This is a genomic window from Rhodococcus parequi (assembly GCF_046042785.1).
GTDB classification, from domain to species: Bacteria; Actinomycetota; Actinomycetes; order Mycobacteriales; family Mycobacteriaceae; genus Prescottella; species Prescottella parequi.
In genome coordinates this window covers 226,288-339,448 of sequence record NZ_JBDLNV010000006.1, presented here as the reverse complement: position 1 = coordinate 339,448, position 113,161 = coordinate 226,288, and the positions used below count along the sequence as shown (strand labels likewise).

The window sequence follows — 113,161 nt, the reverse complement described above, 5'->3', positions numbered from 1 at the left end:
CCGTGGTCGACGACCTGCTGGCGATCATCCTGATCGCGGTGCTGTTCACGACGTCGATCGCGATGCTGTGGATCCTGTCGGCCGTCGCGTGCCTCGCCGTCTACTGGTACGCCCAGCACCGCCGGATCACCACACCGTTCCTGTACGTCCCGCTCGCCCTGCTCACCTGGTACAGCGTCCACGAGGCCGGCATCCACGCGACCCTCGCCGGCGTCGCGCTCGGACTCCTCACCCGGGTCCGCACCGATCCGGACGAGGAGTACGCCCCCGCAGCGAGGCTCGAACACCGCATCCAGCCGTGGTCCGCCGCCATCTGTGTCCCGTTGTTCGCCCTGTTCGCCTCGGGTGTCCCGATCAACGGCGACGTCCTCGGCAAGCTGTTCACGGACCGGATCAGCCTCGCGATCATCCTGGGTCTGCTCGTCGGCAAGACCGTCGGCATCTTCGGTGTCTCGTGGCTCGCGATCCGACTGGGCATTGCCACGAAGCCGCGAAACCTGGGTCTGCGCGACATGTTCGCCCTGTCGGTGCTGGGCGCGATCGGGTTCACGGTTAGCCTGCTGGTGGCCGATCTCGCGCTCGCGGGAATCGGCGACGGCAGCGAAGCGGACATCGCGAAGGTCGCCGTGCTCGTAACATCGTTGACTGCGTCACTGATCGGATCGGCGCTACTGTTGCGACGCGGACGGGTCCATCAAGCCCGCGCCGCTGCCACCGATGTGTGAGGTCGACTCGCGCATCGCAGCTACCCGCGCGTCAGAGCTACCTGGAGGGGTCGAGAAGTGAGTGTCACCAGCGGCAGTGGAGTCACCGGCAACGGCAGCCGGGCCGGCGACGGAGTTCCGACGACGATCTCCTCGATCCCCCTCACCGATCCGCACAATCCGGAGACGGCGTCGATCGGCACGCTGGTGCGCGATGCGACCGCGCAGGTCTCCACGCTCTTCCGCGCCGAGGTGGAGCTGGCGAAGTCCGAGGTGACGAGCGAGGTCAAGAAGGGCCTGCAGGGCAGCCTGTTCTTCATCCTCGCGCTCTCCGTGCTGGTGTTCAGCGCGTTCTTCTTCTTCTTCTTCCTCGCCGAACTCCTCAGCGTGTGGCTGGACCGGTGGGCCTCGTTCCTCATCGTGTTCGCGCTGATGCTCGTCGTCACCGGTGTCCTCGCACTGCTCGGCTACCTGCGGGTGCGCAAGCTCCGCGCGCCGAACAAGACCATCGATTCCCTCAAGCAGGCCGCCACGGTCCTGCCCGGTCAGCGTCCGGAGGCAGGCTCCCCGCTGGGCACCGGAACGGGCACCGCCGGCTGATCGCAGCCGAGGCCCGTCAGTGACACAGCCAGATCCGTCCACGGTCCGTTTCGACGGACCGTGGACTCATCGGGACATCCACGCCAACGGCATCCGCATCCATGCGGCCGAGGCCGGACCGTCCCACCCCGATGCCCCTCTCGTCGTGCTCCTGCACGGCTTCGCAGACTTCTGGTGGACGTGGCGCCACCAGTTGACCCCCTTGGCCGACGCCGGTTTCCGGACGGTCGCGGTCGACCTGCGCGGCTACGGCGACACCGACACCCCGCCCCGCGGCTACGACGGCTGGACACTCGCCGGTGACATCGCCGGCCTGATCCGCGCGATGGGCCACACCGACGCGACCCTCATCGGGCACGCCGACGGCGGTCTCGTCTGCTGGGCGACCGCGCTCCTGCACCCCCGCCTCGTGCGCTCCATCGGTCTCGTCGGTTCGCCGCACCCGATCGCACTCAAGAACGCCGTTCTGCGCGACCGTCGCCAGCGGCGGGCGCTGCTTCCGACGTTCCTCCGCTACCAGGTGCCGTGGCGCCCCGAGCGCACACTGCAGCGGTCCGAGGGGGCCGAGGTGGAGCGTCTGCTGCGCGCCCGGTCGGGGCCGGACTGGGTGCAGTCCGACGAGTTTCCGGAGGTGGTGCGCCGATTGCGGTCCGCCATCCGGATCCCGGGCGTCGCCCACTCCGCCCTCGAGTATCAGCGGTGGGCGTTCCGCAGCCAGTTCCGTCCGGACGGCCACCGTTTCATGGCCGCGATGGATCACACGCTGCGGATCCCCGTCCTGCAGATCCACGGCGATCTCGACCCCTACGTGCTGAAGCGCACCGTCGAACGGTCCACCCGGCACGCGCCCGGCCAGCAACTGCACTCGGTCCCCGGCGTCGGCCACTTCGCGCACCAGGAGGCACCCGCCGAGGTGACGGGCGAACTGCTGCGCTTCGCGCTCGCTTCCCGCTGACCGGGCCCGATCCCGCCGTTCAGGCGATGCAGACACCGGTGCCGACCGCGCCGCGGGCCTGGCCGGCCTGCTCGAGCTGACGCGACACCTCGTCGGCGGTGAGGACGAATCCGGTGTCGCTGTCGTCGACGGCGGCGCCGAACACGACGCCGAGGACCCGTCCCTGCTCGTCGACCAGCGGTCCACCCGAGTTGCCCTGACGGATCGACCCGCGCACCGTGTACACCTCGCGCTCCACGTTGCCGGAGCGGTAGATGTCCGGGCCGCGCAGGTCGAGGACCTCGCGGATGCGGGCGGCGCTGGCCGTGTACGGGCCGCCGCCCGGGTAGCCCAGCACAATGGCGCTGTCGCCGGTGCGCGCCTTCTCGGGCGCGAACCGGAGCACGTCGGCGGTGAGCCCGGGAACGTCGAGCACCGCGACGTCCACGGCCGGATCGAACAGGACGACGTTCGCGTCGAGCGGCCCGGCGGCCGTGTCCACGGTGACCGTCGACGTGCCCGCCACGACGTGGGCGTTGGTCATGACCCGTTCGGGGCCGACGACGAAGCCGGATCCCTCGAGCGCCTTCTGGCAGCTCGGGGCCGCGCCGCGGATCCGCAGGACACTCGACTGCAACTGCTGCGCCACCGGGCTCGCGAGCACGCTGGCATCGGGCGGTTCCACGTTGGTGATGGGGGTTCGGCCGAACGGGCCGATGACGTCGGGCAGGCCCGAGGTGTCGAGCAGGGCCGAGAACTCGCTGGGTACGTTGCGCAACCAGCTCGGGGCGACGTCGTCGACGGTGCTGAGCACCTTCGAGCCGCGCACCGCGGTGGCCACGTTGGCCTGCGTCGAGGTGGCGAGCGGGATCGCGAGCAGCCAGGCCGCCACCAGGACGGCCGTCAGCTGCAGTCCGGCGCCGACGACACTGTCCACCGACCGCGCCACCGGACTGTGCATGCCGCTGCGGGCCGCGCGGCCCAGCACCATACCGGCGACCTCGCCGATCACGACGAGGACGACGATCAGCGCGATACCGGCGAGCACCCGCGCCCGCCCCTCGTCGACGTGGACCAGCACGTGCGGCGCGATGAGGATGCCGGCCACCGCGCCCAACACGACGCCGAGGAACGCGAGCGCCGAGGCGACGGCGCCCTGCCGCCAGCCCGACGACGCGGCCAGCAGCGCGATCAGGATCACCGCCAGGTCGATCCATGCGGATCCGCTCAACGGTCCCCCTTCCGGGCCTGGTGTCCGAAGTTGCTCTCGTTCTCGTCCATGCCGGTCGCAACGCGGGTGAGCGTGACATCGAGGTCACGGACGTCGTGGTGGTCCCATTCGATTTCCCAGCCGGACACCGCGAGCAGGCCCGCGAGCACGCCGGCGGTGAACCCCCACACGAGCATTCCGTCGACCTCGAACGCCGGACCCTGGTAGCCGGCGCGGTGCCGGACCTGGAACCGGTTGTCCGGGTCGATCAGGTCCCGCACGGGCACGCGCACCACGCGTTCGGCCTCCGCGGCGTCGACCACGCCGACCGGGCTGGGATCACGCCAGTAGGCGAGCACCGGGGTGACGTCGAACCCGGACGGCGGGATGAACAGCTGCGGCAGCGTCACGAGCGGTTGCACGCCGCTGCGCACCAGGCCGGTCTCCTCCTCCGCCTCGCGGAGGGCGGTGTCGACCGGACCGTCGTCCTCCGGATCGGCCGCGCCGCCGGGAAAAGCGACCTGGCCGCTGTGCAGGCGCATCGTCGACGCCCGCTGGGTCAGCAGCACGTCGGCGTCGGCGGGCAGGCCACCGACCGCGAGGGGGTCGGATTCGGCCGACCCGCCGAACAGCACCAGCACCGCTGCGGGCCGCACACTGGTGCCGTCGGGCGCCCGCCGGTTCAGGACCGGGTTGACGCGGTTGGGATCCGCGGGCGGGGTGTGCGTGACACCGCGCAACCATTCGGGTGCGGCCGCGGGATTCAGGGGCGGGTGGGATCGGAAGCTCATGCGGCGACGCCGAGGTACTGCTGCACGACGTCGGCGATCTCCCCGACACTGCGGAACGGCTGCGGGAGGATCTTGGCGACGGTGCCGTCCGGGCGGATCAACACCGACACCGGCAACACCGCGGGGGATCCGACGGCGGCCTGAACGCGCGCCGAGCCGTCCTGGACACCGGGCAGGTGGACGTCGTACTCGGCGAGGCGGGCGAGGGCGTTCGCCTCGTTCGGATCGGTGTGCACCGTGAGAACGGTAACCGCGCTGCCCGCCCGATCCGCGTACTGCTGCAGATACGGCAGTTCTTCCCGGCACGGTCCACACCAGTAGGCCCACAGGTTGAGCAGGACCGGCTTGCCGGCCAGTGAGGCGGCGAGGTCGACGCGGCTGCCGTCGCCGACGCACTCGAGCGTGATGCCCGCGAGCACCGACCCCTCGGGAGCGGGACCGCCCGGGGCCGGGCACGGTTCCAACTCGGCGTCGGCCCGGGCCGCGGCGAGTGCCTCCGGGGTGTCGTCCGCCCGCCGCTCCTGCTGCGACGTCGGACGGTCCGCGCCGGGGTAGCCCCCGACGTCGACGGTCTCGTCACCGCCGCGCGGCCAGATGGCCACGATCAATCCCACGACCACCACGAGCGCGACGAGGCTCCAGCGCGCGCCACTCGACATCCGCATACTGCTCACATACCTGCCAGTTCGAGAAGGTGCTCGGTCTCGGGGCCCTTCACGAGCGCAGCCGCGGCCACCTTGTCGGTGGGTCCGGTGCCGTAGGACGGGCAGTCCTTGGCGAGCACGCACACCCCGCACGCCGGCTTGCGCGCGTGGCAGACCCGGCGCCCGTGGAAGATCACGCGGTGCGAGAGGTCGGTCCACTCCTTGCGCTCGATGAGCGCGCCGACCGCATGCTCCACCTTGACCGGGTCGGTCTCCTCGGTCCATTTCCAGCGTCGGACGAGCCGACCGAAGTGGGTGTCGACTGTGATTCCGGGCACGCCGAACGCGTTACCGAGAACGACGTTCGCGGTCTTGCGGCCGATGCCCGGCAGCGTCACGAGGTCCTTCAGCTTGCCCGGGACCTCGCCGTCGTAGCGCTCCAGAAGGGCCTGCCCGAGGCCGATGATCGAGGTCGCCTTGTTCCGGTAGAAACCGGTCGACCGGATGTACTCCTCGAGCTCCACGCGATCGGCTTCGGCGTAGGCACGAGCGTCGGGGTAGCGCGCGAAGAGCGCGGGAGTTACCTGGTTGACCCGCACATCCGTGCACTGCGCGGAGAGAATCGTCGCAACCGTCAGCTCGAGAGGCGTGGTGAAATCGAGCTCGCAGTAGACGTGCGGAAAGGCCTCCTTCAGGCGGCGGTTCATGCGCCGGGCCCGGCGCACCAAGGCCAGCCGGGACTCACCCGTCTCGACGGGTTGCACGTCCGATTCAGGGTCGCCGGGTGAGGTCGCATGCACCCCGACAACTCTACGGACTCAGCGTCCGATCGGATTCCGGACCGTGTCGCTTCTGAGACCTTCGTTGTGTTTACTTCCGCATATGCAAGGTCTGGCTGTGGTGCTGTTTCCTGTGCTGCTGATGCTGTTCGCTCTGGCCATGGAGCGCGTCGAGTTCCGGCTCCGTCGACTCACGGTCCGCGAGCAGGAGGTCGAGGAGTTCCTCGATCAGGCGAGCCAGTCGGAGGTCGCGACGCTCGCGTCCGACGGCTTCCCGCACGCTCTGGCCCGGTTCAACCGCCGGCGCCGGCGCAGCGACGACGGTGAGGACGACATCCAGGCGCGCCGCGCCAGCTAGACGAACCGTCGACGCCCGACGCCCCGCGACACACCGACGGTAGGTTTTCGTCCCGACGGGGTATCCGCGGTGTCGTGACCGGAACCAACGCCCCACCGACCCCCACTCGGGTCCCGTCCCCACAGCTGCGCCGTTCGGTCGGCGGAGTCCTGCTGTTCGTGTTCATCATCGGCGACGTCCTGGGTGCCGGGATCTACGCGCTCGTCGGCGTGATGGCGGGCGAGGTCGGGGGCGCGGTGTGGGTGCCGTTGCTCGTGGCCCTGGCGATGGCCCTCACCACCGCCGCGTCGTACGCCGAACTCGTGACGAAGTATCCCGAGGCCGGCGGCGCGGCGGTGTTCGCGCGACGCGCTTTCCGCTCGGACACACTCTCCTTCCTGATCGGCTTCGCGATGCTCGCTGCCGGCGTGACGAGTGCCGCGGGACTCGCGCACGCCTTCGCGGGCGAGTACCTCGGAACGTTCGTCGAGCTGCCCGTTCTGGTGGCGGCCCTGTCGTTCCTCGCCGTCGTCGCGCTCGTCAATGCCCGGGGCATCCGGGAATCGCTGCGCGCAAACCTGCTCATGACGGTGGTCGAGGTCGGCGGGCTCGTCCTCGTCGTCGTGCTGGCGGCGATCGTGCTCGCCCGCGGGGACGGCGAGCCCGGACGACTGCTCGAGTTCGACGCCGACCGGTCCCCGGCTCTGGCCGTCCTCGCCGCCGCCCTGCTCGCGTACTACTCGTTCGTCGGTTTCGAGACGTCGGCGAACATCGCGGAGGAGGTGCGCGACGTCCGCCGCGTCTACCCGCGGGCGCTGTTCGGCGCGCTGCTCACTGCCGGTGCCGTGTACGTGCTGGTGGGGATGGCCGTGTCGATCGTGCTGCCGCCGGACGAGGTGGCCGCGTCGACCGGACCGCTGCTCGAGGTGGTGTCCGCCACGAATCTGGGGGTGCCGGATCGGCTGTTCGGCGCGATCGCCCTCGTCGCCGTCGCGAACGGCGCGCTCCTGACCATGATCATGGCGAGCCGACTCCTCTACGGCATGGCTTCGCACGGCCTGGTGCCGTCGGTGTTCGGGCGGGTGCTGCCGCACCGCCGCACCCCGTGGGTGGCGATCCTCGCGACGACGGCGGTGGCGATGGTGCTGTGCACGACGAGCACCCTCGACGCCCTCGCCGAGACGGTCGTCCTGCTCCTGCTCTTCGTGTTCGTGAGCACCAACATCGCGGTCCTGGTGCTGCGCCGCGATCGCGTGGAGGCGCCACACTTTCGGACACCCACCGTGCTTCCGATCCTGGCGCTGGTCACCTGCGTCGTGCTGCTGACGCAGCAGAGCGCCGCGACGTGGCTGCGGGCCGCGGTGTTCCTGGGGCTGGGCATCGGGCTGTATCTCCTGGCCCGGCTCCGCTCGCGGCGCACCGACCGGGAGGTGGCGTCGTGATCGTCGGCGTCGTCGCGGATCCCGGCTTCTCCACCCGGCTGGCACAGATCCTCACCGACCGGCTGCCCGAACTGCTGGCCGCCTGCCCGGTCGACCGGCCCGGCGAGATCGAGGTCGAGAGCGTGGCGCGGCCGCTCCCTCCCGCGACGGACGGATCACCCGCGCTGGACGAGTGGTTCGACGTGCTGCATCACCGGTTCGACCTGGTGATGGTCGTCTCGGAGATGCCCCGTCGACTGGCGTCGCGAGCCGTTGTCGCCGAGATCTTCCGCGACCGGATGTGCGTGTTCTACACGCCGTCCTTCGGCGTCCTCGGGACCGCCCGCCGACTGCTGCGCACCGTCGCGGACGCGCTGCCACGTCTGGTGGGGGCCGACCGGTCCGAGCCGACTCCCACCGGCACGCGCTGGACCACCGACGCGGACGGGGTCGAGCGGCTGGTCTCGACCTCTCCGCTCGGGCGGGTCCGGCTGGTCGCCGGGATGGTGCGGGGCAATCGCCCCTGGCGGCTCATCCCGGCGCTGTCGGGAGCCTTCGGCGCCGCGAGCGCGGCATCGGCTTTCGGGGTCTTCTACGCCAGCATCTGGCAGATGGCGGCATCGATGAGCGTCACCCGGCTCACGCTGGTGACACTGGCCGTCCTGGTGGCCATCAGCACCTGGCTGATCGTGCCCAACGGGCTGTGGGAGCGACGGAACTTCCGGAGCACCCGGGCCGATCGGGTGCTGTACAACTCGGCGACGCTCGGCACCGTGGTGGCGGGGGCGGTCTGCATGTACGGGCTGCTTCTCCTCGCGGTGATGCTCGCCGCCGTCGTCGTGGTGCCCGACGACTACCTCGCCGAGCAACTCGGCACGCCGACAACCCTGGCGACCTACGTGAAGCTCGCCTGGCTCGCGGCCTCGCTGGGCATCGCCGCGGGCGCGGTGGGATCGACGGCGTCGGACCGTACCGAGATTCTCCGTGCGACCTACGGGCGCCGCGAGGTCGAACGACGACAGGCCGCCGATCGAGAAAAGGACGCGGAGACGTGATGGAATGTCCCAGAACCCCGTACGCTCGGTCCGCCGACTCTTGTCGGCTCCGTGGACGTGACATGGACACCAACTCGCAGAACTCTCCGTGGTGTCCGTGACTCGTCACACAGGCGCGGCAAGTAGACTTTGTGTGCGTACTCGTTGCATGAGACTCCAGTCATGTGCAGCAACTTGCATCGATGAACAGTTTTTCCCAAAGGAGCGCACGTGGACGAGGTCCTGGCCAGAGCCGGCATCTTCCAAGGAGTCGAGCCCTCGGCGGTGGCTGCACTGGTCAAGCAGCTTCAGCCCGTCGATTTCCCGCGCGGGCACGTCATCTTCAACGAGGGTGAGCCCGGTGACCGGCTGTACATCATCGTTTCCGGCAAGGTGAAGCTCGGCCGCCGTTCCCCGGACGGCCGCGAGAACCTGCTGACGATCATGGGCCCGTCCGACATGTTCGGCGAGCTCTCGATCTTCGACCCGGGTCCGCGCACGTCGACCGCGACCACCGTCACCGAGGTCCGCGCCGTGAGCATGGACCGGGACGCCCTCAAGTCGTGGATCGACCAGCGCCCGGAGATCGCGGAGCAGCTGCTGCGCGTCCTCGCGCGTCGCCTGCGTCGTACCAACAACAACCTCGCGGACCTCATCTTCACCGACGTCCCGGGTCGTGTCGCGAAGGCGCTGCTGCAGCTCGCGCAGCGTTTCGGCACCCAGGAGGCCGGCTCGCTCCGCGTCACGCACGACCTCACGCAGGAAGAGATCGCCCAGCTCGTCGGCGCTTCCCGCGAGACCGTGAACAAGGCGCTGGCCGACTTCGCACACCGCGGCTGGCTGCGCCTCGAGGGCAAGAGCGTCCTGATCTCCGACTCGGAGCGTCTGGCGCGTCGCGCTCGCTGATCGCCTCCGGCGACAGCACCGAACGACTCGAAGCCGTCCGTCCCATTCGGGGCGGGCGGCTTTGTCGTCGCCGAATGGGTCGATATCCCGATTCAGGCATACCTCGATCCGAATTTCGCATTCGACAGGCATTCGGCGGCCCCAGAGGATGGGACGGTGACCGACGCGCAGATCGACGCGGACTACAACGTTCGCAACACCGTCTCCCCCGAACTGTTCGACGCGACCGTCGAGGAGTATCGGCGGCGTTCGCGTGAGGTCGTCGACGGCCTCGACGGGTTCGCCGATCTGCGATACGACCCGGACAGCACCGAGCGACTCGACGTCTGGGGAACCGGGGGCGACCTGCGTCCGGTGTTCGTGGCCATCCACGGCGGGTACTGGCGGGCACTCTCCCGGCACCACACCGCCTTCATGTCGCGCATGCTCGACGCGGCCGGAATTGCCACCGTCGCGGTCGACTACGGGCTGGCACCGCACACGCCACTCGAGGAGATCGTCCGGCAGGTGCGGGCCGCGGTCGCCTGGGTGTACCACTACGGCGCCGAGCACGGACTCGATCCGAGCCGGATCGTCGTCGGCGGCAGTTCCGCCGGCGGCCACCTGACCGCCGCCACGATGGTGTCCGGGTGGCAGGCCGATTTCGGACTTCCCGACGACGTGGTGCGCGCCGCCATGCCGATCAGCGGACTGTTCGACATTCGTCCGCTGGTGAACTCGTTCGCGAACGAGTGGCTGGGCTTGGACGACGCGCGCGCGGACGCCCTGAGCCCGATGCTGCAGACCGACCGGGTGGGGCCTCGCGCGGTCATCGCCGTTGCGGAACACGACGGCGTCGGCTTCCTCTCACAGAGCCGGATGTTCCACGATGCGTGGGCGCGGCACTCGGAGAGCGAGCTGCTCGTCGTCCCGGATCGCAACCACTACGACGTCTTCCTCGATCTCGCCGAACCCGAGTCGGCGCTCAGCCGCGCGCTGCTCGGCTTGTTCGCCGGCCTCGCGCACACATAGCCAGGCCCACGAAATCCGCTTCACCGCAATACGGTTGCGCATTGCAACCACCAAATCGCTGACGGTATACGCGGGATTCGGTCGTCGCTAGGATTCCCCCATGGACATGCCCAAACTGCTGGACGGGCGCCTCAAGCTCCGCCATCTGCTGCTCGTCGACGCGCTCACCAGTCAGGGCAGTGTCGTGGCGGCGGCCGCGGCCCTGCATGTCACCCAGCCGGTCGCGACGCGCAGCCTGCACGACATCGAGTCCATTCTCGGTGTCTCCCTGTACGACCGGGGACCTCGCGGGATCACTCCGACGATCTTCGGTGAGGCCTTCACCGCACACGCCCGAGCGGTGATCGCGCAACTCACGCAGGCCGGCCGGCACGTAGTCGAACTCGCGGACGCCGACCGCGGAACCGTGGTCGTGGGAACACATCTCGCGGGCTCCAACGTGCTCCTGCCCGGCGCCATCGCCCGGCTGAAGAACGAACGTCCGCTGCTGACGGTGGTGGTCCGTGAAGGCACCCCGGAGATGCTGCTCACCGAACTGCAGTCCGGGCGTATCGATCTCATCGTCGGACGCCTCACCTCCCCCACCGACGACATGGCCGTGCGGCGCACGCTGTACGCCGAGTCGGTGGAGTTGGTGACGCGGCGGGGTCACCCGCTGGCCGACCGGAGCGGCATCCAGCTGAGCGATCTCACGCAGTACCCGTGGATCCTGCCGGGCGTGGAGACGGCGCTGCGCCGCGAACTCGAGGAGTTCTTCGCCCGCAACAGCCTCGCGCTGCCCGAGAACCGGGTGGAGGCGACGTCGTTCCTGACGGTGCGTCAGCTGCTGCTCGAGACCGACATGGTGGCGGTCCTTCCGAGTCTCATCCCCCGCGACGACGTCCGGCTGACGACGCTACCGATCACGCTGGATCCGATCGGTCACAGCGTGGGGATCACGCTCTCGGCCGGGCGGACCCTCAGCCCGTCGGCCTCGGCGCTGGTGGACTTCCTGGCCGAGTTCGCGGCCGAGATCGCACCGGGCCGCACCTGACCCGGAAAACGACTCGGAGCCGCCCACCAGGTGGTGGACGGCTCCGGTTCCCCCGACGGGATCAGGCAGGGACGACCGCGGGTTCTTCGTGCTGCAGGCCCCGCGAGGAATCCGGCACGACCCGGAACAGCGCGATGGCACCGACCAGGCTGAGCGCACAGACGGACGCGAGGTACCACGTGACACCGGTGGACGACCCGGTGGCGTCCAGCAGTGCGGTGGCGATCATCGGCGCCAGGCCGCCGCCCAGGATCGCGCCGCTCTGCAGGATCAGCGACGACCCCGAGTAGCGCACCTTCGCGGGGAACGTGTCGGCGATGATGCTGCCCTGCACACAGTGCGTGACCGGGACGATCAGGCCCATGCCGAGGAACGCGACCACGGCGATCACCGAGTTCTCGGTGTTGAGCAGCGGGAAGAACACGATGCACCACACCAGGATCGCGGCCGATCCCGCGATGAACATCGTGCGGCGACCGTGCTTGTCGGCAACTCTGGTCCACACCGGAATCGATGCGAACCACAGGACCGCGGCGGCCGTCACGCACAGGATCAGGAACTGCTTGTCGAAGCCGAGATGCTGACTGCCGTAGGACAGCGAGAACACCATGAAGGCGTACGCGACGGCGGAGTTCGCGAGGACCGCGAGCAGGGTGAGCGACAGGCGCGGGAAGCCGACCCTGAGCGACTCGCGGAGCGGGAACTTCGAGACCTCGTTGTTCTCCACGAGGCCGGTGAACGACGGGGACTCGGTGACCCGCAGGCGGATGACGAGGCCGATCGCGACGAGAACGAAGCTGAGCAGGAACGGGATCCGCCAGCCCCACGAGGAGAACGCGCTGTCGGACATCACCGAACTGGTGGTGAGGAAGATGCCGTTGGCGAGCACGAGCCCGGCCGGCGTGCCCATCTGGGGGAAGCCCGCGTAGAGGTTCTTCTTGCCGGCGGGGGCGTGTTCCATCGACATCAGTGTCGCGCCGGCGCCCTCACCGCCCAGGCCGATGCCCTGCACGACGCGCATCGCGACCAGCAGGATCGGGGCCCACACCCCGATGGCGTCGTAGTTCGGGATGAGGCCGATCAGGGTGGACCCGATGCCCATCATCACGAGCGAGACCACGAGGGTCGCCTTGCGGCCGATCCGGTCACCGAAGTGGCCGAACACCAGGCCGCCGAGCGGGCGGGCGATGAACCCGACCGCGAACGTACTGAACGCGGCGAGGGTGCCGGCCGTGGGGCTCAGGCTCGGGAAGAACTGCTTGTTGAAGATCAGTGCGGCGGCGGTGCCGTAGAGAAAGAAGTCGTACCACTCGAGGGTGGTGCCGGCCAGGGTCGCCAGGGCGACACGGCTGCGCGCGGCCGGGGCGGGGGCGGCGCCCCGGCCTCGTGTCGTGCTGTCGGTCATCGCAGATACCTATCGGTGTCGGGGGAGGCGGTCGGATATCCGAGATCCGTTCTTCGCCAGGAGAATCCGGCGGCCTTATCGGCCTCGTACGAAAGATTCTGTACCCGTGAGACATGACTCACAAATACCGAATCGGCCGCCGGGTATCTCAATTCGGCTATGCCTCAGGCGTATCGGAGAGCCCGAGGAACCGTTCGGCGTTACCGCGCTGGATCAGATTCCGCGAGGTCTCGTCGAGGAACTCGCTCTTGCGCACGACCTCCCCCACCGGCCGCTCCCCCAGCGGGTACGGGTAGTCGCTGCCGACCATCACCCGCTCGACACCGATGGTGTCGACGAGCAAGCGTAGCGCGCGGTCGTCGAACACCACCGAGTCCACGTAGAACCGGCCGAGGTAGTGCGACGGCGGCATCTCGGATGTACCGATGATGTCGTTGCGCCGGTGCCACGCGTTCTCCATCCGGCCGAGCCAGAAGGCGAACGACCCTCCGCCGTGCGCGAACCCGATCTTGAGGCGGTCGTCGATGCGGTCGAAGACGCCGCCGAGGATCAGCGCGAGGATCGACAGGTGCGTCTCGGCCGGCATCGCCGTGAGCCACTGCGCCATCCACCGGTCCAACCGCGGTGACGAATCCATGTCCCAGGGATGCACGAACACCGGGACGTCGAGGGACGCGCAGTGCTGCAGGAACGTCACCACGCCCTCACTGTCGAGGTCGCGGTCGCCCACGTGGTTGCCGATCTCGACGCCGCGGTGACCGTTGGCGACACAGCGTTCCACCTCACGGCAGGCCGCGTCGGCATCCTGCAACGGCACCTGGCAGAACGGGATCAGCCGGTCCGGTGCCGGAGCGACGATGTCCAGTGCGAGGTCGTTGAAGATGCGCGCGATCCGTTCGGCCTGTGCGCCGGTGCGGCCGTAGTTGAAGAACGCCGGCGTGGGCGAGACCACCTGGGTTCGGACTCCGTCGGCATCCATGTCCAGCAGTCGGGTCTCGGCGTCCCAGGCGTCTGCCTGGATGCGCCGGAATTCCCTGGAGCCCATCATGACGACGGCCTCGGACTCGCTCTCGACCCGCAGCCACGGCGCGTCGGGCCCGGCGTCGGCGGTCAGGTCCGGCCACCCCTTGGGGACGTAGTGGGTGTGGACGTCGATGATGCCGGTCACGTCAGCCCTTTCCGGGATGCAGGGCGCCGCAGTTGTTGCACGTGCGCGCCTGCTCGTCCTCGTAGAACTGCACGAACACGGGAGGCAGGTCGGCGACGATGTCGCGGACCTGCAACTCGATCTCGTGGATCAGGTTGTTGCACTCGAGGCAGTACCACTGGAACTTCTCGAGGGTGCCCTCGCGGCGCACGCGCTCGATGACCAGACCGATCGAACCCGCGGTGGGGCGCTGTGGCGAATGCGGCAGATTGCCGGGGAGAAGCCAGGTCTCGCCTTCCCGGATGTGCACCCGCTCCGGACCGTCCTCGGTCATGACGTCCACGTGGATGTCGCCCTCGATCTGGTAGAACCACTCCTCGTACGGGTCGAGGTGGTAATCGGTGCGCTCGTTGGGGCCGCCGACGACCTGGACGATGAAGTCGTCGCCCAGCGCCATGGTCTGGTTGTTGACCGGCGGCGCCAGCAGGTGCCGGTTCTCGGCGATCCACTTCTGGAAGTCGATGACGGGCGGGATACGGGTCATGAGTGGTCCTCCGAGGTTGCCGTGGCGGTGGTGCGGTTTCGTCTGTCGGCGGGCACGTAGGCCACGCCCTGGATCTCGATGAGCAGGTGCGGGTGCGGAAGCTGGTGCACCGCAACGGTGGTGCGGGTGGGCCCGGCCTCGTCGAACATCTCGGCGTACACCTCGTTGTATCCACCGAAGTCGTTCATCGACACGAGGTACGACGTGACCTGCACGAGGTCGCTCAGATCGGCACCGACCTCCGCGAGGATCGAGCGGATGTTCTCGATCACCGCGCGCGTCTGGGCCCGGATGTCGAGATTCGTCGTACCCATCTCGTCGACCTCGACACCGACGAACGTGTTGTCCGGTCGGCGTGAACTGGTCCCGGAGACGTAGACGAAGTCACCCGCCACCTTCACGTGCGGGAACCGCCCGCGCGGCGTGGCGAGGCGTTCGATCACTTTCGCAGCATTGTCGCTCATGCGATTCCCTCCACCGTGACGCTGCCCAGACCGTCGATGTCGCACCGCGCGACACCGGCGGTGAGGGGGATCGCTGCCGTCGCAGCTCCCGCGAGGACGACGTCCCCCGCCCGCAGCGGGATGCGCCGGCGCCGGCTCATGTCGAGCAGCGCGTGCAGGGCGTTGACCGGGTCGTCGAGGATCGCGGCGGTCGAACCGTCGACGGTCTGCCCGCCCGCCTCGAGGCGAACCGCGAGATCGCCGACGGACCGCACGGGCTGCCACGGGCCGATCACGTACGCGGCCGCGGACGTGTTGTCGGCGACGACGTCGGTGTAGGTGAATCGGAAGTCCCGGTAGCGGGAGTCGATGATCTCCATCGCCGGTGCGACCGCGTCGACGCAGGATTCGATGTCGACGGTCGCGTCGTCGAGGTCCACGTCCCGCGAGAGTCGGTATGCGACCTCGGGTTCGATCTTGGGATGGATGAAGCGGTGCAGATCCACGGTCCCGCCGTCGTCGACGGTCATCGCGTCGGTGAGCCGGCCGACGATCACGTCGGACACCCCCATCTGGGCCATCTTCGCCTTGCTGGTGAATCCCAGTTTGACGCCGACGAGCGTCTCGCCGCGCTCGCGACGTCGCCCGATCAGCGCCTCCTGGACCCGATAGGCGTCGTCGATGCCCAGCTCGATGTCGTCGGCGAGGCTGAGGGTGTCGTGCACCCCCGCCTGCGCGTCGTCGAGCCGCGTCGCGAGCGATTCGATCTCGTTGCTGCTCAAAGTCTTCGATGTCACAGTTTCCACTCCTGACGGGTTACAGCGCCACGCACACGTTGGTCGGCTCGGTGTAGAAGTGCAACGAGGATTCGCCGCCCTCGCGACCGATGCCGGACAGTCCGACACCACCGAAGGGCGATCGCAGCTCGCGCGTGAACCACGTATTGACCCAGGAGATACCGACGTTCATCTTCTGCGCGACCCGGTGCCCGCGACGCAGGTCGTTGGTCCACACCGACGCGGCCAAACCGTACTTGGTGTCGTTGGCAAGCGCGATCGCTTCCTCTTCGGTGTCGAACGGCACCAGCGCGGCCACGGGCCCGAAGATCTCCTCGCGCAGTACGGGGTCCTCGTTGGTCAGCCCCGTCCACAGCGTGGGCTCGATCCACGATCCGAACGCGAACTTCTGTCCCAGATCCGGGATTCCGCCGCCGGTGAGGACCTTGGCACCCGACTGTTCGGCCATCTTGAAGAAGCTCATCACCTTGTCGCGGTGCCCCTGCGAGATCAGCGGCCCGGTGGTGGTGGCGGAGTCGGTCGGGTCGCCCAGACGCAGCTGCTCGGCACGCTCGGCGAGACCGGTGGCGATGTCGTCGAAGATGTTGCGGTGCACATAGACCCGCTCGGTGCACAGGCACACCTGGCCGGTGTTCGTGAACACCGACTTGGTGAGCCCGGTGAGCGCCTCGTCGAGGTCGACGTCGTCGAACACGATCGCGGCGTTCTTGCCGCCGAGCTCGAACGACACCGGACGAACCCGCGGTGCAACCGTCTTCATCACGTGCGAGCCGGTCGCGGACGAGCCGGTGAAGGTGACGCCGTCGATCCCGGGATGGGTCGTCAGGTACTCGCCGGCCGAGTTGCCACCGAAGCCGTGCACCACGTTGTACACGCCGGCGGGCAGCCCCACCTCGGCGAGCACCTCCGCCAGCAGCGTGGCGGTCGCGGGGGTCTCCTCGCTGGGCTTGACCACCACGGCGTTGCCGCACGCCAGCGCGGGAGCGACCTTCCAGGTGAGCAGTAGCAGCGGCAGATTCCACGGCACGATCACCGCGACCACGCCGAGTGGTTTGCGGACCGCGTAGTTGAGCGCCTGCCGACCGCCCGCGAGATCGGTCATGAACGATTCCTGGCCGGCGGCGGCCGCGACGTCCGCGAACGTGCGGAAGTTCGTGAGGGCCCGCGCCACGTCCAGCTCACGGGCCTGGGTGATCGGCTTGCCGGTGTCCGCCATCTCGGCCGCGACGAACTCCTCGAAACGCTCCTCGATGCGGTCCGCGGCCCGTCGCAGCAGCGCGGTGCGCTCGCGGACCGGGGTGTCGGCCCAGCCGTTGTCGAGGGCGCGCCGGGCCGCGGTCACCGCCCGGTCGACCAGCGCCTGATCGGCCTCGTGCACCTGGGCGAGGACCCGCCCGGTCGCCGGGTCGATCTGGTCGAAACCGCGCTGCGGATCGGGGTCGACGAAGGCGCCGTCGACGAAGTTACGGATCCAGCCGTCGAGGGTTGAAGTCATGGATCAATGGTCGAGCCCCGATCCATGCCGAACAAATGCCAAAACAGCCGCTCCCCATGCCCGGTAGGGCATATGTCCCGCACAGTGCCCGTTCAGCACTCCGACACCTCACGCATGATCCCGTCCAGCAGCTTCGCGAGCCCGTACTCGAACGCGCCGTCCGGATCCGCAGGCGCCTGGTACAGCTCCCCGACCGTTGCGCCCACCCGCGACGACAACGGAAACAGACTCGGCGGCATGACCGCGGCGAACAACGGGCCGTGGACCTGCCACCACTCGTCGTCGCTCAGTTGCCGCGTGGCGTCGATGGCCGCGACCGCGACCCGGGCGTTGCCGGTGGCGAACTCCGTCAGCACGGCGATCACCCGGTCCATCGCGACGTCCGAGAGACCGATGCCGTCGATCGCGGCGAGCTGTCGTTCGTAGCGACGCATGCCGCCCGGGCCGAGGACGAGCCGCCACGGCGGCACCTCCAGCAGCCAGGGATGTGCGATGAATTCGGAGCGGATCCGGCGGGCGATGTGGGCCATGCGCTCGCGCGGGGGGAGCCCCGAGGGAATCGCGGCGGCATCCTCGTCGGCGACCGCGTCGACCATGAGGACCGTAAGCGCGTCCCTGCTGGGAATGTAGGTGTACAGGCTCATCGGCCGCAGACCCAGCTCGGCCGCGACCGCGCGGATGGACACGCTCGCGTAACCCTCCCGGTCGGCCAGCGCGATCGCCGCGCCCACGACCGCATCGACGCTGACGGTCTGCCGGGGGCCACGCCTGACCGGCTGCGGCGGCAGCTCGTGCCGCCACAACAGGTCGACCACCTGTTTCGCCTGTTCGGCGGCGCTTTCCTCGCCCACGGGACCCCTTCGGGAACAAATTCGGTACGGTGTACGTTGTCCAGCTAACTCCGTACACCATACGCCACTCGGGAGATCCTCTGCGCAGCACACAAGCCACGTACCTGCCGGATCGGCACATGTTCGCGCTCTGGACGTGGGCGGGTCACGGAACCGGCCGAGCGCCGGACGTCCCGGGCGACCGCGAGACCCTCGCGCTCGCCGTGCCGGTCGGCGCAGCCGGCGCGATCGAGGTCGCCGACGTGGACACCAGGCTCATGGACGCCACCACCCTCGCCGGTCTGACGCTCGATCCGGCGGGTGAGTCGCTGACGCTCTGGCAGGACGCTCTGCACGCCGGTGGCCCACCCGCGACGGCGGACACCGGGAGGCCATTGCTGCCGCTCGCCGCCCACGCGGTGCCGAACGCCTCCGGCACGGCAATCGTGTCGGCGGCACACGCCTTCCGTGTCCTGCACCAATCCGAGGCCGTGACAGCGGAACTGCACTCGACCCTGCAGGCGCAGCTCCGGCCCTATCAGGCACGCGGCATCGGCTGGCTACGAGAGACCGTCGCCGCACACGGTGGCGCGGTGCTCGCCGACGAGATGGGACTGGGCAAGACCGTACAGACCATCGGATTCCTGCTCGGTCGTGCGGAGGCGGAGCCGCAGCTGGTGGTCTGCCCCACCTCGCTCGCCGGGAACTGGGCACACGAGATCGGCAGATTCGCGCCGGGGCTGCGTGCGACGGTGTGGCGCGGCGGTGAGATTCCCACGGGCCCGGGGACCGTCGTCGTCGCGGGATATCCCACCTTGCGCACTCATGGCGACCTGCTGGCCGCACAGGTCTGGAGCACAGTGGTTTTCGACGAGGCGCAAGCACTGAAGAATCCTCGGACCCAGATCTCCAAGGCGGCACGGGCCCTGGACAGCGCGGCGAAGGTCGCACTCACCGGGACGCCGGTGGAGAACCATCTCGACGAGCTGTGGGCGCTGGTGCATCTGGTGTCGCCCGGGTTGCTCGGGCACCGGGCGCAGTTCCGGCGCCGGTTCGTCCAACCGATCCGGGCGGGTTCGGTCGCGGCCGCGAACCGGTTGCGCGACGCCACCGAACCGATCGTGCTGGCGCGCAGGAAGAGCCAGGTGGCCGCGTCGCTGCCGCCGAAGATCCACAACGACGTGCTGTGCGATCTCACCGCCGAGCAGGAGGAGATCTACGACGTCCTGCTCGCGGAGGCCGTCGACGGCGGATTCGGTTCCGGCATCGAACGTCACGGCCGCGTCCTCGCGGTGCTGACCTCGCTGAAGCAGGTCTGCAATCATCCCGGGCTGGTCACCGGCGACCTGGACTCGCTCGCCGGCCGGTCCGGGAAGCTCGACCTGTGCACCGACATCCTGGCCTCCAATCTGGAAACCGCCAGTCCGACACTGATCTTCACCCAGTACCGGCGTACGGGCGAGCTGCTCGTACGTCATCTGGCCGACCGGTTCGGCGTCACGGCGCCGTTCCTGCACGGCGGGCTGAACCCTGCCGCACGCGCCGAGATCGTGACCCGGTTCCAGGCGGAGGACGGGCCGCCGGTCCTGATCCTGAGCCTGCGCGCGGCCGGTACCGGTCTGACACTCACTCGCGCGGCGGAGGTCATCCACTTCGACCGCTGGTGGAATCCTGCGGTCGAGGCGCAGGCTTCCGACAGGGCCCACCGGATCGGCCAGACCCGCACGGTCACCGTCACCACACTCACCTCGACGACCACCGTCGAGGAACACATCGCGGGCATGCACGACCGCAAGGCCGCCCTCACCGATCTCGGTGACACGGCAGGCATCGCCGCGCTCGCCGGACTCGACGACGCCCAGCTGATCGAGATTCTTCACCGCAAGAGGGGGAACTGATGGCCGACAACGAATTCGGTTACACCCGCTGGGGAATGGACTGGGTCCGCCTGGCGCAGCCGCTGCGCCAGAGCGGACCGGCGCGCCTGCTGCTTCCCCGCGCCCGCAGCCTCGCCCGCAACAACCTGGTGCAGGCCACGATCGAGGGACGAACCGTGCGCGCCTCCATCCACCGCGGGGGTCAGGCCTCGGTGACCCAGGTGGAAGTCGCGCCGCTGAGCAGGGCGTCGATCACCGGTATCTCGGAGATCGTTCCGGACGTCACGGTTTTGACGGACGACGCGCATCAGGCGATCGTCGCGGCCGGGATCACGCTCGCACCGGTGCTCGCGGACACCGACTGCTCGTGTTCGGCTCGTACCGCACCCTGTCTGCATCTGCTGGCGGTCCTCTACGAGATCGCACGCCGAGTCGACGAAGAACCCCGGGTCGCCCTCGACCTCCAGGGGTACGCCGTTGCGGCGCCGAGTGATTCGGAGGGGCCTGCGCAGCCGGCCCGCTGGACTCCCCTCGGCGCACTGGATCCGGCGACGTTCTTCGCGCGCGCCCACCCCTCCCTCTGAGTGGGAAGACACCGGGACTTCCCGACGCCCTTCGATTTACCTGGATCCGACGAAAGGGCGCGAGATGAACAATCGTTTGGACGGCAAGAGGATCGTCGTCACCGGAGGCGCGAGCGGAATCGGACGCGCCTGCGCGGTCGAGGCGGCCCGGGCCGGGGCCGCCGTGCTGGTCGCGGATCGCCATCCCGATGCCGCGCGGGAGACGGCGGAGTCGATCCGGTCGGAGGGCGGGCAGGCCGAGTCGTTCGCGGTGGACGTCACCGACGCGCGCCGCTGCGAGGAGATGGCGGACTACACGGCCCGGACGTTCGGCGGCGTCGACGGCCTCATCGCCGCCGCCGGGATCAGTGCGGTCGCCGTACCGGGCGACCCCGACCACCACGACGGCTCCGCGGCCGGCCTCGACTGGTCCACCGAGGTGTGGCGGCGGGTTCTCGACGTCAACCTCGACGGCCTCATGTACTGCAACCGCGCCGTCGCTCGGCACATGATCGCCGGCGGGCGCGGCGGCTCGATCGTCAACATCGCGTCCATCTCGGCAGCCTGGGCCAGCGGAAACGCGTCGGCCTACTCGGTGTCGAAGGCCGGTGCCTGGATGCTCACCAAGACCCTGTCGATCGAGTTCGCGAAGCACGGCATCCGCGTCAACGCGGTGGGCCCGGGGTTCACCGAGACACCCATGACCGCCGCAACGCGGGAGGACGACTCCGCCCGGGACGACATCGTCGGGCGGACGCCGTTGCGCCGCTTCGGAAAGCCCGAGGAGATCGCCGCACCGGCCCTGTTCCTGGCGAGCGACGCGGCGTCGTTCGTGACCGGAACGATCCTGTACGCCGACGGCGGTTTCAACGCCTACGCGCGGTAGGCCGTCACCCGCGCAGGTACTCCAACTGCACGCGCACCGACTGCTCGGCGGCGGGCCACAGCGTCTCGTCGACGTCCGTGTAGACGTGCTCGACCACCGCGCGGACGTCGGCGTCGACGCCGAGGAGTGCGAGGGCGCCCCGCACCTGCGCGAGGCGCTCCTCGCGGTGGGCGAGGTAGTACTTCGCGACCGCTTCGAGGTCGGGCAGTTCCGGGCCGTGTCCGGGCAGGACGGTGCGGCCCGGGCCGAGGCCGATGAGGGTCTGCATCGACTCGAGGTAATCGCCCAGATTGCCGTCGGTTGCGTCGAGGACGGTGGTGCCGCGGCCGAGGATGGTGTCGGCGGTGAGCACCGACCCCTCTCCCTCGATCACGAACGACACCGAGTCCGCGGTGTGTCCGGGGGTGCGCAGCACCCGCAGTGTCAGCCCCGCAGCCTCGATCAGTTCGTCGTGGTCGAGGCCGCCGCCACCGCCGCGACGGAACTCCTCGCGCACGGCGCGCACCGGGGCGCCGGTCAGTTCGAAGAACCGATCGACGCCACCGGTGTGGTCGTGGTGACGGTGCGAGATCAGCGTCAGGACGACGCTCCCGACGCCGGCGACCCGCGCCAGGTGCTCGGGGTCGTCGTCGCCCGGATCCACCACGATGCACTCGTCGCTACCCGGGGCACGCAGGATCCAGGTGTTGGTGCCGTCGAGGGAGTACATGCCGGGATTGTTCTCGAGCATGACCGCCGCGACGGGCGTGACCTGGCGCAACTGTGCGTACGCGGGATGCTGGAGCGTCATGGGCGCGCCTTTCGTAACGGACCGACAGCGGACCCGGAGAATCCGGGCACTCGAAACCGACATCACTGTACGACTCCGAACGGCTGCCGGTCGCGCCACCCGACACCTGGTGCGACGCAAGCGCACTCACATATGGGTGCCGCCGTCGATCCGGATCTCGGTGCCGGTGACGAACTTGCCGTCGTCGGAGGCCAGCATCGCGATCACGCCGGCGACGTCCTCCGGCGGTGCGAAGCCCTCGCCGATCCACGGGTAGAGCTTGCCGATCAGGCTCGGGTCGACACCCTCGGGGAAGCCGGGGTCGCTGGTCATGCCGGACGCGATGCTGCCGGGCTCGACGGCGACGGCGCGCAGGCCCTGCTTGGCGTACTCGAGCGCGATCGCGTGGGTGAACGAGCGGATGCCGCCCTTGGTGGCGGCGTACGCGGCCATGTACGGGTGCGCGAAGTGCGCGGAGGTGGAGCTGAAGTTCACCACGACACCCTTGCCCGATTCGAGCAGCGCGGGCAGCGCCTGACGGGTGACCAGGAACGTGCCGGTCAGGTTGACCCCGACGACCTTGTTCCAGAACTCGAGGGTGGTCTCGTGCGTGTGCGACGAGCGCAGGATGCCGGCGGCGTTGATCAGCACGTCGAGCCCGCCGAGACCCTCGATCGCGCCGCCGATGTTCTCGCGCACCGAGTCCTCGTTCGAGATGTCCACGACCGTGGTGGTCAGCCGGTCGGCGGCGCCGGCCGCAGCGGCGCGCTCACGCGTCGTCTCCAGCCCGGTCTCGGACACGTCGGCGCCGACGACGATGCCACCCTCCTCGAGGATGCGGGCGACGGTGGCCTGCCCGATTCCGGATCCGGCACCGGTGACGAGTACTCGACGGCCTTCGAATCGCTTCATGGTCTCTCCTGAATCAACTAGAGTCGTGTTGTGGACCTAGTGGCACAGTAGGCCGGTATGGCACGTCGTGTCACGCATTTCTTCGGAACAGGACCGGTAGTCTGCGATCCGACACCAGTGGAGGAGCCCAGCACATGCCCGGCGCACAGCCCGTGATCTCGCTGACCGAGCGCCGGAAGGCGGAGACGCAACTCGAGATCTCCCGCCGCGCGGCCGAGCTGTTCTCGACCCGGGGCGCCTCCGCGGTGACCGCCGAGGAGATCGCGGCCGCGGCCGGCATCGGACTGCGCACGTTCTACCGCTACTTCCGCACCAAGGAAGAGGCCGTCGCGCCACTGCTCGCGGGCGGGGTGACCGGGTGGATCGCGTACCTCACCGAGGACCCGGACGCTGCCGGATCGTCGGTGCGCGCCGCGATCGAGAGCGCGACGCGACGCGCCCTCACCCCGGCCGACGACGTGGCCGAGGAGATGCTGCACTGGACCCGCGGGCTACTGCGGACCGTGCACGACGAACCGGGCCTGCACGCGGTGTGGCTTCGGGTGCAACACGATTCCGAGGAAGGGCTGGTCGGCGCACTCTCGGCGCTGATGGGCCCGGATGCGGACCCGATGATCGTCCGGCTCACGGCCGCGTCCGTGAACGCCGCGATGCGCATCGCGGTCGAGACGTGGGCGGCCACGGACGCGCCCACCTCGGGCCCCGGCGGCCCTGCCGACCTCGCCGAGCGCTGCATGCGCACGCTGCTCGACCACCCCGCGTTGGCGTCCGGAAACAACTGAGCCGCATCCGCTTTCCGGGGATGCGGCTCAGCGGGCACCGGATGCTGTCAGCGCACCTCGGCGATGATCTCCACCTCGACGGGCGAGCCGAGCGGCAGTTCCGCGACACCGACGGCGGACCGGGCGTGGATGCCGGCGTCGCCGAACACCTCACCCAGGAACTCCGACGCCCCGTTGATCACGCCGGGCTGGCCGGTGTACCCCTCGGCGGATGCGACGAAGCCGACGACCTTGACGATCCGCACGATCGAGTCGAGCCCGACGAGCGCATCGACCGCGGCGAGCGCGTTCAGTGCACAGGTGCGGGCGGCGTCCTTGGCATCGGCGTCGGACACGCCCGCACCGAGCTTGCCGGTGAGCGGCAGCTTGCCGTCCACGAACGGCAGCTGGCCGGAGGTGTAGACGTGGTCACCGGTACGCACGGCCGGCACGTAGGCCGCGACCGGCGCGGCGACCGGGGGCAGTTCGATGCCCAGCTCGGTCAGGCGAGCGGTCCAGGACTGTGCAGTGTCGGTCACGCGGCTCAGCCCTTCGGACGCTTGAGGTACGCGACGTGCTGCTCGCCCGTGGGACCGGGCAGCACCGTGACCAGCTCCCAGCCGTCGCCACCCCACTGATCGAGGATCGCCTTCGTCGCGTGCGTCAGCAGCGGCACGGTCGCATACTCCCAGGTAGTCAATTCGCTCATGCCGCTGAGCCTATCCCCCACACATTCCTGCGCTGCGACTTATAGGCTCGTGCCCGTGGCAGCACCGACAGACACAGCCGCGCAGGGGCGGCCCGACGCCGACGAGCAGGCCTGGCCGCCCGTCGCCGATACGGCGCGCCTGCATTTCGTCTCCGGTAAGGGCGGGACCGGAAAGTCCACCGTGGCCGCGGCGCTGGCCCTCGCGCTCGCCGCCGGGGGCCGACGCGTCCTGCTCGTCGAGGTGGAGGGCCGGCAGGGCATCGCGCAGCTGTTCGACGTGCCCCCGCTGCCGCCGCAGGAGACCAAGATCGCGACCGCCGAGGGCGGTGGCGAGGTGTTCGCGCTCGCGGTGGATCTCGAGACGGCGTTCCTCGAATACCTCGACATGTTCTACAACCTGGGCTTCGCGGGCCGGGCGATGAAGAAGATCGGTGCCGTCGAGTTCGCGACGACACTCGCGCCGGGACTGCGGGACGTGCTGCTCACCGGCAAGATCAAGGAGTGCGTGGTCCGCACCGACAAGTCGGGCCGCAACGTGTACGACGCCGTCGTGGTCGATGCTCCTCCGACCGGCAGGATCGGCAAGTTCCTCGACGTCACCCGCGCGATGTCCGAGCTCGCGAAGGGCGGCCCGATCCATTCGCAGAGCCAGGGCGTGGTGCGGCTGCTGCACTCGGAGCAGACCGTCGTGCACCTGGTGACGTTGCTCGAGGCGCTACCCGTGCAGGAGACCGCGGACGCGGTGGCCGAACTGCGGGCGGCCGACCTCCATCTGGGGACGGTGATCGTCAACCGCAACGACACTCGATTCCTCCCCCAGGAGGCGCAGGTCGACGCCGCGAAAGGGCGAATCGACGCCGACGCGGTCCGGTCCGGGCTCGCGACGGCCGGCATCACGCTGTCCGACGACGACTTCGCCGGCCTGCTGACCGAGACCATCGAACACGCGGCCACGCTGGCCGCGCAGGACGAGAGCGCAGCTCAACTCGACGAGGTGAGGGTGGCCCGCATGCATCTGCCGGCGCTGGTGGACGGTGTCGATCTCGGGGGGCTCTACGAGCTGGCCGAGCGGCTCGCCGAGCAGGGTGTGCGATGAACCCGCCGCGGAAGGCTCCCGCCCTCGACCTGTCCGGCATCCTCACGGACCCCAAGACGCAGATCGTCGTGTGCTGCGGCGCGGGCGGTGTGGGCAAGACGACCACGGCCGCGTCGATGGCGTTGCGCGCGGCCGAGCAGGGCCGCCGCGTCGCGGTGCTGACGATCGATCCGGCCCGCCGGCTCGCGCAGGCACTGGGCGTCCAGGATCTCGACAACGAGCCCCAACTGGTGCAGCTCGCCCCGGGTTCGACCGGGGAACTGCACGCGATGATGCTGAACATGCGGCGCACGTTCGACGAGATGGTGCTCGAGCACTCGACGCCGGACAAGGCCCAGCAGATTCTCGCCAACCCCTTCTACCAAACGGTTGCCACCTCGTTCTCCGGGACGCAGGAATACATGGCGATGGAGAAGCTCGGCCAGCTCGTCGGCGACGACCGGTGGGATCTGGTGATCGTGGACACCCCGCCGTCGCGCAACGCGCTCGACTTCCTCGACGCGCCGCAGCGACTGGGCGCGTTCCTCGACGGGCGGATGATCCGCCTGCTCACTGCCCCGGGCCGCGGTATCGGCAGGCTCGTCACGGGCGCCATGGGGCTTGCGCTCAAGGGCGTGTCGACGGTGGTGGGCAGCCAGATGCTGTCCGACGCGTCCGCGTTCGTGCAGTCGCTCGACTCGATGTTCGGAGGTTTTCGGGAGCGGGCGAGCCGGACCTACGAGCTGCTCCGCCAGGAGGGCACGCAGTTCGTGGTGATCGCGGCCGCCGAACCCGACGCGTTGCGTGAGGCTGCGTTCTTCGTCGACCGGCTGTCCGGCGACGACATGCCGCTGGCCGGCCTGGTGCTGAACCGGACGCATCCCACGCTGTGCTCGCTGCCGGCTGATCACGCACTCACCGGAGCCGACCTCCTCGACGAGAAGGCGCCCGACGATCCGGCGGCGGTGCTGACGTCCGCGATCCTGCGGGTGCACGGGGATCGCGCGGTGACCGCGAAGCGCGAGGTGCGGCTACTCGGACGGTTCACGGCCTCGCATCCGCAGGTGCCGATCATCGGGGTGCCGTCACTGCCGTTCGAGGTGTCCGATCTCGACGCGCTGCGCGCGGTCGGCGACCAACTCACCCGGCAGGGCTGAACGCCGGGTGGAAAGGGCGCACAGCCGCGGCTGTGCGCCATTTCCAATGCTCTGGTGCGGTCGGTCCTACTCCCCGACGAGGGCCGACCCCGGTGTCGCGGTCAGACCGCGGACTGGTGCTGCCGCTGGGCTTCGAAGAAGTCCGACCACGACTCCACCTCGGGGTGCTGCTTGAGCAGTGCCCGACGCTGGCGTTCGGTCATCCCTCCCCACACGCCGAACTCGACGCGGTTGTCCAGCGCATCGGCACCGCATTGCATGAGTACCGGGCAATGGCGGCAGATGGTGGCGGCCTTGCGCTGCGCGGCGCCGCGTACGAACAGCTGGTCAGGATCCACTTCTCGGCAGCGCGCCTGCGCGACCCACTGAATGCGCGCTTCGGCCTGCTCGTAGTCGAGGCGCGTGGCGGGACTGGTCATGTGCATTCGGTTCCCCTTCGTCCGAGCGCCGTTCCCCACGACACTCGAAATCCTCGAGCGACCCTCGCAAATAGCACGAGAGGTACACACCACATTCCTAATCCAGTGTTAGCTGTATCACACTGACCTGAGTCAATCTAGGTAAAGGAAGCGCGAAGCGCAAGATCAGCTCGCCACTTTCTGGTACGGGCGTGCAGACTTCGCGGCATATGCCCGGCTCGGACACGAAGTTCATGTCGGGTTCACCGGCAACCGACCGGCCCGTTCGAAGCGTCCACCGGGGCGCACGGTCCGTTCGACGTACTCTGTACAGCGTGTCGAGAGCCAAAACGATCGCCAAGCTCGCGGGATGTTCCGCACTCGCCGGTGTTCTGCTCGCTGGAACGATGTTTCCGCTGGCAGGAGGGTTCGGATTCGCGTCCAACCGCGCCGCCGACGCCGTCGACAACGTCTCCGCCGAACTCGTGGAGGGCACCGTCCCTGCCGTGTCGACGATGACGGACGTCGCCGGGAACCCCATCGCGTGGCTGTACGAACAGCGCCGGTTCGAGGTCCCGAGCGACCAGATCTCCAACGAGATGAAGCTCGCGATCGTTTCGATCGAGGACAAGCGCTTCGCCGACCATCACGGCGTCGACTGGCAGGGCACGCTGCGCGCGGCGATGACGAACACCACCAGCGGTGAGGTCCAGCAGGGCGCGTCGACGATCGACCAGCAGTACGTGAAGAACTACCAACTGCTGGTGGTCGCGCGGAACGACTCCGAGCGCCGGGCCGCGATCGAGACGACGCCGGCCCGCAAGATCCGTGAGATCCGGATGGCCCTCACGCTCGACAAGAAGCTGTCCAAGGACGAGATCCTCACGCGGTACCTGAACCTGGTCCCGTTCGGAAACGGGTCGTTCGGCGTGCAGGACGCCGCGCAGACGTACTTCGGCGTCGACGCGAAGGACCTGAACCTCACGCAGGCCGCGATGCTCGCCGGCATGGTGCAGTCGAGTTCGGCGCTCAACCCCTACACCAACGTCGACGGCGTGACCGAGCGCCGCAACACGGTGCTCGACACGATGATCGCGAACATCCCCGAGCGGGCCGGCGAGATCCGGGCCGCGAAGACGACGCCACTCGGCGTTCTCCCGCAGCCCAATTCCCTCCCCCGCGGGTGCATCGCGGCAGGCGACCGGGGCTTCTTCTGCGACTACGCGCTGCAGTATCTCGCCGCGTCCGGCATCAGCCGCGAGCAGATCAACAAGGGCGGCTACACGATCAAGACCACGCTGGACCCGGTCGTGCAGGATTCGGTGAAGACCGCTCTGGTCAAGAACGCCGACCCCAAGCTCGACGGCATCGCGAACGTCATGAACGTGGTGCAGCCGGGTCAGGATCAGCACCGTGTCCTCGCGATGGGGTCCAGCCGCACGTACGGCCTGGACACCGCCAAGGAAGAGACCGTCCAGCCGCAGCCGTACACGCTCGTCGGTCACGGCGCCGGCTCGATCTTCAAGATCTTCACGACGGCCGCGGCGATGGAGAAGGGGCTCGGCACCAGCGCGGTACTGGACGTCCCGCAGCGCTTCGAGGCACGCGGCATGGGTAACGGCGGCGCCCGCGGGTGCCCCGCCGCCACCTACTGCGTCCAGAACGCCTCCAACAACTACCCGGCGAAGATGTCGGTGACCGACGCGCTCGCGCAGTCACCGAACACCGCGTTCGTCAAGCTGATCCAGTCCACCGGCGTCACCCCGACGGTCGACATGGCAGTGCGCCTCGGTCTGCGCTCGTACACGGCCACCGGCTCGTCCGGGTTCGGTGACCAGAGCATGGCCGACATGCAGAAGTCGCAGAACCTCGGCTCGTTCACGCTGGGCCCGACGTGGGTCAACCCGCTCGAACTCGCGAACGTCGCGGCCACCCTCGCCTCGCACGGCAAGTGGTGCCCGCCCACGCCGATCGACTCGATCACCGACCGCGAGGGCAAGTCGGTGTCGCTGACGCAGCAGGCCTGCGAACAGGTGGTCGACCCCGGCCTGGCGGACACGCTGGCCGTGGCGATGAGCAAGGACGACGCTCCCGGTGGCACGTCGTTCGGGGCGGCGAGCGCGGCGGGCTGGAAGCTGCCGATGTCGGGCAAGACGGGAACCACCGAGTCCCACATGTCGTCCGGGTTCCTGGGGTTCACCAACAACTTCGCCGCCAGCGTCCTGGTGTACGGCGACTCCCCCACCCCCGGCGAGATCTGCTCCGGCCCGCTTCGCCCGTGCGGTGACGGCAACCTGTACGGCGGCACCGAGCCCGCCCGCACCTGGTTCGACGCGATGATGCCGGTCGTCGGCAACTTCGGTCCCGTGACGTTGCCGGCCGTCGACGACAGGTACGTCCGCGGATCGCAGAACGCCCAGGTGCCCGAGGTGGTCGGGATGACGCAGGACGCAGCGACGGCGGCGTTGAAGGCGGCGGGGTTCGCGGTCAATCCGGTGAGCACCAAGTCCGACGCCCCGAAGGGCAACGTCACCGGTAGCGCGCCGTCCGGACTGGCGGTCCCGGGGTCGGCGGTGACCATCTACGTCAGTGACGGTTCGGTTCTGGCGGCACCGCCCGGTTCCGCCGCGCCGCGCACCTCGACGCCCGGCGGCTGATCGGTCCACACCGGTACGGTTTACGGTTCGCCCGCACGGGGTATCCACGGTGTGCGGGGGCCCGCCGGGCCCCCCAGGCCGGATCGAGGTCCGTCATGATCGTTCTCGGTTTGATTTTGCTGGTGGTCGGCTTTTTGACCGGTATCTCGATCCTGTGGACCATCGGGATCATCCTGCTCGTGATCGGTGTCATCCTGGCGATCCTCGGGGCCACGGGACGCGCCGTGGGCGGTCGACGGTACTGGTATTGACCCACGACCGACCCCCTGCGGCGTTCTGGGTGGGGTGGGGTTTACCGCGACAGGTTCACGGGTAGCAGACCTGTATGAACCTTCGACATCTGTACAACCGCGCGGAGTCCGCGTCGTCCTTGGACGGTGTCAGCGCAACCCTGCAACACCGGATCCAGAGCGGTCTCGGCCGCACGGCGATCGGTGACCGACTCCGCGGCGACTGGCTGGGCCATCCGGTCCATCCCGCCCTGGTCGCCGTACCGATCGGCGCGTGGACCGCGTCGCTGGTTTTCGACACCGTCCTTCGCGACCACCGCACGGCCCGCCGCCTCATCGGGGTGGGTCTGCTCGCGACACCGCCTGCGCTCGCGACGGGCTGGGCCGACTGGAGCGAACGCGATGTGCGGCAACGCCGCGTCGGCCTGATCCACGCGGGTGCCAACGCGACCGGGATCGCGTTGATGTTCGCATCGTTCCGCCGGCGTCGCCGAGATCCCGCCGCGCGGAACATTCTGGCCACAGCGCTGTCGACGGCCGCGATCGGCGCGGTCGGAGCGGGTGGCGCCCTGGGCGGACATCTCGTCTTCGGACAGGGCGCGGGCCTGGCGATGACCCCCGCAAACGACGGCCCCGCCTTCGATCCCGTGCTGGCCGACGTCGACTCTGAGGCCGAGCCGGAGTCGGCGGACGGCCATCTCGCCCACATCGGGCACCACCGGAAGGAGCACCCGTGACCGACACCCGAACACTCACCGGCCGGACCGTCGCGATCCTCGCGACCGACGGCGTCGAGGAAGTCGAACTCGTCCAGCCCCGTGCGGCGGTCGTCGAGGCCGGCGCCACCGTGCGTCTGGTCTCGTTGTCCGACGGACAGATCCAGGCCATGAACGGCGACGTGCACGAGTCCGGACGATACGACGTCGACGTCACCGTCGAGGAGGCATCCGTCGGTGACTACGACGCGCTCATCCTGCCCGGCGGCACCACCAATCCCGACCACCTGCGGCAGGACGAGAAGGCGGTGGCATTCGTGCGCGAGTTCGTCGAGTCCGGTAAGCCCGTCGGCGTCATCTGCCACGGGCCGTGGACGCTCGTCGAAGCGGACGTGGTGCGGGGCAGGACACTGACGTCGTATCCGAGCGTCCGCACCGACATCCGCAACGCGGGCGGCAACGTGGTGGACCGGGAGGTAGTCGTCGACGGCACGCTCGTCTCGAGCCGCAACCCGCACGACCTGCCGGCGTTCTGCGAGGCGATCGTCGACGTCTTCTCCTCGGCATCGACGAGGGTGTGAGACCTAGCCGCGGCCGACCGTCACCTGGACACCGCCGTCGGCCGCGACGACGTCGTTGGCGACCGCGCCGAAGCAGGTGAGGTTCGGCCTGCGCGGCGCGACCAGCACCGGAGCCCCGGTGTAGTCGATCGGAGTGGCATACGACGTCGGGGTCCCCACCCGCACCCGCGCGCGGGGCACGTCGCCGCACGATCCCGACGTCCCGTAGTAGCCGACGGACTGGTAGCCGAAAGGCATCATGCGGCGCAGTTCGTCCTTGATCTGTACCCCGTTGAGCCACCGCTGCACGGTGCCGTCGCCGACGGACGCCTGCCAGTAGTTGGACCCCATCTGTTCCACCCGCAGCGTGTAGGTCTTGCCGAGGGTGAAGTCGAAGAAGTCGCCGCGACAGGTCATTCCGCCGGGCGCCGGGTGGATGGGGCCGCATCCGGCCTGCTGGACGTCGGGGCCGAAGTAGCTGAAGACCGTCCTGGCGACGAGCGGTGCGTCGGCCGCGGGTCGCTGGATCTCGAATCCGATGTAGCCGCCCTGCCAGTTCTGGAAAGTGAAATGCTGCCCGACGGAGAGGGTCTGCCCCGGCCCGGTCACACCGATCTCGTCGATCGTGACGGGGAACGCGAACTCGGAGATGCCCTTCGTGCCGCCGTTGGTGGCAAGCCAGTCGATCTGGACCATTTCACCGGGAACGACGGCCGCAGTGGCGGTGCCGGGCGCCGCCATCACCACCGCCACGCCCACCCCGAATGCCGCAGCGAACGACCGCACCGCCCTCGAACCGATCCACCCCATACCGATCTCCTCCCCGTGGAGGGCTTCAGCAGCCCCGCTCATGATGATGATCTTGCACGGGGATCCGGTCGTTACGGACAGAAACGACCGAAGGCCACTCGCGCACCATCAGGGCGGGAGCAGCCCTCGACGAACAGCGGCCTCGATGGCCTGGTTTCGGCTCGAGACACCCAGCTTGCGGTACAGGTTCCGGGCATGGGTCCGGACGGTGTTCACGGACAGGTGCATTTCCTTCGAAATGTCCTTGAGCTTCTTCCCCGTCTGCAATTTCACGAGGACGAGCCTTTCGGTCGGTGTCAGTCCGGGATTGCGCCCGGCCGAGACGTCGGCCAGCTTCGCTCGCACATGGTCGAGGAACTGCTGCGAGACGCCTTCCCCGGGTCGGATCGCGGGCAGCAGTTCGGCGACGTCGGCCGCGAAGTTCATGAGTGGCCGCACGATGAGATGTGCCTCCGCCAATGTGAGCGCCCGCCGGATCGACACTACGGCGTCGGAGTGCCGGCGGCTGCGGCTCTCGGTGACGGCCGCCAGCACCCACGCCTGGACGGACAGGATGCGCGACTGGGGCGACTTTGACGCGAGCACCGGACGCAGCAGGCGCTCTGCCGTGGATGTGTCTCCCGCATCCAGCGCGACGAGAGCTCGCGCCACTTGCACATCCGGATTGGGGCCGAAAGTCTCGGACGCACGCTGCACAACGTCTTCCACGAGCGCCGACCTGCCCGTTTCCACGAGCACCGCGACCGCTGTGACGACGTAGTTGCTGGTGAGGTTCATGTGCGGGCTGTGCCCCATGACCGTGAGCATCGCGTGCCCGACGGCGTCGACGTCCTCGTCCTTCGGCTGCGCCAGGCAGCGAGCTCGGGCGACCGCGAAGGCGACCTGAGCGTGGGTACCGGTCACCGACTCGGTGGTTCCGTCCGGCCGGACGTGGACTGCGTCGTTCGACATCAGGCCGTGCAAGAGACTGTCGTCCGGCAGTTTCTCGCCTCGGTGATACGCGCACATGCACGCGATCGCGGCGCACTGGGCAGCGTCGATCCGATCCACCAGGGCGTGCTCCACGGCGTATTCGACGGCGTGTCCGGCGCGGGAGCACATCGTCACCAACTCCCCTCTCGCCGCAGCAAGCATCGCGAGTCGCGCGAGGCAGCGCAGGACGAGTCGTGGATGGCCACCGACATCGGCGAGTGCCAGTGCTTCCTTCAGCACACGCTCGCTCCGGGCGAACCGCCCGGAGAGCATGTGGGCGGCGGCGCACTGCACGAGGATGTAGCAGTCCGAATCGATGCTTCCGGTACTGCGGCAGTTCTCCACCCGGTCGACCGCGTCTCCCGGGATCGGTCTACCCCCGATGAGGTCGGCCTCGATCCCGAGTGCGGCCGCGAGACACTCTGCCGCCGGGGAACTCGTTCGATCGGTCGACGAAGAGCCCGCGGCGCGGAGGTGCGCCCGCGCGCCGTTCGGATCGTTCGCCTCCAGGGCGACGAGTGCGCGGAGGAGTCGGACACACGGCAGGCGCCCGTTGCGCACGCCGAGCGCGGCGATCACGGTGTCACCCAGGCCGTCGAACACTGCAGCCGGGCCGTATCGGTAGACGAACTCCTCGACGATGTGTTCTTCCGACACCGCCGCGAGTTGCGCGAAGGCCGCCCGGGTGTGGCCGGACCTCGCCAGCGATCGGGCGGCCACCGCGTGTAACCGCCGGTAGAGCTCCGGATCGGATTCTCGCAGAACTGCTCTCGCGTGAGCCCGCACCAGTGGATGCCACGAGTAGTTCACTTCACCGTCGACGGCCTCACGACGTACGGGCACACCCAGCCTCTCACATTCGTACAGGTGCAGGTCGGCGTACTCGCCCGCCAAGTCCTCCAGCAACTCGGTGGTGAACCGCTCGACGACACTTGTCGACAACACGAAGCGCAGGACGTCGGCGGGCAGGTGCGACAGCGTCTCCCCCACGACGTACCCGGATACCTGTCGGGGTCGCCCCAGCAACCCGTCGATCGCCCCGCGCACGTCACCACCGGTTCCCACGAACAGCGCCGCACTGCACACGGCGCCTGCCCATCCCCCGGTGAGGTCGAGCACGGCATCCACATCATCCGCCGACACTCGACCACGGTGAGCGGCGAGGATCTCTGCGATCGAGTCACGCTCCAGTGCAATGTCTTCGACTCCGAGAAAGGTCAGCGATCCGTCCGACGCGTATTTGGACCACGCCAGGTCCGGCACCCTACGCGCGGCGACGACAACCGTGATGCGAGCGGGCACCGACTCGATGACCGCGGTCAACTGCGCGAGCGCCCCGGCGTCGCTGACCGAATGGACATCGTCCAGGACGAGCACACCGGGCCCGCTCTGCGACTCGACGCCGGCCAGCGCATCCCGAACTCTGCGCTGCAACTGGGCAGCATCGTTGTCGGCGGCGTCCAACGTCAGCCGTGCCGTGTTCGGAGCAGCCTCCGCTTCCTCGTGATTCGCGACCCAGGCGTCGAGCAGCGTGGTCTTCCCGGTACCGGCGGGCGCACACACCAGGACCTTGGCGGCGGCCATGCCGGCGACGGCCGCATCCAGGGCCGAGAAGATTCGCCCTCGCCGACCGACGGCTGTCGACGCACCACCCCTCGCCGGGCGCGCGCCCGCACTGCGCTGAAACATACCTGTGTACAGCACGTTCCGATTCACCTGTCTCCCCCGTCTCGATCGGTTCGCACTACCGGTACCCGTCCGGAAACGTCGGCCGTACCGGCCAGATCCACCACCACACCGTCGATTCGGCGCAGTGCCGCAAGAAGTGAGGCTTCGACGTCGGCGCCCGTCGACTCGCCGTTACCGGACCACGTCCGCCCCGGCCGAACCCGAGGCGCGGCCGTGGTTTTCGCACCCACGTTGCACTGTCTGACGAGGTCGATGTCGTTCCGGACACCGCGTGCCGCCTCGTCCAGCGCCCCCGACTCTTCGCGCTCACGCACCGAATCGTCCTCGTGCGTTCGAACACCGGCTCCAACCGCCACGAGAGCGTGTGCGGCACGGTTGATCTCCCGCAGTCGCCGGAGCAACCACGACACCGATCGGCGGCCACGCGTGGCGGGGTCCTCGACCAACGTCGACGCCGCCGCTTCGACCGCGGCCATCTCGCCGTCCAGCGCCCTGACGGCGGCGAGCAGTTCCGCCGACTGAACCGGCGGATCATTCTGCAGCGCAGCCTTTCCGATCAACGAGGACAGCAGCACCAGGTAGCGATCCACGGCGACGGTGAGGGCCTCGCGTGAACTCGACGCGAGGACGGTATGCGCGGCGACGATTCCGACCACGGCGCCGACGACCGTCTCTTCCACCCGTACGACCAGGATGCCGACGCTGAACTCACCGAGGAGCTCGTACAGTCCGGCGAGCATCACAGTCATGAAGAACGTCTGCAGAACGTAGTGGACCGACACCAGGTAGAAGGCGAGGAACACACTTGCCATCACAATGACGGTCTGCCCACAGACACTTTCACCGACCACACCCACCACGAGCATGCCGGCGACGACGCCGGCAACGGTTCCCGCTACCCGCTCACCGGCCCGCACCATCACCTCTCCTCGCGTGCTGGTGCCGGTGTAGACGAGAAACGCGGTGAGGACGGCCCAGTACCAACGCTCCGAATCGACAGCCGAGCCCAGCAGGGCGGCGACACTCGCAGCCACCGCCACCTGCAGGGCCGAGCGGGTACTCGACGACACGCCGGCCGCGCCGGTCCGCGTATCGACCGACGCGGGCCGGTGTTCGCGCACCGGAGTGCGCTCACCATGCCCGTGCACCGCATTCGCGAGCCGCACCTGCGCCTCGCACATCCGGTTCCCCGTCGCGGCCATGTCCCGGGCGTCTATCGCAGTCTCCATCTCGTATCGCACGTCGAAGACGAGCTGGGAGAGAGCCGAGTTCGGTATCCCGATGACGAGGTCGGCATCGTTGCGATCGATCCAGTCCTCGATCAGGCCCACCGTCTTGTCGACCCGGTCCAGGGCGCGGTCGAGAGCACGGTGTCCGCGTCCACCCCGTGTTGCGATCTCCAGCGCGGACCGCGTCGTCGATCCGAAGGCGGTGACGAGACTCGAGATCTCCCGACGGGGCCGCTCGGGCAGCACCAAGGCCCGCACGATCAGCGTGACGACGACGCCCGCGCACACCCCCGCATACAGCAGCGGAAGGTCGGCCGTGGAGCCGTGCAGGACAAGTGTGTAGAAGTACGCGACATACGCCACCATGCCCGCTGCGAACCCCCTCGGCCCCCAACGTCGAACCCATACCGCCACGAAGAGCACCCCCACGAACCCGATATCCGCGGCTCTGCCCAGGCCGTGCAACAGCGCGCCGAGAGTGACCGACGAAACGGCCGGAACGATGAGGAGCGCGGTGGTCACGACACGATCGCGTTGCGTGGAGTCCTTGACGGCGGATGCGGCCTGGACAGCGACGAACGCACCGAGGAGAACAGCCGGCATCGCACGGTTCACCGGGTGGCCCGTCGCGGTGAGCAGCACGACGGCACCCGCCAACGCCGAGACGGTGGTGAGCGCGCGACGCAGCCGGAAGAAGCCGGGATCGGTGGCGGTCAGGTACCGGACGGTTTTCTGCCGGATGCCGACACCACCCGCCGTCACCGTGCCTCCTCGGAGCAGGACGGGGCCGGCGTGGGGTGGGACCGCTCCACCCCACGCCGGGCCCGTCAGTGAGCGAACGCCTGAGCCGAATGCCCGGCCCCGCGTAGGGACCGCAGGCTCGCGACCACCTCGTTGATCGCAACAGCGAGGCGATACGCCAGGTCGCGACTGAAGCCTTCTCGCAGCACTATCCGGAGAACGGCGACATCCTCGGCATCGGCCGGCATGGTGTACGCCGGCACCTGGAAGCCGCGCGCACGCAGTTCGTGGGAGACATCGAACACGGTGAACCCGGGATCGCCCACCACCTCGAACGAGAGGACCGGGATGGCGGACCCGTCCGTGATCACGTTCATCTCCTCGATCTTGGAGATCTCGGCGGACAGCATCAGCGCGGTGTCGCGCAGCGACTCCATGATCTGGGTGTACCCGGCCACGCCGAGGCGGATGAAGTTGTAGTACTGCCCCACCACCTGGTTGCCCGGCCGGGAGAAGTTCAGGGTGAAGGTCGGCATGTCGCCGCCCAGGTAGTTGACCCGGAACACCAGATCCTCCGGCAGGTAGTCCTTCGAGCGCCACACGACGAAGCCGATTCCGGGATAGGTCATGCCGTACTTGTGGCCACTGACGTTGATGGACACCACACGAGGAATTCGGAAGTCCCACTTCAGTTCCGGATGCAGGAAGGGAACGACGAATCCGCCGGACGCACCGTCCACGTGCAGCGGTACGTCGGGGCCACCGGCGGCCGCGATCTCGTCGAGCACCTGCGCGATCTCCGCGACCGGTTCCAGCTCCCCAGTGAACGTCGTTCCGAGGATCGCGACCACACCGATGGTGTTCTCGTCGACCGCCTCCCGCACCTGTTCCGGCGTGATGACGTACCGGCCCTTCGCCATCGGCAGGTACTTGGGCTCGACGTCGAAGTACCGGCAGAACTTCTCCCACACGACCTGGACATTGCTGCCGAGGATGAGGTTCGGTCGGGTCGTGTCCTTGCCGGCATCGGCCCGCGCTTGTCGCCAGCGCCACTTGAGGGCCAGTCCGGCGAGCATCACGGCCTCCGAGGAGCCGATGGTCGAGACGCCGGTGGCGGACGCGGGGTCGGTCTCGGACAGCCCTTCTGCGTGGAACAGGTCCGCCACCATGTTGACGCAACGCGTCTCGATCTCGGCGGTGGCCGGGTACTCGTCCTTGTCGATCATGTTCTTGTCGAACGTCTCCGCCATCAGTCGGTCGGCCTGCGGATCCATCCACGTGGTCACGAAGGTCGCCAGGTTGAGGCGCGAGCTGCCGTCGAGCATGAGCTCGTCGTGGATGAACCGGTAGGCGGCCTCCGGGTCGGTCTCGGACTTGGGCATGCGCAGGGCGGGAACGGGGTCCGTACCGAGCCTGCCGGTGTAGGCCGGGGCGAGGGTTTCTGCCGGGGCGGCAAAGCTGTCTGACATCTTGTCCTCCACTTCTCCGAACTGATCAGCGGACCGCTCGCGGTCCCGGGGAACTCGTTGACGGGTACAACACGAACGATTCAGACCTCGATGGGCGGATACAGCCGCTCCATCGTGTACCGGCGGTTGCGCCGGACGGACAGGGCGCTCGCGGTGAGGGAGGCGAGCAGGATACCCACCAGGACCGCGATCGCGATCCACAGCCGGGAGTCGACCTGCTCGCCGACCGTGAGCTGGCGAAGACCGTTGACCGTGTAGGTCATCGGGTCGAACGGATGTATGTACTGGAACGGCTTCGCGGTGGTCGGCACGGGATAGATCCCACCCGCGGAGACCAGCTGCAGCATGAGGAAGGCGAGCGTGACGACGCGTCCGACCGCCACACCGAACACTGCATTGAAGGCCTGGATCATCGCGAGGTAGGTTGCCGAGATCAGCATGAGGAACAGGACGGTGCCGAGCACGTGCTCGACGTCGAGCCCCACCCCGAAGTGGACCACGGTGTACATCACGACTACCTGCAGGACACCGACGAGGAGCGCCGGCCAGTACGATGCCAGCACCGTTCGGTACAGCCCGACTCCTCCGACGGTGGGTCGGGACTGCAGTGGCGTCAACAACATCCATGTGATGATGCCGCCGACGAACAGCGCGAGCGACAGGAAGAACGGCGCGAAGCCGGTACCGAAGGTCGGTGCGACGTTCGTGAAGTCCTGCTTCAGCGCCACCGGTGTCGACAACGTGTCGGCGGTCGCGGTGCGTTGCTCGTCGGTCCAGCTCGGTACCTGACCGGCGCCCTGCTTCAGTGCGTCTGCGAGCTGGTGGGACCCGGTCTGCAGTGCCACCATGCCCGACGCGAGCTGGTCTGCACCGCTCGAGAGCCGGCTGCTGCCGTCCGTCAATTGCACCAGGCCGGAGTGCAATGTCGCTGCACCGCTGCTCAGTTCGTCGGCGCCATCCCGCAGCTGCCGCACGTCGGAGGCGAGGCCGCCGCTCTGGAGCATGGCCAGCCCACTCTGCAGCGGGCTCGCGGGATCGGTGAGCTGATACTCGATCTCCCGCGCGTCCCCTCCCAGCCGCTGCAGTTCCGCCCGCAACGCGTCCGCGTCGTTCTGCAATTGTGGTGCAGCCAGCGGCGTCAGGGCGGCGACGGCCCGCTGCACGACCGGGTCGGGAATGCCACCCAGTAGATCGATCGCTACGGTGACCGGATTCGGTGTCGAGGGCGGACCGATCCGCGGCAGTTCGGCACCCAGCGTCTCCAACGACTGCCGGAGCTGCGCCACCTGGGCCCCGAGATTCGATGTCGCGGCGCCGTCGAGCGCATTCAGCAGCGGACCGGTGACACCGTCGACGGCCGTCGCGAGCTGCGTCGCCCCGCCGGAGAGCTGCGCGGAGCCGTCCCGGGCGGTGACCATGTCGGTCGCCAGTTCCGTCGCCCCCGAGGCGAGCTGATCGGCGCCACCCTTCGCAGTGTCGACACCGTCGGCGAGCTGCCCGGCACCGTCGGCCGCCTGTTTCAGGCCCGACCCGGCGCTCTCCAGGCCGGTCAGCACCTGGCCCACTCCCTGCGCGCCGATCGTGGTGTTGACCTGGTTGATGACCTGTTCCGACGCATCCTGGCCGATGATGGTCGCCAGGTAGTTGTTGGCGTCGTTGAACGTGAAGATCAGGTCGGCCTTCTCCGGATGATCTCCGTTGGGCGACTCGACGGCCTCGGTGAAGTTCTCCGGAATGGTGATGGTGTAGTAGTACTTTCCGCTCGACAGTCCCTTCGCGGCATCCTCCGACGAGACCTCGTCCAGGTCGAGTTGATGCGACTGGATCAGCGACGTGACCACCTGGTCGCCCGCGTCGACGCGTTGGCCGTCCGCGGTCAGCCCGGTGTCGTTGTTGACGATCGCCGCCGGAATCTTGTCCACCGCGCCGAACGGATTCCAGAACGCCCAGAGATACATCGCGCCGTAGAGGAGCGGCATGAGGATGATGGTGAAGATCGCGATCCGCGGCATCGTTCCGCGGAAGTACCTCTTCGAGTCACTCCCCAGTGAGACACCTGCCAGCATGGCTCACCTCGCCTTCGTCATGACGCCGATGTCGCCGGCGCCGAGGAGGCCGTGCATGTCGATCACCCCGCGGACGCCGCAGTGGGCCGAGACCGGATTCACGTCCGCGGTGATGACGGACTGCGACTCGCCCAGTGACACAAGCCGTTCCAGTACCGCCGAGCGCTCGCCGTCGTCGGCGATCCGGTCCAGCCGCCCCACCACCAACAGCGGTGGACGGCGGGTGTTCGCGACGGCGATACGAAGGAGCAATTGCTGTATTTCGGGGAGATCGTCGACGAACGCGTGCAGCGCCGGGCGCTCGATGTCACCGAACACGTGGGCGCACATGTTCTCGACGCCGCCCTCGTCGACACGCGGAACGAGTCTGTACCAGGGCGAATTCCAGCGAATCTGCTCGGTCACGAGGTCCTGGACCGTCACCGACGGCCGCACCTCGTCGAGCTCGTTGAGGCAGGCGATCGCCGAGTGGGCGAACACCTTCGTGGGTTTGTTCGCGTAGCCGAGCACGGTCAGCGACCCCCGCGTGAGCCGCATGCGCCCGCACAGTGCCATCAACAGTGCCGTGCGGGCCGCGCCCGACTGCGCAGCGAGGACGGTGACGCCGCCGCCGTCGATGTCCAGATCGAGTGGTCCGAACACGTGCCCCCAGGGCCCGTGCAGCTCGATCCCTCTGGCGGACACGAGGTCTCCCTCGGCCTGATGTCCGGAGGTGTAGTCCCCCTCCACGAATGTCTCGACCAACTCGAACCCCCGTTTCCACGCCGTCACGGACGGCGGCACTTCGAGAAGAGCTATTGGGTGACACTTCGAGATCGACGACGGCCCGGCCGGGCTCGTCACAAAATGTTCTTGACCACTTGCCCGTTCTTGACGATCACCGACAGGTTCTTCGCGGGATCGGCGAGCAGACCGAGGTCCTCGAGCGGGTTGCCGTCCACCAGCAGGACGTCGGCCCACGCCCCCTTCTCGATCGTTCCGAATTCGGCCTGCTGGTAGGGATCCCGCTCTCCGGCCATACGGAACAACTCGGCATTGCCGGAGGTGAGCATGCGGAGCGCCTCGAGATTGCTGTAATGATCTCCGAGGCGCGCGGCCATCTCGCTCTGCCTCGGCGCCAGCTGAGGCTCGAGCAGGAGATCGGTTCCCCACGCGGTCTTGACCCCGTGCTTCTTCGCCCAGGCGTACACGTGATCGGTGCCGGAGCAGATCTCACGATCCTTGTCGGCCCGGTCCGGGTCTGGGTAGTGGTGATCGCCGAGTGCGAACGGCTGCATCGACAACCACACGCCCTTGTCGGCCATGAGAGCAATGGTCGCCTCGTCGGCGAGATGGCCGTGCTCGATCGACCTGACGCCGGCATCGAGCGCCCGCCGGATGCCCGTGACGTTGTAGACGTGGGTCGCGACGTACGTGCCGTAGTCGGTTGCCGCGTGCACTGCGGCACGCAGTTCCTCGTCGACGAACTGCACCGTGTAGAGCGGGTCGTACATCGATGCGGCTCCACCGCCGACCATCAGTTTGATCTGCGATGCACCCTTCTTCAACTGCTCGCGCACAGCCGCCAGGACACGGTCCGGGCCGTCGGCGACCCGCATGAACCCGATCTGCTCGGCGCGACTCTGGTTGCCACCGAGCGCAGTTGGACACTCGTACACGAAGCCGAAGTCGCCGTGCCCGCCGGTCTGGGAGATCGCCGCCTGGGACGGGTAGATCCGTGGCCCTTCGAAGAGCCCGCGGTCGATCACGGATTTGATGCTGCCGGTGTCCCCCGCCATGTCCCGCACCGCGGTGAACCCTCGGTGCAGCATGTTCTTCGCTTCCGCGAGACCGTTGAGGGCGATGTGGGCCTCCGTGCCCATCACCATGTCGACGTAGGAGTTGGCGTTGCCCACCAGGTGTACGTGGGCGTCGCTCATGCCCGGCATGAGGACGCGCCCGCCACCATCCACGACGGTCGTCCTGCGGGCGGGATCGTCACCGACGGGCGACTCCGAGACTGCTGCGATGAAGGTGCCGTCGATGAGCACGTCACCACTGACAAGATCTGCCGATGATCCGTCGAACACACGAACGTTACGGAACAGCAGACGATTACTGGTTTCCGAGGTGGCCGTCATCTCCGGGACGCTAGCAGCGCGTTTCGGACATCGTTCGCCGAACGAACTCTTCCGGCCCGAACCTCATCCCCAATATCATCCGTCCGCGGCCGACGGTCGGCGATTCCGAAAGCACTGGAAGGCAGGCCCCCGCCCCGCGTGCGGCCATCCCGGCCGAGATCCGCTGCGCAACTAAGCCAAATCTCGACCGGTTTCGACTTACACTGCGGCGCATGTTGATTCATCCGACACTGCGAATGCAGTCATGGGGATTCGTGATCGGTGCAGCTCTCTTCGCCCTGGGCTCCGCTCCCGGCCTGTCGGTGCTGCTGGGAACGGCGGGCGCGAACACCGCGTTCTTCGTCGGATCGTGGTTCTTCACCGCAGCGGCCTTCGCGCAGCTGATGCTCAGCGGGTCGGCGACGACCTCCGACGAACGCGGCACCGCGATCCGCGCCGTGTGGCTGTCCGCCGCGATCCAGTTCCTCGGCACCATCCTGTTCAACATCAGTACCGGAGCGGCCCTGCGCGCACACACGATCAAGGGCGACATGCACCTCGTCTGGAATCCGAACGCCGAGGGGTCGGTCGCGTTCCTCGTCTCCAGCGGCCTGGCCGTGCTCGTGCTGTGGCGGGCCGGTACCTACTGGGAGCCACGTTCGAAGGACTGGCAGAGCGTCTGGCTGAACACGCTCGGTTCCGTCGCCTTCGGGGTGTCGGCGGCGGGGGCCTTCATCCTGCAGGACGGCACGAGCCTCGATCCGAACCTCGCCAACGTCGCTACCTTCGTCGGCGCGGTGTGCTTCCTTCTCGCCTCGGCACTCTTCCTGGGTCACCGCGCGGCGGCCGTGCCCGCGATGAGCGCCGCCTCGTGACCGGCCGCCGCGGGCGGCCCGATCACGAGGCGGTCAACGGTCGGTGCGGAAACTACAGGCGGTCCTTGACCGCCTTCGAGACGCGCGAGCCGTCGGCCTTCCCGCCGGCGAGGGCGGTGGCGGCCTTCATGACCTGACCCATCTGGCGCATGCCGGGGCGCTCGCCGATCTCCTCGGCGACCTGTGCGATCGCCGTGTCCGCGACGTCGGCCAGTTCGGCATCGGTGAGCGGCGTCGGCAGGTACTCGTCGATCACCTGGGCCTCGGCACGCTCGTTGGCGGCGAGTTCGCCGCGTCCGGCCTCGGTGTAGACCTCGGCCGCCTCGCCGCGCTTCTTCGACTCCTTGGCCAGCACCTTGACGACCTCGTCGTCGGTGAGCTCGCGGGCCTCCTTACCGGACGTCTCCTCGGTCTGGATCGCAGCCATGATCATGCGCAGCGTGGCCAGCCGCAGCTGATCCTTGGCCTTCATCGCGGCGGTGAGGTCGGCGCGGAGCGTGGACTTGAGGGTGGGAGCGGTATCGGCCATGCGCCGAACGGTACGCGCCCGACGCGGTGTCCTGCACCTTCATTGCACACACCCGTATTCTGAAATGGTGTCTGATCTGTCTCGCCGTTTCCCGAACCGCAGCACCCTGAACCGGGCCGCGCTGGCCACCGCCGGCGCCGCCGCGCTGGGCGTCGGCTACGCCTCACTCATCGAGCGCAACGCGTTCGCCCTCCGTGAGGCGACGATGCCGGTGCTGGCACCGGGCTCTGCGACGCTGCGGGTGCTGCACATCAGCGATCTGCACATGATGCCGAACCAGAAGCTCAAGCAGAACTGGCTGCGCGAGCTGGACCGGCTGGACCCGGACCTGGTCGTCAACACCGGCGACAACCTGTCGCACATGAAGTCCGTTCCGGCGGTCGTGCAGTCGATGGGTGGCCTGCTGGCCCGGCCCGGCCTGTTCGTGTTCGGCAGCAACGACTACTTCGCCCCCAAGCCGAAGAACCCGATGAAGTACTTCAAGAAGGAGCACCGCCGGGTGCTCGGCGCACCGCTTCCGTGGGCGGACCTGCGGGCGGCGTTCACCGAACGCGGCTGGCTCGACGTCACGCACGTGCACCGCGAGCTCGAGGTCGCGGGCGTCCGGATCGACGCGGCCGGTGTCGACGATCCGCATCTCCAGCGTGATCGCTACGACACGATCGCAGGCCCGCCGAACCCGCTGGCGCAGCTCAAGCTGGGCATCACGCACTCCCCCGAGCCGCGCGTCCTCGACCGCTTCGCGGACGACGGCTACGACCTGGTCCTCGCCGGCCACACCCACGGCGGCCAGCTGTGCCTGCCGTTCTACGGCGCCCTCGTCACCAACTGCCAGCTGGACCGGTCGCGGGTGAAGGGACCGTCGCGGTGGGGCGCGCACACGCGCCTGCACGTGTCGGCCGGCGTCGGCACGTCGCCGTACGCCCCGGCCCGGTTCTGCTGCCGTCCCGAAGCCACCCTGCTCACCCTCGTCCCCGCGCCGCGTGAGGAGACCACGTCCGGTCGCGGTTCCGCCGCCGTCGAAAGTGCCGTTTTGGGTCGGTGACCAGGCGATTTAACCCCTGGTGAAACAGTGTTGTAAGCTATCCGAGGTTCAACACCGGGGTGTGGCGCAGCTTGGTAGCGCGCTTCGTTCGGGACGAAGAGGTCGTGGGTTCAAATCCCGCCACCCCGACCAGTGAAGAACAGAAGACCCCGTCCGGCTCGTCCGGACGGGGTCTTTTCTCGTCAGTTCTCCGTTGCCGCGAGTCGGCACAGCTCGAGGAAGCTCCGCAGGGCGACGTTGGGGTTGTCGCGCCGATAGGCGATGCCGACGTCCAGATGCTTGGGGGGCCCGGCGACCTTGCACAGGTGCACGCCGCAGACACGGAAGGCGGCGGCCCGTCCGGCCGGCATCGGCGCGATGCCGACACCCGCCGCGACCGCGTGCAGCACCTGCTCGTCGTCGGCCTCGTTGCGCACCACGCGGGGCCCGGTCTCGGACCAGAACTGTTCGACGATGCTGTCGTACATTCCGGGACCGTTGACGCGGGGCCAGAACACGACCGGCTGTTCGGCCAGTTGCTCGGGCTCCACGCATGCCTGCTGGGCGAACTCGTGTGACGTCGGCACGGCGAGCAACAGCTCCTCCCGGTCGATGACCCGCACCACCAGGTCGTGTGCGCCGTCGATCGGTGGACGCACGACCGCGACGTCGACGACACCCTCCGAGGCGAGCTCGAGGTTGCGGGCGGTGAACCCCCGATGCTCGTCGATCGCCACGTCCGGATAGCGGGCTCGGAACTCCTGGATGGCGCTCGCGATCGAGCCGCCCGCCCACGACCGGGTGTGGGCGATCCGCAGTTCTCCGGAGTCCCGCGCTGCTGCGCGGATCCGGGCCACCGCACGATCGGCGGCCACGATCAGATACCGCGCCTCCTGGACAGCCACCCGGCCGGCTTCGGTGAGATCGATCCTCGGCCCGCGCCGATCGATGAGGGTCACGCCGATCTCGCGTTCGAGCACCTTGATCTGCTGGCTGAGGGCCGACTGCGCGACGTTGAGGTCGGCGGCGGCGCGAGTGAAGTTCATGTGGTTGGCAACCGACACCAGATATCGGGCCCTGTGGAGGTTCACCCGGTGACTATAAGAAAAAACGATTACGCGTTCGTAAATGCGACTTGGACGTGTCGCCGGGACACGGGGGAAGCTGACTTCCTCTCCCCCACCCGTCTGTCGCGTCACGACGGACTTTCACTACTTCGAGGAGTGAAATGCCCCAGGACACCCACGTCACCGCACCGGTGACCGCGCCGACCCCGCAGGCTCCTCCGCGGCCACGCACCCCCCTTCCGGCTTCCGTGCTGGCCGTCGTGGGACTCGCCCTGTCGGTCGCGGCGGGCATCGTCGTCGACGGCCCCACTCAGTGGGGTCTGCTTCCCATCGGCCTGTACGCACTGCTCGCGCTCCTCGGCATGGACATCATGGTCGCGACCGTTGTCGCGATCGCGTCCGCGCTGCTGATCCTGATGCCGGCGCCGGCGGCGGCCGCGAACATCCTCGGCGAGTCGGTGGGCGACCAGATCACGATGATCGGCCTGATCATCGTGCTGGGCGCGGGCCTCGCCGAGGTCCTGCGCGCGACGGGTGTGGCGGGTCAGATCGTGCGGGCAGTGATGCGCGTGGCGGGCGACCGAAGCCGCGCCGCAGTCACTTTCGGCATGATGATCTCCTGCCTGATCCTGGTTGCGGCCCTGGGCACGCTCGCCGGAGCACTCGCCATCGCCGCGCCGCTGCTGCTTCCCATCGCGGCCCGGATGGGATTCACGCGCAGCGCGACCGCATCCACACTGTTCATCGGCGGGTGCGCCGGACTGGCGCTGGCACCGTTCGCCGGGTCGAACATCGCCATCATGGACGCCGCCGAGGTCGGCTACCTCCAGTACGTCCTCTACGGCGCCGGACCGCTGGCGGTGCTGTCCCTCGTGCTCGGTCTGGTCGTGGTGCCGTGGATGCAGCGCCGGACCGAGCGCGACGGTGACGACTTCTACAGCGACGATATGTTCACCGACGACGGATCGTCCGAGTCAGCTCACTCCGTCCGCGCCACCGCGGTCTTCGCCGTGGCCCTCCTGGCGAGCGTCGTCTACGCCACCGTCACCTCCGCAGGCACGGCCTTCCCGTTGCTGGCGCTGCCGGTGCTCGCGATGGTCACCGGTTTCGCCGGTGGACTGACTCCCACCGAGACCGCCGAGCACATCTATCGGGGCGCCGCCACGCTCGTCAACATCTTCCTGATGTTCTGGTTGCTGGCCGTGTTGTTCAACGCGGTGAACCTGATCGACCCGTTCACGGTGGTCATCGAGTCCTACGGGGCGAGCCTGCAGGACATGGGCCCGTTCCCGTTCGCCGTGGCGATCTCGCTGTTGGGCTGGGTCGGCGTGCCCGGCGCCACCGCCGCCCAGGTGGTGTTGCTGGACAAGCTGTTCGGCGACATCGCGACGAGCGTCGGGGTGGGTGCGAGCACCTGGGTGGTCGTGCTGCTGTTCGCGTCCAAGGCCGACACGTACGGCCCGTTCCCCAACGCCAACCAGTTCGGCGCCCTGGGGCTCGCACAGTCGACGAGTCTGCGGAACATGCTGATCACCGGCTGGTGTCTGCTGGTGCCGGCGACCGTGATGTACGCCGTGATCATGTTCGTCGAAACCCGTTAGGAGACTGCACTCGTGGACCACGACATCACCGTCACGGGCGGACTGGTCGTCGACGGAACGGGTACGCCCGCGCGACGCGCCGACGTCGCGATCACCGGAGGACGAATCGCGGCGATCGGCGAGGGACCGTTCGCCGCTCGCACAACCGTCGATGCGGCCGGAGCCGTCGTCGCACCCGGATTCGTCGACCTCCACTCGCACGCCGATTTCACACTTCCAGCCCATCCGGCCGCGGAAACCCAACTGGCCCAGGGCGTGACGACGTTGATCGCGGGAAACTGCGGGCACTCCCCGTTCCCGCTGCCGGATCCCACGCAGACCGAGCTCGCCACCGTCTTCTCCGACGCCCCGCTCCCCTGCGACTGGACCGACGCGCACGGATTCGGCAGCGCACTCGAGGCCACCCGGCCGGCCGTCAACGTCGGACTGCAGCTCGGACACAATGCGCTGCGGAGCAGCGTCATCGGTGCCGAGAATCGGCCGCCCACGGCAGCGGAGCTCGACGAGATGTGCCGGATCGTCCGAGACTCGGCCACCGCACCCGGCGTGGTCGGGTTCTCGACCGGCCTGATCTACATGCCCGGCCTGTTCGCCGGCACCGATGAGCTCCGCGCGCTGGTCGCTGCGGCAGCCGCGTCCGGATTGCTGTACTCGACGCACATGCGCGACGAGACGTCCGGGATGGTCGCGGCGGTCGAGGAGGCGATCGGTGTCGCGGAGGCCGCGGGCGCCCGCCTGGAGATCTCCCACCTGAAGGCGATGGGACCCGAGAACTGGGGTGCCGTCGACCGTGCACTCGAACTGATCGACGCCGCCCGGGCGCGTGGCGTGGATGTGGCAGCGGACGTCTATCCCTACACCGCTTCGAGTACGGATCTCTCGTCGCGGCTGGCCGAGTGGGCGGTCGACGGCGGACGCGAGGCGCTCCTGGTTCGGCTCGCCGATCCCGTGCAGCGCACACGGATCGCCGATGCGTTGCGTGCCCGATTCGGCCGCGACATCGACCCGGACGGCGTGGTGATCGCGGACCTCTCGGCCGGGGAATTCGATGCCTGCATCGGCATGTCGATCTCGCAGATCGGTGCGGCGCGGGGCACCGACGCCGCGGAGGCCGCACTCGACGTACTCGCCGCTCATCAGGGTTCGGCCGCGATCGTCAACCATGCCATGGACGAAAACGATGTTCGTACCGTGCTGGCACACCCGTGGGTCGCCGTCGCCAGCGACGGGTGGGTGCTCACGCCGACCGGCGCGGGCCGCCCGCACCCACGGAGTTTCGGCACGTTCCCCCGCGTGCTGAGCCGATACGTGCGCGAGCAGGGGACGCTCCGCCTCGAAGAGGCGATCCGGAAGATGACATCCCTGCCGGCCTCCCGCATCGGACTCCACGATCGCGGAGTCCTCGCAGTGGGCGCGGCAGCCGACGTCGTGGTTTTCGACCCGAGCACGGTCGACGACACCTCGACGTTCGACGACCCGTGGCAGCTCGCGCGTGGCGTGCAGACCGTGCTGGTCAACGGCACGTCCGCCGTCCTCGACGGCAAGGTCACCGGCGCGCGGGCCGGCCGGCTCGTCAGCCGAAGCAAGTAGGAGGAGAAACAGTGCAGACCCTGGAACTCGTGGACGAGTTGGCGGCCGTCGTGGGTCGTGCCCACGTGCTCACCGACCCCGACGTCGTCGCCGGGTACGTGATCGACTGGACCGGCCACTGGGTCGGTCGGACCCGGGCCGTGGTGCGTCCCGCCGACACCGCGCAGGTCGCCGCCGTCCTGACGGTGTGCCACCGCGCCGGTGTCGCGGTCGTGCCTCAGGGCGGCAACACCGGACTGGTCGGGGGTTCCATCCCGATGGAGGGCGAGGTGGTGCTCAGCACCGCACGCCTCACCGAGATCGAACAGGTCGACCCGGTGGATCTGACGATCGCCGCCGGGGCCGGGGTGACGGTCGCCCGGGCCCAACAGGCCGCCCGCGAACTCGGCCTGGATCTGGGCATCGACCTCGCTTCCCGCGACACGGCGACGCTGGGCGGCATCGTCTCCACGAACGCCGGCGGAATCCGAATGATCAAGAACGGCAACACCCGTCACCAGTTGCTCGGAATCGAGGCGGTTCTGGCGGACGGACGGGTCCTCACCCGGTGGAAGGAACTGACCAAGGACAACGTCGGGTACGACCTGCCGGGCCTGCTCGCCGGGGCGGAAGGCACGCTGGCGGTGATCACACGGGTTCTCATGCGGTTGGTCGTTCCCTCCCGGGAGACGCAGGTGGCACTCGTCGGGGTCGACGGCGTCGGCGCCGCGTCCGAGGTGACGGCGGCGATACGGCGGGCGGGTCTCACCCTCGAGGCTGCCGAGTTCATGACCCGGGCCGGAGTGGACCTGGTCCGCGACCACTGTGGGCTGCGCGCACCCCTCGACGCCGACGCTCCCTTCTATCTCCTGGTCGAGGTGTCGGGTCAGGATTCGGCGCAGGAAGTGCTGTTCGGTGTCCTGCAGGAATCCGCAGCCGCCGTCCTCGATGCGGTGGTGGAAGAAGGCCCCGCTCACCGTCTCTGGCGGTACCGCGAAGGACACACGGAGTCGGTCAGTGCCGAATCGACGACGCCCCCGCTCAAGCTGGATCTCTCCACGCCGCTCCGGGAGATCGAGTCGTTCCTGACAGCGCTGGGCGAGGACCTCGCCGACGCGGCGCCGAACGTGCGCGCCATCTGCTTCGGTCATCTCGGCGACGGCAACATCCACGTCAATCTCCTGGACGTCGGCGTGGACCAGCGTGAGGCGATCACCGACCTGGTGCTCAGACGCGTCACCCGGCACAACGGCAGCATCAGCGCCGAGCACGGCGTCGGACGCGCGAAGGCGCTGTGGATCGGTCTCGGCCGCACCGAGGTCGACCTCGACGTCATGCGATCGATCCGAACAGCGTTGGACCCAGCGCAACTGCTCAATCCCCACATCCTGCCCGCAGGACAGCGGTAACCCTTCCACCGAGGAGTTCAGAGAACCGATGACGAACAGCGCAACGACCGGTACGTGGACCGAACGTCTTCACCTACTCGGCACCGAGCTTCCACCGGTCGCCGTTCCCGCGGCGGCGTACCTGCCCGCGGTGCGCACGGGCGATCTCGTCTACACGTCGGGGCAGCTCCCCCTCGTCGGCGGCACGTGCACCTGCACCGGAAAGGTCGGAGGCTCGGTGTCGGTCGCGGACGCGTCTGCGGCGGCGCGCCTGTGCGCTCTCAACGCACTGGCCGCGGTCGACGACCTGGTCGGGATCGACAACATCGTGCGGGCGGTCAAGGTGGTCGGCTTCGTGGCGTCCGCGGAGGGCTTCACCCAGCAGCCCGTGGTGATCAACGGGGCGTCGGACTTCCTCGTCGAGGTCTTCGGGGACGCCGGGCGGCACGCCCGGTCGGCGATCGGACTGGCCGAGCTTCCCCGCGGCTCGGCGGTCGAGGTCGAATTCGTCTTCGAGGTCCGATGACACCCGAGACGAAGATCACGAAGCCTGCAGGCTAGCCTGACCTAATGTTCGATCGATCCTCTCTGCGCAAGCGCGCCTCGGTCCGTGTTGCGATGGTCGCCCTCGCGACCGTGTTCGCCGCCGCCGCGTGCGGCTCCTCCGACACCGCCGCCGACGGCCCGGCCGGCAACACCGACGTCGCGACCGGCGGCCGCCTGTTCGCCACCGCGGACACCGCGACCGCGGAACTGGGCAGCGATGCGCAGCCCGGTCAGTTCCCGCGCACGGTCAAGCACGCGCTGGGCGAGACCGTCATCGAGAAGAAGCCGGAGCGCGTGGTCGTGCTCGACGGCGGCGAGCTCGACGACATCCTGTCGCTCGGCATCACGCCGGTCGGTATCGCGAATCCCGAGGGCCTCGCGGGTCAGCCGTCGTACCTCGCGGACAAGCTGGCGGGCGTCCCCGACGTGGGCACCACCAACAACCTCAACCTCGAGGCCATCGTGGCGCTGCAGCCCGATCTGATCCTGGGCAGCAAGCTGCGCGCGGACAAGACCTATCCGCGGTTGGCGGAGATCGCGCCGACGGTGTTCAGCATTCGTCCCGGATTCCCGTGGAAGGAGAACTTCCTGCTCGTCGCCGACGCGGTCGGTGAGGAGACGAAGGCCGAGTCGGTGCTCAACGACTACCAGGCCCGCGCCGACGAGGTCCGTGGCAGCATCCAGGGCGATCCGTCGATCTCGCTGGTCCGTTTCATGAGTGGCAAGACCCGCCTGTACGGCAACCTGTCGTTCATCGGCGTGATCCTGCAGGACGTCGGGCTCCGCCGCCCCGACATCCAGAACATCGAGGAGCTGGCCGTCGAGGTCAGCCCCGAGACCATCACGCAGGCCGACGGCGACTGGATCTTCTACTCCACCTACGGAAAGCCCGACACCACCGCCGAAGCCCAGGTGCTGGGTGGGCCGCTGTGGTCCGGGATGACCGCCGTCGAGAACGGCAAGGCCGTGCCGGTCTCGGACGAGACCTGGTTCCTGGCACTTGGCCCCACGGGCGCGATGATCGTGCTCGACGACCTGCAGAACCTGTTGGGCGGCAAGCAGTAACCGTTCCACTCACGACGAGGCCCGGCACCGATTTCGGTGCCGGGCCTCGTCGTTGCAACACCGTCGGCTCTCCACTAACCGGCCACGTCCTCTTCGAGGAACCGGTCGAGCACGCGGAAGAACAGCTCCGGTTCGTCCAGCTGCGGAAAGTGACCTGCGCGGGGGAAGATCTCGACACGGCTCCCGGGGACGACGCGACGGAGGTTGTCGGCGTGCGCGGCGGGAATCATCCGGTCCTTGCCACCCCACACCAGAAGCGACGGAAGCGACTCGAATCTCGGGAAGTGCTGCTTGGCGCTGACCGTCTGCCCGCGCAGTCCCACGACTGCGCGGGTGGACGCGAGGAAGGCGTCTCTCGTCGGCTTGTCGGACACCGTCTTGAACGTCCGCCAGGTTTCGGCGGCACTACGACTCGGCTGCGCCGGGAATCCGAACCTACCCAGGTGTCGGCCCAACTGGTCGAGCACGCCCTCGGTGTTGCGCCGCACCCAGTCGGAGGCCAGGACCGGCAGCACCCACTCGCTCCCCGGCAGGGTGGCGGCCTTGAGCAGCAGGCTCACTTCCGTTCCGAGTCCGCCACTGCCCACCAGACACAGGCGATCGACCCGTTCGGGAAACAAGTACGTCAGCTGCATCACGATTCCGCCGCCGAGCGAATGGCCGACGAACGACGCCGAGGAGATTCCGAGATGTTCCATCAGGTCCCGGAGGGTGGCCGCGTGGGAACTCAACGAATAGTCACCGGTCGGTTTGTCGGATGCTCCGTGACCGAAGAGGTCCGGTGCCACCACCCGGTACTTCTGGGACAGCTTGCCGATCTGCGGGCCCCACGACTCGTGCGAACCGAGCAGACCGTGTACCAGCACCACCGGAGGTCCGGAACCGACATCGACGAACCGCAGTACGTCACCGTGCAGGACTACGGACTCGAGCTCGTCAGGCGGCATTGCGCCCTCCCATCTCGTCGTTCGACCGGCGAAGCGTCTCGGCTCACCGTGGACCGCGCGAACCTGTCCGATCCTCCCACGCGGCTACGGCGCGGGCTCGGCATGATCCGCGCGATACGCTCCGCGTTGCTACACCGGTGCCGCGAGACACTCGGCCCAGCGGGCCGGGAGGCAGTTCGTGTACGCGGTCGGGAGGGACCTGCCGAATCTGTAGGGCGGCAAGCAGTAATCGGGCGTTCTCCTCATTCCGCCGCCTGCTGCGCCCGCGCATAGGCGAGTTGGAGGAAGTCCGCGCCCGCCAGCGCCGCCAGCGCGTCCGTGACCACTCCGGTGGCAGCCGGGGCGAACACCCGCCCGGCGGTGAGCCCGGAGATCGCCCAGACGTCCAGGCAGAACGGGCAGGTGAGCAGTTCCCCGATGCTCGACCGCAGCCCCTTCCCGGCCGGCTGATCGGCGACCTCGCCGGGGCCGCCGCCCTCCACGGGCTCGGCGAACGGCGCTCGCAACGGCCGCGTCACCGAGCTCTTGGTCACGGTGCGCGAGAGTTTCTGCGCCGCCGCGGCAGCCACCACCAGATCCCGTATTCGCATCCGGTCCGGCAGCGGGCGCTTCGTCACGGTGGCCACCCCGACGGTCGCAGCGACCGAGAGCCCGTACAGCGCCAGCGTCGAGAGGTGCCCCGCGTGCGACGCGTTGTCTTCGACCATGGACCGACGCATACCCCCCGATCGCGACGACGAATCATGCGACAGGCACGGTTCACCGACCGAGGAACGGGTAAGCGGCGCGGTATGACAGCTCCGCCGAACGTCCTGCCCACCAGACTCGGACTGGCCAAGGCCCACGGCCTCTTCAACACCGTGGGCGGGCTGTGGCCGCTGGTGCATCGGCGGAGCTTCGAGGCACTGTTCGGAGCCAAGTACGATCGCTGGCTGCAGTACACCGTCGGGGGCCTGCTCGCCGGGAACGGCGTGGTCCAACTGCTGGCAGACGACACACCTTCCGGCTACCGCGGTGCCCGAAACCTCGGAATCTCCACAGCGATCACATTGCTCGCCATCGATCTCGTCTACGTGCCCGCCGGAAGGATCAGGAAGACCTACCTGGTCGACGCGGCAATGGAGGCAGCCTGGCTGGCCGCGTGGGCGAAGCGCACCGAGCCATGATCGCGTTCTGTGATCAGGCCGGCCCCCTGCCCGGATACTCTCCACCGGCGACGCGGGATTGACCACGGCCTTCTCCACCGGCCCACCCGCCGACGTCTGGTACGCCATGAGCGCGTGTTCGCCGGGCGCCGTCGGGGTCCAGAGCATGATGGCATGGTCGAGAAGAACCGGGTTCTGCCAGTAGGGCGAGATGTGATCCCACGCAAACTCCTGCAGCGGGAACGACGAGGCCCGGTTGTAGTCGACGATTCCGACGCCATTGTCACTCGGTGTCCCCACCGAGGCCGCCGTTCTGGCGACGACGAGGTACGTGCACCCGGCGCCGTACGGCCCCGCCGCCGTTACAGTCGACTCCGCCGCGGGGTTACGGCAGCAGCCGGTCGTGGAAGCTGTTCGCGAAGACCCGGTGCGGGTCGTGCGCGTTGAGCGACGCCCGTGCCGCCGCGAAGTTGCCCGACGCCGGGATGCCGGTCGTGTACGCGGCCGGGAGGGTCTGGCCGAGCCACTCGTCGTCGCGGTAGCCGCCCTGGTCGGTGAAGCCCCACCCCTTGGCCCACTCGGACCGGAACGTCGCGTAGTCGCCCGAGTAGTGCTGCGCCATCCAGCGTTCCATCTCGCGGAAGTACTCGGCGGCGCCCGGTGTGCCGGGCAGGGTGACGACGTTCATCCAGATGCAGGTGTCCCACTCGGGACGGTCCGGACGCGGACGCACGGCCGAGAGGTTCGGGGGCCCGGCCGATTCCACCAAGACCTCCGCCTGGTCGTCGACCTTGCACATGCGCACCTCGAACGGGCCGTTGATCGGGTACTTGCCCTCGGCCGCGAGCGCCGACATCCGTCCGTTGTGCCACGTCGTGAACTCGTTGACGACCCGCTGGATGTTGGCGCGCTCGGTGACGACGACGCCACCACCGGCCGTGACGCGCATCGTGGTGTGCCGCAGATAGAACAGCACGTCCTTGGACCAGCCCCACAGGTCGTCGGTGTCGGTGAGCGCGAGACCGGCCTGCACCGCCACCAACTGCCCGATGCCGAACGCGGGGGTCGCGGCCTGGATACCACCGGCGACCTGGCCCAGCAGGTCGGTGAGCGGTTCCGGGAGGTTGTCGGTGAAGAAGTAGTTGTAGGGCCCGAACACCTCTCGCGACTCCGGCGGCTTGACGGGCGTCGGGGACCAGATCTTGAGCCACGGCTTGTCGGTGAACGGGAACCAGATGGCTTCGACCCGGCCCGACTGCTCGACGAACCGCTCGTACGTCCGGCCCGAGGATCTGGTGGGCGCGAACATCTCCTGCCACGGGATGTCCATGATGCTCTGGCAGCGCAGGCGGGTGTTGGCCCCGGCCTGCAGGGTGACCGAGGTGACGAAGCTGCGGCCCAGATGGGTGAGCAGCGCGGTGATCTCGGGATCGGCGCGGGTGAAGTCGCGCAGCACGAAGCGGTCGGTGGCGTCGTCCCACACCACCGCCGTCACGGCGGTCACGAGGTTCGACAGCGACCCGAACGACTGACCGGGAGTGATCGTCTCCCCCGCCGCCGGGTAGGTGGCGCCGTGCGCGCCGATCGCGAGGACGCCGGCGATCGAGAGGTCGCCGATCGCCGGCGAGTTCGCCCATCCCAGGCCGTGTTCCTGCAGCGCCGTGAGAATCGATTCGAGGCTGGCGCCGCCGCCGGCGGTCACGGTGGCCGGCGTGCCGTTCGGGTTCACGCTCACCGAGTTCAGGTGGGCCATCGTGTTGACGAGCACCATCTTCTCGACGTTCTCGCCGGGTACGACGGTGAGCGGACTCCACCCGTGCATGGTGCCCTTCGCGCGGACCCGGAAGCCGTTGTCCTTGGCCCAGTTCGCGATCCGCACCACGTCGTCGGGGGTGCGAGCGGTGGCGGTCCACACGGCATCGAACCGGATGTCCTTGGCCCAGTTGACGTAGCCCTGCTGGGACAGCGGGATGTCCTGCGGGAATGCGGGCGGAACCGGGAGATTGGACACCGGTCCGCCGCCCGATCCGGCCGATCCCGCCGGCGGCAACGCGAACGCCGGGGTCCATCCGATCCCGGACAGCGCCGCGGCGCCGGCCGCGACGCCTGCGGCCCGGCCGAGGAATCCCCTGCGGGACACCCCGTTACGCGGCTCATCCGTCGTGTTCTCGCTCCGCCCAGCATCCACAGGTGACTCCGCTCGTCTCGTCGGGGATAGGCGGCCGCACGTCTCGCCGCGCACTCTGGGAGTCAAACTAGAACAGGTTCGGTTCCGATGCCAGTGGTTCCGTAATATTGGTCCGAGCGAGAATCGCCTACTGCGCGACCTGCACCGAATTCCGCAGCGCATCGGTGATCGCCTCCGGCGCCCCGTCGATGGACCACAACGCGAGACCGACGGCGACGAGCGTCAACGCCGGGCCGAGGAAGGCCCGCTCGAACCCGCCGCCGGCGCGGATCGCGAGGAACGACGGCAACCGCAACTCCCACCACCGCCGCCCGCCGAGCGGGACGAACGGCGCCAGGAAGGGCACGCCCTCCTTGGTGATCATGTCGCCGAGGCAGTGCGTCGCGCACCCGAGCGCGACCGCCACACCGAGTCCCGTCGAGCCCACCTGATCCGGGAACCACTGCCACGTGAGGACCGACAGGAACGCCGACACCGCGGTGACGATCAGCCATCCCTTGTCCCGCGCCCAGCCCCCGAACAACCCCCGCAGCGCGAGCCCGAGTGTGAAGAAGAGCGTGACGATGATGGCCGGACGGCCGAACTGCCCCACCAGCGCCGACACCCCGGCCCCGAGTCCGATCGCGAACAGTGCGGTGTGGGTGAAGGTGCGGTGCCCGCCGCGCCGGTTCGCGTCCTTGCGCCCCTTCGTCACCCGGTAGACACCGAGAGACAGGGTGTCGATGCCCGCGGCGAGAGCCTTCGAGATCGGTCCGAACGAGCGCGCGACGGTGGACTGGGTGGTGTCGAGGTCCGGGAGCAGCGCGGCACCAGCACACACTCCCGCGAACGCGAACGTCTCGGCGGTGGAAGTGGGTCCGCCCCAGTCCGTCGGAAGCAGATCCGCGACGGCGAGACCGACCGCGGCACCGGACATTGCATGGGTTGCACCCATCACCATCTGGGACAGCACCTTTCGAGCACGAACTGCACAGCATCTATGACGGAGGGGCCCGACGCGGCAGCCTCGGACCCCTCGCACCAGACGCTAGCAACGCCCACCGACACGCCGCTCGAACCGCCTGCTCAGGCCGGGATACTCACCTAGATTGACGCCATGACGAGCACCTCCGCGCCGCCGGCGACACGGCTGAGTCCCGCGACGATCCGCGGCTACGCACTGGGATCGGTCGGTACCGGCGGCTTCTCGACGCTGCCCGGACTGGTACTCGCGTACTACCTCACCGACACGCTGGGCGTGGCGGCCGCGGTCGCCACGTTCGTGGTGTTCGCACCCAAGGCGCTCGACGTGGTGCTCAATCCCGCGATCGGCGCGCTGAGCGACTCGTGGGCCCGTCGGACGGGCAGCCGACAGCTGTTCCTGAGGGTCGGCGCCGCGCTGCTCCCGGTCTTCTTCGCGCTCACCTTCGCGGTGCCCGACGGTGTCGACGCGACGATCGGTGCGGTGTGGGTGGGCCTGGCGTTCGTCGCGTCGGCCATGGCCTTCAGTCTCTTCCAGGTCCCGTACATCGCGATGCCCGCGGAGCTGACCGACGACTACCACGAGCGGGCACGCCTGATGGCGTGGCGCGTCGCCGTACTCGGTGTCGCGATCCTGTTGTTCGGCGCCGGCGGGCCGCAGTTGCGTGAACTCGGCGGCGGCGGCCGGTGGGGCTATCTCGTCATGGGCGTCGTCGCCGGAGCGGTACTGGGCCTCGGCATGTTCGCGGCATCGCGGATCGCACCGCGACGGCCTCCGTCCGAGGTCACGGCCGGCGGGGAGGCGTCGTTCGCCGCCTCGCTCCGGGTCGTCCGGTCGAGTCGACCGTTCCGAATGCTCGTGACGGCTTCGGCGCTGCAGGCCTTCGCGACCGGCACCATGCTGGCGTCGGCGCAGTACGCGGCCACCTACGTGCTGGGCAACGAGGACAGCGTGTCGTTCCTGTTCGCTGCGCTTGTCGGGCCGGCGGTGGCGGTGATGCCGCTGTGGTCCCGGCTGGTCCGCTCGTGGGGCAAGCGCCGCGCCTACCTGCTGGCGTCGAGCCTGTTCCTCGCCGCCGGAGTCGCGCTGCTGGGTCTGCTCGCCGGCACCGGGGGATGGGTCTACGGGGTGGTCGCGGTCGCCGGTGTCGGCTACGCGGGCATGCAGATGCTGGGCATGTCGATGCTGCCCGACGTGATCAGCGACCACGAACGCCGCGAGGGTGGCGCGGTCCGCGCCGGGGCCTTCAGCGGCGTGTGGACCGCGGTCGAGACGATCGGTCTCGCGCTGGGCCCCGCGCTGGTGCTGGCGATCCTCGCGATCACCGGGTTCGTCTCGTCCACCGACGACGCGGAGGTGGCCCAGTCCCAGACCGCGATCGACGGCATCGTCGTGGCGATCTCGGCGGCCCCCGCGATCCTCACCGCGCTCAGCATCGTCGCCCTCTACCGCTACCGCCTCGAGGCCGAGACCGCCCACGCACAGAACGGAAGCCACTGATGCAGTTCCGGAACGAGCCCGCCGATGTCCTCGCCCGCCTCGACGCGCTGCGCGCCGCGGACGCCCCGACCTCGGGCGGACGCCTGCTGTCGTACGTGTACGACCCGGGCGTCGCCGAACTCGCGGAACTCGCGGGCACCGCGGCGCTGCGGGCGCAGTCGCTGAACGGCCTGGACCCCACGACGTTCCCGTCGATCGCGGTGATGGAGCGGGATCTCGTCGCGCTCGGCCGCGACGTGCTCGCGGGTGGTGACCCGGACGTGGTCGGCAGCGTCACCAGCGGCGGCACCGAGAGCTGCATGTTGGCAGTGAAGTCGGCGCGCGACGCGTGGCGGGCCCGCACCGGCGCCGAGCACCGGCCGACGCTGCTGATCGGCGCCACGGCGCACGCCGCGTTCCACAAGGCCGCGCACCACCTGGACCTGAGACTCGAGGTGCTACCGGTCGACCCCGTCACCGCGCGGGTGCGCGCCGGCGATGTCGCCGCGGCGCTGTCCCCCGACGTCGCGCTGGTGGTCGCGAGCGCGCCGTCGTATGCGCACGGCGCGCTCGATCCGATCGCCGAGATCGCGGACGTGTGCGCGGCCCACGACGTTGCGCTGCACGTCGACGGCTGCATCGGCGGTTGGGTGGTGCCGTGGTGGCCGGGCGCCGACGACCGCCGGTGGGACCTGACGGTGCCGGGGGTGTCGAGCCTGTCGGTGGATCTGCACAAGTACGGGTACGCCCCGAAGGGCGTGTCGCTGTTGTTGTTCCGTGACCGCGACCGGCACCGGGCGCACTGGTTCGCGACCACCCGCTGGCCCGGGTACGCGGTGGTGAATCCGACGCTGCTCGGCTCACGCAGCGCGATGCCCCTCGCCGCCGGGTGGGCCGTCGCGCAGGCGTTGGGCGTGCAGGGGTTCGAGGAGTTGGTCGCGCCGATGGCCCGCGCCACGCGGCGCCTTCGGGAGGCCATCACCGCCGTCGAGGGTCTGCGCGTGGTCGGTGACCCGGTGGGGCCGCTGCTCGCGGTCGCGACCGACGAGACGGTGCCGATCGAGCGCCGGATAGATCCGCACCGATGGTCCGACGCCGCCGCCGATGACGGGTGGGCGTTGCAGCCGCAGCCGCGGCACACCCAACCCGACGGCACGGTGCTGCCGCGCACGACGCACCTGACGGTCACCCCGGTCACCGAAACCGTGGTCGACGACCTGATCGCTGCACTGACCAAGGCCGCCGACCGGGTTCGCGGCATCGCCGGGGCGAGTGCGCCCGCCGAGTTCGTCACGGCCGCCGCCCACATCGACCCGAGGGAGTTGACCAGCGAGATCAGCGCCGGCGTCCTCGCGCTGGCGGGACTCGATCCGAAGGCGGGGCTCGACGGCCCCAAGGCCGACATCCTCGCGCTCGTCGAGGAGCTACCGCCCGCGGTCGCCGAGCCGCTGCTGATCGAGTTCCTCGCCCGGTTCCTGGAGCCCTGAGGGGGCCGTCCGCCACGACGCCGGACGGCCCGGACCGACGTCGCGGTCCCGACGCCGACGGCGCATGATGGAGGCAGGCGTCGAGTTCTCGGGAGGCGATCATGGACACACTGCTCCTGTGGTTGGCAGCGACACTGATCTACTGGTGGGGGCTGTTGCCCTAGCCGGACGGCCCCCGCTCAGTCGGGGGCCTCGTCACCGGTGTCGATGGGTGCCCGCCGGTGCCTGTCGGTGGCACTGCCCTCGACCCCACGCTCGTCGCGTTCCTCCTCGACCCGCTTCTCCATGTCGTCGACGAGATGCTCGAGATGCTCGCCGGGCCTGCCGGTGGAGCCCTGGTTCGGGTGCTCTTCGTGTTCGTCGGATGTCGCCATGTCCGGGCTTCCTTCCCGCTCGACGGATGGTCTGTGCGCGCTACTCCGGGCTCTCGGCTACTCGGTCGCCGGCGGCACTTCGTCGGGGTCGTAGTCCTCGAGTCCCGCCGCGACACGTTCCTGCTGCACGCGATGCTCGAGGTAGTCGTCCTCGTGCCGGTCGGGGAACTTCCCGTGTTCCCGGCGATCCTTGGGGGCGGCGACCGTCGGGTCGATCACGTCGTCGAGATCGGGGCGATCCGGTTCCTCTGCCACTGTTCTTCCTCCTCGCTACGGGTCTTCACGACGAACTACCCATGTGCGGGCGGAGCGAAACAGCGGGGGCAGGCGCCGGGAACGAGGAGACCCGGGCCCGTCGGACATCGACGGACCCGGGTCTCCTCCGGCTGCGGACTACTTCTGTCCGGCCCGCACGCCTTCCTCGATCTTCTTGCCGAGCTCGGCGTCCACGCTCTTCCAGTAGTCGAAAACGCGGGAGAGCACCGGCTCCTTCACCCCGGCGAGAACATGACCGACGACGTTGCCGACGAGCCGTTCACGCTCCCCGTCGTCGAGGACCTCGCGGACCAGCGTCCCGGCCTGCGTGAAGTCGCCGTCCTCCGGATGCTCGATGTATCCGGCGCGCACGGCCTCCCCGTCGAATCCCCAGATGCCCTCGTCGCCCGCCACCGTCGGATCGGCGTGCGGTCCGCCGAACGAGTTCGGCGCGTACACCGGCGTGCTCGGCGCGTCGAACGAGTACCGCATGGCCCCGTCCTTCGAGTACGAGTTCACCTCGTTCTTCGGGCGGTTGACCGGCAGCTCGGAGTAGTTGGCGCCGATCCGGTAGCGGTGCGCGTCGGCGTACGAGAAGACGCGGCCCAGCAGCATCTTGTCGGGGCTGAACCCGATGCCCGGCACCACGTTCGACGGCTCGAACGACGCCTGCTCGATCTGCGCGAAGAAGTTCTCCGGATTGCGGTCGAGCGTCCACTTGCCGACCTCGATCAACGGGTAGTCCTTCTGGGACCACACCTTGGTCAGGTCGAACGGGTTGAAGCGGTATCCCTCCGCCTCGGCGACGGGCATGATCTGCACCTTCAGCGTCCAGCTCGGGAACTCGCCGCGCTCGATCGCGTTGTACAGGTCGGCACGGTGATGATCCGGGTCGGAACCGGCCAGCTCGTCGGCCTCGGCCTGCGTGAGGAACTCGATGCCCTGATCGGTCTTGAAGTGGTACTTCACCCAGAAGCGCTCGCCGGCCTCGTTCACCCACTGATAGGTGTGCGACCCGAAGCCGTCCATGTGGCGCCACGTCTTGGGGATGCCGCGATCGCCCATCAGCCAGGTCACCTGATGCGCGGACTCGGGACGCAGCGTCCAGAAGTCCCACTGCATGTTGTGGTCGCGCAGGCCGGAACCCGGCAGCCGCTTCTGCGAGTGGATGAAGTCCGGGAACTTGATCGGGTCCTTGATGAAGAACACCGGTGTGTTGTTGCCGACGAGGTCGTAGTTGCCGTCCTCGGTGTAGAACTTCATCGCGAAACCGCGCGGGTCGCGCCACGTGTCGGGGCTGCCCTGCTCGCCGGCGACGGTGGAGAACCGCACCAGCGATTCCGTCTTCTTGCCCGGCTGGAGGAACTTCGCCTTCGTGTACTTGCTGACATCGCCGGTGATGACGAGCTCACCGAAAGCGCCACCGCCCTTGGCATGCACGACGCGCTCCGGGACCCGCTCACGATTGAAGTGGGCGAGCTTCTCGATCAGGTAGTGGTCGTGCAGGAGAATGGGTCCCTGCGTCCCGGCGGTGAGGGATTCGTTGTCGCTGTTGACGGGAATCCCGAAGTCGTTCGTCGTGGGACGTGGCTGAATGGACGTCATTGTGCGAAGCCTCCTTGGCGCTGACGGGCTGTGGCTGTCTTCGAAGTGATCGACCCACCCGATCCGGGCACATCGTCTTGATTCTGTGAGCTGGTAACGGCCTGTGCCCCCGTTTTCGCCGAATCGTGTCGGCAATCGGGACACAGACCCCAGAACACGACCTCGGCCTCGTCGATCTCGAAGCCGTGGTTGCTCGAAGGCTCCAGGCAGGGAGCGTGGCCGACGACGCAATCGACGTCGACGACCGTGCCGCACGAGCGGCACACCAGGTGGTGGTGGTTGTCCGCGGTGCGGGTCTCGTACCGTGCCGGCGAGCCCGCCGGCTCGATGCGGCGCAGCAACCCCACCCGGACGCAGGCCCCGAGCACGTCGTAGATCGCCTGGGTCGAGACCGACCCGAGCTGGCGACGCACCTCGGTGGCGATCTGATCCGCATCCGAATGCGGATTGGCGGCAACGGTGTTCAGGACCGCAACGCGTGGAGCCGTGACCCGCAGGCCCGCGTCGCGGAGCCCGGCGCGGGGGTCGAAGTCGTGCTCTCCTTGTTGCATGACACCAGTATGCCCCTTTTCTGGAATAAGTCAAAAGAACGAGTAGATCCAGATTGGCCACATGTCGACGGACCTCGAGGTAAGGTCCCCGCCAGGTGCCCCCGCGCCCGACGGCGTCGCCCGTCGGTCCTCCCTAGTGCGCGGGGTATGACGATGACGACCGCATCGGCCCGTCGCACGCTCGCCGTGTTCGTTCCCGGATGGATCCTCGACGACCGTTCCCTCGCCCCTCCGGCGGTGGGCGACCTCGTCGAAACACCCCTCACATTCGGCGAGTCGGAGACGCCACCCCAGTCGTATGCGCAGACCTTCCGGACCATCGCGCGTCCGGCGTACGGGCGGATGCCCGGAGGCGATCCGGAGAACGGCCCGCGCTGGCTGCACGAGTTGTCCGGCGACGGCTGGGCTGCCAACTGGTGGGCGAACCGGCCGACGACCGGCCGAATCGAGGTCCACGGAACCCTCTTCGCCGACTTGACCATGGGGACCGACAGTCCCCCGCCCGTGCGCGGACGGGTGCGGCGGGTGCAAGTGGTGAGCCGGCGATTCGACAGGTCACCGAGCGGCGCCCGTCGCGTCGCCGGGACCGAACGCTTGACCGAGGTCGACACGACACCGCATATCTTCTGGTCGAGTCAGGAGCCTCGAACGGATGACGCGTACGCCCGGACGGGCGTGCTGCTCGATCTGGACCTCGACGACGTCCCCACAACCGACTCCCCGTTCGTGGCGGGCGCGGTCTCCGTGGACGGGACCGATGTCTGGGTGATGGACCGGGCCGATCCCGTTCTGCTGCACGTCGCTACCGCGGCGACACCGCCGCGGGTGGTCGAATACCTACTGCCCCTGACCGCCGAGCAACCGCGCGATATCCGGACCCGCGCCGTGCATGCCGACCGCGACGGCTGCTGGATCACGTCCGGCCACGACGTGTTCCGCTGCGACCGGGAGGACGACGGGTCGTTGAGCGTCGAGCGGGTGTGCACCGAGGGCGGGCAGAGCATCGTCGACGAGGGACGCTCTACCTCCACGGCCCGACCGAACCGAGGATGCACCTCGACCACCGATACGGGGTGGTGCGGGTCGACCCGTCGCCGCATCCCGTCCGCGCGCTCGACGACGCGCGTCGACTGGTCCCGGTCGACGACCCGGCCACCGTCGCGCGGGTGCGGGCCGCCGCTCGTCGAGCCGACATCGATCGCGGCCCCGACGGCACGGAATGGATCGCCCACGGCGAGCTCACCGCCCGATCCCCGAGCGGTACAAGCGAATCGGTGGACCTCGCCACCCGCGCCCGCGGCGACGTCCGCTGGATCCAACCCGATCCGTTCGCCGACCCCGCCGACAGGGCCCTCGTTGCATACTGGCCGCTACGCTCCCGCTGACGGCTGAAGGGTCCGTTCATGCGCTGCCGGCGCATGAAGGGACCCTTCAGCTCTTACTTCGGAGCGGATCAGGCGAAGTGCTCCTGCACCGCCTGCAGGCCCGCGACGTAGACGCCGTCGCCGAAGATCTGCTCCACGGTGGCAACCGCGTCGTCCTCGGCCTCGTAGCGTGCGGTCCAACGGATCTCGGACTTGTTGTCAGCCTGCGGCGTCACCGCGAGGGTGGCGACGTAGTCGCGGATCGGCAGCATCGGGTCGAGCACCTCGTAGCTGTAGCTGCGGGCCTCGGGGTCGTGGGCCACGAGTTCCTCGCGCGCGACGACGCGCCCGTCGACCGAGAAGGTGCGGATCGAACCGACCTGCGTCGGATCGCCCTCGAGTTCCGCCGGGGGGACGCTGGGGTGCCAGGTGCCGAGGCCGTCGAAGGCACCGATGTGGGACCAGACGCTGTCCGCGTCGGCCGCGACGACGATGCTGCGTACGAGTGACCGAGCCATGTGAATCTCCGTTTCTGCTGTCGAACTACTTTCGAAGGGGTTGGGGGTCAAACACTTCGGGGCGATCGATCGACGTCCAGGCGGAGGACCGACAGCGCGGACGCCGCCAGCTGCCCGACGTCGACGGGGCCGGCCGCGCCGTCCGGATCGCAGGTCACCGAGTACTCGATCGCGACGGTGAGCGCGCCGAGCAACATGTGCGACAGCAGTCGGGCGTCGATTCCCTCCGGATCGACGCCCGCGCGTTCGGCGAGGTGGGGCCGCAGGTCGTCGGCAAGGTCGTGCGCCGCCACCATCCACCGAGCCCGGATTCCGGGGACCGACGTCATCATGACGAAGAGATCGCGGGTGGGCACCAGGGAGGCGTAGCGGTCCTGCCGCAGGCACTCGACGAAGGCCTCGTGCACGGCGGTCGCCACGGAATCCGTCAGCGGGCGCGCGGCGAGGTTGTCCGCGAAGTCCCGGATGCCCGAGGTGAGCACCGCCGTGAGGGTGTCCTCCTTGGCCTCGCAGTGCCGATAGAACGTGCGCACGGAGATCCCGGCGCTCTGCGCGATGTCCTCGACGGACGTCGCCTCGAAGCCGTCGGCGATGAACAGTTTCGCGGCGGCCGCCGCGATGTCCATGCGCACGGCGTCGCGTCGCCGCTCGGCCAATCCACGCTGGTCGCGTTCCACGAAGCACCTCCGAATGTGTCTTGACACACAGTAGCAGGGTGGCACAGACTGGCGTCCTGGCACAGATTGGCACACGGTCAGTGACGCCGATCACCGCTCCCGACCTTTCCCCGAGACGAAAGGGCAGCAGATGCCCCGCACATTCCTCGTCACCGGCAGCGCCTCCGGAATCGGCGCCGCGACCACCACCTACCTGCGCGAGCAGGGCATCCACGTGATCGGCGCCGACCTGCGCGACGCGGACATCACCGCCGACCTGGCCACCGACGAGGGGCGCGCCGCCCTCGTCGAGCAGGCCCGTGAGCTCACCGGCGGACGCCTCGACGGTGTCGTCGCGTGCGCCGGCGTGGCGCTGTTCGATCCGCTCACCATCAAGGTCAACTACTTCGGCGCCGTCGCGACCCTCGAGGGCCTGCGCCCCCTGCTCGCCGCCGGTACCGACCCGCGGGCGGTCGTGATCTCGTCCGTCGCGTCGGTGCACCCGAACGATCCGGCGATCGTCGATGCGGCCCTGGCCGGCGACGAGGCCGCGGCGGTGGAGGCCGCACGGGCCGCCGTCGACAGCGGTGCCGGCGCCCTCGTCTACGGATCCTCCAAGGCCGCGATCGCCCGCTGGGTACGCCGCACCGCGATCACTCCCGAGTGGGCGAAGGCGGGCATCCCGCTCAACGCGATCGCGCCGGGCACCATCGTCACCCCGATGATCCAGGCAATGCTCGACACCGAGGCCGGACGTCAGGCCATCGACGGCGCCGTCCCGATGCCGCTGCACGGCCATGCCCGCCCCGAGCAGATCGCTCCGCTGCTGGCCTGGCTCACCTCCCCCGTGAACTCGCACGTGACCGGGCAGGTGATCTTCGTCGACGGTGGCGCCGACGCCGTCCTGCGCGGCGACCAGACCTGGTAGTCCCGCAGCACGTTTCGCCGGGCCGCACGGAAAGGAACGCTCGTGACGACACTCGATCAGGGCTCTCGCATCTCGCCGGTGGAGGGTGGGGTGCCACCGTCGATGGTCGACCGGATGACGGTCATCCTCGACGCCTTCGGCGGATTCTCCTCGCGCGTGCCGCTCGAGGAACTCGCGCGGCGCACCCGGCTGCCGCGCTCGACGGTGCATCGCATCCTCGATTCGCTGCTGCGCCTGGGCTGGGTCGAACACTCCCCCGGCGGCTACCACCTGGGCCCGCGCCTGCATCGCCTCGGCGGCGGTGAGGGGCACCACGGGGAGATTCGCGCGGCCGCGGCGCCGGTCCTCAACGAACTGCACCACCGAACCGGCATGATCGTGCACCTCGGCGTGCTCGAGAACACCGACATCCTGTGTCTCGACAGAATCGGCGCCCGGCCCGATTCACCCGCGAACGCCCGTGTCGGAGGGCGCGTTCCGGCGCACGCGACGGCTGCCGGAAAGGCGATTCTGGCAGGCCTCGTTCCCGAACAGGTCGACCTCGCGTACGGCGGGGAGCCGCTGCGCCGCTGCACCGACCGGACGATTGCGGACCTCCCCGGGCTGCACCGCGACCTCGGTCGGGCGCGAGCCCGCCGCGGGGTTACGTTCGCACGAGGCGAGTCGTCCGGCGCCGTGGCGTGCGTCGGTGCGCCGGTGCGGGTCGACGGGGGAACCGTCGCAGCGGTGTCGCTGTGCGGTCCCCTCGCCGACGCCGCCCGCCTGGAGCGCTGCGCACCACTGGTTCTCGAGGCCGGACGCGCCGTTGCCGCAGCCCTCACGTCGTCGGTGCAGCTGATGTCCGCGTGAGGCGGCCACACCCTCATTACTACGCATTGTAGTAAAAATCCTCCGCCGCCGGACCAGTGTCGGATAGGTTGATTCCATGGGGATACCGAGGAGGCCTGATCCAACCACTGTCGAGTCGGCGCCGGACGAGCGGCCCGGAGTCGAAACGGGCAGTGCGCCAGCGGAATCGATCCCTCCCACGCGAAGGCGCCGGCTACTTCGAGCCGTGCGGCGGGTTTTCGTCGGACTGCTCGCGATAATCGTTGCGGCCGTTGCCGTGTCAGCACTCTTCCACAGGTGGCAGACACCGCGGGACAAGCACGCCATCGAGCAACTGATCGGCGCCGAGCACCGGTACGTCGACGTGAACGGACACCGGATGAGTGTGACGGTCCAGGGTTCGGGGCCCCGGACCGTCATCCTGATGCCCGGCCTGGCCACGCCGGAGCCGATCATCGGCTTCGCCCCTCTCGCCGAGAAGCTGGCGGAACAGAACACGGTCGTCACCGTCGAGCCCCTGGGGATGGGACTGAGCGACGGCACCGACGCTCCCCGCACCAGTGAAGCGATCGTCGACGAGATCCGCTCCGCACTGGTGACGCTGGGTATCGACGGCCCCTACGTCCTCATGCCACATTCCGTTTCCGGCCTCTACGCGCTGTGGTGGACCACGCACCACCCCGACGAGGTTGCCGCCGTGGTGGGTCTCGACGACGAGCGCTACACCGCCGATGCCGCCCACGGCTCGCCGGACTGGCCGAGTTGGATGTCCATCGTGAACGCCGCAGGAGGAACCCGGGATCTCATCGCGCTGGACAAGAGCACCGACTATCTGGGACTGGTGGCCGACTACCGCGAGAGCCTCGGCGACGCGGCCGAATTCACTACCGAACAGCAGGACCTGTACCTGCAGGCATATTCGTGGGTGCTGAATCCGACCGTGCTCGACGAGATGGCCCGCGGGGCACAGAACGTGCAGGCGGCCGAGGGCGCCGTGTTCCCACCCACACTGCCGGCCCTGTCGTTCCTTGCCGCCTCCTCACTCGAAGTGGAGCCGGAATGGGAGTCCTCGCACCGCGCCGCGATCAGCAACCCGGCGATCCAACAGGTCACGGTCATGGACGGCCATCACTATCTGTTCCACGCCCACGCGGCGGAGATCGCCGAGTCGACACAGAAGTTCCTCGACGAGCACGTCCCGACTCGATGACAACCGTCGCTGGATCGGCGGGATACGTCCGGCGAGTGGATACACTGGATGGGACACGGGGTTCGCCGCCGCCGGCGGGGGCCTGATTCCGCGCCGCCGGCGACGGGGCCTCGACCGCGCTACGACGCGACGAAGTGGGTGAGCATCGCCTGCACCTCGTAGATGTTCACGCCCTTGGAGAACTGCTTCTGGATGGGCATCGGATTGCCCGATATCCAAATCTTCAGTTCCGCATCGAGATCGAACGATCCGGCCGTCTCGACGGAGAAGTGGGTGATCGACTTGTAGAGGACACTGTGGTACTCGGTCTTACGGCCGGTGATGCCCTGCTTGTCGACGAGAATCAGCCGCCGACGCAGCGAAACCCGATGTGACTCATGCCCGTATCGATCATGTGCGGCCGGCGGGCGGCCGGCCGGTAACGGCGACAGTAGCTGTCGGCGCACAGGAACGATCCACCCTTGATGACCTTGCGGGGCACCCGGAACTGCGGTTGCCGCGGGTCGTAGCTGCCCTCGACGCCCGGGCCGCGCGGGTTGCGCGGCGCGCAGCACGAGTGCCCGTCGCCGTGCCCCTCGGCGTACCAGTCGTCGGTCCACTCCCACACGTTGCCGGCCATGTCGTACAGCCCGTACGGGTTGGACGGGTACGACGCCACCGGTGTCGTGCTGCCGTACCCGGGTGCTGCGCGCCAGGGGAAGTCGCCGTGCCAGAAGTTCGCGAGACGACCGCCGTCCGGTTCCGGTCCGTCGCCCCACGTGAACTCGGCGTGATCCAGTCCACCGCGCGCCGCCGCCTCCCATTGCGCCTCGGTGGGCAGTGCCCTCCCGGCCCACTCGGCATATGCCTGCGCGTCCTCGTGCGCGATGTGCACGACGGGGTGATCGCTGCGGCCGGTGAGCGTGGACCGCGGCCCCTCGGGACGGCGCCACGACGCCCCCGGCGTCCACCGCCACCACTGGTCGATGTGGCGCAGGTCCACCGGGCCCGGCGTGCCCACGAAGACCATCGATCCCGGCTGCAGGTTCACCGCGGGTGCCCCCGGGAAGTCGGCGGGATCGAGCGGCCGTTCGGCGACCGTCCGATATCCGGTGGCCGCCACGAAGGATGCGTACTGGGCGTTGGTGACCTGGCGGGACTCGATGGAGAACGTCTCGACCTCCACCCGGTGTGCCGGGCGTTCCTCCGGGTAGTGGGCGTCGGATCCCATCGTGAAGGTCTGTGCGGGAATCTGTCGGAGTTCGGTCAGGGTGGCGATACCGGTCGTCACGAGATTCTCTCCTGCTCAAGCTGTGCCGGGCGCGAACACCTCACGCCAATCATCCTTCATGCTCACCACGGTCCAGTCGTTTCGGCGCGCGTGTTCGAGGATGTCCTCGGCACCCGCGACGTAGTCGAACTCGCGTTCGCCGTCGTCGTGCAGGAGCAGCAGTCGGAGGGCCGGCGAGTCCGGCAGTCCGGTGAAGGCGAGCATCGGCAGGTCGCCGTTGGAGTTGCCGACCGACAGGATCGGCCGGCGTCCGATGCGGCTCCAGATGCGCACGGGCTTCTCCGGGCCGTCGTCGAAGAAGTCCATCGCAGCCTTGTAGAGCAGGTCGGGGGCGCCCTCCCGCTCCCGGTACGAGAGCCCGAGGGCACTGCCGATGATGCGCTCCGGCGGCACCCCGTACAGCTCACCGGCGACCGGTCGCATGAAGTCCCGGTCGCCGCCGGAGGCGATGTAGGTGGTGAACCCGTTGGCCTCGAGGTAGCGCAGCAGGTCGACCATCGGGGCGTAACCACATCCCCGGTACGGTCGGCCCAGCGTCGGATGGTCGGCGTCATCGAAGAACGCCGTCACCCGCGCGTCGTACTCCTCGACGGTCACCTCGTCGAACGCCCGGGTGATGGCTCCCATCAACAACTTCAGATCACCGTCGTCCCCATGGTAGTGCTTGACCATCGCACCACCGAGCCAGTCCATGTCGTTCTCGTGGGCCGCCTTCCACGGCTGCTGCGACTGCAGGGAGGCGTCGTCGTCCGCCATCTCCCCCAGACGTCGGATCGTGAAGTCCAGCTGGATCGGCATGGGCTTCTCGCACCACAGCGTGCCGTCGTTGTCGAACACCGCGACGCGGCTTGCGGGCTCCACGTAGTCGGGCCCCGCTTCGTCGACGACCCGCTCGACGAAATCGACTATCGCGGTGCGTGTCTCTCCGTCTGTCCAGGAGGGAAGCGTATCGGCCACGGTGATCAGTCCCGCGCCAGGAAGGCGTGCAGCTTCTTCACCGCGTGGTCGATGGTGAAGGTTGCGGGCTCCTGCCGGGGCGGGAACTCCTTGAACGTCTCGAGGAATGCCGTGCCGATCGCGGTGCCGTAGAAGGCGATGTAGTCGTGGTCGAGGAACCAGTCCCAGTACGTGTTCGACGTGACGTCCGCGCGCTCGAAGGGATCGGTACGCAGGTTGAACAGCTTCGGCACCCGCAGCTCCGTGAACGGCTCTGCCCAGATTCCGAGGGTGCCCTGCGCCCGCTGCTCCATGAAGACGATCTTCCAGTTCTCGAACCGGACGCCGAGAACGTCACAGTCGTCGGAGAAGTAGACCATGCCCCGGCGCGGACTCTTGTCCACCTCGCCTGTGAGATACGGAAGCAGGTTGTAGCCGTCGATGTGCACCTTGAACGTCTTGTCGGCGACGGTGTGCCCGGACTTCAGCTTGTCGACGACGTCCGCGTCTCCCGCCGCTGCGAGAAAGGTGGGCAGCCAGTCGTGATGCTGGACGATGTCGTTCGACACCGTTCCCGCCGCGATCCGGCCGGGCCACCTGATCACCTGTGGAACCCGGAACGCCCCTTCCCAATTGGTGTCCTTCTCGCTCCGGAAGGGTGTGGTCGCGCCGTCCGGCCACGTGTTCGCGTGCGGCCCGTTGTCGGTGCTGTAGATGACGATGGTGTCGTCGGCCAGACCGAGCTCGTCCAGCACATCCAGAACCGATCCGACGTTCTTGTCGTGGTCGATCATCGTGTCGTGGTACGGCGATTGCCAGATGCCGGCCTGTCCCAGGCTTTCCGGTTTGGTGTGGGTCCGCACGTGCATGTGGGTGAAGTTGAGCCACACGAAGAACGGGGTCTCGGCCTCGTGCTGCCGACGGATGAAATCGACACAGGCGTCGGCGATCTCGTCGTCGATCGTCTCCATCCGCTTCTTCGTCAGCGGTCCGGTGTCCTCGATCCGCTGTCTGCCGACGCGGCCGAACCTCGGATCCTCGGTCGGATCGTCCTCGTCGGTGGCCCACGAGCGAAGGACCCCGCGGGGACGCTGCAGGTTGTACAACCTCGGATACCGATCCTGATCCGGGTAGTCCGGAAGTTCCGGCTCCTCCTCGGCATTGAGGTGATACAGGTTGCCGAAGAACTCGTCGAAGCCGTGCGCGGTCGGCAGATACTTGTTGAGATCACCCAGGTGGTTCTTGCCGAACTGGCCGGTGGCGTAGCCGAGTGGCTTGATCAGCTCCGCGATCGTCGGATCGTCCGCCGAGAGACCGACGTCGGCGCCCGGCATGCCGACCTTGCTCATCCCGGTCCGGTAGACGCTCTGGCCGGTGATGAACGACGCACGCCCCGCCGTGCAGCTCTGCTCACCGTACGAGTCGGTGAACTTCATGCCCTCGTCGGCGAGTCGATCGATGTTGGGGGTGCGGTAGCCCATCAATCCTTCGCTGTAGCAGCTGAGATTGCTGATCCCGATGTCGTCTCCCCAGATCACCAGAATATTCGGCTTCGAATCCGGCATCACACGTCTCCTCGTCCGCTCCGCGTATCGTTTCGTCCGATATCGAGATCAGGCTGCGCCCTCCGGATGCCGGCCGCATCACCCGTTCGGGATGAGTCCGGCAGCGGCGGCCGTCATGTGACCGGCAGGACGGGGCCGGGCGCCGGCTCGCGGTCGTCGGTATCGGGCGCAGGTGGCGGATTGTCGGCCTCCGAGGGGATCGGATCGTCCCCCACCTTCTCGCCGATGAGGACGTTCACCCATCGGGTGGCCGGATCGATGTCGAGCAGCATGGCTTTGACCAGCAGAGTCATCGGAATGGCCAGCAACGCACCGAGCGGGCCGAGTACCCAGGCCCAGAACACCAGCGCCAGGAAGGTCACCGTGACACTCATTCCGACGGCGTCCCCGACGAACTTCGGCTGGATGATCGACTGGATGACGAAGTTGATGACGCAATAGACCACGATGACCCACACCATCAGGCCGGGCCCGCCGTCGAGCAGCGCGAGCAGCGCCGGCGGGATCACGCCGATCACGAATCCGATGTTGGGAATGTAGTTCGTGATGAACGACAACAGTGCCCACAGGACCGGCAGCGGCACCCCCATCAGCCACAGCGCCCCGCCGTCGAGCACCGCCACGATGAGGCCGAACACGGTGGACACGACCAGGTACTTGCGTGTACCCGCAGCGAAAGTCGAGAGCGCATAGGCGATCTCGGGTCGACTGCGCGCCACGATCTGCATCTTCTTGCCGATGCTCATCCCGTCGAACGCCATGAACAGCAGCAGCGCCAGGATGAAGAAGAGGTTGGAGAACACCCCGAGCAGGCCCTGCAGCGCTGATTCGATCAGTCCGACGACCTTGCCGACGTCGATGCTGCTGAGCACGTTGTGGATCTGCTCGGAATTCACACCCGCGCCGGCCAGGAACGATCGAACGTCGTCCAGCAGGTCGTCCACCGTGTCCGCGTACTGCGGCAGTTGGGTGGCGAGTTGCGCCGCGGACAGTGCCAGGGCCCCGATCAGGCCGATGAGGATCAGATACACCACGAGCACCGTGGTGATCATCCCGAGCCACGCGGGAAGCCCGCGTCGCTGCATCCAGGACTGGATCGGCTGGACCGCGACGGTGAGCATGAGCGCCAGGAACACCGGCCCGAGGATCCCGGCGAAGACCTTGATCCCGGCGATGGACACCACGGCGCCCGCGCCGGCGAGCAACACGATCAGCCCGCGGGGAATCGCCCACGGCGCCGGCGTCAACGTGGGTACCGGCACCGCGGGCACGGTCCGGCCGGATCGCGATCTGTGTGAGCGAGTCATCGTCCCTCCCGGACCGAGAGTGAGTTGTCGATCAGTCCGCGAACACCTCCCGAAGGTGCGCCTCCTGCTCGTGGGACAGATTGGTGGAGATCAGTTCGGCGTGCTGGCCGTGGAACTCGTCGTGCACGCGATCGAGCGTGGCATCGGAAGTGAGCACGAACAGCGCCGACGTGCCCGGCGTGATCTGGTCCTTGAGTCGCTTGATGAAGTCGTCGTCGATTCCGACATCGGTCAGTGCCCCGGTCAGCGCGCCGACGGCCGCCCCGACGGCAATTCCGATCAGGGGGATGAAGAACAGAATGCCGAAGAGCAGCCCCCAGAAGGCGCCGCCGAGTGCGCCCGCGCCGGCGAGGTTGTGGAGTTGCCTGGTCTTCGGCTTCCGGTGCCCTTCCGGCCAGCTCACCACGGCCGCATCGTGAACGGTGAGCAGCTCCTGCTTTCGCAGGTCCTCCAACGTCGCGACGGCGGTATCGGCGCCGGTGGGGGAGGCGAACTTCCAGACAGTCAGTGTTCCTGCCATGATCATCTCCTCGAGGTCGAGAGCCGGATCGGCCCTGTCAGCACCGTAGGCGCTGAACCCTCGCGAGAACTCACACCTTTCGGATGAAGTACCGACGCATCCTCGGCCGCGGCGCGTCGGATCAGCCGGCGACAGGCGCCGTGACCCCGAGCGAGAGCGCCCCCATGACCTTCGGAGCACCCTTCTCGTAGAAGCTGTCGAGATCCGCGATCTCGAACCCCGCGGCACGCACCAGGGCGGGGATGTCGCGGGTCAGATGGCAGCCGCCCGCGACGGTCTTCTGGATCGGCTCGAGCCGGCGCTGCCAACGCCGAACCTTGGCGTGCGGCGCGAGTCCGTGTTCGACGAAGTGCAGGGTCCCGCCCGGCTTCAGGACGCGTCGCACCTCGCGCAGCGCGGCATCGACGTCGGGAATCGTGCACATCGTCCACGTGGACAGTGCGGTGTCGAACGTGTTGTCGGGGAACGGCAACGACTGGCCGTCGAGACCGGATCGCTCGACGGGAACGCGCGAGCCGGCGAGACGCTTGCCGGCGATCTTCCACGCCTCGTCGGCGGGTTCGACGGCGCTGACGGAATCGACCGCGTCCGGGTAGAAGGGGACGTTGAGGCCCGACCCGAAGCCGATCTCGAGCACCCGGCCGTGGAGGTCCGCGCACGCCCGCCGCCGCGACGCCTCGGTCAGCGACATCCCGCACGAGACGTCCACCAGGTGCGGGACGATCCGATCCACGTAGAACCCCATGTCTGCCGGCCTCCCGATCCGCTCGTCACTCCCCCGACCCGACCTCGAATTCTCCACCGTAGGCGAGCGCGAGGAAGGTCCGCACCCCGTTCACGAGGGCACGCTCGTCCAGGTCGAAGTTCGGCGTGTGGAGATCGTGCCGCGGGCTCGTGCCGTCCCACACACCCAGCCGTGCCATGGCACCGGGAACGTGCTCGAGATACCACGCGAAATCCTCACCGCCACTCGACTGTCCGGCCTCGGCCAGGTTCTCGAGCCCCACGACGGCCCGGATCGCGGAGATCATCTCGGCGGTCGCCTCGGGATCGTTGACCACCGGGGGAACGCCCTGCACGTAATCCAGCTCGTGGTCGACGGCGTACGGCGCGAGCAGTTCCGCGATGCTCCGGCGGACCAGCGGTTCCACCGTCGCCCACGTCCGGTGCGACGCGCTGCGCAACGTGCCCACCAGTTCCCCCGACTCCGGTATGGCGTTGCCGGCGCGGCCGGCCCGGATCCGTCCCCACGTCAGGACGGTGGCGGTGCGGGCGTCCAGTCGGCGGTCGAGCACCGACGCCAGGCCGGTCACGAGCACCGCGGCGGCGAAGATGAGATCACCCGTCAGATGCGGACGCGCCGAATGCCCTCCCGCCGAGTGCAACCGCACGGTGAGCATGGCGCCGGACGAGGTGATCGGCCCGGCCCGCGTGGCGATCTTGCCGACCTCGAGTTGCGGCGCACAGTGCAGGGCGAAGATCCGCGAGACACCCTCGAGGGCGCCGGCGGCGACGACCCCGACGGCCCCTCCCGGAGTCGTCTCCTCACCCGGCTGGAAGATCAGGCGCACCCGTTGCGGGGGCGGCTCGGCCGCCAGCACGGTCGCGGCTTCGAGGAGCATCGCGGTGTGCGCGTCGTGCCCGCACGCGTGGCACACCCCGTCGACCGTGGACGCGTACGACAGCCCGGTGGTCTCCGTCAGCGGGAGCGCGTCGAGGTCGGCGCGCAGCGCGACACACGTCGGGGTGTCCGGCCCGACGTCGCACCACAGCCCGGTGCCGCTCGGCAGCAGCACCGGCGCGAGCCCCACCGAACGGAGCTGGTCGCGCACCAGCGCGGTCGTCCGGAACTCCTCGAAGGACAGTTCGGGATGGGCGTGCAGATCCCGTCGCCACGCGACGAGCCGGTCGTTGTCGATGCGCATGCGGGCACCCCCGTCAGATCGCCGACACCGGGGCGTCGGACCGCGCCAGCCGGCTGGTCAGCCAGTTCACCATCGTCGTCGCGAGCGTGTCCCGATTCTCCCGCTTGACGATGTCGTGACCCTCGTCGTCGAACAACAGGAGCTCGGCGACACCGCCGTGCGCCCGCACCGACGCCACGACCTGCTCGGACTCGCTGACCGGCACGTTGGTGTCGTGGGCGCCGTGCACCACGAGGACAGGCGCCCTCAGCGCGTCGACGCGGTGGATCGGCGACAGCTCGGCCAGCAGTTCCCGATCGTGCTCGGGGTGGCCGTACTTGGGGTAGGCGGCTGCCGCGATCCACGGCTCGGTGTTGGCGTAGAAGGTTTCCAGACTGCTCATGCCGCACACCGCGATACCGGTAGCGAAGAGATCGGGGTGGAACGTGAGTGCCGCCAGGGTCAGGTAACCGCCGTACGAGTGTCCGGCGCACGCGACCCGCGCGGGGTCGGCGACACCGTTGTCCACGAGGTAGCGCACGCAGTCGGCGACGTCGTCGATGCCGGCGAATCGGCCGTACCGCTCGTCGGCGTGCACGAAGGTGCGGCCGAATCCACCCGAGCCACGCACGTTGGGCGCGAACACCGTGATGCCGGCCTGGACGAGCGCCGGGAAGTAGTCGCTGTACCCGGGTCGTTCCTGCAGTTCCGGTCCGCCGTGGAACCACAACATCACCGGCCCGGGCTCCTCCCCCGGCGCCCTATACAGCCAGCCGGTGAGCGGCAGCCCGTCGCGCGCGGTGAACTCGACGAGGATCGGGGCGTCGGCCCGGGTCATGCGGGTCCGGGCCGGTTCCACCGGACCCCACTCGCCCGTCCGCGGATCCACGATCTCCACGGACGGCGGCATCCCGGGGCCCTCGACCGTGACGGCCAGCAACGAGCCGTCCGCGCTGATGCTCAGCTCCGACGCCACCAGCCCGGGCAGCTGGATCGGCGTGTCGACGGTCCCGTCCGCGAGATGCAGGATCTGCAACTCGCTCAGCCCCTTGTAGTTCCACAGCAGGGCCACGGTGGTGTGGTCGTCGCTGACGACGAACTCGTCGAGTCCGCAGTAGTCACGCTCGGCCAGGACCCGGTAGGAGGCGCCCTGCTCGGAAACCGCCACTCCCAGCAGTCGCGCGAACTCCGCGCCGTTGTCGCTGCGCACCAGTGCGCGGATGTACTGCTCCGGTTCACCCTCGCTCGACGCCCACGGCGACCGGCGCCGGCCGAGCACACCGGACAGGCGGTGGTCGTCGAGTATGACGCCCGCGTCGGTGGTCGATCCGAAGTCCGCCGGCAACAACGGGATCCGACTACCGTCGGCGCGTTGCAGCAGCAGCTCCCGATGCCCGCGGGGACCCACCCGGAGCAGCGCCGCTCCGGCCCACGAGTCGACGAGGAAGGAGCCGACCCGGCGGTCGAGCGTGATCGTGTCCTGGGTCTGCGGATCGACCAGCCGCGCCTCGGCCACGCCCTCCTCGTCGGTCGCCGTGAGCGCCAGCCGATTCCCGTCCCATCCGATCAGTTCGGTGGAACACGCGTGCTGCGACCCGACCAGTCGCGCCGACCGGTCCTGGGGGTCGGTTCGCACCACCCACACCTGGGTACGGTTGCCGCCGTGGGGTGCCACCTGGCACGCGAGCCAGCCGCTGTCCGCCGAGTGCACGATTCTCGTCACCGGACCCGGCACGGGCAGTTCCACCGGGCGGTCCGTACTGCCGGGCCGTCCCGACAGGAAGCGTTGGACGGCCCAGGGATACCCTCCGTCGTCGACGAGGTGCGCGAATCCCGTCGCGTCCGGGGAAACCGAGGCGCCGGATGTGAAGCGGATATGCTGTCCGCCTTGCCGTTCCGTGAAGCCCTCGACTGTCACAGCCGTTCCATCGCCTGTAGCCACATCTCCAGCAATCCCACCTGCCACAGGGTGTTCACTCCGCGTGCGGTCCGGATCTCGTTGGGAGCAGAGAACAGTGCGTCGAGAGCGTCCGGTCGATACAACCCGCGCTCGCGGACATTGCGGCTGCGCAACGCGTCCTGGACGAGGTCGAGAACGCCACCCTCGAGGTGCCGGATCCCGGGCACCGGGAAGTACCCCTTCGTCCGGTCGATCACCTCGCTCGGCAGGAGACCGCGGCTGGCCTCCTTGAGCACACCCTTGCCGTCACCGGCCAGCTTGAGTTCCGGTGGGCAGCTTGCCGCGAGCTCGACGAACTCGTGGTCGAGGAACGGCACCCGGGCCTCGAGTCCCCAGGCCATGGTCATCGTGTCGACCCTCTTCACGGGGTCCTCCACGAGCATCACCGTCGTGTCGAGACGCAGCGCGGCGTCGACGGAGGTGTCGGCGCCCGGAGCACTGTGGTGCCGGACGACGAATTCCGTGCTGACGTCGCGATCGAGGCAGTACTCGGGGCGGAGCAGTAGCGCGATGTCGTCGTGGGTGCGGTCGAAGTACACCTTGGCGTACGCCTCGGCGGACTGCTCCCGGGCCACCCCGACCAGCGGCGGATACCAGTGGTAGCCACCGAGGATCTCGTCGGCGCCCTGACCGGACTGCACCACCTTGACCGACTTCGAGACCTCTTCCGAGAGGAGGAAGAACGCCACGCAGTCGTGGCTGAGCATCGGCTCACTCATCGCCTCGATCGTCTTCGGCACGGCCGCCGGCAGCCGCGCCGGATCGATGTGGATCTGGTGGTGGTCGGTGTCGAACGTCCGCGCCACCAGATCGGAGTAGAAGTATTCGTTTCCGGATTCTCCTCCGGCGGAGTCGAATCCGATACTGAAGGTCGCCAGGTCCCGCTGTCCCTGTTCGGCGAGCAGTGCCACGAGCAGACTGGAGTCGATCCCGCCCGAGAGCAGTACGCCCACCGGTACGTCGGCGACCATCCGCCGCGACACGGCCCTCCTCAGCGAGTCCATCAGGGCGTGCTGCCACTGCTCCGACGTCCACGACGCCCGCTCGGGGGACGGCTCGAATCTGGGCTCCCAGTACTGCCGTTCGGTGGCACTGCCGTCGGGCTGCACCACCCTGATCGTCGCCGGCGGGAGCTTGCGTACTCCCTCGAACATGGTGTGCGGCGCCGGGACCGCCGCCGCGAAACTCAGGTAGTGGTGCAGGGCCACACGGTCGATCGTGGTGTCGACGCCGCCGCCGCGCAGCAGCGCCTGTAACGTCGAGGCGAACCGAAGCCGTCCCGGCAGCTCCGCGAAGTACAGCGGCTTGATCCCCAGCCGATCCCTGACGAATGTCACTACGCCCGTGTCGAGCTCGTGCACCGCGAACGCGAACATGCCCTTGAATCGGTGGACACAGTCCGCGCCCCAGCGGTGGAAGCTCTTGAGCACCACCTCACTGTCCGCCGTCGAGAAGAATCGGTAACCGGCCTGCTGCAGATCGGCACGCAGTTCCTTGTAGTTGTAGATGCAGCCGTTGAACACCAGCGACAACCGGAGATCGCTGTCGACCATCGGCTGCCCGCCCCGCGTCGAGAGGTCGATGATGCACAGGCGGCGATGGCCGAACGCCACCGACTGCTGGGCGTACGCGCCGGCTGCGTCCGGCCCGCGCGTGACCATCGCGTCGGTCATCCGGGCGACGGCCCCGACGTCGGGCGTCGCGCCGTCGAAACGCACCTCACCGCATATGCCACACATGTTCGGCAACTCCTCCCGGGATGTCGTCCCCGGTCACGGTCCGGGGGTTTCCGCCGCCCCGCCGCGACGGGTTCGGCTCACGGAGCCCGTAGTCCGGGCCCACCCGTCCCGCGGTCTCGGCCGCGAGCAGGTCGACGACGTCGGTCAGCCGACCCCGTCGCAGCAGGATGCGGCGCTGTCGCGCCGACGAACTTCCCACCCGCAGAGTGGTGGCGGCCAGCGTGGAGACCACGTCCCAGTCGCCGGCCGACTCGAGGTGGGGTCGCAGCGACCCGATCAGGCTCTCCACCACGTGCGGCGCGGGGCGCGGCGCCACCGTCTCCACATCGACCAGGTCGCCCTCGAGACCCGAGCGCGCCGCCCGCCACATGGCCGCGCGAACCAGCGTGGGCGAAACTTCCAGCGCCGGTCGCCCCTCGCGGAGGCCCGCGGCCTCGCGGTCGACGAGCGCGCGGAACAGTCCGGCCACGAGCGCGATCGTGTCCACCGACGGGCAGCTGTCGCACACCCGCAGCTCGAGCGTCGAGTATCGATCGGACGGTCGGAGGTCGAAGTACACCATCCCGGGTCCGCTGATGACGCCGCTCGCGACGAGGTCGGCGATCAGCCGGTCGTACTCGGCCGCCGATTCCACCGGCGCCGCCGGACCGGTGGTGGGCCAGCGACTCCACACGAGCGATCGCATGCTGGCGTATCCGGTGTCGGTGCCGTCGGCCCAGAACGGCGAGCTCGCGCTCAGGGCGAGGAAGATCGGCAGGTAGAGGGCCACCCGATTGGCGATCCGGACGGCCTCGTCGCGGTCCGCCACGTCCACGTGCACCTGGGTACCGCAGATCAGCTGTTCCCGGGCGAGGAGCTGATAGTCGGCGAGCATTCGCCGGTACCGGGGAGTCTCGGTGACGGCCATCTCGGCGGGCACCGAGAGGGGCACTGCCCCGGCGGCCACCACGCCGACACCGAGTTCGGTCGCGGTATCGACCAGAACCCGGCGTCGATGGATCAGGTCCGCGCGCAGATCGCCCAGATTCGGGAAGACCCCGCTGTTGACCTCGACGACGCAGCGCTGCAGTTCCTCGACGTAGACGTCCCCGGGCAGCCGCCGCAGCAGGTCCGGCGCGCGCGTGACGAGTCGCCGGGTCTCCGCGTCGATGAGGTGGAACTCCTCCTCGACACCGAGGTTACGGCCGCTCATCCGGGGTCCTCCGTGTCCGTCGACGAGTGATCCGGGCCGTGCCTACTGCCGCACGCGACCGACTCGTCGACCGCTTACCCTGACCGCCGGGATTTCAACCAGGCGCCCGAATCAGTGTTCGCACCCTGGCCCCCGCCGCGGCACACCTTTCGACGTTCGTTGGCAGGTTGATACCCACCCGCAACCTTGCGACCCGGTGGCGAAGGGAGCTAACGAGGCCCTGCGCAGCAGTTGGGATCGAGCACCAGACGGAGGGCATCCAGCGAATCGCCGCGCGCCCGGTAGTAGACGTTCATGCCGCGACGCTCGGACTCCACCATGCCGGCCTTCCGCAGCTGACCGAGGTGATGGCTGACGGTGGACTCCGCGAGCCCGACGGCGGTAGCGAGATCGCAGGTGCAGACCCCACCGGCGGCTGCGGTGAGCAGGATCGACACGAGCTTGATCCGAACCGGATCGGCGAGCGCCTTCAATCGGAGTGCGACCTGCAGCGCCTCGTCGTCGCTCATGGGAGCGGCGGAAACCGGAGCACAGCAGATCGGCGTACTGACGTCGAGGACCGGCAGAGCTTTCGGCATGACGACGATCCTACGCACCTCCTTGACTTATGTCGAAAAGGTGAGGAGGGTGGGAATGCAAGCAATTCGACATATATCGCACAGGTGGAGGCATGTCATGTCACGCGCCCAACTCGCCCTCAACGTCGACGACCTGCAGGAGGCGGTCACCTTCTACTCCAAACTGTTCGGGACACACCCCGCCAAACTGAAGCCCGGCTACGCCAACTTCGCGATCGCCGAACCCCCACTGAAACTCGTACTGCTCGAGAACCCCGGCCAGGGCGGGACGATCAATCACCTCGGCGTCGAGGTCGAGTCACCGGAGAAGGTCCACGCGGAGATCGCCCGCCTCACCGACGAGGGCCTGTTCACCGACGAGGAAATCGGCACCACGTGCTGCTTCGCCACCCAGGACAAGGTGTGGGTCACCGGCCCGGCCGGCGAGAAGTGGGAGGTTTACACCGTGCTCGCCGACTCGGAGACCTTCGGTTCCAGCCCGCGGCACCTCGACGGCCCACGGGCAGCTCAGGACGACGTGTGCTGCGGAACGGATGCAGAGAACGATTCGTCCTGCTGCTGAGCATTCTCGTCCGCCCATTCTCACCCACGCAGTTGGATATATAGATATCGCCAAATGTTGATGCATTCCGATATCGAGTGGTGCGGGACACATTCTATTGCCATTTACCGCCGAATTCCGGAAGCTGTTCGAGGGATTTCCCCATTCACCACCGATACATAGGAGATCACTGATGGGTTCCGCCGAGTTCATTCCTTACCTCGACTTCATCGCCGACTTCGCCGGCGCTGCTGCCGATCTGTTCGGCGCGTTGAGCTTCTTCACCGGATCCGCAGAGTCCGCCGGCCAGCTGCTCGGCTAGCCGATTACCTCAGCCGGAACGGGGTGTCACTGCGACTCGGTCGGCCCCGCAGTGGCACCCCGGCCTGGACGTCGCCGCGTCAGAGCGGCCGCCGTCCCCGATCGAATGCGAGTACCGAGTGGAGATTCGACATTCCCTGAAGTCGCTGAAAAAGCGACCCGGGCCCCAGGTGGTACGACGCAGAGGAAAGGTCTACGTAATCAATAAAAGAGATCCCCGATTCAAGGCACGTCAGCGGTAAGGAATTTTCGGCTACCCGTTCTCCGGCACGACACCTGCCGGCCAGGGCAGGAGTTCGGCAATCAGCGCTTCCACCCGGACGAGGATCTCGTCACGAATGGGCCGGACGGCTGCCAGTCCCTGCCCGGCAGGATCGTCCAGCACCCAGTCGCGGTAGGACTTTCCAGGGAAGACCGGGCAGGTGTCGCCGCAGCCCATCGTGATCACGACGTCCGATGCCTGCACCGCGCCGACATCGAGGATCTTCGGGGACTGCGCAGAGATGTCGATGCCGACTTCGGCCATCGCTTCGACGGCTGCGGGGTTCACCTGGTCGGCCGGTGCGCTGCCGGCCGATCGGACCTCGATCCGATCCCCCGCGAGGTGAGCCAGGAATCCGGCGGCCATCTGGGACCGGCCGGCGTTGTGAACGCATACGAAGAGGACGCTGGGAACGGTCATCTACTCAGGACTCCTTCGACGACGCCTGGGCGAACCCGGAGCGCGTGAACCGCTTACGCAACGCCAGGGAAACGTAGACGAGTCCGACGAGCACGGGAACCTCGATCAGAGGGCCCACGACGCCGGCGAGCGCCTGACCCGAGGTGGCACCGTAGGTGGCGATGGCCACCGCGATGGCGAGTTCGAAGTTGTTGCCCGCCGCAGTGAACGCGAGCGTGGTGGTGCGCTGGTAGCCCAGCCCGATCGCCACGCCGAGCAGGTATCCGCCACCCCACATGATCGCGAAGTACGCCAGCAGCGGGATCGCGATCCGCACCACGTCCATTGGCTGCGAGGTGATCCGCTCGCCCTGCAGCGCGAAGAGGATCACGATCGTGAACAGCAACCCGTACAGCGCCCACGGACCGATCCTCGGCAGGAAGGCCGACTCGTACCACGCTCTGCCCCTGAACTTCTCACCGAAGAATCGAGTGAGGAACCCGGCCAGAAGTGGGATTCCGAGGAAGATCAGAACGGACTTCGCGATCTGCCACGGCGAGGTGTCGATCGTGGTCTGCTCCAAGCCGATCCAGCCGGGCAGGACCGACAGGTAGAACCAGCCGAGCACGGCGAACATGATCACCTGGAACACCGAGTTGATCGCCACGAGTACCGCGGCTGCCTCCCGGTCGCCACACGCAAGGTCGTTCCAGATGATCACCATGGCGATACAGCGGGCGAGGCCCACGATGATGAGGCCGGTCCGATATTCCGGCAGGTCGGGCAGGAAGATCCAGGCGAGCGCGAACATCAGCGCCGGACCGAGGACCCAGTTGAGCAGCAGCGATCCGAGCAGCAACCGCCGGTCACCCGTGACGGTGTCGAGGCGGTCGTAGCGGACCTTCGCCAGTACCGGGTACATCATGATCAGCAGGCCGAGGGCGATCGGCAGCGAGATGCCGTCGATCTCGACCGTGCTCAGGGTGTCTCCGAGTCCCGGGATCATCCGGCCAAGGAGCAGGCCTACGACCATCGCGACGCCGATCCACACCGGCAGGAACCGATCGAGCGTCGAGAGCTTGCCGACCACAGCAGTCCGGTTGCTCGTGTCGGTCACCGGACGATCTCCACGACCGGCCGGCAGGCCGAGCCCGCGACGCCACCCCACTCCGCGGACAGCACCGTCGAAAGCTGCTCCAGCGCCGACGGAATCACGCGGTAGTACACCCAGGTTCCGCGCCTTTCGGAGTCGAGTAGCCCGGCCTCTCGCAGCACCTTCAGGTGGTGGGAGATGGTCGGCTGGGACAGATCGAAGCCGGGCGAGATGTCGCAGACACAGCTCTCCCCGCCCTCGTGGGCGGCGATCAGACTCAGCATCCGCAGCCGCACCGGATCGCCGAGCGCCTTGAACATGCAGGCCAGATCGCCCGCGCGGTCCTCCGCGAGAGGCGGACCCCCGAGCGGGGCACAGCGGGCCGGCTCGACATCCTGATTCGACATACATCTATATTGACATCGATCGAACCAAGCAGGCCCGGAGGGTGCACTCAGCGGGTCATTCCGCGACCGTCCGGTAACCGAGCATCATGTCGTGGTCCTCGTGGTCGAGCATGTGGCAGTGCCAGACGTAGCCCTGTAGCGGACCGGAGGCGGCCGGTGCCGCGTCGTGCCCGGCGTGCGCGGGTGTGCCGTGGCCACCGTGCTCCGGCGACACCGGCGCCGCGATCTCGCCGACGCCGAAGGTCGCGTCCGGGTCGAATCCCAGCCGGCCCGCCGTCGGGAACACCGCGACGATCCGGGTCACCGTGCCCGGGTTCGCGACCACGGTGTCCTTGTCTCCGGACTCCCACGGTTCCGGTGGGACGCGCGGGCCGGTGACGAAGGCGTCGACGGGCGGCGCCCACTTGGTGCCGACCGGCGGGGCCGGATTCTCCCGGACGTACCGCGCCACGTCGAAGGCCTGCCGCCCGAGAACCCGAAAGTTGACCAGATGCAGGTGGATCGGATGCGGCTCGGGGGTGACGTTGACGATGTCCCACTGTTCGACGGCGCCCTGCCGTGGCATCTCGATATCGGAGTCCCCGAACCGAAGGTTGTTGAGGGACATGAGCACGCTGCCGCTGGACGGGTCCGGCAACTGCATCACCGTGACGGTCCGCTGCACCTGCGGTGTCGGGACGGGCTCGAGGTCTGTCGGCTGCCCGGCCCCACCACGCAGCGTCTCCGGCACCGCACCGGTGAAGCCCCGGGTGTCCGCCACCCGGAATCGGCAGAACAGGGGCATCGCGCGTGCGCCGCGCTGCGACGCCGCGAGCGGTGGCGGTTCGTCGTTGCACAACTCCACCGTCCCGCCGGGTTCGACGGCGCCGAAATCCACGAGCAGGTCGACGCGCTCACCGGGGGCGAGTCGCACGCGCGTCGTCGGCACCGGCGCGGCGAGCAGGCCGCTTTCCATCCCGAGGACCCAGAAGCGCATCCTGTTGCCGAAGAAGAGGTTCCACACACTGAACGACGCGGCGTTGACGAGCCGGAGGCGGTACATCCCGCGGGCCACCTCGAGTTCCGGCCAGATCTTGCCGTTGACGACACCGACATCGCCGGGTGTCCCGCCGTCCCACCGCCCCTGCGGCACCACGGGGGTCGCCCGGATGCTCTGACGCCCGTCGGCGGTGAAGATCTTCTCCTGCAGGACCAGCGGCATCTCGAACTCACCGGACGGCAGGCCCCACGCATTACCGGTTGTCCCCGTGTCGAATTCGTCGCGCAGCAGGAACACGCCGGCCAGTCCGGCGTACACGTTGAGTCGGGTGATGCCCATCGCGTGGTCGTGGTACCAGAACTGCGTGGCCTCGTGGACGTTCGGATAGTGGTGCACGTGCCCCTGCCCGGGCCGCTGCAGGAACGCCGGGTGTCCGTCGTGTTCGGGCGGAGTCACGGCTCCGTGCAGGTGGATCGACGTCGGCACCGCCGTCCGGTCCTGCTCGGTGACGCCGTGCAGCGTCGTGTCGAAGTCCGCGGCGAGCGGGTGGACGCCTATCTCGTTGCGGTAGGCGACCGTCACCGCATCGCCGGCATGCGCCTCGACCGTGGGACCCAAGTAGTCCATTCCCCCGTACGCGAGGGCCGGGGAGGGATCCAGGTCGCGATGGAACCGGTGCGTGGTGCTCGCGGCCCGCAGTTCGAGTTGCGAGCCGGTCAGCACCGGGATCCGGGGCAGCGGATCGACGAAGGGCTCGAGCTGGGGCGACGCGAACAGCTGGGGGCGCGCCGGATCGATGTTCCCGAGGTCGCCCAGGTCCTGCGCCCGCACCGCGGCAATCCCCGCCGCCCCGGCCCCGATCGCCCCCGCCGTCCATGCGAGCCCGCGATTGAACGCGCGCCGCGAGATCCGTCCGCTCATGTCACGTCACACTCCCCCGTGGTCGCCCTGCCGGAGCACGCCCGCACGACGGTACGCCGGAACCGTCTGCCGCCCTGACCCTTTGCGAGCATCCACCCGGATTCGCCGTCCCGTTCCCGGCGAGCCGGACGAATCACCTCGTGGAACCTTTCCACTTCGCGGGAACTCGTATGGCAGGAGGACACGATCCGAGACAGGCTGGTGTGTCCTGATGACATTTGCGACAAGACAGAGGCTGACGATGGCTATTGAGATCAGTTACGAGGACTCCAAGCGGGAACTGCACACCGATCAGGGTGTCCTCCGGTACCACCAGGCCGGCGACGGTCCGCCGCTGCTGCTGCTGCACGGTTCGGGCCCCGGTGTAACCGGTTGGCGTAACTACCGCGGCGTCCTCGCGGACTTCGCGGAGCACTTCACCTGCTACGTCCTCGAGTTCCCCGGCTTCGGCGTGTCCGACCCGTGCGACGGCCACCCGATGGTCGAGGCCGTGGGCGCCGTCCCGACCTTCCTCGACGGACTGGGTCTCGGCGCGGTCGACATCATCGGCAACTCGATGGGCGGCGGCGTCGGCGCGAACATCGCGATCTCGCATCCCGAGCGGGTGAACAAGCTCGTCTCGATCGGCGGCATCGGCAAGAACGTCGTCTCCCCCTTCCCGGGCGAGGGCATCAAGCTGCTCACCGAGTTCACCGACAACCCGTCCCGCGAGAGCCTGGTCCGCTGGCTGCACTCGATGGTCTACAACCCGGCCGTGGTGACCGAGCAGCTCATCGAGGAACGCTGGGCACTGGCCACCGAGCCGAAGACGCTCGAGATCGCCCGCCGCATGTACAGCAGCAAGGCCATGAAGGCGATGGCCGCCGCAGCCGCGCAGGCCGACATCACGCCGTACTGGGCGAAGCTCGGCAAGATCAAGGCTCCGACCCTGATCACGTGGGGTCGCGACGACCGCGTCAGCCCCGTCGACATGGGTCTGCTGCCGATGCGCGACATCCCCAACGCCGAGTTCCACGTGTTCCCGAACTGCGGCCACTGGACGATGATCGAGGCCCGCGACGCCTGGCTGTCGTCGGTGCTCTCCTTCCTGCTCCGCGACCGCGCGTAACGGATGACGGTCGCCGCGGGTCACCGGTCGTCCGGTGACCCGCGGCGATCGGGAACCGTCATCGTCGGCCGGTTCCTCACCAGCAGCCAGACCGGCAGCACCGCGATGCACAGGACCGGCAGCACCGACACGGAGCCCACCATCGACACCGGGATGAAGATCCCGAGCCAGCAACTGCGCACCGCGACCACCACGGCGCCGAGCACCCCGCACGCGATCGCCGGCGCCACCGGCACTCCCGGCACGAGCGCGTGCCCGATCAGGCCGGCGAGCACGCCGAGAGCCGCCGACGCGATGACCCGGCCGCCCCGGAAACCACTCGCGGCGGCCACCGCGAATGCGGCGAGACTGCACCCGCCCAGCACGAGCAGGCGCGGAAGCGACACATCCGGCGCCGCCGCCACGAGGTCCCGCATCGTCCCGATGTCCTTGAACATCGACTCGCGTCCCCCCACCGCGCCCAGCAGCCCCAGGACGAGACCGCCGAGTCCCGTCATCGGCACCGGATTCGGGATGCGGTGGAACGACGCGTGCAGGGCACGGTGGGCGTACACCACGCCGAGCACCACAACCGCGGTCACGGTCGCGATCACGATCCCGCCGACGACGTCCCCCGGCGCCACCGTCGAGTAACCGGGCACGTCGAGGGTCAGCACCGGCCGGTCCAGGACCGCCATCGTCGCGGCACCGGCACCGGCCGCGACCAGCGGCGTCAGGATCGCATCCCACAGGTTGCCGCGTATCCGGCGCCCGGTGAGTTCGAGGTACGCGAGCGGCGCGGCGACGGGGGTGCCGAACTGGACGCCGATCGTCGCCACCGTCGCGAGCACCGCGACGCGGTCCGACGCGATCCCCGGCACCACCTTCGCCACCAGCCACACCGCCACGGCCGCGTTGACCGAGATGAGGACGTTCTCGGGGCTCAGGCTGACGCCGGCTCCGAGCGCGAGGACCAGCGCGAGGACCAGGCTCGGTAGCGCCCGGAGTGGCGTCGACGGCCCGATCAGGCCCGCGGTCGCCGAATCCCGCCCGCCGTGCCCCGGTGCCAGCCACACGACCAGGCCGACGACGATGCCCGCGACCGTCAGCACGATCGCGATCCACCAGGCAGCGTCTCCCGCGAACCCCAGTGCCCGCGGGACACTCTCGTACAGGACGACGGCCAGCCCCCGTGCCTGCGCGAGGACGGCGATCGGGATGGCGGCCGCACCGACACCGACGAACAGGGCGAGCACCGCCTCGCGCGCGATCACACGGGCGTCCGGGCGCTCCTCGTCCTTCAACGGCGCCTCCGGCGGCTCGGGATGGACGCTCCGCCACCGTACTGCGCGGAGGCGGAGCCGGGCACGCCATCCGATTCGGCTGCCCGCCGGCGCCGCCCGGTTCGCCTACGCTGTCGGAATCCGTCGGGACGGCGACCGTCTCCCCGGCGTTGGTGCGTTCGAAGGGGATGCCGTGCGATCGTCGAGGTTCAATGTCGCGCTGGCCCGGGAAGCACTCGCCGCCCGTTCGGAGTCCGCGCAGGGCTGGTTGCGTGGCACCGCACCCGGCCGGACGGTGCAGCGCATGCTGTCCGGCTTCGTCGACATCGAGTGGGCGGACCGCTCGATGACGCTGGCGGCCCAGTCGTTCACGTCGGTGCTGCCGGTGGTGATCGTGGCATCGACGATCGGAAGCCACGACAGTTTCACCAAGGGCTTCTTCGACCAGTTCGGTATCGACATGGACAGCGTCGACGTGAGTACCGACGGCTTCGGTGTCGACGAGCCGTCCTTCGCGGCCTTCGGCATCGTCGGGCTGCTGATGGTGCTGCTCGGTGGGACGTCCTTCGCCCGCGCCCTGGGCCGGATGTACGGGCGGGTGTGGCACGTCCCGACGCTGAAGTTCGCGAGCTGGTGGCGGTGGATCGCGGTGCTGCTGTCGGTGGCGGCGTGCGCCGCGCTGATCGGCGCCACCCGGGTGTTGCTCGGCGTGCCGTACCTGGGCAGTTCGCTGGTCCTCGTGGCCCAGTTCGCCGTGTGGGCGGGGCTGTGGACGCTGGTGCCGTATCTGCTCACCGAGCGCCGCCTGTCGGCCCGCGTCCTGTGGGCGACCGGAGTGATCACCGCTGCGGGGCTGACGATTCTGAGGATCGGCGGCAACGTCGTCCTGCCGCGGACGGTGGCGACCGCGGAATCCAAGTTCGGCGATCTGGGCCTGGTCTTCACCGCGATCGGCTGGATGTTCGTCGCGTGCGGCATCGTCGTCGGCGCCTCGGTCGTCACGAAGGCACTCGCGCTCGACGAGGGACCGGTCGGGCGTTACCTGCGCGGTCCGGCGGAGCCACTCACGGAAACCTCGATGATTCGCTGAAGGAGCGCGCCGGCTTCACCCGCCTGCGTGCGGAGTTCGCGGTCGCGGGGCGCAGCGAAACCCCAAGCGTCGCAATGTCCGGCCGACCGCCCAGCCGAGACCGTTACAGCATCGTTACCCATGAGACTGACCACTCGGTTTGCCCTGTTCATGGCGTTGCCCCGACGACGCGGCGGCCGTGTCGCGGTCCGCGCGCACGTCGGATACGCCCCCTCTGACCGACTTTGCTGTTGCAGGCCCGGCGTGCTGCGTCAATGGTGGAGAGGTGATCTTGGCCTCGGAGATCTTGGTCTCGGGATTACGCCAACCTGGATCACGTTCCGATGGTTCACATTTGGAAGGGGATGAACATGCAGTTGCGTAATCGGAAGACTCTCGGTCACGCGTTCGGCGGGGCTGCGATCGTCGCCGCGGCAGCGCTCGCGGCACCCGCCCTGGCCTCGGCCGAACCGGTCGAGCTGGCCAGCCCGACCGTCACGACAGGCGTCGAGGGCAACACGCTCTCGGTCACCGTCGCCAACACCAACGAGGACCCCACCACCAGCTGCGGCGCCTTCGCGCTCGAAGCAACCAAGCTGCCAGCCCTGCAGGCGGATCCGAGCAAGATCACGGAGCCTGGTTTCCTGTCGTGGCAGACGGATGTCGCCGATCGAGTGGGCGCCGGAGCCGAGGACACGTTCACGACCGATCTCGGCGACGGCGTGTACGCAGTTGTGGGTGAATGCATTTCGCTCACCAACCCGGAACTGCCCGCCGTCGGTGACCCGCAGATCGTGCCCGTCGGTGGCCTGCTCGGCAGCGTCGACCTCGGCAGCCTGCAGGACCTCCTGCCGGCCGACCTCGACCTGGGTAGCCTCCAGGATCTGCTGCCCGCCGACCTCGGCGATCTGCTCGCTGGTCTGCCCCTCGGCTCCACGGCCCCGGCTCAGTAACGCAGCCTTTCGCGCTTCCCTGGGCGGCGCCGACACCCGATCGGGTGTCGGCGCCGTTTCCCTCCCCAGGGAGTCGGGTGGTCAGCTGCCGAAGGCGAATCCGGAGAAGACGCTCTGGAAGGAGCCCGCGTACTGCGGGACGAGCTGGAAATCGACGAGATTCGCGTTGCCCAGGTCCAGATCGATCGACCGGGTCGGGTCGTCGGCGCCGCAGCCGGCCGGCGGGACGACCTCGACGGTGTAGTCGGTCTTCGCCTCGAGCCACTGGAAGAAGTAGAAGCCGAATTCGTTGGTCTCGGTGGTCGCGAGGAGACCGTTGTCGTCGCTGACATTCACCGTGACTCCGGACGTGCCCACGCCCGCACCTTCGGGGCATCCGGTCACCGTCCCGGTGATGTCGTGGACTGTGGTGACACGGAAGTCGACGTCGTAGACCGGTCCATCGGTGGTGTCCACCGCCCGTGTTCCGGGGAAGGCGCCGCAGCCCGCACCGATGTAAGGCTTGACGACATAGTTGCCGGGCGCCCTGTCGACGAAGGCATAGTCCCCTTCGGCATCGGTGGCCACCGAATCGATTCGGCCCGAGTCGTCCCACAGCTCGACCCAGATGCCGCCGGCGTTCCCCATCGGGTCACAGGTGTTGACCAACGTTCCCGCGACCGAGTCGTCCGACCGCGCCGAAGCGATCCCCGGAAGAGCCGCGACCAGACCCACGCCGAGCGCGAGGGAGGCCAGGGCGATGCGCTTCATGTTCACTGTTCTCGATTCGATCGAAACGATGCCACCCGCGGTGGCAAGCGCGTCCCCGTCGTTCGCGCCGCTGCGAAAGTTTGCACGGGTCACGATTGTCTCGTCAATGCGATCCGGCCAAGAGAGGCAATGATTTTCGATCCGCTCCAATCGCCGGAACAGGACAGAATTCACCCTTCGATTTCACCCTTCGGTGACGTTCGGTTCGGTCCGGCCACGATTCTCCCCGAGCACGCCCGCGAACCACGGCTCCGGGCATAGCCTGAACAGCAGGGCACATCCGGCCGAGATCCGTAAGGAGCACTCGATGACCCACTCGACGAGCGCGGAATCGACGGTTCGAGTCACCCGGACCGCAGTCAACTGGCGGCGACTGTGGGCGGGCGGCATCGCCACCGCGATCGTCGCCGCGCTCGCCGCGGTGGTGGGGGTACTGGCCGTGCGGGGCCCGATCGACGCCCCGGTGATCACACCGCCACACACCCCGTGGGACTCGCAGGTCACCACCGTGGCCGTCTACTCCGCGATCGCGGCACTGATCGCCACCGGACTGCTGCACCTGCTGCTGATCTCGACGCCGCGCGCATCGACGTTCTTCACCTGGATCGGTGTCCTCGCGACGGCCGCTGCCGCGCTGTGGCCGTTCAGCGTCGACGCCACCACCAAGTCGCAGATCGCCAGCGGCGCCATCTACCTCGTGGTGGGCATCGCGATCGTCTCGCTGCTGTCGGGGGTCGCGGCGTCCGCGCAGAATACGTTCACTGCACGCGCGTGACGAGAAAGGTCGACGGTATGCGCGCAGACCGCGGTTCCCGGCCGGCGCGCGTGCTCCTCGACGAACTCGCTGCCGAGTTTCTCCGGGAGCCCGGCGTCGAACTCGGGACGATGTTCCGCAGTCCCGGCCTGCGCATGTCCGGCAAAATCTTCGCGTTCCTCGGCCACGACGATCGACTGATCGTCAAGTTGCCGCGGGCACGCGCCCAGGAGGTCGTCGCCGCGGGCACCGCGCGTGAGGTCACGATGGGCCGACGGACGATGAAGGAATGGGTGTCGTTCGACTTCGACGACGACGACCTCGACGGCACGCTCGCGATGTGGCGCGACGCCGCCCGCGAAGCGCACGACTTCGTCTCCGGCGCTGCGTAACCGAGCCGTACCGGTCAGGCGCCGGGGATCCGGGCCGTCGCCTTGACCTCCACTACGATGCCCGGCATCCCGAGGGCCGTGACCCCGACCGCCGTCCAGGCCGGCCGGGCACCGTTCTGGAAGCGCGCCTTCGCGGCCATGAACTCGGTCATGTGTCGGGGGAAGTCGACGTGGAAGCTCATCAGTTCCACCAGATCCGACGGCCCTGCACCGTGTTCGGCGAGCAGTCTGCCGAGCGTCGCGAAGGCGAGGTCGTACTGGCGTTCCGGATCGGACGGGGCGCTGCCGTCCGCCTCGAGCCCGACCTGGCCGGAGCAGAACAGCAGATCGCCGCTGCGTACGGCGTCCGAGTAGCCGTACTCCTCTTCCCAGTTCTTCGACATCCGTGTTCCTTTCGTTTCGAGGTCAGCGCAGGTAGCCGGGGTGCGCGACCGGTTCGACCGTGCTGTCCCGGACGGTCCCGTCCAGCCCGCGGATCAGGATGTTCCGCAGCTCGCGCGGGTCGATGACGTCGTCGTAGAACAGCGTCTGCGCGAGCGCCCACGGGCCCGACGCCTCGTTCTCCACGAGCGCCCGGCGGGTGTCGTCGTCCTCCTTCGCGGTGCGTCCGCCGACATCCGCGGGAATGCCGCCGAGGGTGACCGCGGGAAAGGCGAGCGTCATCGTCTGGTTGTCGTACGGGTTGGCGCCCATCACCGAACTGCCGAACCCGAACGCCTTGCGCACGGTCACGTGGAACTTCGGGGTCCGCAGCCGGTGCTGCGCCGCGAACATCCGCGCACTGGCCTTGAGGATGCCGGCCTTCTCGGATGCGCTGCCCGCCATCACACCCGGGTTGTCGGCGAGGAACACCACCGGCAGGTGGAAGGCGCCCGCGAGTTGCAGGAAGGCCGCCGCCTTGTCCGCGGCCGCCACCGTCACCGCGCCCGCCGTCACCGTCGGCTGGTTCGCGACGACGGCAACGGCATGTCCGCCGATGCGCGCGAGCGCGGTGATGATCGACGTCCCGTACGTCGGCTGGATCTCGGTGACGGTGCCCGCGTCTGCGACGGCCGCCAGCATCACCCGCATGTCGTAGGGTCGCTTCTGGTTGACCGGGATCAGGTCGAGCAGTTCCGGAAGTGCCCGCTCCCCCACGTCGTGGTTGCCGCCGTCCGGCCCCACCCACGGCGGCCGCTGCCACGCGCTGCTCGGGAAGTACGACAGGTACCGGCGGGCCAGCGCCAGCGCGGCGTCGTCGGACTCCGCGAGATTGTGCGCCACACCCGACGTGTCGATCGCGACCTGCGGACCGCCGAGCGTCTGTTTGTCGATCTGCTCGCCGGTGGAAGCGGCGACCAGCGGCGGGCCCGCGGTGAACAGCGCGCCGTGCCCACCGACCATGATCACGAAGTCCGATAGCGGCGCGGCGAGCGCGCCGTGTCCGGCCGACGGACCCGTCACGATCGCCACGGTGGGCACGAGCCCCGACAGATCGGCCATCGCCTGAAGGTCGTTGGGCGCGGGACGGTTCCGCTCGAGCGCGTTGGTGGCGCGATGTCCGGCACCCTCGAGCATCATCACGAGCGGCACCCGGTTACGCAGAGCGAGCTGCGCGGCCCGGGCGCGCTTGGACGCGGCCGCGGTGCCGATCGACCCGCCGGCGACGGTGAAGTCCTCGGCGCCGACCATGATCGGACGGCCGTCGATCGTCCCGGACCCGGCGACGAATGCGTCCGCGGGAATGGCGGGATTCCCTGTGAGCGGCCCCAACTCGACGAAGGATTCCGGATCCAGCAGACCGGCGACACGGCTGCGGGCGTCGAGGCGCCCCGTCGCCCGATACCGCGCGAGTTTCTCGGCGCCGCCCATCGCCCGGGCCGCCGCCCTCCGCTCGGCCAGTCGCTCGAGCAGCGGCGCCCAGTCGGCGCCGTTTCCGGCATTCACCCTCGACCTCCTCGACACCGAGTGAGCCGGGTCACGTCGACGACCGGCGAGGTGAATGTACGAGGGAACGCGGGGGCCTGCAACAGGCGCCCCCGCTCACCGGAAACGGCGGACGACCAACCGCCGAGGGGCTACGCCGGGCGCTACCGCGAGGCCGCGCGCGGCGGCACTCACTGCGGCAGCGGGTCCCGCACGGCGTCGGCCTCCGCGTGGTGCAGGCGGCCGGTGTCGGGGTCCACTTCGACGGCGTGCGACGGCAGTTCGTGGACCGCGACGACGAAGTGCTGTTCGGGCGCCGGTCCCGCACCGGCCCGGGACGCCCGCGGCAACCCGGCGAGCGTCGCGGACACCCCGGCGGGCCGACGACGGGACGCGCCGTCCGCGTTCGGGGGCGCGAGTACGGGCTCACCGTCCGCACCGGCGCGCGTCGACACCCGCAGATACCTTGGAGTGGTGGCCAATTCGTAGCGGAACGCCTTGAGCATCGACACACACGCGAGCACCATGACGATCGAGAACGGCACCGCGGTGGCGATCGAGGCGGTCTGCAGGGCAGTCAACGATCCGGCGCCCCCGACCAGCAGCAGCACCGCGGCCGCGACGCCTTCCAGCACCGACCAGTACACGCGGGTCACCTTCGGTGTCTCGAGATCCCCACCGGTGGCGAGGATGTCGATGACCAGCGAGCCCGAGTCTGCGGACGTGACGAAGAAGAACACCACCACGGCGATCGCCAGCACACTGGTGATCGTCCCCAACGGCAGGCCGTCGAGGAGATGGAACAGCGTGGTGTTGGTGTCGACCGAGCCGTCGGCCGCGAGCATGTCGCCGTCATTGCGCTGGCGGAGGATCCCCGAGTCGCCGAACACCGTGAACCACAGCGACCCGATCAGTGTCGGCGCCAGCAGGACACCGAATACGAACTCGCGGACGGTGCGGCCCCGCGAGATGCGGGCGATGAACATGCCGACGAACGGCGCCCAGCTCATCCACCAGCCCCAGTAGAAGATCGTCCAGGTTCCGGCCCACCCGTCGTCCGCGAACGGTGACGTGCGGAGCATCATCTTCGGGAAGGCCTGGGTGTAGCCGCCGAGGTTCTGCACCCACGACTGCAGCAGGAACAGCGTCGGACCGAGCAGCAGGACGAACAATGCCAGGCCGGCCGCGAGGACCATGTTGATGTTCGAGAGCCACCGCAGCCCCTTGGTCACGCCGGTGACGACCGAGAAGGTGGCAAGTCCGGTGACGATCACGATGAGCCCGACGACGAACCAGTTGTCGGGATCGACCCAGCCCAGATATTCGAGGCCCGCCGAGATCTGCTGTACCCCGAAGCCCAGCGACGTCGCGACACCGAACAGGGTGCCCACGATCGCGATCGCGTCGATGGCGTGCCCGATCGGCCCCTCGACGCGCTTGCGTCCCAGCAGCGGCTCGAGCAGCCAGCGGATCGACAGCGGCCGCCCCTTGCGGTAGGTCATGTAGGCCAGGCCGAGGCCGACCACCACGTAGATCGCCCACGCGTGCAGACCCCAGTGGAACAGCGTCAGTTCCATCGCCTGGTTGGCGGCCGCATCGGTGGAGCCGGGGACACGCCCCGCCTCGGGCGGATCGACATAGTGCGAGAGCGGTTCGGCGACCCCGTAGAAGACGAGACCGATTCCCATGCCGGCGCTGAACAGCATCGCGAACCACGACAGCATGCCGAACTCGGGCTTCTCGTCGTCGTCGCCGAGTCGGATGTTGCCGATCCGGGAGAGCCCGCAGTAGAGGGCGAACAGCACGAATCCCGTCGCCGCCAGCACGTACCACCATCCGACGCCGTCGGTGATGGCGGTGTTCAGGCTGCCGAACGCGTCGCTCGCGGTGCCCGAGTAGACGACCGCGAAGGCGATCATCGCGAAAATCACCAGGGAGGCCGGCACGAACACCGGCTTCTTCAACCCTCGCCAGGCTTCTCGTATCGCTGCCACGTCGGTCCCTTCAGCGTGTGCGTCGAGCCGGGCCTGCACAACACACGAGTCGGCGGCCTCGGCGAACTCTGTGACCGAGGCAAACACAGAAAACGGCGAGGTGCTGGGCACCGATCCCACGCGATCGTTCCGACCTGCGATTTCGTTCCACGTTCGTGACGATTCGAACAATCGTCGGCGAACCGAGAGCCGGATCGCGTTCCCCCGTCTGGGTGCGCGACGCCGCGTGCGCGCCCGCCCCGGCCGGAAGGCCGGTGCGAGCGCGCGCGCAGGAAGGGGCCGGGGGAGCTAGACGAGCAGCTCGGCGATCTGAATAGTGTTGAGCGCCGCACCCTTACGCAGGTTGTCACCCGAGACGAACAGCGCCAGACCGCGGCCCTCGGGTGCACCCGGGTCCTGACGGATCCGGCCGACGAGGGACACGTCGCCGCCGGCGGCCGCGAGCGGGTTCGGCACGTCCACCAGCTCGACGCCGGGAGCGTCCGCGAGCAGTTCCTTGGCGCGCTCCACCGACAGCGGCCGCTCGAACTCGGCGTTGATCGCCAGCGAGTGGCCGGTGACCACCGGGACGCGCACGCACGTGCCCGACACCAGCAGGTCCGGCAGGCCGAGGATCTTGCGGCTCTCGTTGCGGAGCTTCTGGTCCTCGTCGGTCTCGCCACTGCCGTCGTCGACGATCGCACCGGCGAGCGGCACGACGTTGAACGCGATCGGCGCGACGTACTTGTCCGGCGCGGGGAAGTCGACGGCCGCACCGGAGTGGACCAGCTTCTCGGCGTCGGCGGCGACGGCACGGACCTGTCCGACCAACTCCTCGACACCGGCGATGCCGCTGCCCGAGACCGCTTGGTAGCTGCTGACGATCAAGCGCTGCAGGCCCGCCTCGTCGTGCAGGACCTTGAGGACCGGCATCGCGGCCATCGTGGTGCAGTTCGGGTTGGCGATGATGCCCTTGGGCGGGTTCTTCGTCTCCTCCGGGTTCACCTCGCTCACGACGAGCGGGACCTCGGGGTCCTTGCGCCACGCCGACGAGTTGTCGACGACGATCGCGCCGGCGGCCGCGAAGCGCGGGGCCTGCGCACGCGAGAGCGTCGCACCGGCCGAGAACAGCGCGATGTCGATGCCCTTCAGGTCCTCGTCGGACGTCGCGGACGCATCCTCGACGACGATGTCCTCACCCCGGAACGGGAGCGTCTTGCCGGCGGAACGGGCGGACGCGAAGAACCGCACCTTGTCGGCCGGGAAGTTGCGCTCCTCGAGCAGGGCGCGCATGACGATGCCGACCTGGCCGGTGGCACCGACGACAGCGATGGTGGTCATGACTGGTTACCGTCCCGTTCCTGCGTGTACGACGGCCTCTTCCTCGCCGCCGAGTTCGAAAGCTGCGTGGATCGCGCGCACGGCGTCGTCCAGATCGGTGTCCTTGACGAGTACCGAGATGCGGATCTCCGACGTCGAGATGAGGTCGATGTTGACGTCGGCCTCGGCGAGTGCCTCGCAGAACTTGGCGGTGACGCCCGGGTGGCTCTTCATGCCGGCGCCGACGAGCGACACCTTGCCGATGAGGTCGTCGAACAGGATCTGCGTGAAGCCGATCTCCGACTGCAGGGCCGTCAGCTTCTCGACCGCGCGCGGGCCGTCGGCCTTGGGCAGCGTGAAGGTGATGTCGGTCTTGCCGGTCTCGACCTTCGAGATGTTCTGCAGCACCATGTCGATGTTGATCTCGGCCTCGGCGATGGCGCGGAAGACCTTGGCGGCGTGGCCCGGCGTATCGGGCAGGCCGACAACGGTGACCTTGGCCTCGCCGCGGTCGTGCGCGACACCGGTGATCAGGGCTTCTTCCACGGGGATGTCCTCCATCGATCCGGACACGATCGTTCCGGGCTTGGTCGTGTATGACGAGCGGACGTGCACGGGCACGTTGTAGCGGCGGGCGTACTCGACGCAGCGCAGCATGAGCACCTTGGCGCCGCACGCGGCCATCTCGAGCATCTCCTCGAAGGAGACGGTGTCGAGGCGCTGGGCGTCGGGCACGATGCGCGGGTCGGCGGTGAAGACGCCGTCGACGTCGGTGTAGATCTCGCACACGTCGGCCTCGAGCGCCGCGGCGAGCGCGACCGCGGTGGTGTCCGAGCCGCCGCGACCGAGGGTGGTGACGTCCTTGCTGTCCTGGCTCACGCCCTGGAAGCCGGCGACCAGCACGATCGAGCCCTCGTCGAGCGCGGCACGGACACGGCCCGGCGTGACGTCGATGATCTTGGCGTTGCCGTGGCTGCCGGTCGTGATGACACCGGCCTGCGAACCGGTGAAGGACCGGGCCTGCGCGCCGAGCGAGTGGATCGCCATCGCGACGAGCGCATTCGAGATGCGCTCACCCGAGGTGAGCAGCATGTCCATCTCGCGGGCCGGCGGCACCGGGCACACCTGCTGCGCGAGATCGAGCAGCTCGTCGGTGGTGTCGCCCATCGCCGAGACGACCACGACGACGTCGTTGCCCGCCTTCTTGGTCTCGACGATCCGTTCAGCGACGCGTCGGATGCGCTCGGCGCTCGAGACCGAGGATCCCCCGTACTTCTGGACGACGAGAGCCACGCGTGTGTACCTCCGGATAGATGGGTTGATGCAGTCCAGTGGTCGAGCTTACCGAGGGGTGCCCGCGACAGTGCAGGGCGTCCTCACCGAGTGTTCGTGCCACCCGTCGGGTGCGCGGGTGGCAGCATCGTCGCCGTGGACATCACCCGCAGATTGACCACGCGTCCCACCGAGGAACGCGCGTCGGTCTCCCCACTCGAGCTCTTCTTCGACCTGGTGTTCGTGTTCGCGCTCACCAGAGTCACCGACCTCATGGCCGACGATCCCACAGGGATCAACCTTCTGCACGGCATCCTCGTGATGGCCGTGCTGTGGTGGAGCTGGGTCGGCTACTCGTGGCTGGCGAACCTGGTGCGCGCCGACGAGGGCGTCGTGCGGGTGGCGATGCTCGCGGCGATGTCCGCGGTCTTCATCGTCGCGCTCACGATTCCGGAGGCGTTCGACGACCTGCCCGGCGGGCTCGACGGTCCCATGATCTTCGCGCTCGGCTACTTCGCGGTCCGAGTGCTCCACATCCTGATGTTCCTGGTGATCAGCAAGGACGATCCGCAACTGCGCGGCCAGGTCAGACGGTTCGTACCGTCGATGCTCACCGGCACGACGTTCCTGCTGATCGCCTCGCAGCTGACCGGGCCGTGGCAGACGGTCATGTGGTTCCTCGCCCTGGCCGGCGACTACCTGGGCACGCTCGTCGGCGGACTCGACTGGCGGCTCCGCTCGGTGAGCCACTTCGCGGAACGGCACGGCCTGTTCGTCATCATCGCGCTCGGCGAGTCGATCGTGTCCATCGGCATCGGCGTCGCGAGCCTGCCGATCACGTGGGCCATCGTCGTGGCGTCACTGCTGGGGCTGGCGGTGTCGTCGCTGCTGTGGTGGGCGTACTTCGACGTCACGTCGCTGATGGTCGAGCACGCGTTCGAGGAGGCACAGGGCCGACGGCGCATCCGGATCGCGCAGCGCTGCTACAGCTACGCGCACCTGCCGATGGTGATCGGCATCGTGATGCTCTCCCTCGGACTCAAGAAGATCCTGTTCTACGTCGGCGACGGCAACCACCACCGGCTCACCGATCCGCTGCAGGGCTGGCCGCTCGCGGCCCTGTTCGGCGGGACCGCGCTGTACCTGGCGGCGCTCGTGCTCTTCAAGCTGTCCGGGGTGGGTGCGTTCAGCGTCCCGCGCACCGTCACCGTCGTCGTGCTCGTGGTGCTGATTCCGGTCGTGTGGCACCTACCGGCCCTCGTCACACTCGGGATTCTCACCGCGGTGCTGCTGGTGCTCATCTCCTACGAGACGCGCGCGTTCGCGGAGCACCGCCGCACCATCCGGGCCTGATCTCAGATCAGCGCGACCACGTTCCGGACCACGAACAGCGCACCGAATCCGAAGAAGACGGTGAGCGTGAGCGGGCGCTCGTGCGTGATCATCCATTCCTTGACGGCGGAGAGCGCGCTCTTCGCCCGGTCCCCGAACGCCAGGTAGACCCCGATCGGCACCAGGAAGTCGTGCGCCGCGGCCAGAGCAACACTGCGAGAAACCGCCCGCCGGGGCAACGAGTGGAGGAACGAACCGCTACCGACGCAACACCGACCGCGAGCAGTTCGCGATCACCGTCGATCTGAGGTTCCGTGGACCGTCGCACCCCTCGTGCTACCGCGACGGTTTCCAGGAACGCCATCACCGAGATCGCCAGCGCCCCCGACAGGAGATCCGCGACGTCGTGTAGTGACGGTACCCCGGGAAGCGGGATCCCCTGTGGAACTTCGGCAATGAGCGCGACGCCACGATCACGGAGGCCGGTGAACGCGATCAGCGCGATGCCGACCGCAACACGATGAGCAGACCCGGAACTCGCGGTACCAGTCGCCCCATCACGAGCAGCGCAGCGACGGACACGATCGACAGCACCACCGTCGCACCGTTGGCGTCGCCGGCCCGTCTCCCGAGTTGCCGTCATGGGCTCTCGTCCACCGCGCTGTCGGCCAGCGCGTCGGCGACGGTCGCGTAGACGCGCCCGTCCCGACGTCCGGCGAGCACATCATCGGGGTGGAGTTCGCGAAGGAGGGAATGGGACCCGACCGCGAAGGTGTGGGACCGCTGCGGCTGTACATCGACGACAAGCAGGTCGGCGAGCACCAGGTCCGCGCGGTGCTCGGACACTCCTCGCTGTGCGGTGAGGGACTGTGCATCGGGTATGACAGCGCGGACCTGGTGTCGAGTGCCTACCCGGAGCCGCGTTTCGGGTTCCGCGGAGGCGAAACGACAAAGGTGGTATTCGACATCGCCGACGACGCGTACGTCGACGTCGAGAAGCACATGCAGGCCGCGATGGCTCGCGACTGACTCGATATAGCCGACACGAACCGCCTGCGCGGGTTAGACTTTCCCCGCTGCAGGCGGTTCGTCCTTTTGTCCCGGATGACAACTCGTTTATGTGGGAGGCATGTCGGGTGTCGATCGCGCAGGGCGGGAATTTCACTGCGAGCACCGCGATTCCGGTGTTACGCAGTGATCGCGTCGTGTCTCGCACGCGCCTGTCCGAGGCTCTCGACTCCGCGTTCACCGATCCCCACGACACCGTGTCCGTCGTACTGGTCTGCGCACCAGCGGGTTCGGGAAAGACGACGTTCCTCGCGGACTGGGCGCATCGGACGCGCGAAGGATCCGGCGACCCGGTCATCGCGTGGGCCTCGGTCGACGAGGAGCACAACGCACCGCACGCCCTGCGAACGGAACTCGCTCGCGCGCTCGCCGACGCCGGCCACCCTCGACTACGGCAAGGCTGTGCAGTCGCCCTGGATCACGCTCGGGCACAGGACTTCACCTTCGAGGCGGCACTGGACGGGGTGGACGAGCCGGTCTGGCTGGTTGTCGACGACGCGCACCTGCTCCACGAGCGGAACGCGCTGTCCCAACTCGAGATGCTGCTGCGGGCGCCACCGGAACGACTGCGTGTCGTGGTGTGCTGCCGATTCGAACCCCCGCTCGCCTTCCAGAAGCTGAGACTCGACGGCCGGGTGCTCGACGTGACGTTCGACGACCTCGCCTTCACTCCCGAAGAAGCGACGGCCATGCTCGCCGAGCACGACGTGGAGCTCGGCGACCACGATCTCGCGGCCCTGATGGAGCGCACCGAGGGCTGGGCGGCCGGAATCCGGCTCGCCGGTATGTCGCTGGCGGGGCACCCGAACCCGAGCACTCTCATCGAGAACTTCAGCGGGTGCCGCCGAGCGGTGGCCGACTACTTGATCGAGCAGGTCCTGGCCGGCCAGAGCGACGAGATCCGGCAATTCCTCGTCAAGACCTCGGTCCCCGAGACATTCTCCGCGGCTCTGGCCGAGGAGCTCACCGGGTGCATCGACGCCCACGCGATCATCGATCTGCTCGAGCACCGGAACTTCCTGATCAGCCGGATCGAGAGCACGCCCACCCTCTTCCGCTACCACCCGCTGCTCCGCAGCTACCTGCGCGCCGAGATCAGCCTGCTCGGCCGCCGGGCGGTCGCCGAACTCGAGCACGTGACCGCGCGCTGGTACGCCCGATTCGGCGACGCGCTGCTCTCCCTCGAGCACGGGGTGACCGCGGGAGACGCATCCGACGTGGAGACCGTGCTGTCCGAATCAGGCCTCGCCCTGGTCCTGGACGGGCACGGGGAGACGATCGAGCGACTGCTCGCCGGAACCCCTCCTCCGATCCGAGACGCGACGATCACCTGTCTCGTGCGCGCAGCCGCGTACCTGCATGCGGACAACCCGGTGATCGCCGACGGCCTGCTGGGGACGATCGACGGTCGCAGTCGACGCGCCGGAAATCTCTCACGCACAGCACTTCTCGAAGACACTCTGCGACAGCAACTCGCGGTACGCACCGGCGACCTGGAGGCGCTCCGCGCCGATCGGACCGCGAACACCGCCCCGTCGGGCGACCTTCTCCTGGACGCCTTCACCGCCCTCCACAGCGGGCACAGCGATCTTCATCTCGGGCACCTCGACCGCGCCGTGGAGAATCTGGGCCGTGCCCGGGCGCGCGCCCGGGAGCTCGACTCCCCCCACCTGGCGGCACAGGCGTCGGCGGGACTCGGCGTCGTCGCCCTCTCGCGAGGGCTGCTCGACGACGCACACTCCTTTGCCGGCGAGAGCCGCGCGGCTGCAACCGATACCGACTCCTCCGCATCCGCCGACAACCGCGACGCGACCCTGCTCGAGGCGGTGTGTCGGTATCTCCGCAACGACACGGTGCGGGCCGGCGAGCTGGTCGCTGCGGCGACCGATGTCGACCCACAGTTCCACTCGGACAGCGCCGTTGCCGCCGCCCTGTTCGGCATCGACACCGCACCGGACCGCCGGTCCGCGGTGGCGGCGCTGCACGCCGCCACGACGTCGGGACGCCCCGCCCCGCATCCTCCCGGACTGATCGCGGTGTGCCTGCCGTCGATCCAGTTCGCGTACCTGCACATCGGCGAGACGACGTGGGCGCGCGAACTGGTCACCAACGCCTCCGCGGCGCTGGGTCCGGTCGGCGACGTGCACCTGCTCGAGGCCGTCCTGCTCCTGTGCAGCAATCAGCTGGAGCGGGCCCGGGCCACCCTGCAGCCGATACTCGACGGCGAGACTCCCTGCGTGGCAGCGACGAACGTCGTCACGGCCTGGCTCGTGGAGGCCGAGATCGCTCGGCGCCGAGCGCACGACGCACGGGCGCACGACGCGCTCGGCGAGGCGTTGCGCCTCGCCGCACCCGAGCGTGTCCTGCGGCCGTTCCACGACATGGCTCCGGCAAGCCTGGAGCTGCTGTCCACCAGCCGTGGACGCTTCGGGGCCCGCGATCGCTTCGCGGACGAGGTGTGGGCCTCGCTGCCCCGGATCGCGGTAGCGACCGCCGAGAAACTCACCAAGCGCGAACTGCAACTGCTCGCGGAACTGCCCACGTGGCGCACCGCCGAGGAGATCGCAGCGGACCTCTGCGTGTCGGTGAACACCGTCAAGACGCATCTGCGCGGCATCTACCGCAAGCTCGGGGTGACCACCCGGCGGGACGCCGTCACTGCCGCCCACACCCACGGGTTGCTGTGAGGCTCGGATTCACCATCGACGGGTGAGGTGGGCGACGCCCGCGCGCGGCATCCTCGACAGATCACGTGGGCACGCGATCGACTGAGGGGAGACGTCATGGCCGCATCCGACTCGGCATGGCCCGCCACCGTGCGGTACGCGTTCCTCGTCGGCGGCGAACTGTCCGAGCGGGTCCTCGCGGCCTTCCCCGAGCTCGAGGTCTCGAAGACGGCGCACGCCCACACCACGCTGTACGGTCCGGTCCGCAGCCGGACCGAACTGCGCGGCATGCTCGCGCGCTTCGACGCGCTCGGCCTCACGCTCGTCGAGATGCGACGGCTTCCGGACTGAGCGCTTCCGGACCGAGCGCTTCCGAACCCAGCACCGCTCAACCCTCCGCGCGAGCGGTCACCCGGACGATTCTGCGTTCGGCGGCGTCGAAGGCTCGTCGGGTCGATTCACCGATCGTGTCCGTGGCCGGGAACACCTCCAACGCCAGGCCCTGACCGGCCAACCGGTCCTCGTCCCAGTCGTCGGAGACCGCCCTGTCGATCCCGCTCAGGTACAGCCGCCCGCCGGCTGCCTCCAACCGCTGTGTGTAGTCGCGCACCACCGAAAAGAACGTCGCCCCGAACGTGGTCCGCCCGCGCAGTCGCAGGATCACCTCGGGGCTCACCGCACCTGCCGGATCCGGCAGGCGGGCCTGCAGCGTGCGGGCGCCGGCGTAGAACAGGCTGCCGTAGACGTCGAGGACGACGACCTGACCGTCGGCGAGTGTCTTCGGCGCCGGCTGCTCGCGCAACGTCCCGTCGTCACCCGGGACCAGTTCCACCACCGAGAGATCCATCGCCTCCCGATTGAGCTGCAACAGCAGCGAGAGCGCGACACCGATTCCCACTGCTGCTGCCACGGGAAGGAGCAGCGTCGCAACGAAAGTCGTCACGATCGCGATCTGCGACGTCGGCCCGGTCCGGAGGATCACGCCGATCTCCCGGGGGCGGATCGAGCCCACCGCCGCGACGACCAGGACCGCCGCCAGAGTCGGCATGGGCACCTTGCCGACGACACCCGCGAAAACGACGAGGATCACCAGCATCCAGATCCCCGACCACACCGCTCCCCAACGCCCGCGGGCGCCGGAGGACACGTTGAGAGCGGTCTGGCCCACCGAACCACCGACCGGCATCCCACCGAACAGCGCGGCGCCGACGTTGCCGACGCCCTGGGCCGAGAAATCGACGTCCGCGTCCGATCGACCACCGCCCCGGTTCGGCGCGGACTCCGCGACACCCGCGCCCTGGACGAGGACGATCACCGCGACCGCGAGCGCACCGCCCAGCAGTTCGAACGAGAACAGACCGGGATCGGGGAGCAGCGGCATCGGCAGTCCGGTGGGGATGGTGCCGACGTCCGAGACCCGCGCGACGCTGTCCCACCCGAACCCGATCACGACGGCGCTGGGTACGACCAGGGCCAGCAGCGAACCGAACAGTGCCAGCCGCGTGCGGGCCAGGATCACCAGCACCAGCAGTGCCGTCACCCCGGTGACCAGCGCACGCCAGTCGATCCCCGACGGGTTGGAGACCACGTCGAAGAACTTGGTCACCGCGATACCGGTGAGGAAGCCGGTCATCACCGAGTGCGAGACGAAACGCGTGTACCGGCCCAGGCGCAGCAGTGCTGCGGCGACCATGATCAGCCCCGCGATCAGCGTCAGCAGCACGATCGCGCCGGACCGGGCCGCCTCCGGAACGTCGGCGACGGCCGATCCCGCCGCCAGGGCGGCAGCGCTGGTCGTGGTGATCACCATCAGCTTCGTGCTGGTCTGCAGGCCGCCGAACAGCGGTCCCGCGAAGCTCGCGTACAACCCGTGCACGGGGTTGACCCCCGCGAGCACGCCCGACGCCATGCCGTCCGGCACGCTGCTGATCGCCCCGGGGATACCCGCGATCAGGTCGTTCTTGAACGTGCGGCGCTCCGGGAGCCGGGAACGCGCCCAGCGTCCCAGGACACCGACCACTCGAGCCATGGGTGCAGTGTGCGGGGCGGGCCAGGCCTCGTCCTCACTCCCGGGGGATGAGGTTGTTCCTGCGCACGAGGCGGAACTCGGCCCGGATCCGGTGGATGCGGGGGTCGTCGGCCGGGATCACGAACGTCTCGTGCACCCGCGCGGTGACCAGCGTGCGACCGAACAGCCCGGCGTCGATCAGGTAGTCGGCCACCACCTCGTCGCCCTCCACCCGGTATTCCTCGTCACGGATCGCGCGGATCAACCGGAACTGCGGACCGCGCGAAAGGCTGCGGCGCAAGTGGTTTCCCGAGAACCCGGTCTTGAGACCCACCTCGTAGCGCACCGCGCCGGGTGCATAGGGCGCGGAGTCGCCGTCGTGGCTGAGCAGAGCGGCAACGTAGGTCCGGGCCGCGTCGAGCTGTGCTGTCATGCGCACAGTCGACCACGCCGCGCCCACCCCGAGTGTGAATTTGCTCCCCACTTCTCACGTGCCGAGAGGGGGCAGGGGTACAGTGCTTTCTATGCAGCGCGCGCTCCTTCTTGGGTGCCGCGGCGGGGTCTGATCCAGACTGGCCACCCGTCGCGGGTCCTCTCCGTGCGCCGGTCGCCTCAGCTGTCGGGCTCTCTACAGTCCACACACCAACCTGGAGATCGATTCCCATGTCCCCCGCTGACGCCTTCACTTCCGGTTCGCGCACCATCACGCCGCCGTCCAAGCCGGCGCCCGCCGATCAGCCGGCCTGGAACACCCAGAAGAACTCGTCGATGCCGACCTTCCGCTACCGCCCGTACGGCGAAGAAGTCGAGACGGTGTCGCTGCCGGACCGCACCTGGCCCGACAAGGTCATCGACCGTGCCCCGCAGTGGTGCGCCGTGGACCTGCGCGACGGTAACCAGGCGCTGATCGATCCGATGAGCCCGGCTCGCAAGCGCCGCATGTTCGAACTGCTGGTCCGGATGGGTTACAAGGAGATCGAGGTCGGTTTCCCGTCCGCGAGCCAGACGGACTTCGACTTCGTCCGCGAGATCATCGAGGACAACGCGATCCCGGACGACGTCACCATCCAGGTGCTGACGCAGTCCCGCCCCGAGCTGATCAAGCGTACGTTCGAGGCCTGCGACGGCGCGAAGAACGTGATCGTGCACTTCTACAACTCGACGTCCATCCTGCAGCGTCGTGTCGTGTTCCGGGCCGACAAGGACGCGATCAAGAAGATCGCCACCGACGCCGCCGCGCTGGTGCTGGAGGAGGCGAAGAACCACCCCGACACCAAGTGGCGCTGGGAGTACTCGCCCGAGTCGTACACCGGCACCGAGCTGTCGTACGCCAAGGAGGTGTGCGACGCGGTCGTCGAGACCCTGGGCGCCACCCCCGACAATCGGGTGATCATCAACCTGCCGGCCACCGTCGAGATGGCGACGCCCAACGTGTACGCCGACTCGATCGAGTGGATGCACCGCAACCTGGCGCAGCGCGAGAGCATCATCCTGTCGCTGCACCCGCACAACGACCGCGGCACCGGTGTCGCGGCGGCCGAGCTGGGCTACCAGGCGGGCGCCGACCGCATCGAGGGCTGCCTGTTCGGCAACGGTGAGCGCACCGGCAACGTGTGCCTGGTGACCCTGGGTCTGAACATGTTCACCCGCGGCGTCGACCCGCAGATCGACTTCTCGAACATCGACGAGATCCGTCGCACCGTCGAGTACTGCAACCAGCTGCCGGTCCACGAGCGCCACCCGTACGGCGGCGACCTGGTCTACACCGCGTTCTCGGGCAGCCACCAGGACGCGATCAACAAGGGCCTGGACGCGATGAAGGTCGCGGCCGACGAGCAGAACGCCGACGTCGACGACATCGTGTGGGAGGTGCCCTACCTGCCGATCGATCCCAAGGACGTGGGCCGCACCTACGAGGCCGTCATCCGCGTCAACTCGCAGTCCGGCAAGGGCGGCGTCGCGTACATCATGAAGGCCGACCACGGCCTGCAGCTGCCGCGTCGCCTGCAGATCGAGTTCTCCCAGGCCGTGCAGAGGATCACCGACGGCGAGGGCGGCGAGGTCTCGCCCAAGGAGATCTGGGACGTCTTCGCCGACGAGTACCTGTCGCCGGTCAGCCCGCTCGAGCGCATGCGTCAGAAGGTGACGGCGGCCGAGGAGGACGGCGGCACCGACGCGATCACCGCGGTCGTCAAGATCAACGGAGCCGAGCAGGAGATCTCCGGCGCCGGCAACGGCCCGCTGGCCGCGTTCGTCGACGCGCTGGGCACCGTCGGCTTCGACGTCCGCGTCCTGGACTACTCGGAGCACGCGATGTCCGCCGGCGACGATGCCCAGGCGGCCGCGTACGTCGAGTGCGCGGTGACGCTGCCGGACGGCACCAGCAAGGTCGTGTGGGGCGTCGGCATCGCCACCTCCATCACCACCGCGTCGCTGCGCGCCGTGGTCACCGCGGTCAATCGCGCACACTGAGTTCCCACAGCCGAAGGGCCCGCATTCGTACGAATGCGGGCCCTTCGGCTGTGCGCCTGTCGCGTTCGACTCACGTCGCGACCGGGAGCCGGTCGGTTAGGCTGGGTGGACGCGGCCGGAGAAGGCTGCGATGTAGGACGCGGATCGGCAGATCCGTCTGCACGGCGCCGGATCCCGTTCCCTCGGGATCGAGCAGGTATTTCGTCCTGTGGGTCCGAGCGCAACGACACCGGGAACAGCGGAATTTTTCGTTCCCGGAGCAGAAAGAGAGCGCGATGAGCGCATCGAGCACCACCAGTCCTGTCCACCACCGCCGATTCGACGACGCGGTGCACGCACTGTCCGTCGTCACGCACCGTCCGACGAAAATCGTGGTCTTCCAATCGGAATCGGCTGTGCGCGTCGAATTCGCGTTCCGCCGACACGTACTCGCCACCCACGGCTTCGACGACGCGGGTCAGGATTCCTGGCAGGTGCAGTTCCGTGACCACCGGCACGCTCCCGGGCACGTCCTCGCCCGGGCCCACAGGTACTGGTTGATCGACGCCTTCGACGCGGTCATCACCGAACTCGATCGCACGGACCAGTGGGTCGAGAGCTCGGCGCGACTCGCCGGACTGAAAACCGGCGCAGCCTGACTGCGACCACCGACGGACGGGAGCGACGATGACACGCGACCACGACCCCCACGCGACACGGGGACGCCTGCGCAGTTCGCTGCTCCGCACCGGTGCGCTGACGGCGGGGACGGCAGTGGTCGGCTCGGCCGCGAGCCGACGGCCCCGCGAGGACAACTGGTTCGCGGGCCTGCGCAAGCCCGCGTTCCAACCCCCGCCCATCGTCTTCCCGGTGGTGTGGACCGCGCTGTACGCCGACGTCGCCGTCACGTCGGCTGCCGCGCTGGCCCGGCTGCAGGAGGAGGACCCCGGGCCCGCCGCGGCCTACCGGCGGGCACTGGTGGTGAATCTCGCCGTCAACGCGAGCTGGAGCTGGGTCTTCTTCCGCGCGCACCGACTGTGGGCCGCGCCGGTGGTCGCGGGACTGCTCACCGCGAGCAGTACCGACCTCGTCCGGCGCACCGCGCGCACCAGTCCGGCCGCCGGCGCCGCCCTCGCGCCCTACGCGGTGTGGTGCGCTTTCGCGACCGTGCTGTCGGGCACGATCTGGCGGATCAACCGCGGCCGCTCGAAGCGCTGACCTGGCTGTTTGTCGGCCGAACGGCCCCGGGGCGCGTCGGGCGCCGGCCCGCCCCCGGCCCCGCGCGAAGTCCCGCTGAGCGGGAAGGCGCCCCAAGCGGCGGGCGTTGCAAAATAGCTTCGGCTCGTGACGATCCGACAGCAGACGACGTTCCCCCGACTTCTCTCCCCCGGCAAGATCGGGCCGATCACGCTGGACAACCGGGTCGTACTCCCGGCGATGGACATGAACCTCTGCGAGGACGGCGAGATCCACCAGGGCGACATCGACCACTTCGCGGTCCGCGCCCAGGGCGGGACGGGAATGATCATCACCGGTTGCTGCGCGGTCGCGTACCCGGCGGGCTGTACCAGCCGCAAGGAACCCGGCCTGTCGGAGGACCGGTTCATTCCCGGCCTCAAGGCGCTCGCCGACGCGGTCCACGAGGCCGGCAGCAAGCTGTGCGTGCAGATGACGCACCACGGCAAGGTCGCCCGGATCGACACCCTCGACGGCCACCCGCAGCTGGTGCCGTCCATCCCGAAGCCCCCCGGCGACATGAGTGCGATGATCGACTGCACCCCCGAGGAACTCGGGAAGATGGCCGCCATCCAGGAGGGCAAGAAGGCCACCTACCACGAGGCCACCCACGAGGACCTGGAGTGGCTGGTCCGGATGTTCGCCGAGGCGGCCGGCCGCGTCAAGGCGGCCGGTGGCGACGCCGTCGAGATCCACGCCGCCCACAACTACGTCCTCGGCGGCTTCCTGAGCCGCTACTCGAACCAGCGCACCGACGAGTACGGCGGATCGCTCGAGAACCGCGCGCGGCTGTCCTGCGAGGTGATCCGCGCGGTCAAGGCCGAGGTCGGCGACAGCCTCGCCGTCATCGTGCGTCTGGCCGGGCAGGAGTACGGCGAGTCCGACGGCCTGACCCCCGACGAGTCCGCTCGTGCCGCCGCCATGTTCGAGGAGGCCGGCGCCGACGCCATTCACGTCACCGGCACCGCGCTGAACGCGTTCGCGAACTTCACCGACGGCCCGCTGCCCAACAAGGTCGGCTTCTACACCGACAACGCCGCGGTCGTGAAGCGGGCCGTGTCGATCCCGGTCATCACCGTCGGCCGCATGCTGCCCGAGGTCGGCGAGCAGATGATCACCGAGGGCCACACCGACTTCGTCGCGATGGGCCGCCAGCTGCTGGCCGACCCCGAACTGGTCAACAAGCTCGAGGCCGGCCGCACCGAGCAGGTCCGCCCCTGCATCAACTGCTACGTGTGCGTGCAGGAGAACTTCTGGGACGACACCCCGCTGTGCGCGGTCAACCCGGCGCTGGGCAACGAGACGCTGCTGCCGTTCCCGAGCGTCACCAAGCGCAAGCACGTCGTCGTGGTCGGCGCCGGACCCGGCGGCATGGAGGCGGCCCGCGTCGCCACCGAGCGTGGACATCGCGTCACCCTGCTGGACAAGACCGACCGGCTCGGCGGCACGCTCTGGTTCTCGACGCTCACCACGCCCGACAACGAGCGCCTGCTGAACTGGCTGAGCAACGAGGTGCGGCGCGCCGGTGTCGACGTCCGACTGAAGACCGACGCCACGGCCGCGACGATCCAGGCCCTCGCGCCCGACACCGTCGTCGTCGCCACCGGTGCGGTGCGCGCGCGGCCGAGCGTGCCGGGCGGCAGCCTGCCCCACGTGCACACCGGTGACAGCCTGCGCGGCCTGATGACCGGCACGGGCGACGTCTCGGACCAGTCGCTGTTCCTGCGGATCGCGGGCAAGGTGGGCGGTCTCGTCGGCATCACCAAGAGCCCCGAGAAGATCCGCACCCTGAGCCGCAAGTTCCTCAAGTTCCTGCCGATGAGCAAGAACGTCGTCGTGATCGGCGGATCGCTGGTCGGGCTCGAGCTCGCGGAGTTCCTCGCCGAGCGCGGCAGTCGCGTGACGCTGATCGAGGAAGGCCAGCAGCTCGGTGTGCCGATGGCGATGCCGCGCCGCTGGACCGCCGTCAAGCACGCGAAGGAGCTCGGCATCGACATCCAGCGCAACGCGACCGTCGAGCGCATCACCAAGAAGACCGTCGAGTTCACCGCGGGCGGCAAGTCGCTGTCCGCACCGGCGAGCATGGTCGTGGTCGCGTCGGGTGTCTCGGCGGCGGCGCCGCTCGCCGACGAGCTGGCCCGCGCCGGTGTCGACGTCCGCGTCGTGGGTGACGCCGGTGAGGTCGACTACATCGAGGGCGCGATCCACTCGGCATGGAAGGTCGCCACCCAGATCTGATCGTCCGTCGACGGCCGGCCCCGGAGATCGTCTCGGGGTCGGCCGTCGGCGTTTTCGAATGCTGCTCAGCGCGTGGTGAATCCACCGTCGATCGCGAGTGCGGCACCGGTGACGAACGACGACTCGTCGCTCAGCAGGAACGCCACGAACGGCGCGATCTCGTCGGGTTGCGCGATGCGATTCACCGGGTGCAGCGACTCGATGTGGGCCAGCGCCTCGGCGGTGCCGGCCATCGACCCGCGCGCCAGGGGCGTGTCGACGCCTCCGGTGGTGATGGCGTTGACCCGCACACCGCGGTCGGCCACCTCGAGCGCCACCGACCGTGTCAGACCCACGACCGCGTGCTTGGCGGCGACGTACGGGGCCGCCTCCGGCAGCGCGACCACTCCCATGTTCGAGGCGTTGTTCACAATCGCGCCGCGGGTGTCGAGGACGGCCGGGATCTGATGCTTGAGGCAGTGGAAGACACTCGTGACGTTCTGTGCCAGTTCGGCGTTCCACTCGTCGGCGTCGACGCTCGAGATCGGACCGGAGGCGTTCACACCGCCCGCGTTGTTGAACGCGCCGTCCAGCCGGCCGAACTCGGCGATCGCGGTGGTGACCAACAGCGCCGCGTCGTCCTCGACCGTGACGTCGGCGGGGACGAAGATCGCCGTGCCACCGCCGCCGCGCAGGCTCTCGGCGGCCGCCTCGCCGACGTCCTTGCGCCGGCTGCCGATGATCACCGCGGCGCCCTCGACGGTGAGGCGACGAGCCACCGCCAGCCCGATGCCGGACGATCCGCCGGTGACGATGAAGACCTTGTTTTCCAGACGTGCAGACATGCGTGACTTCCGTTCCGAGAAGTGAGTGGAGGGACGGGCGATCGCTGTCGTCCACACTGCTCGACGCCGGGGTGCGGTACCGGCGGAAATCGGACCGGGCGTTCTCTCTACGCCGG

At 68.7% G+C, this 113,161-nt stretch carries 112 protein-coding genes, 1 tRNA gene and 1 pseudogene (2 of these 114 running past the window's edge); 50 read left to right on the top strand and 64 right to left on the bottom strand.

Features of this window, described 5'->3' with window-relative positions:
- The 3 genes in view from nhaA to ABEU20_RS18775 are tightly spaced (at most 57 nt apart) and all read left to right on the top strand, a layout consistent with a single transcriptional unit that may run on beyond the window.
- Positions 1 to 725: the 3' portion of a Na+/H+ antiporter NhaA gene (gene nhaA / locus ABEU20_RS18785; RefSeq protein WP_420165890.1), read on the top strand. Its footprint begins 484 nt before the window's first position; the window shows 725 of its 1,209 coding nt (coding positions 485-1,209); its start codon lies beyond the left edge, outside the window; the stop codon is at positions 723 to 725.
- A gap of 57 nt (positions 726 to 782) precedes the next feature.
- Entirely contained in the window at positions 783 to 1,304 is a 522-nt protein-coding gene (locus tag ABEU20_RS18780) for a phage holin family protein (RefSeq protein WP_420165889.1), read from the top strand.
- A 19-nt stretch (positions 1,305 to 1,323) separates the two neighbouring features.
- Positions 1,324 to 2,259, top strand: a complete 936-nt coding sequence (locus ABEU20_RS18775; RefSeq protein WP_420165888.1) for an alpha/beta fold hydrolase — start codon at positions 1,324 to 1,326, stop codon at positions 2,257 to 2,259.
- A 19-nt stretch (positions 2,260 to 2,278) separates the two neighbouring features.
- On the opposite strand, the gene ABEU20_RS18770 is transcribed toward ABEU20_RS18775, so the two are convergent.
- The 4 genes from ABEU20_RS18770 to nth are packed head-to-tail and all read right to left on the bottom strand — an operon-like array spanning position 2,279 to position 5,590.
- Positions 2,279 to 3,469, bottom strand: coding sequence for a MarP family serine protease (locus tag ABEU20_RS18770; RefSeq protein WP_420165887.1), 1,191 nt, complete (start codon positions 3,467 to 3,469; stop codon positions 2,279 to 2,281).
- Complete coding sequence (locus ABEU20_RS18765) at positions 3,466 to 4,239, bottom strand: NUDIX hydrolase (protein ID WP_420165886.1); 774 nt, start codon at positions 4,237 to 4,239, stop codon at positions 3,466 to 3,468. The genes ABEU20_RS18770 and ABEU20_RS18765 overlap by 4 nt, the downstream gene beginning before the upstream one ends.
- Positions 4,236 to 4,904, bottom strand: coding sequence for a TlpA family protein disulfide reductase (locus ABEU20_RS18760; RefSeq protein ID WP_420165885.1), 669 nt, complete (start codon positions 4,902 to 4,904; stop codon positions 4,236 to 4,238). Before ABEU20_RS18760 ends, ABEU20_RS18765 begins: the two co-directional genes overlap by 4 nt.
- 5 nt (positions 4,905 to 4,909) lie before the next feature.
- Positions 4,910 to 5,590 carry an endonuclease III gene (gene nth / locus ABEU20_RS18755; protein WP_420165957.1) on the bottom strand — a complete coding sequence of 227 codons (681 nt, stop codon included), beginning with the start codon at positions 5,588 to 5,590 and terminating at the stop codon, positions 4,910 to 4,912.
- A 175-nt stretch (positions 5,591 to 5,765) separates the two neighbouring features.
- On the opposite strand from nth, the gene ABEU20_RS18750 reads away from it, so the two are divergent.
- From ABEU20_RS18750 to ABEU20_RS18725, 6 genes are all read left to right on the top strand, one after another.
- A complete protein-coding gene (locus ABEU20_RS18750; RefSeq protein WP_420165884.1) occupies positions 5,766 to 6,020 on the top strand; it encodes a hypothetical protein in 255 nt (84 codons plus the stop codon).
- 74 nt (positions 6,021 to 6,094) lie between these two features.
- Positions 6,095 to 7,441, top strand: a complete 1,347-nt coding sequence (locus ABEU20_RS18745) for an APC family permease (RefSeq protein ID WP_420165883.1) — start codon at positions 6,095 to 6,097, stop codon at positions 7,439 to 7,441.
- Positions 7,438 to 8,475, top strand: a complete 1,038-nt coding sequence (locus ABEU20_RS18740; RefSeq protein ID WP_420165882.1) for a hypothetical protein — start codon at positions 7,438 to 7,440, stop codon at positions 8,473 to 8,475. Before ABEU20_RS18745 ends, ABEU20_RS18740 begins: the two co-directional genes overlap by 4 nt.
- Positions 8,476 to 8,685: 210 nt before the next feature.
- Positions 8,686 to 9,360 carry a Crp/Fnr family transcriptional regulator gene (locus ABEU20_RS18735; protein ID WP_005515884.1) on the top strand — a complete coding sequence of 225 codons (675 nt, stop codon included), beginning with the start codon at positions 8,686 to 8,688 and terminating at the stop codon, positions 9,358 to 9,360.
- Between the two features lie 156 nt (positions 9,361 to 9,516).
- Positions 9,517 to 10,371, top strand: coding sequence for an alpha/beta hydrolase (locus ABEU20_RS18730; protein ID WP_420165881.1), 855 nt, complete (start codon positions 9,517 to 9,519; stop codon positions 10,369 to 10,371).
- Positions 10,372 to 10,471: 100 nt separating this feature from the next.
- A complete protein-coding gene (locus tag ABEU20_RS18725; RefSeq protein WP_420165880.1) occupies positions 10,472 to 11,404 on the top strand; it encodes a LysR substrate-binding domain-containing protein in 933 nt (310 codons plus the stop codon).
- A gap of 61 nt (positions 11,405 to 11,465) precedes the next feature.
- Here the strand turns inward: ABEU20_RS18725 and ABEU20_RS18720 are convergent, their stop codons facing one another.
- The 7 genes from ABEU20_RS18720 to ABEU20_RS18690 all read right to left on the bottom strand — a co-directional run bounded on the left by ABEU20_RS18720 (position 11,466) and on the right by ABEU20_RS18690 (position 18,086).
- Positions 11,466 to 12,809 carry an MFS transporter gene (locus tag ABEU20_RS18720; RefSeq protein ID WP_420165879.1) on the bottom strand — a complete coding sequence of 448 codons (1,344 nt, stop codon included), beginning with the start codon at positions 12,807 to 12,809 and terminating at the stop codon, positions 11,466 to 11,468.
- A 157-nt stretch (positions 12,810 to 12,966) separates the two neighbouring features.
- Positions 12,967 to 13,977, bottom strand: coding sequence for an amidohydrolase family protein (locus tag ABEU20_RS18715; protein ID WP_420165878.1), 1,011 nt, complete (start codon positions 13,975 to 13,977; stop codon positions 12,967 to 12,969).
- Between the two features lies 1 nt (position 13,978).
- Positions 13,979 to 14,500, bottom strand: a complete 522-nt coding sequence (locus ABEU20_RS18710) for a 3-hydroxyanthranilate 3,4-dioxygenase (protein ID WP_420165877.1) — start codon at positions 14,498 to 14,500, stop codon at positions 13,979 to 13,981.
- The gene (locus tag ABEU20_RS18705) at positions 14,497 to 14,964 is read right to left on the bottom strand and encodes a RidA family protein (RefSeq protein ID WP_420165876.1); all 468 of its coding nucleotides are present in this window, start codon (positions 14,962 to 14,964) and stop codon (positions 14,497 to 14,499) included. The genes ABEU20_RS18710 and ABEU20_RS18705 overlap by 4 nt, the downstream gene beginning before the upstream one ends.
- Complete coding sequence (locus ABEU20_RS18700; protein ID WP_231815208.1) at positions 14,961 to 15,740, bottom strand: 2-keto-4-pentenoate hydratase; 780 nt, start codon at positions 15,738 to 15,740, stop codon at positions 14,961 to 14,963. Before ABEU20_RS18700 ends, ABEU20_RS18705 begins: the two co-directional genes overlap by 4 nt.
- 19 nt (positions 15,741 to 15,759) lie before the next feature.
- A complete protein-coding gene (locus ABEU20_RS18695; protein WP_420165875.1) occupies positions 15,760 to 17,235 on the bottom strand; it encodes a 2-hydroxymuconic semialdehyde dehydrogenase in 1,476 nt (491 codons plus the stop codon).
- Positions 17,236 to 17,327: 92 nt separating this feature from the next.
- A complete protein-coding gene (locus ABEU20_RS18690) occupies positions 17,328 to 18,086 on the bottom strand; it encodes a TetR/AcrR family transcriptional regulator (protein ID WP_420165874.1) in 759 nt (252 codons plus the stop codon).
- Positions 18,087 to 18,205: 119 nt separating this feature from the next.
- Between ABEU20_RS18690 and ABEU20_RS18685 the strand changes: the two genes are divergently transcribed.
- The 3 genes from ABEU20_RS18685 to ABEU20_RS18675 all read left to right on the top strand — a co-directional run bounded on the left by ABEU20_RS18685 (position 18,206) and on the right by ABEU20_RS18675 (position 21,391).
- Positions 18,206 to 19,963: a DEAD/DEAH box helicase gene (locus ABEU20_RS18685; protein ID WP_420165873.1), complete on the top strand. Its 1,758-nt coding sequence runs from the start codon at positions 18,206 to 18,208 to the stop codon at positions 19,961 to 19,963.
- On the top strand, positions 19,963 to 20,526 hold the full coding sequence (locus tag ABEU20_RS18680; protein ID WP_420165872.1) for an SWIM zinc finger family protein: 564 nt from the start codon (positions 19,963 to 19,965) through the stop codon (positions 20,524 to 20,526). Before ABEU20_RS18685 ends, ABEU20_RS18680 begins: the two co-directional genes overlap by 1 nt.
- A gap of 64 nt (positions 20,527 to 20,590) precedes the next feature.
- Positions 20,591 to 21,391 carry an SDR family NAD(P)-dependent oxidoreductase gene (locus ABEU20_RS18675; RefSeq protein ID WP_420165871.1) on the top strand — a complete coding sequence of 267 codons (801 nt, stop codon included), beginning with the start codon at positions 20,591 to 20,593 and terminating at the stop codon, positions 21,389 to 21,391.
- Positions 21,392 to 21,395: 4 nt separating this feature from the next.
- On the opposite strand, the gene ABEU20_RS18670 is transcribed toward ABEU20_RS18675, so the two are convergent.
- Complete coding sequence (locus ABEU20_RS18670; protein WP_420165870.1) at positions 21,396 to 22,181, bottom strand: MBL fold metallo-hydrolase; 786 nt, start codon at positions 22,179 to 22,181, stop codon at positions 21,396 to 21,398.
- Positions 22,182 to 22,307: 126 nt separating this feature from the next.
- Positions 22,308 to 23,072 carry an SDR family NAD(P)-dependent oxidoreductase gene (locus ABEU20_RS18665; RefSeq protein WP_420165869.1) on the bottom strand — a complete coding sequence of 255 codons (765 nt, stop codon included), beginning with the start codon at positions 23,070 to 23,072 and terminating at the stop codon, positions 22,308 to 22,310.
- 134 nt (positions 23,073 to 23,206) lie between these two features.
- Between ABEU20_RS18665 and ABEU20_RS18660 the strand changes: the two genes are divergently transcribed.
- A complete protein-coding gene (locus tag ABEU20_RS18660; RefSeq protein ID WP_420165868.1) occupies positions 23,207 to 23,854 on the top strand; it encodes a TetR family transcriptional regulator in 648 nt (215 codons plus the stop codon).
- 47 nt (positions 23,855 to 23,901) lie between these two features.
- Here the strand turns inward: ABEU20_RS18660 and ABEU20_RS18655 are convergent, their stop codons facing one another.
- Entirely contained in the window at positions 23,902 to 24,372 is a 471-nt protein-coding gene (locus tag ABEU20_RS18655) for a RidA family protein (protein ID WP_420165867.1), read from the bottom strand.
- 5 nt (positions 24,373 to 24,377) lie between these two features.
- A complete protein-coding gene (locus tag ABEU20_RS18650; RefSeq protein ID WP_005515911.1) occupies positions 24,378 to 24,542 on the bottom strand; it encodes a DUF4177 domain-containing protein in 165 nt (54 codons plus the stop codon).
- 55 nt (positions 24,543 to 24,597) lie between these two features.
- On the opposite strand from ABEU20_RS18650, the gene ABEU20_RS18645 reads away from it, so the two are divergent.
- Positions 24,598 to 25,638, top strand: coding sequence for an ArsA-related P-loop ATPase (locus tag ABEU20_RS18645; RefSeq protein ID WP_420165866.1), 1,041 nt, complete (start codon positions 24,598 to 24,600; stop codon positions 25,636 to 25,638).
- Positions 25,635 to 26,774 carry an ArsA family ATPase gene (locus ABEU20_RS18640; protein ID WP_420165865.1) on the top strand — a complete coding sequence of 380 codons (1,140 nt, stop codon included), beginning with the start codon at positions 25,635 to 25,637 and terminating at the stop codon, positions 26,772 to 26,774. Before ABEU20_RS18645 ends, ABEU20_RS18640 begins: the two co-directional genes overlap by 4 nt.
- 101 nt (positions 26,775 to 26,875) lie before the next feature.
- On the opposite strand, the gene ABEU20_RS18635 is transcribed toward ABEU20_RS18640, so the two are convergent.
- The gene (locus ABEU20_RS18635) at positions 26,876 to 27,199 is read right to left on the bottom strand and encodes a WhiB family transcriptional regulator (RefSeq protein ID WP_420165864.1); all 324 of its coding nucleotides are present in this window, start codon (positions 27,197 to 27,199) and stop codon (positions 26,876 to 26,878) included.
- A 326-nt stretch (positions 27,200 to 27,525) separates the two neighbouring features.
- Here ABEU20_RS18635 and ABEU20_RS18630 point away from each other — a divergent pair, with 326 nt between their 5' ends.
- The 4 genes from ABEU20_RS18630 to ABEU20_RS18615 all read left to right on the top strand — a co-directional run bounded on the left by ABEU20_RS18630 (position 27,526) and on the right by ABEU20_RS18615 (position 31,356).
- Complete coding sequence (locus ABEU20_RS18630; RefSeq protein WP_420165956.1) at positions 27,526 to 29,829, top strand: penicillin-binding protein; 2,304 nt, start codon at positions 27,526 to 27,528, stop codon at positions 29,827 to 29,829.
- Positions 29,830 to 29,924: 95 nt separating this feature from the next.
- Positions 29,925 to 30,080, top strand: a complete 156-nt coding sequence (locus tag ABEU20_RS18625) for a DUF6131 family protein (protein WP_005515916.1) — start codon at positions 29,925 to 29,927, stop codon at positions 30,078 to 30,080.
- 74 nt (positions 30,081 to 30,154) lie between these two features.
- Complete coding sequence (locus ABEU20_RS18620) at positions 30,155 to 30,796, top strand: DUF2231 domain-containing protein (protein WP_420165863.1); 642 nt, start codon at positions 30,155 to 30,157, stop codon at positions 30,794 to 30,796.
- The gene (locus ABEU20_RS18615) at positions 30,793 to 31,356 is read left to right on the top strand and encodes a type 1 glutamine amidotransferase domain-containing protein (RefSeq protein WP_420165862.1); all 564 of its coding nucleotides are present in this window, start codon (positions 30,793 to 30,795) and stop codon (positions 31,354 to 31,356) included. The genes ABEU20_RS18620 and ABEU20_RS18615 overlap by 4 nt, the downstream gene beginning before the upstream one ends.
- A gap of 3 nt (positions 31,357 to 31,359) precedes the next feature.
- Here the strand turns inward: ABEU20_RS18615 and ABEU20_RS18610 are convergent, their stop codons facing one another.
- The 7 genes from ABEU20_RS18610 to ABEU20_RS18580 form a co-directional block, all read right to left on the bottom strand.
- Entirely contained in the window at positions 31,360 to 32,187 is an 828-nt protein-coding gene (locus ABEU20_RS18610) for a hypothetical protein (RefSeq protein ID WP_420165861.1), read from the bottom strand.
- A 66-nt stretch (positions 32,188 to 32,253) separates the two neighbouring features.
- Positions 32,254 to 34,701 (bottom strand): helix-turn-helix transcriptional regulator, encoded by a 2,448-nt coding sequence (locus tag ABEU20_RS18605; protein WP_420165860.1) that lies wholly within the window; start codon positions 34,699 to 34,701, stop codon positions 32,254 to 32,256.
- Between the two features lie 128 nt (positions 34,702 to 34,829).
- Complete coding sequence (locus ABEU20_RS18600; RefSeq protein WP_420165859.1) at positions 34,830 to 36,797, bottom strand: FUSC family protein; 1,968 nt, start codon at positions 36,795 to 36,797, stop codon at positions 34,830 to 34,832.
- A gap of 65 nt (positions 36,798 to 36,862) precedes the next feature.
- Positions 36,863 to 38,245 (bottom strand): glutamate decarboxylase, encoded by a 1,383-nt coding sequence (locus ABEU20_RS18595; RefSeq protein ID WP_420165858.1) that lies wholly within the window; start codon positions 38,243 to 38,245, stop codon positions 36,863 to 36,865.
- 80 nt (positions 38,246 to 38,325) lie between these two features.
- Positions 38,326 to 40,311 carry a YhgE/Pip family protein gene (locus ABEU20_RS18590; protein WP_420165857.1) on the bottom strand — a complete coding sequence of 662 codons (1,986 nt, stop codon included), beginning with the start codon at positions 40,309 to 40,311 and terminating at the stop codon, positions 38,326 to 38,328.
- Positions 40,312 to 40,314: 3 nt separating this feature from the next.
- The gene (locus ABEU20_RS18585) at positions 40,315 to 40,995 is read right to left on the bottom strand and encodes a P-loop NTPase family protein (protein ID WP_420165856.1); all 681 of its coding nucleotides are present in this window, start codon (positions 40,993 to 40,995) and stop codon (positions 40,315 to 40,317) included.
- Between the two features lie 155 nt (positions 40,996 to 41,150).
- Positions 41,151 to 42,431 carry a metal-dependent hydrolase family protein gene (locus tag ABEU20_RS18580; RefSeq protein ID WP_420165855.1) on the bottom strand — a complete coding sequence of 427 codons (1,281 nt, stop codon included), beginning with the start codon at positions 42,429 to 42,431 and terminating at the stop codon, positions 41,151 to 41,153.
- A 212-nt stretch (positions 42,432 to 42,643) separates the two neighbouring features.
- On the opposite strand from ABEU20_RS18580, the gene ABEU20_RS18575 reads away from it, so the two are divergent.
- Complete coding sequence (locus tag ABEU20_RS18575) at positions 42,644 to 43,285, top strand: hypothetical protein (protein WP_420165854.1); 642 nt, start codon at positions 42,644 to 42,646, stop codon at positions 43,283 to 43,285.
- A 52-nt stretch (positions 43,286 to 43,337) separates the two neighbouring features.
- Here the strand turns inward: ABEU20_RS18575 and ABEU20_RS18570 are convergent, their stop codons facing one another.
- Positions 43,338 to 43,814 carry a GatB/YqeY domain-containing protein gene (locus ABEU20_RS18570; RefSeq protein ID WP_420165853.1) on the bottom strand — a complete coding sequence of 159 codons (477 nt, stop codon included), beginning with the start codon at positions 43,812 to 43,814 and terminating at the stop codon, positions 43,338 to 43,340.
- Between the two features lie 64 nt (positions 43,815 to 43,878).
- On the opposite strand from ABEU20_RS18570, the gene ABEU20_RS18565 reads away from it, so the two are divergent.
- Both ABEU20_RS18565 and ABEU20_RS18560 read left to right on the top strand, forming a co-directional pair.
- Positions 43,879 to 44,859: a metallophosphoesterase gene (locus ABEU20_RS18565; RefSeq protein ID WP_420165852.1), complete on the top strand. Its 981-nt coding sequence runs from the start codon at positions 43,879 to 43,881 to the stop codon at positions 44,857 to 44,859.
- A gap of 55 nt (positions 44,860 to 44,914) precedes the next feature.
- Positions 44,915 to 44,991: transfer RNA gene (locus ABEU20_RS18560), tRNA-Pro, on the top strand.
- 50 nt (positions 44,992 to 45,041) lie between these two features.
- Here ABEU20_RS18560 and ABEU20_RS18555 read toward each other — a convergent pair.
- Positions 45,042 to 45,929 carry a LysR family transcriptional regulator gene (locus tag ABEU20_RS18555; RefSeq protein WP_420165851.1) on the bottom strand — a complete coding sequence of 296 codons (888 nt, stop codon included), beginning with the start codon at positions 45,927 to 45,929 and terminating at the stop codon, positions 45,042 to 45,044.
- A gap of 137 nt (positions 45,930 to 46,066) precedes the next feature.
- Between ABEU20_RS18555 and ABEU20_RS18550 the strand changes: the two genes are divergently transcribed.
- From ABEU20_RS18550 to ABEU20_RS18530, 5 genes are read left to right on the top strand one after another with little or no spacing between them, the layout of a single operon-like run.
- Positions 46,067 to 47,506, top strand: a complete 1,440-nt coding sequence (locus tag ABEU20_RS18550; RefSeq protein ID WP_420165850.1) for a Na+/H+ antiporter NhaC family protein — start codon at positions 46,067 to 46,069, stop codon at positions 47,504 to 47,506.
- Between the two features lie 12 nt (positions 47,507 to 47,518).
- Positions 47,519 to 49,096 carry an N-acyl-D-amino-acid deacylase family protein gene (locus tag ABEU20_RS18545; protein WP_420165849.1) on the top strand — a complete coding sequence of 526 codons (1,578 nt, stop codon included), beginning with the start codon at positions 47,519 to 47,521 and terminating at the stop codon, positions 49,094 to 49,096.
- A gap of 11 nt (positions 49,097 to 49,107) precedes the next feature.
- A complete protein-coding gene (locus ABEU20_RS18540) occupies positions 49,108 to 50,484 on the top strand; it encodes an FAD-binding oxidoreductase (RefSeq protein ID WP_420165848.1) in 1,377 nt (458 codons plus the stop codon).
- 28 nt (positions 50,485 to 50,512) lie between these two features.
- A complete protein-coding gene (locus ABEU20_RS18535; RefSeq protein ID WP_420165847.1) occupies positions 50,513 to 50,989 on the top strand; it encodes a RidA family protein in 477 nt (158 codons plus the stop codon).
- A 44-nt stretch (positions 50,990 to 51,033) separates the two neighbouring features.
- The gene (locus ABEU20_RS18530; protein ID WP_420165846.1) at positions 51,034 to 52,074 is read left to right on the top strand and encodes an ABC transporter substrate-binding protein; all 1,041 of its coding nucleotides are present in this window, start codon (positions 51,034 to 51,036) and stop codon (positions 52,072 to 52,074) included.
- A 74-nt stretch (positions 52,075 to 52,148) separates the two neighbouring features.
- Here ABEU20_RS18530 and ABEU20_RS18525 read toward each other — a convergent pair whose 3' ends face one another.
- Both ABEU20_RS18525 and ABEU20_RS18520 read right to left on the bottom strand, forming a co-directional pair.
- Entirely contained in the window at positions 52,149 to 53,021 is an 873-nt protein-coding gene (locus ABEU20_RS18525; RefSeq protein WP_420165845.1) for an alpha/beta fold hydrolase, read from the bottom strand.
- 242 nt (positions 53,022 to 53,263) lie between these two features.
- Positions 53,264 to 53,728: a DUF1360 domain-containing protein gene (locus ABEU20_RS18520; RefSeq protein WP_420165844.1), complete on the bottom strand. Its 465-nt coding sequence runs from the start codon at positions 53,726 to 53,728 to the stop codon at positions 53,264 to 53,266.
- A gap of 84 nt (positions 53,729 to 53,812) precedes the next feature.
- Between ABEU20_RS18520 and ABEU20_RS18515 the strand changes: the two genes are divergently transcribed.
- Positions 53,813 to 54,187, top strand: coding sequence for a hypothetical protein (locus ABEU20_RS18515; protein ID WP_420165843.1), 375 nt, complete (start codon positions 53,813 to 53,815; stop codon positions 54,185 to 54,187).
- Between the two features lie 364 nt (positions 54,188 to 54,551).
- Here ABEU20_RS18515 and ABEU20_RS18510 read toward each other — a convergent pair whose 3' ends face one another.
- Entirely contained in the window at positions 54,552 to 56,306 is a 1,755-nt protein-coding gene (locus ABEU20_RS18510) for a cholesterol oxidase substrate-binding domain-containing protein (RefSeq protein ID WP_420165842.1), read from the bottom strand.
- 175 nt (positions 56,307 to 56,481) lie between these two features.
- Positions 56,482 to 57,294: a metal-dependent hydrolase gene (locus ABEU20_RS18505; protein ID WP_420165841.1), complete on the bottom strand. Its 813-nt coding sequence runs from the start codon at positions 57,292 to 57,294 to the stop codon at positions 56,482 to 56,484.
- A 156-nt stretch (positions 57,295 to 57,450) separates the two neighbouring features.
- Between ABEU20_RS18505 and ABEU20_RS18500 the strand changes: the two genes are divergently transcribed.
- Together ABEU20_RS18500 and ABEU20_RS18495 are read left to right on the top strand one after the other, a co-directional pair.
- Positions 57,451 to 58,815 carry an MFS transporter gene (locus ABEU20_RS18500; RefSeq protein ID WP_420165840.1) on the top strand — a complete coding sequence of 455 codons (1,365 nt, stop codon included), beginning with the start codon at positions 57,451 to 57,453 and terminating at the stop codon, positions 58,813 to 58,815.
- Positions 58,815 to 60,281, top strand: coding sequence for a pyridoxal phosphate-dependent decarboxylase family protein (locus ABEU20_RS18495; protein WP_420165839.1), 1,467 nt, complete (start codon positions 58,815 to 58,817; stop codon positions 60,279 to 60,281). The genes ABEU20_RS18500 and ABEU20_RS18495 overlap by 1 nt, the downstream gene beginning before the upstream one ends.
- Positions 60,282 to 60,460: 179 nt before the next feature.
- Here ABEU20_RS18495 and ABEU20_RS18490 read toward each other — a convergent pair whose 3' ends face one another.
- The 4 genes from ABEU20_RS18490 to ABEU20_RS18475 all read right to left on the bottom strand — a co-directional run bounded on the left by ABEU20_RS18490 (position 60,461) and on the right by ABEU20_RS18475 (position 63,066).
- Positions 60,461 to 60,655 (bottom strand): hypothetical protein, encoded by a 195-nt coding sequence (locus tag ABEU20_RS18490; protein ID WP_420165838.1) that lies wholly within the window; start codon positions 60,653 to 60,655, stop codon positions 60,461 to 60,463.
- Between the two features lie 57 nt (positions 60,656 to 60,712).
- The gene (locus ABEU20_RS18485; protein ID WP_420165837.1) at positions 60,713 to 60,910 is read right to left on the bottom strand and encodes a hypothetical protein; all 198 of its coding nucleotides are present in this window, start codon (positions 60,908 to 60,910) and stop codon (positions 60,713 to 60,715) included.
- A 138-nt stretch (positions 60,911 to 61,048) separates the two neighbouring features.
- Complete coding sequence (locus ABEU20_RS18480; protein WP_420165836.1) at positions 61,049 to 62,515, bottom strand: catalase; 1,467 nt, start codon at positions 62,513 to 62,515, stop codon at positions 61,049 to 61,051.
- Entirely contained in the window at positions 62,512 to 63,066 is a 555-nt protein-coding gene (locus ABEU20_RS18475; protein ID WP_420165835.1) for a Fur family transcriptional regulator, read from the bottom strand. Before ABEU20_RS18475 ends, ABEU20_RS18480 begins: the two co-directional genes overlap by 4 nt.
- Positions 63,067 to 63,213: 147 nt before the next feature.
- On the opposite strand from ABEU20_RS18475, the gene ABEU20_RS18470 reads away from it, so the two are divergent.
- Positions 63,214 to 64,458, top strand: a complete 1,245-nt coding sequence (locus ABEU20_RS18470) for a hypothetical protein (protein ID WP_420165834.1) — start codon at positions 63,214 to 63,216, stop codon at positions 64,456 to 64,458.
- A 61-nt stretch (positions 64,459 to 64,519) separates the two neighbouring features.
- Here ABEU20_RS18470 and ABEU20_RS18465 read toward each other — a convergent pair whose 3' ends face one another.
- Positions 64,520 to 64,948, bottom strand: coding sequence for an SRPBCC family protein (locus tag ABEU20_RS18465; protein WP_420165833.1), 429 nt, complete (start codon positions 64,946 to 64,948; stop codon positions 64,520 to 64,522).
- 47 nt (positions 64,949 to 64,995) lie between these two features.
- Positions 64,996 to 65,625: a TetR/AcrR family transcriptional regulator gene (locus tag ABEU20_RS18460; RefSeq protein ID WP_420165832.1), complete on the bottom strand. Its 630-nt coding sequence runs from the start codon at positions 65,623 to 65,625 to the stop codon at positions 64,996 to 64,998.
- 130 nt (positions 65,626 to 65,755) lie between these two features.
- Between ABEU20_RS18460 and ABEU20_RS18455 the strand changes: the two genes are divergently transcribed.
- The 3 genes from ABEU20_RS18455 (at position 65,756) to ABEU20_RS18445 (ending at position 68,570) form a co-directional block, all read left to right on the top strand.
- The gene (locus tag ABEU20_RS18455; RefSeq protein ID WP_420165831.1) at positions 65,756 to 66,532 is read left to right on the top strand and encodes an SDR family oxidoreductase; all 777 of its coding nucleotides are present in this window, start codon (positions 65,756 to 65,758) and stop codon (positions 66,530 to 66,532) included.
- 42 nt (positions 66,533 to 66,574) lie between these two features.
- On the top strand, positions 66,575 to 67,381 hold the full coding sequence (locus ABEU20_RS18450) for an IclR family transcriptional regulator (RefSeq protein WP_420165830.1): 807 nt from the start codon (positions 66,575 to 66,577) through the stop codon (positions 67,379 to 67,381).
- Between the two features lie 256 nt (positions 67,382 to 67,637).
- Positions 67,638 to 68,570 (top strand): alpha/beta fold hydrolase, encoded by a 933-nt coding sequence (locus ABEU20_RS18445; protein WP_420165829.1) that lies wholly within the window; start codon positions 67,638 to 67,640, stop codon positions 68,568 to 68,570.
- Between the two features lie 119 nt (positions 68,571 to 68,689).
- Here ABEU20_RS18445 and ABEU20_RS18440 read toward each other — a convergent pair whose 3' ends face one another.
- The 12 genes and pseudogenes from ABEU20_RS18440 to ABEU20_RS18385 form a co-directional block, all read right to left on the bottom strand.
- A complete protein-coding gene (locus ABEU20_RS18440) occupies positions 68,690 to 69,016 on the bottom strand; it encodes a PH domain-containing protein (RefSeq protein ID WP_420165828.1) in 327 nt (108 codons plus the stop codon).
- Entirely contained in the window at positions 68,914 to 69,780 is an 867-nt protein-coding gene (locus ABEU20_RS18435) for a formylglycine-generating enzyme family protein (protein WP_420165955.1), read from the bottom strand. Before ABEU20_RS18435 ends, ABEU20_RS18440 begins: the two co-directional genes overlap by 103 nt.
- Before the next feature lie 75 nt (positions 69,781 to 69,855).
- On the bottom strand, positions 69,856 to 70,797 hold the full coding sequence (locus ABEU20_RS18430; RefSeq protein WP_420165827.1) for an HAD family hydrolase: 942 nt from the start codon (positions 70,795 to 70,797) through the stop codon (positions 69,856 to 69,858).
- Between the two features lie 5 nt (positions 70,798 to 70,802).
- Positions 70,803 to 72,341 carry an arylsulfatase gene (locus ABEU20_RS18425; protein ID WP_420165826.1) on the bottom strand — a complete coding sequence of 513 codons (1,539 nt, stop codon included), beginning with the start codon at positions 72,339 to 72,341 and terminating at the stop codon, positions 70,803 to 70,805.
- Between the two features lie 113 nt (positions 72,342 to 72,454).
- Entirely contained in the window at positions 72,455 to 73,648 is a 1,194-nt protein-coding gene (locus ABEU20_RS18420; protein WP_420165825.1) for an AI-2E family transporter, read from the bottom strand.
- A gap of 31 nt (positions 73,649 to 73,679) precedes the next feature.
- Complete coding sequence (locus ABEU20_RS18415; RefSeq protein ID WP_420165824.1) at positions 73,680 to 74,168, bottom strand: DUF1269 domain-containing protein; 489 nt, start codon at positions 74,166 to 74,168, stop codon at positions 73,680 to 73,682.
- A gap of 121 nt (positions 74,169 to 74,289) precedes the next feature.
- A complete protein-coding gene (locus tag ABEU20_RS18410) occupies positions 74,290 to 74,913 on the bottom strand; it encodes a class I SAM-dependent methyltransferase (RefSeq protein ID WP_420165823.1) in 624 nt (207 codons plus the stop codon).
- 25 nt (positions 74,914 to 74,938) lie between these two features.
- Entirely contained in the window at positions 74,939 to 76,093 is a 1,155-nt protein-coding gene (locus tag ABEU20_RS18405) for an amidohydrolase (protein WP_420165822.1), read from the bottom strand.
- 13 nt (positions 76,094 to 76,106) lie between these two features.
- Positions 76,107 to 77,990 carry an alpha/beta hydrolase family protein gene (locus ABEU20_RS18400; protein WP_420165821.1) on the bottom strand — a complete coding sequence of 628 codons (1,884 nt, stop codon included), beginning with the start codon at positions 77,988 to 77,990 and terminating at the stop codon, positions 76,107 to 76,109.
- Positions 77,987 to 79,771 (bottom strand): N-acetylglutaminylglutamine amidotransferase, encoded by a 1,785-nt coding sequence (locus ABEU20_RS18395; protein WP_420165820.1) that lies wholly within the window; start codon positions 79,769 to 79,771, stop codon positions 77,987 to 77,989. The genes ABEU20_RS18400 and ABEU20_RS18395 overlap by 4 nt, the downstream gene beginning before the upstream one ends.
- Before the next feature lie 40 nt (positions 79,772 to 79,811).
- Positions 79,812 to 80,963 (bottom strand): annotated as a pseudogene (locus ABEU20_RS18390) (carboxylate-amine ligase); the annotation flags it as partial.
- Positions 80,964 to 81,172: 209 nt separating this feature from the next.
- Positions 81,173 to 81,541: an Rv2640c family ArsR-like transcriptional regulator gene (locus ABEU20_RS18385; protein WP_420165819.1), complete on the bottom strand. Its 369-nt coding sequence runs from the start codon at positions 81,539 to 81,541 to the stop codon at positions 81,173 to 81,175.
- 97 nt (positions 81,542 to 81,638) lie between these two features.
- Here ABEU20_RS18385 and ABEU20_RS18380 point away from each other — a divergent pair, with 97 nt between their 5' ends.
- The 3 genes from ABEU20_RS18380 (at position 81,639) to ykgO (ending at position 82,645) form a co-directional block, all read left to right on the top strand.
- A complete protein-coding gene (locus ABEU20_RS18380) occupies positions 81,639 to 82,103 on the top strand; it encodes an ArsI/CadI family heavy metal resistance metalloenzyme (RefSeq protein WP_420165818.1) in 465 nt (154 codons plus the stop codon).
- Positions 82,104 to 82,275: 172 nt separating this feature from the next.
- On the top strand, positions 82,276 to 82,404 hold the full coding sequence (locus ABEU20_RS18375) for a hypothetical protein (RefSeq protein ID WP_420165817.1): 129 nt from the start codon (positions 82,276 to 82,278) through the stop codon (positions 82,402 to 82,404).
- Between the two features lie 118 nt (positions 82,405 to 82,522).
- A complete protein-coding gene (ykgO, locus tag ABEU20_RS18370) occupies positions 82,523 to 82,645 on the top strand; it encodes a type B 50S ribosomal protein L36 (RefSeq protein WP_420165816.1) in 123 nt (40 codons plus the stop codon).
- Positions 82,646 to 82,656: 11 nt separating this feature from the next.
- On the opposite strand, the gene ABEU20_RS18365 is transcribed toward ykgO, so the two are convergent.
- From ABEU20_RS18365 to ABEU20_RS18350, 4 genes are read right to left on the bottom strand one after another with little or no spacing between them, the layout of a single operon-like run.
- A complete protein-coding gene (locus ABEU20_RS18365) occupies positions 82,657 to 83,085 on the bottom strand; it encodes an arsenate reductase ArsC (protein ID WP_420165815.1) in 429 nt (142 codons plus the stop codon).
- Between the two features lie 4 nt (positions 83,086 to 83,089).
- Positions 83,090 to 84,181 (bottom strand): ACR3 family arsenite efflux transporter, encoded by a 1,092-nt coding sequence (gene arsB / locus ABEU20_RS18360; protein ID WP_420165814.1) that lies wholly within the window; start codon positions 84,179 to 84,181, stop codon positions 83,090 to 83,092.
- On the bottom strand, positions 84,178 to 84,564 hold the full coding sequence (locus tag ABEU20_RS18355; RefSeq protein WP_420165813.1) for an ArsR/SmtB family transcription factor: 387 nt from the start codon (positions 84,562 to 84,564) through the stop codon (positions 84,178 to 84,180). The genes arsB and ABEU20_RS18355 overlap by 4 nt, the downstream gene beginning before the upstream one ends.
- 55 nt (positions 84,565 to 84,619) lie before the next feature.
- Complete coding sequence (locus ABEU20_RS18350; RefSeq protein WP_420165812.1) at positions 84,620 to 86,464, bottom strand: multicopper oxidase family protein; 1,845 nt, start codon at positions 86,462 to 86,464, stop codon at positions 84,620 to 84,622.
- Positions 86,465 to 86,705: 241 nt separating this feature from the next.
- On the opposite strand from ABEU20_RS18350, the gene ABEU20_RS18345 reads away from it, so the two are divergent.
- Positions 86,706 to 87,572, top strand: a complete 867-nt coding sequence (locus ABEU20_RS18345; RefSeq protein WP_420165811.1) for an alpha/beta fold hydrolase — start codon at positions 86,706 to 86,708, stop codon at positions 87,570 to 87,572.
- A gap of 20 nt (positions 87,573 to 87,592) precedes the next feature.
- Here ABEU20_RS18345 and ABEU20_RS18340 read toward each other — a convergent pair whose 3' ends face one another.
- Positions 87,593 to 88,855 carry an ion channel protein gene (locus tag ABEU20_RS18340; protein WP_420165810.1) on the bottom strand — a complete coding sequence of 421 codons (1,263 nt, stop codon included), beginning with the start codon at positions 88,853 to 88,855 and terminating at the stop codon, positions 87,593 to 87,595.
- 172 nt (positions 88,856 to 89,027) lie between these two features.
- Between ABEU20_RS18340 and ABEU20_RS18335 the strand changes: the two genes are divergently transcribed.
- The gene (locus ABEU20_RS18335) at positions 89,028 to 89,924 is read left to right on the top strand and encodes a hypothetical protein (RefSeq protein WP_420165809.1); all 897 of its coding nucleotides are present in this window, start codon (positions 89,028 to 89,030) and stop codon (positions 89,922 to 89,924) included.
- 350 nt (positions 89,925 to 90,274) lie between these two features.
- Positions 90,275 to 90,856, top strand: a complete 582-nt coding sequence (locus tag ABEU20_RS18330; RefSeq protein ID WP_420165808.1) for a hypothetical protein — start codon at positions 90,275 to 90,277, stop codon at positions 90,854 to 90,856.
- An 81-nt stretch (positions 90,857 to 90,937) separates the two neighbouring features.
- Here the strand turns inward: ABEU20_RS18330 and ABEU20_RS18325 are convergent, their stop codons facing one another.
- A complete protein-coding gene (locus ABEU20_RS18325) occupies positions 90,938 to 91,606 on the bottom strand; it encodes a hypothetical protein (RefSeq protein WP_420165807.1) in 669 nt (222 codons plus the stop codon).
- A gap of 307 nt (positions 91,607 to 91,913) precedes the next feature.
- Here ABEU20_RS18325 and ABEU20_RS18320 point away from each other — a divergent pair, with 307 nt between their 5' ends.
- Entirely contained in the window at positions 91,914 to 92,381 is a 468-nt protein-coding gene (locus ABEU20_RS18320; RefSeq protein WP_420165806.1) for a DUF6069 family protein, read from the top strand.
- Positions 92,382 to 92,398: 17 nt separating this feature from the next.
- Positions 92,399 to 92,752 carry a hypothetical protein gene (locus ABEU20_RS18315; protein ID WP_420165805.1) on the top strand — a complete coding sequence of 118 codons (354 nt, stop codon included), beginning with the start codon at positions 92,399 to 92,401 and terminating at the stop codon, positions 92,750 to 92,752.
- A gap of 14 nt (positions 92,753 to 92,766) precedes the next feature.
- On the opposite strand, the gene ABEU20_RS18310 is transcribed toward ABEU20_RS18315, so the two are convergent.
- The 5 genes from ABEU20_RS18310 to ABEU20_RS18290 all read right to left on the bottom strand — a co-directional run bounded on the left by ABEU20_RS18310 (position 92,767) and on the right by ABEU20_RS18290 (position 99,243).
- Positions 92,767 to 93,135 (bottom strand): RidA family protein, encoded by a 369-nt coding sequence (locus ABEU20_RS18310; RefSeq protein ID WP_420165804.1) that lies wholly within the window; start codon positions 93,133 to 93,135, stop codon positions 92,767 to 92,769.
- A 22-nt stretch (positions 93,136 to 93,157) separates the two neighbouring features.
- On the bottom strand, positions 93,158 to 94,678 hold the full coding sequence (locus tag ABEU20_RS18305; RefSeq protein ID WP_420165803.1) for an acyl-CoA carboxylase subunit beta: 1,521 nt from the start codon (positions 94,676 to 94,678) through the stop codon (positions 93,158 to 93,160).
- A gap of 170 nt (positions 94,679 to 94,848) precedes the next feature.
- Positions 94,849 to 96,651 (bottom strand): BCCT family transporter, encoded by a 1,803-nt coding sequence (locus ABEU20_RS18300; protein ID WP_420165802.1) that lies wholly within the window; start codon positions 96,649 to 96,651, stop codon positions 94,849 to 94,851.
- 288 nt (positions 96,652 to 96,939) lie between these two features.
- Positions 96,940 to 97,971 (bottom strand): aspartate-semialdehyde dehydrogenase, encoded by a 1,032-nt coding sequence (locus tag ABEU20_RS18295; RefSeq protein WP_420165801.1) that lies wholly within the window; start codon positions 97,969 to 97,971, stop codon positions 96,940 to 96,942.
- Between the two features lie 6 nt (positions 97,972 to 97,977).
- A complete protein-coding gene (locus ABEU20_RS18290; protein ID WP_420165800.1) occupies positions 97,978 to 99,243 on the bottom strand; it encodes an aspartate kinase in 1,266 nt (421 codons plus the stop codon).
- A gap of 135 nt (positions 99,244 to 99,378) precedes the next feature.
- Between ABEU20_RS18290 and ABEU20_RS18285 the strand changes: the two genes are divergently transcribed.
- A complete protein-coding gene (locus tag ABEU20_RS18285; protein WP_420165954.1) occupies positions 99,379 to 100,575 on the top strand; it encodes a low temperature requirement protein A in 1,197 nt (398 codons plus the stop codon).
- A 2-nt stretch (positions 100,576 to 100,577) separates the two neighbouring features.
- Here ABEU20_RS18285 and ABEU20_RS18280 read toward each other — a convergent pair whose 3' ends face one another.
- Together ABEU20_RS18280 and ABEU20_RS18275 are read right to left on the bottom strand one after the other, a co-directional pair.
- Positions 100,578 to 100,736 carry a sulfite exporter TauE/SafE family protein gene (locus tag ABEU20_RS18280; RefSeq protein WP_420165799.1) on the bottom strand — a complete coding sequence of 53 codons (159 nt, stop codon included), beginning with the start codon at positions 100,734 to 100,736 and terminating at the stop codon, positions 100,578 to 100,580.
- Positions 100,664 to 101,197, bottom strand: a complete 534-nt coding sequence (locus ABEU20_RS18275) for a SulP family inorganic anion transporter (protein ID WP_420165798.1) — start codon at positions 101,195 to 101,197, stop codon at positions 100,664 to 100,666. The genes ABEU20_RS18280 and ABEU20_RS18275 overlap by 73 nt, the downstream gene beginning before the upstream one ends.
- Between ABEU20_RS18275 and ABEU20_RS18270 the strand changes: the two genes are divergently transcribed.
- The 3 genes from ABEU20_RS18270 to ABEU20_RS18260 all read left to right on the top strand — a co-directional run bounded on the left by ABEU20_RS18270 (position 101,188) and on the right by ABEU20_RS18260 (position 104,639).
- Positions 101,188 to 101,583 (top strand): hypothetical protein, encoded by a 396-nt coding sequence (locus tag ABEU20_RS18270; protein WP_420165797.1) that lies wholly within the window; start codon positions 101,188 to 101,190, stop codon positions 101,581 to 101,583. The genes ABEU20_RS18275 and ABEU20_RS18270 overlap by 10 nt on opposite strands.
- A 176-nt stretch (positions 101,584 to 101,759) precedes the next feature.
- The gene (locus ABEU20_RS18265; RefSeq protein WP_420165796.1) at positions 101,760 to 104,309 is read left to right on the top strand and encodes a LuxR C-terminal-related transcriptional regulator; all 2,550 of its coding nucleotides are present in this window, start codon (positions 101,760 to 101,762) and stop codon (positions 104,307 to 104,309) included.
- A gap of 96 nt (positions 104,310 to 104,405) precedes the next feature.
- A complete protein-coding gene (locus ABEU20_RS18260) occupies positions 104,406 to 104,639 on the top strand; it encodes a hypothetical protein (protein ID WP_420165795.1) in 234 nt (77 codons plus the stop codon).
- Positions 104,640 to 104,676: 37 nt separating this feature from the next.
- Here the strand turns inward: ABEU20_RS18260 and ABEU20_RS18255 are convergent, their stop codons facing one another.
- Together ABEU20_RS18255 and ABEU20_RS18250 are read right to left on the bottom strand one after the other, a co-directional pair.
- Entirely contained in the window at positions 104,677 to 106,317 is a 1,641-nt protein-coding gene (locus ABEU20_RS18255) for a SulP family inorganic anion transporter (protein ID WP_420165794.1), read from the bottom strand.
- A 34-nt stretch (positions 106,318 to 106,351) separates the two neighbouring features.
- Positions 106,352 to 106,729 (bottom strand): hypothetical protein, encoded by a 378-nt coding sequence (locus tag ABEU20_RS18250; protein ID WP_420165793.1) that lies wholly within the window; start codon positions 106,727 to 106,729, stop codon positions 106,352 to 106,354.
- A 230-nt stretch (positions 106,730 to 106,959) separates the two neighbouring features.
- Here ABEU20_RS18250 and leuA point away from each other — a divergent pair, with 230 nt between their 5' ends.
- The 4 genes from leuA (at position 106,960) to ABEU20_RS18230 (ending at position 112,221) form a co-directional block, all read left to right on the top strand.
- Complete coding sequence (gene leuA, locus ABEU20_RS18245) at positions 106,960 to 108,768, top strand: 2-isopropylmalate synthase (RefSeq protein WP_420165792.1); 1,809 nt, start codon at positions 106,960 to 106,962, stop codon at positions 108,766 to 108,768.
- Positions 108,769 to 109,043: 275 nt separating this feature from the next.
- On the top strand, positions 109,044 to 109,406 hold the full coding sequence (locus tag ABEU20_RS18240) for a hypothetical protein (protein ID WP_420165791.1): 363 nt from the start codon (positions 109,044 to 109,046) through the stop codon (positions 109,404 to 109,406).
- A 28-nt stretch (positions 109,407 to 109,434) separates the two neighbouring features.
- The gene (locus tag ABEU20_RS18235; protein ID WP_420165790.1) at positions 109,435 to 109,965 is read left to right on the top strand and encodes a TspO/MBR family protein; all 531 of its coding nucleotides are present in this window, start codon (positions 109,435 to 109,437) and stop codon (positions 109,963 to 109,965) included.
- A gap of 126 nt (positions 109,966 to 110,091) precedes the next feature.
- Positions 110,092 to 112,221 (top strand): oxidoreductase, encoded by a 2,130-nt coding sequence (locus ABEU20_RS18230; RefSeq protein ID WP_420165789.1) that lies wholly within the window; start codon positions 110,092 to 110,094, stop codon positions 112,219 to 112,221.
- A 65-nt stretch (positions 112,222 to 112,286) separates the two neighbouring features.
- Here ABEU20_RS18230 and ABEU20_RS18225 read toward each other — a convergent pair whose 3' ends face one another.
- Both ABEU20_RS18225 and ABEU20_RS18220 read right to left on the bottom strand, forming a co-directional pair.
- Positions 112,287 to 113,045 carry an SDR family NAD(P)-dependent oxidoreductase gene (locus tag ABEU20_RS18225; RefSeq protein WP_420165788.1) on the bottom strand — a complete coding sequence of 253 codons (759 nt, stop codon included), beginning with the start codon at positions 113,043 to 113,045 and terminating at the stop codon, positions 112,287 to 112,289.
- Positions 113,046 to 113,152: 107 nt separating this feature from the next.
- Positions 113,153 to 113,161: the 3' portion of a tellurite resistance/C4-dicarboxylate transporter family protein gene (locus ABEU20_RS18220; RefSeq protein ID WP_420165787.1), read on the bottom strand. 963 nt of this gene lie beyond the right edge of the window; 9 of the gene's 972 nt are visible here — the last part of the coding sequence; the start codon falls outside the window, past its right edge — the gene reads right to left on this strand; it ends in the stop codon at positions 113,153 to 113,155.

Coding starts and splice junctions, on each gene's coding strand:
- ABEU20_RS18765 (WP_420165886.1), bottom strand. CDS start 4,239: ATGAGCTTCCGATCCCACCCGCCCCTGAATCCCGCGGCCGCACCCGAA.
- ABEU20_RS18760 (WP_420165885.1), bottom strand. CDS start 4,904: ATGCGGATGTCGAGTGGCGCGCGCTGGAGCCTCGTCGCGCTCGTGGTG.
- nth (WP_420165957.1), bottom strand. CDS start 5,590: ATGAACCGCCGCCTGAAGGAGGCCTTTCCGCACGTCTACTGCGAGCTC.
- ABEU20_RS18750 (WP_420165884.1), top strand. CDS start 5,766: ATGCAAGGTCTGGCTGTGGTGCTGTTTCCTGTGCTGCTGATGCTGTTC.
- ABEU20_RS18725 (WP_420165880.1), top strand. CDS start 10,472: ATGGACATGCCCAAACTGCTGGACGGGCGCCTCAAGCTCCGCCATCTG.
- ABEU20_RS18720 (WP_420165879.1), bottom strand. CDS start 12,809: ATGACCGACAGCACGACACGAGGCCGGGGCGCCGCCCCCGCCCCGGCC.
- ABEU20_RS18710 (WP_420165877.1), bottom strand. CDS start 14,500: ATGACCCGTATCCCGCCCGTCATCGACTTCCAGAAGTGGATCGCCGAG.
- ABEU20_RS18705 (WP_420165876.1), bottom strand. CDS start 14,964: ATGAGCGACAATGCTGCGAAAGTGATCGAACGCCTCGCCACGCCGCGC.
- ABEU20_RS18695 (WP_420165875.1), bottom strand. CDS start 17,235: ATGACTTCAACCCTCGACGGCTGGATCCGTAACTTCGTCGACGGCGCC.
- ABEU20_RS18685 (WP_420165873.1), top strand. CDS start 18,206: ATGTTCGCGCTCTGGACGTGGGCGGGTCACGGAACCGGCCGAGCGCCG.
- ABEU20_RS18680 (WP_420165872.1), top strand. CDS start 19,963: ATGGCCGACAACGAATTCGGTTACACCCGCTGGGGAATGGACTGGGTC.
- ABEU20_RS18675 (WP_420165871.1), top strand. CDS start 20,591: ATGAACAATCGTTTGGACGGCAAGAGGATCGTCGTCACCGGAGGCGCG.
- ABEU20_RS18670 (WP_420165870.1), bottom strand. CDS start 22,181: ATGACGCTCCAGCATCCCGCGTACGCACAGTTGCGCCAGGTCACGCCC.
- ABEU20_RS18665 (WP_420165869.1), bottom strand. CDS start 23,072: ATGAAGCGATTCGAAGGCCGTCGAGTACTCGTCACCGGTGCCGGATCC.
- ABEU20_RS18660 (WP_420165868.1), top strand. CDS start 23,207: ATGCCCGGCGCACAGCCCGTGATCTCGCTGACCGAGCGCCGGAAGGCG.
- ABEU20_RS18650 (WP_005515911.1), bottom strand. CDS start 24,542: ATGAGCGAATTGACTACCTGGGAGTATGCGACCGTGCCGCTGCTGACG.
- ABEU20_RS18640 (WP_420165865.1), top strand. CDS start 25,635: ATGAACCCGCCGCGGAAGGCTCCCGCCCTCGACCTGTCCGGCATCCTC.
- ABEU20_RS18635 (WP_420165864.1), bottom strand. CDS start 27,199: ATGCACATGACCAGTCCCGCCACGCGCCTCGACTACGAGCAGGCCGAA.
- ABEU20_RS18625 (WP_005515916.1), top strand. CDS start 29,925: ATGATCGTTCTCGGTTTGATTTTGCTGGTGGTCGGCTTTTTGACCGGT.
- ABEU20_RS18620 (WP_420165863.1), top strand. CDS start 30,155: ATGAACCTTCGACATCTGTACAACCGCGCGGAGTCCGCGTCGTCCTTG.
- ABEU20_RS18610 (WP_420165861.1), bottom strand. CDS start 32,187: ATGAGCGGGGCTGCTGAAGCCCTCCACGGGGAGGAGATCGGTATGGGG.
- ABEU20_RS18605 (WP_420165860.1), bottom strand. CDS start 34,701: ATGGCCGCCGCCAAGGTCCTGGTGTGTGCGCCCGCCGGTACCGGGAAG.
- ABEU20_RS18595 (WP_420165858.1), bottom strand. CDS start 38,245: ATGTCAGACAGCTTTGCCGCCCCGGCAGAAACCCTCGCCCCGGCCTAC.
- ABEU20_RS18590 (WP_420165857.1), bottom strand. CDS start 40,311: ATGCTGGCAGGTGTCTCACTGGGGAGTGACTCGAAGAGGTACTTCCGC.
- ABEU20_RS18580 (WP_420165855.1), bottom strand. CDS start 42,431: ATGACGGCCACCTCGGAAACCAGTAATCGTCTGCTGTTCCGTAACGTT.
- ABEU20_RS18575 (WP_420165854.1), top strand. CDS start 42,644: ATGTTGATTCATCCGACACTGCGAATGCAGTCATGGGGATTCGTGATC.
- ABEU20_RS18570 (WP_420165853.1), bottom strand. CDS start 43,814: ATGGCCGATACCGCTCCCACCCTCAAGTCCACGCTCCGCGCCGACCTC.
- ABEU20_RS18565 (WP_420165852.1), top strand. CDS start 43,879: ATGGTGTCTGATCTGTCTCGCCGTTTCCCGAACCGCAGCACCCTGAAC.
- ABEU20_RS18550 (WP_420165850.1), top strand. CDS start 46,067: ATGCCCCAGGACACCCACGTCACCGCACCGGTGACCGCGCCGACCCCG.
- ABEU20_RS18535 (WP_420165847.1), top strand. CDS start 50,513: ATGACGAACAGCGCAACGACCGGTACGTGGACCGAACGTCTTCACCTA.
- ABEU20_RS18530 (WP_420165846.1), top strand. CDS start 51,034: ATGTTCGATCGATCCTCTCTGCGCAAGCGCGCCTCGGTCCGTGTTGCG.
- ABEU20_RS18525 (WP_420165845.1), bottom strand. CDS start 53,021: ATGCCGCCTGACGAGCTCGAGTCCGTAGTCCTGCACGGTGACGTACTG.
- ABEU20_RS18520 (WP_420165844.1), bottom strand. CDS start 53,728: ATGGTCGAAGACAACGCGTCGCACGCGGGGCACCTCTCGACGCTGGCG.
- ABEU20_RS18515 (WP_420165843.1), top strand. CDS start 53,813: ATGACAGCTCCGCCGAACGTCCTGCCCACCAGACTCGGACTGGCCAAG.
- ABEU20_RS18505 (WP_420165841.1), bottom strand. CDS start 57,294: ATGGTGATGGGTGCAACCCATGCAATGTCCGGTGCCGCGGTCGGTCTC.
- ABEU20_RS18500 (WP_420165840.1), top strand. CDS start 57,451: ATGACGAGCACCTCCGCGCCGCCGGCGACACGGCTGAGTCCCGCGACG.
- ABEU20_RS18495 (WP_420165839.1), top strand. CDS start 58,815: ATGCAGTTCCGGAACGAGCCCGCCGATGTCCTCGCCCGCCTCGACGCG.
- ABEU20_RS18490 (WP_420165838.1), bottom strand. CDS start 60,655: ATGGCGACATCCGACGAACACGAAGAGCACCCGAACCAGGGCTCCACC.
- ABEU20_RS18480 (WP_420165836.1), bottom strand. CDS start 62,515: ATGACGTCCATTCAGCCACGTCCCACGACGAACGACTTCGGGATTCCC.
- ABEU20_RS18475 (WP_420165835.1), bottom strand. CDS start 63,066: ATGCAACAAGGAGAGCACGACTTCGACCCCCGCGCCGGGCTCCGCGAC.
- ABEU20_RS18470 (WP_420165834.1), top strand. CDS start 63,214: ATGACGATGACGACCGCATCGGCCCGTCGCACGCTCGCCGTGTTCGTT.
- ABEU20_RS18465 (WP_420165833.1), bottom strand. CDS start 64,948: ATGGCTCGGTCACTCGTACGCAGCATCGTCGTCGCGGCCGACGCGGAC.
- ABEU20_RS18455 (WP_420165831.1), top strand. CDS start 65,756: ATGCCCCGCACATTCCTCGTCACCGGCAGCGCCTCCGGAATCGGCGCC.
- ABEU20_RS18435 (WP_420165955.1), bottom strand. CDS start 69,780: ATGGGATCCGACGCCCACTACCCGGAGGAACGCCCGGCACACCGGGTG.
- ABEU20_RS18425 (WP_420165826.1), bottom strand. CDS start 72,341: ATGCCGGATTCGAAGCCGAATATTCTGGTGATCTGGGGAGACGACATC.
- ABEU20_RS18420 (WP_420165825.1), bottom strand. CDS start 73,648: ATGACTCGCTCACACAGATCGCGATCCGGCCGGACCGTGCCCGCGGTG.
- ABEU20_RS18415 (WP_420165824.1), bottom strand. CDS start 74,168: ATGGCAGGAACACTGACTGTCTGGAAGTTCGCCTCCCCCACCGGCGCC.
- ABEU20_RS18410 (WP_420165823.1), bottom strand. CDS start 74,913: ATGGGGTTCTACGTGGATCGGATCGTCCCGCACCTGGTGGACGTCTCG.
- ABEU20_RS18405 (WP_420165822.1), bottom strand. CDS start 76,093: ATGCGCATCGACAACGACCGGCTCGTCGCGTGGCGACGGGATCTGCAC.
- ABEU20_RS18395 (WP_420165820.1), bottom strand. CDS start 79,771: ATGTGTGGCATATGCGGTGAGGTGCGTTTCGACGGCGCGACGCCCGAC.
- ABEU20_RS18385 (WP_420165819.1), bottom strand. CDS start 81,541: ATGCCGAAAGCTCTGCCGGTCCTCGACGTCAGTACGCCGATCTGCTGT.
- ABEU20_RS18380 (WP_420165818.1), top strand. CDS start 81,639: ATGTCACGCGCCCAACTCGCCCTCAACGTCGACGACCTGCAGGAGGCG.
- ABEU20_RS18375 (WP_420165817.1), top strand. CDS start 82,276: ATGGGTTCCGCCGAGTTCATTCCTTACCTCGACTTCATCGCCGACTTC.
- ABEU20_RS18365 (WP_420165815.1), bottom strand. CDS start 83,085: ATGACCGTTCCCAGCGTCCTCTTCGTATGCGTTCACAACGCCGGCCGG.
- ABEU20_RS18355 (WP_420165813.1), bottom strand. CDS start 84,564: ATGTCGAATCAGGATGTCGAGCCGGCCCGCTGTGCCCCGCTCGGGGGT.
- ABEU20_RS18350 (WP_420165812.1), bottom strand. CDS start 86,464: ATGAGCGGACGGATCTCGCGGCGCGCGTTCAATCGCGGGCTCGCATGG.
- ABEU20_RS18345 (WP_420165811.1), top strand. CDS start 86,706: ATGGCTATTGAGATCAGTTACGAGGACTCCAAGCGGGAACTGCACACC.
- ABEU20_RS18330 (WP_420165808.1), top strand. CDS start 90,275: ATGCAGTTGCGTAATCGGAAGACTCTCGGTCACGCGTTCGGCGGGGCT.
- ABEU20_RS18325 (WP_420165807.1), bottom strand. CDS start 91,606: ATGAAGCGCATCGCCCTGGCCTCCCTCGCGCTCGGCGTGGGTCTGGTC.
- ABEU20_RS18320 (WP_420165806.1), top strand. CDS start 91,914: ATGACCCACTCGACGAGCGCGGAATCGACGGTTCGAGTCACCCGGACC.
- ABEU20_RS18315 (WP_420165805.1), top strand. CDS start 92,399: ATGCGCGCAGACCGCGGTTCCCGGCCGGCGCGCGTGCTCCTCGACGAA.
- ABEU20_RS18310 (WP_420165804.1), bottom strand. CDS start 93,135: ATGTCGAAGAACTGGGAAGAGGAGTACGGCTACTCGGACGCCGTACGC.
- ABEU20_RS18295 (WP_420165801.1), bottom strand. CDS start 97,971: ATGACCACCATCGCTGTCGTCGGTGCCACCGGCCAGGTCGGCATCGTC.
- ABEU20_RS18275 (WP_420165798.1), bottom strand. CDS start 101,197: ATGACGGCAACTCGGGAGACGGGCCGGCGACGCCAACGGTGCGACGGT.
- ABEU20_RS18260 (WP_420165795.1), top strand. CDS start 104,406: ATGGCCGCATCCGACTCGGCATGGCCCGCCACCGTGCGGTACGCGTTC.
- ABEU20_RS18255 (WP_420165794.1), bottom strand. CDS start 106,317: ATGGCTCGAGTGGTCGGTGTCCTGGGACGCTGGGCGCGTTCCCGGCTC.
- ABEU20_RS18250 (WP_420165793.1), bottom strand. CDS start 106,729: ATGACAGCACAGCTCGACGCGGCCCGGACCTACGTTGCCGCTCTGCTC.
- leuA (WP_420165792.1), top strand. CDS start 106,960: ATGTCCCCCGCTGACGCCTTCACTTCCGGTTCGCGCACCATCACGCCG.
- ABEU20_RS18240 (WP_420165791.1), top strand. CDS start 109,044: ATGAGCGCATCGAGCACCACCAGTCCTGTCCACCACCGCCGATTCGAC.
- ABEU20_RS18235 (WP_420165790.1), top strand. CDS start 109,435: ATGACACGCGACCACGACCCCCACGCGACACGGGGACGCCTGCGCAGT.
- ABEU20_RS18225 (WP_420165788.1), bottom strand. CDS start 113,045: ATGTCTGCACGTCTGGAAAACAAGGTCTTCATCGTCACCGGCGGATCG.